General features: G+C 62.8%; 86 protein-coding genes, 1 tRNA gene and 2 pseudogenes (1 of these 89 cut by a window edge). 45 read left to right on the plus strand and 44 right to left on the minus strand.

What is annotated here, in order from left to right:
• From V6L75_RS14825 to V6L75_RS14850, 6 genes are all read right to left on the minus strand, one after another.
• Positions 1–1,032: the 5' portion of a CpaE/TadZ family protein gene (locus tag V6L75_RS14825; RefSeq protein WP_334252259.1), read on the minus strand. Its footprint begins 261 nt before the window's first position; the window shows 1,032 of its 1,293 coding nt (coding positions 1–1,032); it begins with the start codon at positions 1,030–1,032; its stop codon lies beyond the left edge, outside the window.
• Positions 1,033–1,053: 21 nt separating this feature from the next.
• A complete protein-coding gene (locus tag V6L75_RS14830; protein ID WP_334252260.1) occupies positions 1,054–1,770 on the minus strand; it encodes a CpaD family pilus assembly protein in 717 nt (238 codons plus the stop codon).
• Positions 1,763–3,193 carry a type II and III secretion system protein family protein gene (locus tag V6L75_RS14835; RefSeq protein WP_334252261.1) on the minus strand — a complete coding sequence of 477 codons (1,431 nt, stop codon included), beginning with the start codon at positions 3,191–3,193 and terminating at the stop codon, positions 1,763–1,765. The genes V6L75_RS14830 and V6L75_RS14835 overlap by 8 nt, the downstream gene beginning before the upstream one ends.
• 49 nt (positions 3,194–3,242) lie before the next feature.
• Positions 3,243–4,025 (minus strand): Flp pilus assembly protein CpaB, encoded by a 783-nt coding sequence (cpaB, locus tag V6L75_RS14840; RefSeq protein ID WP_334252262.1) that lies wholly within the window; start codon positions 4,023–4,025, stop codon positions 3,243–3,245.
• 180 nt (positions 4,026–4,205) lie between these two features.
• Positions 4,206–4,715, minus strand: a complete 510-nt coding sequence (locus V6L75_RS14845; RefSeq protein WP_334252263.1) for an A24 family peptidase — start codon at positions 4,713–4,715, stop codon at positions 4,206–4,208.
• 137 nt (positions 4,716–4,852) lie between these two features.
• Positions 4,853–5,041, minus strand: coding sequence for a Flp family type IVb pilin (locus V6L75_RS14850; protein ID WP_334252264.1), 189 nt, complete (start codon positions 5,039–5,041; stop codon positions 4,853–4,855).
• A 333-nt stretch (positions 5,042–5,374) separates the two neighbouring features.
• On the opposite strand from V6L75_RS14850, the gene V6L75_RS14855 reads away from it, so the two are divergent.
• From V6L75_RS14855 to V6L75_RS14875, 5 genes are all read left to right on the plus strand, one after another.
• Entirely contained in the window at positions 5,375–5,860 is a 486-nt protein-coding gene (locus tag V6L75_RS14855) for a pilus assembly protein N-terminal domain-containing protein (protein WP_334252265.1), read from the plus strand.
• A gap of 156 nt (positions 5,861–6,016) precedes the next feature.
• Complete coding sequence (locus V6L75_RS14860; protein ID WP_334252266.1) at positions 6,017–6,529, plus strand: TadE/TadG family type IV pilus assembly protein; 513 nt, start codon at positions 6,017–6,019, stop codon at positions 6,527–6,529.
• Between the two features lie 86 nt (positions 6,530–6,615).
• Positions 6,616–7,128: a TadE/TadG family type IV pilus assembly protein gene (locus V6L75_RS14865; protein ID WP_334252267.1), complete on the plus strand. Its 513-nt coding sequence runs from the start codon at positions 6,616–6,618 to the stop codon at positions 7,126–7,128.
• Between the two features lie 120 nt (positions 7,129–7,248).
• Positions 7,249–8,661 (plus strand): bifunctional enoyl-CoA hydratase/phosphate acetyltransferase, encoded by a 1,413-nt coding sequence (locus tag V6L75_RS14870; RefSeq protein ID WP_334252268.1) that lies wholly within the window; start codon positions 7,249–7,251, stop codon positions 8,659–8,661.
• The gene (locus V6L75_RS14875; RefSeq protein WP_334252269.1) at positions 8,658–9,857 is read left to right on the plus strand and encodes an acetate/propionate family kinase; all 1,200 of its coding nucleotides are present in this window, start codon (positions 8,658–8,660) and stop codon (positions 9,855–9,857) included. Before V6L75_RS14870 ends, V6L75_RS14875 begins: the two co-directional genes overlap by 4 nt.
• A gap of 13 nt (positions 9,858–9,870) precedes the next feature.
• Here V6L75_RS14875 and V6L75_RS14880 read toward each other — a convergent pair whose 3' ends face one another.
• The 7 genes from V6L75_RS14880 to V6L75_RS14910 form a co-directional block, all read right to left on the minus strand.
• Positions 9,871–10,779, minus strand: coding sequence for a phosphate/phosphite/phosphonate ABC transporter substrate-binding protein (locus V6L75_RS14880; protein WP_334252270.1), 909 nt, complete (start codon positions 10,777–10,779; stop codon positions 9,871–9,873).
• Between the two features lie 97 nt (positions 10,780–10,876).
• A complete protein-coding gene (locus tag V6L75_RS14885) occupies positions 10,877–11,737 on the minus strand; it encodes a DUF1186 domain-containing protein (RefSeq protein WP_334252271.1) in 861 nt (286 codons plus the stop codon).
• 72 nt (positions 11,738–11,809) lie between these two features.
• Positions 11,810–14,308, minus strand: a complete 2,499-nt coding sequence (gene hrpB, locus V6L75_RS14890; protein WP_334252272.1) for an ATP-dependent helicase HrpB — start codon at positions 14,306–14,308, stop codon at positions 11,810–11,812.
• Between the two features lie 42 nt (positions 14,309–14,350).
• On the minus strand, positions 14,351–15,379 hold the full coding sequence (glk, locus tag V6L75_RS14895; protein ID WP_334252273.1) for a glucokinase: 1,029 nt from the start codon (positions 15,377–15,379) through the stop codon (positions 14,351–14,353).
• Positions 15,376–15,819 carry a methylglyoxal synthase gene (locus V6L75_RS14900; protein WP_334252343.1) on the minus strand — a complete coding sequence of 148 codons (444 nt, stop codon included), beginning with the start codon at positions 15,817–15,819 and terminating at the stop codon, positions 15,376–15,378. Before V6L75_RS14900 ends, glk begins: the two co-directional genes overlap by 4 nt.
• A 131-nt stretch (positions 15,820–15,950) precedes the next feature.
• The gene (locus tag V6L75_RS14905) at positions 15,951–16,823 is read right to left on the minus strand and encodes a DUF1194 domain-containing protein (RefSeq protein ID WP_334252274.1); all 873 of its coding nucleotides are present in this window, start codon (positions 16,821–16,823) and stop codon (positions 15,951–15,953) included.
• 120 nt (positions 16,824–16,943) lie between these two features.
• Positions 16,944–17,699: a DUF1194 domain-containing protein gene (locus tag V6L75_RS14910; RefSeq protein ID WP_334252275.1), complete on the minus strand. Its 756-nt coding sequence runs from the start codon at positions 17,697–17,699 to the stop codon at positions 16,944–16,946.
• 599 nt (positions 17,700–18,298) lie between these two features.
• Here V6L75_RS14910 and V6L75_RS14915 point away from each other — a divergent pair.
• From V6L75_RS14915 to V6L75_RS14965, 11 genes are all read left to right on the plus strand, one after another.
• Positions 18,299–19,309 (plus strand): sugar-binding transcriptional regulator, encoded by a 1,011-nt coding sequence (locus V6L75_RS14915; protein WP_334252276.1) that lies wholly within the window; start codon positions 18,299–18,301, stop codon positions 19,307–19,309.
• A 60-nt stretch (positions 19,310–19,369) separates the two neighbouring features.
• A complete protein-coding gene (locus tag V6L75_RS14920) occupies positions 19,370–20,350 on the plus strand; it encodes a BMP family lipoprotein (protein ID WP_334252344.1) in 981 nt (326 codons plus the stop codon).
• 136 nt (positions 20,351–20,486) lie between these two features.
• Positions 20,487–22,040 (plus strand): ABC transporter ATP-binding protein, encoded by a 1,554-nt coding sequence (locus V6L75_RS14925; protein ID WP_334252277.1) that lies wholly within the window; start codon positions 20,487–20,489, stop codon positions 22,038–22,040.
• The gene (locus V6L75_RS14930) at positions 22,037–23,152 is read left to right on the plus strand and encodes an ABC transporter permease (protein WP_334252278.1); all 1,116 of its coding nucleotides are present in this window, start codon (positions 22,037–22,039) and stop codon (positions 23,150–23,152) included. The genes V6L75_RS14925 and V6L75_RS14930 overlap by 4 nt, the downstream gene beginning before the upstream one ends.
• A gap of 14 nt (positions 23,153–23,166) precedes the next feature.
• Positions 23,167–24,135 (plus strand): ABC transporter permease, encoded by a 969-nt coding sequence (locus V6L75_RS14935; protein ID WP_334252279.1) that lies wholly within the window; start codon positions 23,167–23,169, stop codon positions 24,133–24,135.
• Positions 24,132–24,521 carry a cytidine deaminase gene (gene cdd / locus V6L75_RS14940; protein ID WP_334252280.1) on the plus strand — a complete coding sequence of 130 codons (390 nt, stop codon included), beginning with the start codon at positions 24,132–24,134 and terminating at the stop codon, positions 24,519–24,521. Before V6L75_RS14935 ends, cdd begins: the two co-directional genes overlap by 4 nt.
• Positions 24,522–24,567: 46 nt before the next feature.
• Positions 24,568–25,380 carry a purine-nucleoside phosphorylase gene (locus V6L75_RS14945; protein ID WP_019963429.1) on the plus strand — a complete coding sequence of 271 codons (813 nt, stop codon included), beginning with the start codon at positions 24,568–24,570 and terminating at the stop codon, positions 25,378–25,380.
• Positions 25,373–26,158, plus strand: a complete 786-nt coding sequence (gene deoC / locus V6L75_RS14950) for a deoxyribose-phosphate aldolase (RefSeq protein WP_334252281.1) — start codon at positions 25,373–25,375, stop codon at positions 26,156–26,158. The genes V6L75_RS14945 and deoC overlap by 8 nt, the downstream gene beginning before the upstream one ends.
• Position 26,159: 1 nt before the next feature.
• The gene (gene deoA, locus V6L75_RS14955; RefSeq protein ID WP_334252282.1) at positions 26,160–27,476 is read left to right on the plus strand and encodes a thymidine phosphorylase; all 1,317 of its coding nucleotides are present in this window, start codon (positions 26,160–26,162) and stop codon (positions 27,474–27,476) included.
• Positions 27,477–27,630: 154 nt separating this feature from the next.
• A complete protein-coding gene (locus V6L75_RS14960) occupies positions 27,631–28,857 on the plus strand; it encodes a phosphopentomutase (protein ID WP_334252283.1) in 1,227 nt (408 codons plus the stop codon).
• Between the two features lie 136 nt (positions 28,858–28,993).
• A complete protein-coding gene (locus tag V6L75_RS14965) occupies positions 28,994–29,989 on the plus strand; it encodes an adenosine deaminase (RefSeq protein WP_334252284.1) in 996 nt (331 codons plus the stop codon).
• 53 nt (positions 29,990–30,042) lie between these two features.
• Here V6L75_RS14965 and V6L75_RS14970 read toward each other — a convergent pair whose 3' ends face one another.
• Complete coding sequence (locus V6L75_RS14970) at positions 30,043–31,305, minus strand: MFS transporter (protein WP_334252285.1); 1,263 nt, start codon at positions 31,303–31,305, stop codon at positions 30,043–30,045.
• Between the two features lie 253 nt (positions 31,306–31,558).
• On the opposite strand from V6L75_RS14970, the gene V6L75_RS14975 reads away from it, so the two are divergent.
• The 7 genes from V6L75_RS14975 (at position 31,559) to V6L75_RS15005 (ending at position 38,647) form a co-directional block, all read left to right on the plus strand.
• Positions 31,559–32,782, plus strand: coding sequence for a DUF1688 family protein (locus tag V6L75_RS14975; protein ID WP_334252286.1), 1,224 nt, complete (start codon positions 31,559–31,561; stop codon positions 32,780–32,782).
• Positions 32,783–32,863: 81 nt separating this feature from the next.
• Positions 32,864–33,493, plus strand: a complete 630-nt coding sequence (upp, locus tag V6L75_RS14980) for a uracil phosphoribosyltransferase (protein ID WP_050472227.1) — start codon at positions 32,864–32,866, stop codon at positions 33,491–33,493.
• A gap of 27 nt (positions 33,494–33,520) precedes the next feature.
• A complete protein-coding gene (locus V6L75_RS14985) occupies positions 33,521–34,444 on the plus strand; it encodes a ribokinase (RefSeq protein WP_334252287.1) in 924 nt (307 codons plus the stop codon).
• Positions 34,445–34,515: 71 nt separating this feature from the next.
• Complete coding sequence (locus V6L75_RS14990) at positions 34,516–35,007, plus strand: retropepsin-like aspartic protease family protein (RefSeq protein WP_334252288.1); 492 nt, start codon at positions 34,516–34,518, stop codon at positions 35,005–35,007.
• Positions 35,008–35,074: 67 nt separating this feature from the next.
• The gene (locus V6L75_RS14995; RefSeq protein ID WP_334252289.1) at positions 35,075–36,574 is read left to right on the plus strand and encodes a phosphomannomutase/phosphoglucomutase; all 1,500 of its coding nucleotides are present in this window, start codon (positions 35,075–35,077) and stop codon (positions 36,572–36,574) included.
• Positions 36,575–36,600: 26 nt separating this feature from the next.
• Positions 36,601–37,605: an aldose epimerase family protein gene (locus tag V6L75_RS15000; RefSeq protein WP_334252290.1), complete on the plus strand. Its 1,005-nt coding sequence runs from the start codon at positions 36,601–36,603 to the stop codon at positions 37,603–37,605.
• A gap of 10 nt (positions 37,606–37,615) precedes the next feature.
• The gene (locus tag V6L75_RS15005; protein WP_334252291.1) at positions 37,616–38,647 is read left to right on the plus strand and encodes a histone deacetylase family protein; all 1,032 of its coding nucleotides are present in this window, start codon (positions 37,616–37,618) and stop codon (positions 38,645–38,647) included.
• Positions 38,648–38,682: 35 nt separating this feature from the next.
• On the opposite strand, the pseudogene V6L75_RS15010 reads toward V6L75_RS15005, so the two are convergent.
• From V6L75_RS15010 to putA, 3 genes and pseudogenes are all read right to left on the minus strand, one after another.
• Positions 38,683–38,973 (minus strand): annotated as a pseudogene (locus V6L75_RS15010) (type II toxin-antitoxin system RelE/ParE family toxin).
• 3 nt (positions 38,974–38,976) lie between these two features.
• Positions 38,977–39,240: a type II toxin-antitoxin system ParD family antitoxin gene (locus tag V6L75_RS15015; protein ID WP_334252292.1), complete on the minus strand. Its 264-nt coding sequence runs from the start codon at positions 39,238–39,240 to the stop codon at positions 38,977–38,979.
• 182 nt (positions 39,241–39,422) lie between these two features.
• A complete protein-coding gene (putA, locus tag V6L75_RS15020) occupies positions 39,423–42,551 on the minus strand; it encodes a bifunctional proline dehydrogenase/L-glutamate gamma-semialdehyde dehydrogenase PutA (protein ID WP_334252293.1) in 3,129 nt (1,042 codons plus the stop codon).
• A 126-nt stretch (positions 42,552–42,677) separates the two neighbouring features.
• On the opposite strand from putA, the gene V6L75_RS15025 reads away from it, so the two are divergent.
• Positions 42,678–43,148 (plus strand): Lrp/AsnC ligand binding domain-containing protein, encoded by a 471-nt coding sequence (locus V6L75_RS15025; protein WP_334252294.1) that lies wholly within the window; start codon positions 42,678–42,680, stop codon positions 43,146–43,148.
• Positions 43,149–43,330: 182 nt separating this feature from the next.
• Here V6L75_RS15025 and V6L75_RS15030 read toward each other — a convergent pair whose 3' ends face one another.
• The 7 genes from V6L75_RS15030 to V6L75_RS15060 all read right to left on the minus strand — a co-directional run bounded on the left by V6L75_RS15030 (position 43,331) and on the right by V6L75_RS15060 (position 50,600).
• Positions 43,331–43,531 (minus strand): cold-shock protein, encoded by a 201-nt coding sequence (locus tag V6L75_RS15030; protein WP_019963447.1) that lies wholly within the window; start codon positions 43,529–43,531, stop codon positions 43,331–43,333.
• A gap of 242 nt (positions 43,532–43,773) precedes the next feature.
• Complete coding sequence (locus V6L75_RS15035) at positions 43,774–44,859, minus strand: putative bifunctional diguanylate cyclase/phosphodiesterase (protein ID WP_334252295.1); 1,086 nt, start codon at positions 44,857–44,859, stop codon at positions 43,774–43,776.
• 521 nt (positions 44,860–45,380) lie between these two features.
• A complete protein-coding gene (locus V6L75_RS15040; protein WP_334252296.1) occupies positions 45,381–47,066 on the minus strand; it encodes a methyl-accepting chemotaxis protein in 1,686 nt (561 codons plus the stop codon).
• Between the two features lie 13 nt (positions 47,067–47,079).
• Positions 47,080–47,688, minus strand: a complete 609-nt coding sequence (locus V6L75_RS15045; protein ID WP_334252297.1) for a hypothetical protein — start codon at positions 47,686–47,688, stop codon at positions 47,080–47,082.
• A gap of 190 nt (positions 47,689–47,878) precedes the next feature.
• Positions 47,879–48,733 (minus strand): SDR family oxidoreductase, encoded by an 855-nt coding sequence (locus V6L75_RS15050; RefSeq protein WP_334252298.1) that lies wholly within the window; start codon positions 48,731–48,733, stop codon positions 47,879–47,881.
• A 17-nt stretch (positions 48,734–48,750) separates the two neighbouring features.
• Complete coding sequence (locus V6L75_RS15055) at positions 48,751–49,584, minus strand: TrmH family RNA methyltransferase (RefSeq protein WP_334252299.1); 834 nt, start codon at positions 49,582–49,584, stop codon at positions 48,751–48,753.
• Positions 49,581–50,600, minus strand: a complete 1,020-nt coding sequence (locus V6L75_RS15060) for a class I SAM-dependent rRNA methyltransferase (RefSeq protein WP_334252300.1) — start codon at positions 50,598–50,600, stop codon at positions 49,581–49,583. The genes V6L75_RS15055 and V6L75_RS15060 overlap by 4 nt, the downstream gene beginning before the upstream one ends.
• A gap of 237 nt (positions 50,601–50,837) precedes the next feature.
• Here V6L75_RS15060 and V6L75_RS15065 point away from each other — a divergent pair, with 237 nt between their 5' ends.
• The 5 genes from V6L75_RS15065 to V6L75_RS15085 all read left to right on the plus strand — a co-directional run bounded on the left by V6L75_RS15065 (position 50,838) and on the right by V6L75_RS15085 (position 56,885).
• Positions 50,838–51,806, plus strand: a complete 969-nt coding sequence (locus tag V6L75_RS15065; RefSeq protein WP_334252301.1) for a helix-turn-helix domain-containing protein — start codon at positions 50,838–50,840, stop codon at positions 51,804–51,806.
• A 374-nt stretch (positions 51,807–52,180) separates the two neighbouring features.
• Positions 52,181–52,882: an SRPBCC family protein gene (locus V6L75_RS15070; RefSeq protein WP_334252302.1), complete on the plus strand. Its 702-nt coding sequence runs from the start codon at positions 52,181–52,183 to the stop codon at positions 52,880–52,882.
• Between the two features lie 69 nt (positions 52,883–52,951).
• Positions 52,952–53,440, plus strand: coding sequence for a (2Fe-2S)-binding protein (locus V6L75_RS15075; protein ID WP_334252303.1), 489 nt, complete (start codon positions 52,952–52,954; stop codon positions 53,438–53,440).
• A 198-nt stretch (positions 53,441–53,638) separates the two neighbouring features.
• A complete protein-coding gene (locus tag V6L75_RS15080; protein WP_334252304.1) occupies positions 53,639–56,002 on the plus strand; it encodes a xanthine dehydrogenase family protein molybdopterin-binding subunit in 2,364 nt (787 codons plus the stop codon).
• A gap of 85 nt (positions 56,003–56,087) precedes the next feature.
• Positions 56,088–56,885: an FAD binding domain-containing protein gene (locus tag V6L75_RS15085; protein ID WP_334252305.1), complete on the plus strand. Its 798-nt coding sequence runs from the start codon at positions 56,088–56,090 to the stop codon at positions 56,883–56,885.
• Positions 56,886–57,175: 290 nt separating this feature from the next.
• On the opposite strand, the gene V6L75_RS15090 is transcribed toward V6L75_RS15085, so the two are convergent.
• From V6L75_RS15090 to V6L75_RS15100, 3 genes are all read right to left on the minus strand, one after another.
• Complete coding sequence (locus tag V6L75_RS15090; protein ID WP_334252306.1) at positions 57,176–59,611, minus strand: methyl-accepting chemotaxis protein; 2,436 nt, start codon at positions 59,609–59,611, stop codon at positions 57,176–57,178.
• Positions 59,612–60,071: 460 nt separating this feature from the next.
• Positions 60,072–61,157: an ATP-binding protein gene (locus V6L75_RS15095; protein ID WP_334252307.1), complete on the minus strand. Its 1,086-nt coding sequence runs from the start codon at positions 61,155–61,157 to the stop codon at positions 60,072–60,074.
• 4 nt (positions 61,158–61,161) lie between these two features.
• Positions 61,162–61,845 (minus strand): response regulator, encoded by a 684-nt coding sequence (locus V6L75_RS15100; RefSeq protein WP_334252308.1) that lies wholly within the window; start codon positions 61,843–61,845, stop codon positions 61,162–61,164.
• A 167-nt stretch (positions 61,846–62,012) separates the two neighbouring features.
• Between V6L75_RS15100 and V6L75_RS15105 the strand changes: the two genes are divergently transcribed.
• Both V6L75_RS15105 and V6L75_RS15110 read left to right on the plus strand, forming a co-directional pair.
• Positions 62,013–63,200: an efflux RND transporter periplasmic adaptor subunit gene (locus V6L75_RS15105; protein ID WP_334252309.1), complete on the plus strand. Its 1,188-nt coding sequence runs from the start codon at positions 62,013–62,015 to the stop codon at positions 63,198–63,200.
• 11 nt (positions 63,201–63,211) lie between these two features.
• A complete protein-coding gene (locus V6L75_RS15110) occupies positions 63,212–66,310 on the plus strand; it encodes a multidrug efflux RND transporter permease subunit (RefSeq protein ID WP_334252310.1) in 3,099 nt (1,032 codons plus the stop codon).
• A 57-nt stretch (positions 66,311–66,367) separates the two neighbouring features.
• On the opposite strand, the gene V6L75_RS15115 is transcribed toward V6L75_RS15110, so the two are convergent.
• Both V6L75_RS15115 and V6L75_RS15120 read right to left on the minus strand, forming a co-directional pair.
• Positions 66,368–68,083, minus strand: a complete 1,716-nt coding sequence (locus V6L75_RS15115) for a methyl-accepting chemotaxis protein (RefSeq protein WP_334252311.1) — start codon at positions 68,081–68,083, stop codon at positions 66,368–66,370.
• A gap of 197 nt (positions 68,084–68,280) precedes the next feature.
• Positions 68,281–69,045 carry an SDR family NAD(P)-dependent oxidoreductase gene (locus tag V6L75_RS15120; protein ID WP_334252312.1) on the minus strand — a complete coding sequence of 255 codons (765 nt, stop codon included), beginning with the start codon at positions 69,043–69,045 and terminating at the stop codon, positions 68,281–68,283.
• A gap of 140 nt (positions 69,046–69,185) precedes the next feature.
• On the opposite strand from V6L75_RS15120, the gene V6L75_RS15125 reads away from it, so the two are divergent.
• The 5 genes from V6L75_RS15125 (at position 69,186) to pheT (ending at position 75,285) form a co-directional block, all read left to right on the plus strand.
• Complete coding sequence (locus V6L75_RS15125; protein ID WP_334252313.1) at positions 69,186–69,422, plus strand: (2Fe-2S)-binding protein; 237 nt, start codon at positions 69,186–69,188, stop codon at positions 69,420–69,422.
• Positions 69,423–69,455: 33 nt separating this feature from the next.
• Positions 69,456–69,941, plus strand: coding sequence for a bacterioferritin (bfr, locus tag V6L75_RS15130; protein WP_019963467.1), 486 nt, complete (start codon positions 69,456–69,458; stop codon positions 69,939–69,941).
• A gap of 187 nt (positions 69,942–70,128) precedes the next feature.
• The gene (locus V6L75_RS15135) at positions 70,129–71,166 is read left to right on the plus strand and encodes a M42 family metallopeptidase (RefSeq protein ID WP_334252314.1); all 1,038 of its coding nucleotides are present in this window, start codon (positions 70,129–70,131) and stop codon (positions 71,164–71,166) included.
• A gap of 546 nt (positions 71,167–71,712) precedes the next feature.
• On the plus strand, positions 71,713–72,795 hold the full coding sequence (gene pheS / locus V6L75_RS15140) for a phenylalanine--tRNA ligase subunit alpha (protein ID WP_334252315.1): 1,083 nt from the start codon (positions 71,713–71,715) through the stop codon (positions 72,793–72,795).
• 72 nt (positions 72,796–72,867) lie between these two features.
• Positions 72,868–75,285: a phenylalanine--tRNA ligase subunit beta gene (gene pheT, locus V6L75_RS15145; RefSeq protein WP_334252316.1), complete on the plus strand. Its 2,418-nt coding sequence runs from the start codon at positions 72,868–72,870 to the stop codon at positions 75,283–75,285.
• Between the two features lie 90 nt (positions 75,286–75,375).
• On the opposite strand, the gene V6L75_RS15150 is transcribed toward pheT, so the two are convergent.
• The 3 genes from V6L75_RS15150 to V6L75_RS15160 all read right to left on the minus strand — a co-directional run bounded on the left by V6L75_RS15150 (position 75,376) and on the right by V6L75_RS15160 (position 78,406).
• Entirely contained in the window at positions 75,376–76,134 is a 759-nt protein-coding gene (locus V6L75_RS15150; protein WP_334252317.1) for an ABC transporter ATP-binding protein, read from the minus strand.
• A complete protein-coding gene (locus V6L75_RS15155; protein WP_334252318.1) occupies positions 76,128–77,195 on the minus strand; it encodes a FecCD family ABC transporter permease in 1,068 nt (355 codons plus the stop codon). The genes V6L75_RS15150 and V6L75_RS15155 overlap by 7 nt, the downstream gene beginning before the upstream one ends.
• Positions 77,196–77,272: 77 nt before the next feature.
• Positions 77,273–78,406, minus strand: coding sequence for an ABC transporter substrate-binding protein (locus tag V6L75_RS15160; RefSeq protein ID WP_334252319.1), 1,134 nt, complete (start codon positions 78,404–78,406; stop codon positions 77,273–77,275).
• Positions 78,407–78,525: 119 nt separating this feature from the next.
• Here V6L75_RS15160 and V6L75_RS15165 point away from each other — a divergent pair, with 119 nt between their 5' ends.
• Positions 78,526–79,335: a class I SAM-dependent methyltransferase gene (locus tag V6L75_RS15165; RefSeq protein WP_334252320.1), complete on the plus strand. Its 810-nt coding sequence runs from the start codon at positions 78,526–78,528 to the stop codon at positions 79,333–79,335.
• Between the two features lie 55 nt (positions 79,336–79,390).
• On the opposite strand, the gene pabB is transcribed toward V6L75_RS15165, so the two are convergent.
• The 7 genes from pabB to V6L75_RS15200 form a co-directional block, all read right to left on the minus strand.
• The gene (pabB, locus tag V6L75_RS15170; RefSeq protein WP_334252321.1) at positions 79,391–81,259 is read right to left on the minus strand and encodes an aminodeoxychorismate synthase component I; all 1,869 of its coding nucleotides are present in this window, start codon (positions 81,257–81,259) and stop codon (positions 79,391–79,393) included.
• Positions 81,260–81,328: 69 nt separating this feature from the next.
• On the minus strand, positions 81,329–82,303 hold the full coding sequence (locus tag V6L75_RS15175; RefSeq protein WP_334252322.1) for a zinc metalloprotease HtpX: 975 nt from the start codon (positions 82,301–82,303) through the stop codon (positions 81,329–81,331).
• A gap of 70 nt (positions 82,304–82,373) precedes the next feature.
• A complete protein-coding gene (locus tag V6L75_RS15180; RefSeq protein ID WP_334252323.1) occupies positions 82,374–83,888 on the minus strand; it encodes a methyl-accepting chemotaxis protein in 1,515 nt (504 codons plus the stop codon).
• Positions 83,889–84,129: 241 nt separating this feature from the next.
• The gene (locus V6L75_RS15185) at positions 84,130–84,774 is read right to left on the minus strand and encodes a hypothetical protein (protein ID WP_334252324.1); all 645 of its coding nucleotides are present in this window, start codon (positions 84,772–84,774) and stop codon (positions 84,130–84,132) included.
• Complete coding sequence (msrA, locus tag V6L75_RS15190; protein WP_334252325.1) at positions 84,774–85,460, minus strand: peptide-methionine (S)-S-oxide reductase MsrA; 687 nt, start codon at positions 85,458–85,460, stop codon at positions 84,774–84,776. Before msrA ends, V6L75_RS15185 begins: the two co-directional genes overlap by 1 nt.
• A gap of 64 nt (positions 85,461–85,524) precedes the next feature.
• Entirely contained in the window at positions 85,525–85,845 is a 321-nt protein-coding gene (locus V6L75_RS15195; RefSeq protein WP_050474533.1) for a hypothetical protein, read from the minus strand.
• 94 nt (positions 85,846–85,939) lie between these two features.
• Positions 85,940–86,086, minus strand: coding sequence for a hypothetical protein (locus tag V6L75_RS15200; RefSeq protein WP_334252326.1), 147 nt, complete (start codon positions 86,084–86,086; stop codon positions 85,940–85,942).
• Positions 86,087–86,202: 116 nt separating this feature from the next.
• On the opposite strand from V6L75_RS15200, the gene V6L75_RS15205 reads away from it, so the two are divergent.
• The 4 genes from V6L75_RS15205 (at position 86,203) to V6L75_RS15220 (ending at position 91,649) form a co-directional block, all read left to right on the plus strand.
• A tRNA-Ser gene (locus tag V6L75_RS15205) sits at positions 86,203–86,292 on the plus strand.
• 253 nt (positions 86,293–86,545) lie between these two features.
• Complete coding sequence (locus V6L75_RS15210; protein ID WP_334252345.1) at positions 86,546–87,118, plus strand: baseplate megatron protein TIM-barrel domain-containing protein; 573 nt, start codon at positions 86,546–86,548, stop codon at positions 87,116–87,118.
• Positions 87,119–87,640: 522 nt separating this feature from the next.
• A complete protein-coding gene (locus V6L75_RS15215; protein ID WP_334252327.1) occupies positions 87,641–89,695 on the plus strand; it encodes a cysteine peptidase family C39 domain-containing protein in 2,055 nt (684 codons plus the stop codon).
• Positions 89,688–91,649 carry an ATP-binding cassette domain-containing protein gene (locus V6L75_RS15220; protein WP_334252328.1) on the plus strand — a complete coding sequence of 654 codons (1,962 nt, stop codon included), beginning with the start codon at positions 89,688–89,690 and terminating at the stop codon, positions 91,647–91,649. Before V6L75_RS15215 ends, V6L75_RS15220 begins: the two co-directional genes overlap by 8 nt.
• Positions 91,650–91,714: 65 nt before the next feature.
• Here V6L75_RS15220 and V6L75_RS15225 read toward each other — a convergent pair whose 3' ends face one another.
• On the minus strand, positions 91,715–92,026 hold the full coding sequence (locus V6L75_RS15225) for a hypothetical protein (RefSeq protein ID WP_334252329.1): 312 nt from the start codon (positions 92,024–92,026) through the stop codon (positions 91,715–91,717).
• A complete protein-coding gene (locus V6L75_RS15230) occupies positions 92,026–93,123 on the minus strand; it encodes a GNAT family N-acetyltransferase (protein WP_334252330.1) in 1,098 nt (365 codons plus the stop codon). Before V6L75_RS15230 ends, V6L75_RS15225 begins: the two co-directional genes overlap by 1 nt.
• A 721-nt stretch (positions 93,124–93,844) precedes the next feature.
• On the opposite strand from V6L75_RS15230, the gene V6L75_RS15235 reads away from it, so the two are divergent.
• Both V6L75_RS15235 and V6L75_RS15240 read left to right on the plus strand, forming a co-directional pair.
• Positions 93,845–97,057, plus strand: a complete 3,213-nt coding sequence (locus V6L75_RS15235; protein ID WP_334252331.1) for an autotransporter domain-containing protein — start codon at positions 93,845–93,847, stop codon at positions 97,055–97,057.
• Between the two features lie 150 nt (positions 97,058–97,207).
• Positions 97,208–97,972, plus strand: a complete 765-nt coding sequence (locus V6L75_RS15240) for a DeoR/GlpR family DNA-binding transcription regulator (RefSeq protein ID WP_334252332.1) — start codon at positions 97,208–97,210, stop codon at positions 97,970–97,972.
• A gap of 54 nt (positions 97,973–98,026) precedes the next feature.
• On the opposite strand, the gene V6L75_RS15245 is transcribed toward V6L75_RS15240, so the two are convergent.
• The 3 genes and pseudogenes from V6L75_RS15245 to V6L75_RS15255 form a co-directional block, all read right to left on the minus strand.
• Entirely contained in the window at positions 98,027–99,928 is a 1,902-nt protein-coding gene (locus V6L75_RS15245; protein WP_334252333.1) for a TRAP transporter permease, read from the minus strand.
• A gap of 72 nt (positions 99,929–100,000) precedes the next feature.
• Complete coding sequence (locus V6L75_RS15250) at positions 100,001–100,999, minus strand: TAXI family TRAP transporter solute-binding subunit (protein WP_334252334.1); 999 nt, start codon at positions 100,997–100,999, stop codon at positions 100,001–100,003.
• A 63-nt stretch (positions 101,000–101,062) separates the two neighbouring features.
• Positions 101,063–102,011, minus strand: a pseudogene (locus V6L75_RS15255) (dihydrodipicolinate synthase family protein).
• A 148-nt stretch (positions 102,012–102,159) separates the two neighbouring features.
• On the opposite strand from V6L75_RS15255, the gene V6L75_RS15260 reads away from it, so the two are divergent.
• Both V6L75_RS15260 and V6L75_RS15265 read left to right on the plus strand, forming a co-directional pair.
• On the plus strand, positions 102,160–103,200 hold the full coding sequence (locus V6L75_RS15260) for a LacI family DNA-binding transcriptional regulator (RefSeq protein WP_334252335.1): 1,041 nt from the start codon (positions 102,160–102,162) through the stop codon (positions 103,198–103,200).
• Positions 103,201–103,691: 491 nt separating this feature from the next.
• Positions 103,692–104,795 carry a tripartite tricarboxylate transporter substrate-binding protein gene (locus V6L75_RS15265; RefSeq protein ID WP_334252336.1) on the plus strand — a complete coding sequence of 368 codons (1,104 nt, stop codon included), beginning with the start codon at positions 103,692–103,694 and terminating at the stop codon, positions 104,793–104,795.
• Positions 104,796–105,168 lie beyond the last annotated feature (373 nt).

Raw genomic sequence — 105,168 nt, forward strand, 5'->3', positions numbered from 1 at the left:
GCCGACCCGGTTCAGCACCAGATGTGGCGGCTGGTCGTTGGGGCGCATCTGCCGCAGTGTATCAACAAGGTTCTTGGCATTGCGCAGGTTTGCAAGGTCAGGCTCGGCCACCATCACGACATCGTCAGAAATCTGCAGCAGATGGCGGACCCAGTTGTTCCATGCATGGGGCAGATCCAGCACAATGGCAGGCGTGCCCTGCCGCATCACATCCACCAGCGGGTCGAACGAGGTTTCTGAGTAGTCGTAGCCCCGCTCCAGAGAGGCGGGAGCTGCCAGCAGACTGAGATGATCCGTGCAGCGCGACAGAATACGGTCGAGGAAAGTCTCGTCCAGCCGCTCAGGCGCCGAGACGGCTTCGTAGACGCCCTGAAGCGGGTCCTGATTGTAGTCAAGGCCAGCCGTTCCGAACGGCAGGTCAAGGTCAGCCAGCACAACCTCGCTGCCGAAGGCGCGAGCCAGGCTCCAGGCCACGTTGTGAGACAGGGTCGAGGACCCGCATCCACCTTTGACCCCGAAGAACGCCATGGTCCGGCCCAGCGGTTCGGACTGCGGATCGCTGTAAAGTGCACCGACCGCACCAATGATCTGCAGGATTGTGACGGGCGCCACAAGATACTCGCTGACCCCACGCTGGATCAGATCGCGATAGAGCGCCACATCGTTGATGCGCCCGATGACAATCACCTTGGTGCCGGCGTCACAATACTCGGCCAGCCGGTCCAGATCCGCGACAAGGCTCTGCTGATTTGCACCGCACTCGATCACGATCAGATTGGGCGTCGGGGCCTGCGAGAAATGCTCGATTGCCGCCTGGATACCGCCCATGTGCACCTTCAGGTGCGCCTTGGTCATGCGGCGGTCTTCGCCCGCCGCTTCGATGATGCGTGCTGTCTCCGCGTCCATGCAGAAGGCCTGCATGGATATGCGCGGCACCGGACGGATATCCGGCACAGGCTTGTGGGATGCCTCGCTGGCGAATCCGTCTTCCGGTTCCTGCATGGCCCAGTTCTGGCCGCTTGCATTGCTCATGCCGCCCTCCTTGCCATGCCGTCAGTTGTTGCCCACGCCAGAGACATTGGCACCGGTACCTTCCTTGTATTCCGCTGCCGTCTGCTCGCCCTTGCGGTACTTCTCGAGCACAACCCCGCGCCTGTTCTGATCCGAAGCCCCAGTCGCGCGCGGTCCCAGGAGGTCCGCCGGATTGGCGACCATGGCGGCAAGATTGGACTGCGTTGCGCAGCCGAAATCATAATAGTCGTTGTTCGGGCCGATGGTGCTGGCGATGTTGTCCGGCCATGTGCCGCAAGGCCCTGTCGCGCCCTTCACCCGGGCGTAAGAGAGGCGGACCGGCGTCGAGAGCCGGGCATCCGCAACACCATAGCTGCGGACCTGCACGTTCCGCTGCGCCACACCGCCCTGCACAAGCGCCGCCCGGATCTGCGGCACCACCGTGCTGGCGGCGATCTCGTTGGCTGAACCGGACGGCACCAGCACTTCGACCATCGACGCACCCGAGGCACGTGCTTCCGCACCATACTGGGCGATCCGGGCCGTATAATCGCGCCCCAGATTGCGGGCCGAGGCAGCGAGCGGAATATCCAGAACTTCCGCCTGCTCGGTGACCATGATCGGGTGCCGGGCACGGTAGTCGTTGGATGCCATGACAGCGGGCGTGGGCTGGGTCTGACATCCGGCCAGGACAGCTGCCGCGCAAACGAGAATGGCAGTTTTCCCCTTCAAGGAGCGCTTGGCCTGTTCCCTATTCATAGATGAACCCCACCTGGCCCTGATAGCTGCCCGGAACCGGAGCACCGGCGGTGTTGAACACCCGGTTCAGCTGATTGAAGAAAATGGCCTCGCCATCGGAGGAAGGCGCAAAGTTGCTATCCGGCCGGGCAAGCGCGCTCTGCGCCACCGGTTTGACAACATATGGCGTGACGAAAACCACCAGCTCAGTCTGCTGACGAAGGAAGTCGCGGCTCTTGAACAATGCCCCAAGCACGGGGATCTGCATGAGCCCGGGCACTCCGCTCACGGTCTGGCGGTAGCTCTCCTTCAGCAGACCCGCCATCACAAGCGTGCCGCCAGAGGGAAGCTCAACCGTCGATTCTGCACGGCGCACCTTGATGGCCGGAATCGTGATGCCACCCGTCATTACCGCACCTTCATCCGAAAGCTCGCTGACTTCCGTCTTGATGCGCAGGCTGATATTGCCTTCATTCAGAACAACGGGCGTGAAATCCAGGCCCACACCAAATTTTTTGAACTCGATGCCAAGCTTGTCGCTGTCATAACTCACGGGAATGGGGAACTCACCGCCGGCAATGAAGCTGGCGTTCTCGCCGGAAATGGCGGTCAAGGTCGGCTCGGCCAGGGTGCGTATGACACCGTCACGCTGCAAAGCGCGGATCTGCGCGGAAAAACTGTTTCCTCCGGACGCGAAAGTCCCCAGCAGACTGCTCTGCGACGTGATCCCGGTATTGACAGGGAAGCTGGCTGCATTGGCAATGCCGAGGCCAAAGCTGCCGCTTGACAGCGTGCCGGCCATGGTGACGCCAAGCTGTTTAATGACCGAACGGTCGACTTCAGCAACCGTCACCTTGAGCTGAATCTGATCCTTGCCGCCAACGGTGATCATGTTCAGTACGGCGGTGGAACTCTCCTGGCCTCCGCTGCCTCCGGACTGCGCCAAAAACCGTGCGGCCAGATCAGCCGCCTTCTGCGCGTCGCCAGTGCTCTGGGCCGTGCCTGTCAGCACAACGCTTCCATTGAGTGAATCTGCGCGGATATCCGTGTTTGGCATCAGCTTGCGGATGATGGCATTCAGATCCGAGGTATCCGGCTCAACCCGAACGCTGAAGCTGGCAATCTCGCGGCCGGAGGTGCCGAAGAGTACCACGCTCGCCTGACCCGCCTTGTTGCCGACAACGTAGATACGGTTGCGGCTGCGCACGGTCGCATCGGCGATCTCTGGCTCGGACACCAGCACATCTGCCACATCTTCGGCGATATCTACCACAACAGAACGGCCAAGGCCGACACGCAGGATACGCTCGCCCGCCCTTTCGCCAGCGGCGATGCTGACCGATTTGGGGAAGCCCTGCGCCGCGGCGGGCGCCGCAGCACCCAGGAGAGCGCCGAAAGCCACTTGCCCTGCCAGCAGCATCACGGCCAGCCATCTCCAGGTCATGGCCTTTTCCTTCCGGTTTGCTGTTCTGCCGTCAATACGCATCGCGGCCTCACTGTCCTGCGCCATTGCTGGAAACGCCGTAGCGCACGAAGTTGACGCCGCCCGTATCCCTGCGCGGCGCATCGTCCACTGCGCCATCGGCAGAATCCTGCGCACTGCGCAGCGTCAGCGAGATCTTGCCGAGCTGCTGCGCCTGGGCAATCACCTCAGCCTGCTCCGGAGAGAGTTCCAGCGTGGCCGTGCGCTCAGGCTCCACAATCTTGACATCCCGCTCTCCGGCGATGATCGAGTCGATCGCCAGAACCCTGACGTTCTGCAGGATCGTCTCGGTGATCGCGCTTGTGACACTGCCTTGAATGGTTCTGCTGAGGATCACGTCAACCTTGTTGCCTGGCAGGATGAAGCCGCCAGCCATCGTCTCCGTTTCGACAGAGACAGCAATAGCGCGCATGCCTTTGGGCAGAACGGATGCCATATAGCCATCGGCGGCTGTGATCAGGCGCTGCTCGCGCAGCGGCTCCCCATTGTAGAGCGGAGCCTTGGCAATCTGCCCTGCCATGGAACTCTCTGCCTCAGGCTGCTGGTCACGGGTGATGGCACCAGCCGGCAGTACATCTTTCGGCCAGTCTGCCCATTTGAGGTCTTGCGGTTGAATCAGTTCGCCAGGTTTCACGTCGCGCGTAACGATGAGGACGGGAACCGTTGGCTGGGCAGCAACCTCTGCCTGAACCGGAGCTGGTTGTTGTGGGGCACGCGATGATATCACCATGCGCGCCGCGAGAAGTCCCGCGCCGATCGCGATGCCGAGCACCAGAAGCCTTGCATGTTTCATCGCAACTCATCCACCAACACAAACCAGCCCTTTGCAGGCTTGCCGTCAGTGTGGCAGGCAATTCGTCAAAACATAGTTAACCAAGGGTGAGGAGAATTGGTTAACTCAAGTTAACTGATCTTGAGCACTTCCGGCACTCTTCTAAAGACATGAATGCAGATAAAACAGAAAACAGCTAAGTCACTGACCGATCAATGCGAACCAATGACTGAAAGGATAAACGTGAAGCGCGGCCGCTGCGATGGCAATTCCGTAGGGAATGCCAGACTTCTGGTCAAGCAGGCGGGCAGACCAGTCATGCCGTCCAAACATTTCAGGCACGAATGGCATCTGGCGCAACTGTAACAGCCCAAGCGTCAGCACCATGCCGTAGACAGCGGTCAGAAGCACGAATTCGGTCAAGGGCTGGCCAAGTCCGAACCAGAGCGCAGCAGCGGCGGCAAACTTGGCATCACCGCCACCCATCCACCCCAGAGCGAACATCATAAAACAAGCGGACAGAACAAGAGCGCCTGCCGCGAGATGCAGACCAAACATGGAGACAGGCATGCCCGTCGCGGCCGCCAGGATGCAGAAGGCACCGGCGAGCAGGAGAGACACCCTGTTGGGGATCTTCATGGTCAGCAGATCAGACGAGGCAGCAAAAGCGGCCAGAACCGGAAAAACGACGAGAAGGGCTGCTTCAATCATCCTGTTCCACCGGGGTATAGTATTGATACCAAGACACTGATACGCCAGCACACCCGTGTGACATAAGAGCTCAAGCCTTCGATTGCCGCATGCCCCGCTCCGTCCAGAAAACGGGGCATGCGAGCAATTGTTGCGGATCAGCCGCCGCCGCCGCCCAGCGCTGCCTGAAGAGCCGTGTTGACATTGGTGAACACTGCGGTCAACGAACCGCCCGTCGCCTGCAGAACGCCCACGATCACGACCGAGATCAGACCTGCGATCAGGCCATATTCAATGGCGGTTGCGCCGGATTCATCCTTGGCGAAACGCGCGAAAAGCTTCTTCATCTGGTTTGCTCCATTGTCACATGATTGACAGCTCCGCTCGTCGGCCTTGTTTCCGGCCGATCGAACTTGAGCTGACGCTACGACCTCCGCGTTTCCATCTAGTTAAAATTATCCGCATTTATCAGAAGCTGCCTCGATGTTACTTTATTGGTTAATGAAAAACTGTCCTTATAGGTAAAATTTTCCTATAATTTTTCAAATAATCAAAAGTATCGATACATGGTAAGCGGACCTTGCAGATTAGAAACTGGAGCTTCGCATTAGGGTTTCATTCACCAAAAAACGCCATGATTGAAAATATTCATGAGCTTCGCCGCCCTGATGGAGTGAGACATGCCGCGCATCCCACATTCGCTCATACCGCTGGCTGGACTGGCCGTTCTGCTGCCGGTGGCGCTGGCTGCCGCCGAGGGTGTCTCCGTTCCGGTGGATCAGTCGAAGGTCTTCCGGATCGAGCAGCCTGCGAGCACCGTGATCGTAGGCAACCCTGTCTTTGCAGGTGTGACAATGCATGACCGTTATACTGTTGTTGTCACAGGGAAGTCAGCGGGCACCACGAATCTGATCATCCTGGATGCCAACTCCGAGCCGATTATCGATGAGCCGCTCATCGTTACATCGGGATCGCAAAACACCGTCACGGTAATGCGCAAAGACACGCGCTACAGCTACAGCTGCGCACCGAATTGTGACGCGATACCCGTGACTGGTGATGGCAAGGATGCGTTCTCGACAACCGCCGAGCAGATTACTCAGCGCGACCAGATGGCACTGCAAGCTGCGGGCAAGGCAAGCGCAGGTCAGCCGATACAGCGCTAGAGCAGGCTCAGCAAAAGCGTCAAGCGGTTTTGCATCGGGAATTGCGTGAAGACAAATAGATAGAGCACTTCCGGTAGCTCCGCTTTCATTGAACGTGCTCTGGACAGGGGAATACAGAAGGTGCAGCAGGACAGCAGGCACAAACAACGGCGAGGCGTGTTCCGTGCCTTCCGGCGTGACCGTTCCGGGGCGACGGCGATCGAGTTTGCGATTGTCGCCATGCCGTTCCTGGCCGTTATCTTTGCCATTATCGAGTTCGGCCTTGCCTTCTTCATCAACCGGATTCTGGATAATTCGGTGGCGGATGCGACGCGGCTGATAAAGACCGGTCAGGCGCAGAAACAAGGCCTTAATGAAGCTCAGTTCAAGACGGCCGTCTGCCAGCAGCTCACAACTGCCCTTTGCAACGAAAGCCGGCTTGAAGTCGATGTGCGGGTCTTCAACAGTTTCTCGCAGATTGCCTTGCCGGATCTTGTTGATGCAGACGGAAACACGACGAACCGGTCCAGCTATGCCACCGGCAAAGGCGGGCAGATTGTCGTCGCCCGCGTGATTTACCGGTGGCCGATGTTCACTTCACTGCTGCAGACGAATGCCGGAGACACCGGAAACATGGAACGTCTGCTGATTTCTACTGCCGTTTTCCGCAATGAGCCTTTCCCATGGTGAGCCTTCGCATCCTGCTTGCAGCCCTGCACAAGGCCTTGGCGGCGCGCGGATCTTCAGCCCGCCGCCTGATACGCGACTGCCGGGGTGTGGCTGCCGTCGAATTTGCACTCATCCTGCCGCTCCTTCTCGTTTTGATGATCGGCATGGCAGAGACCACGACAGCGCTCAGCTATAAGCGGAAGATATCTCAGGTAGCCTTTTCGATGGCTGACCTGGTGTCGCAATCATCCAGCCTATCCTCTGCCGAGATGGACGACATCATGGTGGCAGCCCGAGCCATCATGGAGCCTTTTCCCGCAGATGACCTCACAGTGGTGATTGCAAGCGTGAGCTTTGACTCAAAAGGCAAGGCAACCGTGGACTGGAGTGTGAACCAGGCCGGCGGCACCCCCTGGAGCAAGGGCTCGGCCCCGCCGCTGAACTTCCCTGAGGGAACAGCGCAAGCGGGAACCAGCATCGTCATTGGCCGCGCCAGCAGCACTTACGTCCCCCTTTTCGCCAGCATGGCGCAGAGCCTCTTCCCGCGTGCTGCATCGATTTTCATGGAAGACACTTATTTCCTGTTGCCGCGGCTGAGCAACCAGGTGACATTTAATTAGGGTGCCAAAATTTTCGTCAGGGACCTTTGAGCTGCGTCATGGGCAGCTGTCATCATCGCTGCGAAAAGCCGTGCGATGCTGTGTCAAACGGCAGGCACAGGCAAGACCGAGGCAGAACGCATGGCAAGCAACCGCACCTACGACCAGATCACCATTGGCGAAACGGCAACCGTTTCAAGAACCTGCACTGCGAACGACCTTTATATCTTCGCCCATGCCTCCGGCAACACCAACCCGCTGCATCTGCCGAAAGCGGAAGGAAGCGTGCGCGACGGTGAGCCTCCCTTTGCGCCCTCCATGTGGATCGGCGCCCTTGTCTCCGCCGTTCTTGGCAACATCCTCCCCGGCCCCGGCACAATCTACCGCAGCCAGACATTTTCCTTCCATGGCCGCGTCCTTCTGGGCGACACGCTGAATGTCAGCGTGCAGGTGCTGGCCAAGGAAGCTGACCGGATCGTGCGGCTCGCGACACGAGTAACCCGTGCCGATGGTACGGCCGTGGCGGACGGCATCGCCATCGTCACTGCACCCGACGAGCAGATCACCTTCGACACGGCGGACCTGCCGTCGCTGCTGCTGGAGCGTCACCGCCATTTCGACCGCTTCATCAGCGCCGCCCGGCGTTTGCCGCCGCTGGTGACGGCTGTGATTGCCCCTGAAGACGCAAACTCGCTGGGCGGGGCGCTTCTTGCCGCGAACGAAGGCCTGATCCGGCCTATCCTGATCGGGGACCGGGCGAAGATCGAAAAGACCGCCCAGTCGCTGGGAGCTTCCCTGGATGCTTTCGAGATAGAGCATGTGCCCGATGAAGCCGATGCCGCCGCACGCGGCGTTGCCATGGTGCATGAGGGCCGCGTCTCGGCGGTCATGAAGGGACATCTTCACACCGACCTCCTGCTGAAGCATGTGGTGAAGCGCGACGGCGGCCTGCGGACACGGCGGCGTATCAGCCATGTCTTCGTCATGGATGTGCCCGGCCATCCCACGCCGGTGCTCATTTCCGATGCTGCGATCAACATCGCTCCGGATCTCGAGACCAAGGTCGACATTATCCAGAATGCCATCAATGTCGGCCTCGCCATCGGCCTCGACGAGCCCAAGGTAGGCGTACTCTCGGCCATCGAGACGGTGAACCCGGCCATTGCTTCCAGTCTGGATGCGGCGGTCCTGTCCAAGATGGCTGAGCGCGGCCAGATCACCGGCGGCCTCGTGGACGGGCCGCTGGCCATGGACAATGCCATCGACCTGCAGGCCGCCCGCACCAAGGGCATCAATTCGCTGGTGGCAGGCCGGGCAGAGGTGCTGATCGTGCCGAACCTCGAGGCCGGCAACATGCTCGCCAAGGAACTGACCTTCCTCGCCCATGCCGAGACAGCCGGTCTCGTTGCCGGTGCGAAGGTGCCGGTGATCCTGACCAGCCGCGCCGATGATGACCGGGCACGCCTTGCCTCCTGCGCGCTGGCACTGCTGTATCAGCACTGGCTGACCACGGGAGCCTCAGCGGTCAGCGGCGAAATGGATCCCGCCGAATGAGCGCCGCACAGATGGGTCAGGCGGTGCTGGTACTGAATGCCGGCTCCTCATCGCTGAAATTCAACCTCTACCAGGGCACGGCAGAGCTGCTGAAAGGCCAGGTCGAGGGTATCGGCAGCATGGCCATGCGGCTGAAGGCACAACGGCCCTCCGATGGCACGCGGCTTGACGCGACACTGGAAGCCCCTGCCGGAGCAGCTTCGGCCACCGGTCACGAAGCAGCCCTTTCCGCGGTTCTGGGCCTCATCCGTGAAGCCTTTGAGGGCCTTCGGATTTCAGCGGCAGGGCACCGGGTGGTGCATGGCGGCATTGGCTTCGAGGCCCCTGCCGTCATTGATGATAGTGTGATGGCCGAGCTGGAGCGACTGGTTCCCCTCGCCCCGCTGCACCAGCCGCATAATCTGGCCGGTATCCGTGCCGCGCAGAAGGCCTTCCCCGATGCGCTGCAGGTCGCCTGTTTCGACACAGCCTTCCACCGTAACCACCCTTGGGTGAACGATGCCTTTGCCCTGCCGCTCTCACTTTATGACGAGGGCGTGCGGCGCTACGGCTTTCACGGCCTGTCCTATGAATACATCACGCAGCATCTGGCGGAGACGGCGCCGGAGGCCGCAAAGGGCCGGGTGATCGTAGCCCATCTTGGCAATGGCGCTTCCATGTGCGCCATCGCGGAGGGCCGCAGCATCGGCTCCACCATGGGCTTTACCGCGCTTGACGGCCTGCCCATGGGCACCCGATGCGGTCAGCTGGACCCGGGCGTGCTGCTCTATCTGATGCAGGAAAAGGGCATGACGGCAGCGGCAATATCGGATCTGCTCTACAAGCAGTCCGGCCTCAAGGGCCTGTCCGGCCTCAGCCAGGACATGCGCGAGCTGGAAGCCGCCGGCACGGAAGCGGCCCGCAAGGCCATAGACTATTTCACCTTCCGCGTCCGCCGCGAAATCGGTGCCATGGCGGCCATTCTCGATGGCGTGGACACCATCGTCTTCACCGGTGGCATCGGCGAGCATGCGGTCAACGTCCGCCAGGCGGTCTGCGCCCCGCTCGGCTGGCTGGGTGCCAGCCTTGATGAAGACGCCAACCGCAGCAGCGCCCGCATCATCTCCACGCCCACCTCCCGCGTCACCCTCATGGTGGTCCCCACCAACGAGGAAGAAATGATCCGGCGGCATACGGTAAAGGCACTGGAGACGTAAACAACAGCCCGGTTCACGGCGGCGGGAGGTCCCCTTCACCGCCGTCTTCCGGCACAGGCGCAAGAGCAGCAGATTGCTGACCGGCAATCTCCTTCAGCATCGCCTGCCATTGCGGCTCCAGCGGCAGCATCACGGCGGAGAAGTCTTCCGGCAGCACCGGCACGAAGCCGCCGCCGAAATCCGGCTCGATGGCGAAATAGGCGCCCGGCGCTTCGTCCTGCAGGGCGGAGAGCATCTGCCGCAGCCGGTCCTTCAGCTCGGGTGCCACATCGGAGCGCACCACATGTACGGCAAAGGGAATGCGCGGCGACTGCCAGACGACCGTCAGCCGGCCCACATCCAGCCGCATCCTGTCATAAGCCTGCATCAGGGTTCCGGCACTGTAGCCGGTGTCTGCCTCGCCCAGCAATGTGGACCAGCCCAGCGCAGCTTCGGCCAGTCCGTCATAAAGCGCGGCAAGCCCTTCCTCAGGGCCGGAAACGGGCACAAGCGCGGAGAAAAACTGGCGCGGATCGCGTCCTGAAGCGGCAAGACCGGCCAGTGGCACGCGGAACGCTGCCGTGGAGCGGGCAGGTCCAATGGCCAGCCGCTTCCCCGCCAGCGCCTCCAGAGACGGCACTTCACCGGCCTTGGTCATCAGAATGGCATGAAACCCGTCTGCCCCGTCCCCGTCACGGGGCGCGGCCAGCGGCTCGACACAGGCGCAGGCCTTGCGTGCAGCCGCATAGGCCGTGGCAGACAGACGGCCGTACTGCACGTGACCGGCGATAAGGGCGTCCGTCAGTTCACCCAGCGTATCCATGAGAAACAGGTCGGCCGGAAGGCCCAGCCGGTATTCCAGCTCGTCGCGGAAGGGTTCGGCCTCGGACCGGGCATCATCGCGCCCGGCCGTGACCACCCCGATGCGGAAACGGCTGCCCATGTCCTGCGCCAGTACCTGCCCAGCGGCCAGCGGGGCAAGCACCGCAAGGCAGCAGAGGGCAAGGCAGTAGACAGCAAGGACCGGCAGCCAGCCGCCGTCAGTTCGGCAGATAGGGCTCTTCGTCCTCGGCAGCTTCCAGGAAGGGCACATCCATCCACTCGTCTTCATCGCCATCCCAGGACCATTCGCCCAGAAGCTCGACCGTGTCCTCGAAGGGGAAATAGCGGTTCGACGCCATCCAGAGCTCACGGGATTCTTCGTTTTCTTCCGACAGGCTGGCCGCTTCCAGATGAAGGGCGAAGTCTTCCGGGTCCACCGGACGGAAGCCGCCCTCGTCCATCATGATCGAGCCATCGGTGAACAGCTTTGCGATCGGCTCTTCCAGTTCCTCAAAGCCGAGGTCACCGGCGGCACCGATGTAGCTGCCCCAAAGATAGCTGTCCGGTGCCGGGCGCACGGTCTTCGGGAAGGCCTTCAGCACGGAGAGGGCATGTTCGCGCGGCACTTCGCCGGAGAGCACGCCATAGACCCAGGCCACCATCATGGCATCGCGGGCGTAGTCGTCGGCGTTGCGGTCGGAGAACCCTTCCTCGAAGACGCTGTAGCCGCCCGGATTGAGCGCGATCAGGATCGGCCCCATGGTTTCGATCAGGCAGTCGCCAAACAGGGCTTCAAGATCCTGATCCGTGCTGCGCAGCAGGCGCATCAAGGGCTGGAAGGCTGCGGTGACCTTGAGATCGGCCAGGATATGCAGCGCGAGGAAGCAGGCATCACCCTTCGCGTCGAGCTGGCTGAGCTCACCCGTGCCGCCCGCCACGCGGTCTTCCAGAATGGCCATCAGCGCCGGAACGGAGGCGGACGGAGTGGACAGGCATTCGCGGACGTCAGCCTCCGGGAAGCCCTCGCCTGCGGTGAAACGGGCGATGATGTCCTTGGGGTCAAAGGCGGCGGCGATCATGGCAGATACTCTCTTGGAACTGAAGTTGACGCAGATCTACCACGAAGGCCGCCGATAAGCGACCACCAAGCTCTACGTTCCACGTGGTTTGGCGCGCCTTGTCGCTTCTGCGGATGCGGGGTCATCCGGCCAGGGATGGCGCGGATAGCGTCCCTTCATCTCTGTCTTCACATCCGCCCAGGACCCAGCCCAGAAACCGGGAAGATCCCGCGTGATCTGGATAGGCCTGTGAGCGGGCGACAGAAGTTCCAGTGTCAGCGGAATGCGGCCATCAGCAACGGCCGGATGCCGGGCGAGACCGAACAGCTCCTGCACGCGGATGGAAATGGAGGGGCCGCTCTCTGACCCATAATCAATCGGCACATGCGAGCCGGTGGGCGCGGTAAAATGTGATGGCGCCAGCCGGTCTATCTCCGCCGCGCCGCCATAACCCAGCAGCCCGGCAAGCGCATTGCCGAGGCAGGCGGCATCCACGTCCGAAACACGGGTGAAGCCCGCCATATAAGGCAGCAGCCAGTCTTCCAGCGTTTCCTGAAGGGCAGCGTCGGAAAGGTCCGGCAGATGCTCTGCCCCTGAGGCCCGCACAAAACCGGCTCTTGCGCGCAGGCGCAGCTGATCGTTGCTCCAGGGCAGACGGGCAACACCCCGGCGGGCAATTTCTCCCAGCAGCGCCTTTGCCACCATCGCCGCATCCGGGCTGGCTATCTGCCGGGAGGCAAGCTCCAGCGCACCCAGCCGCACAACACGGCGCGCCCGCACCAGACCGGAAGGCTCCAGCCGCACGTCATCGGTTTCCGCGATATCAGCGGCAAAGATCGTCTCGATGGCTTCAAGCCCAAGAGGCGCTGCCAGCATGATGCGGCCTGACTGGGCCTTGCCCTGAATATCGGCAATGGCAAGGAAGGGCTCACCGGCCAGCGCATGCTCTTCGGGCAATTCCGCCCCCCGCCCATTGGCAAGGCGGAAGCGCCCGCGCTGGCCGCGCCCTTGCGCCACCCGCTCGGGAAAGGCCAGTGCCAGCACTTCGCCGGCCAGTTCCGGCGCGCCGCCATCACTGTCCTGCTCCGTCTTCGCACCGCCTTCTGCAGCCATCTTCTGCCAGCGTGCCGCAAGGGCGCGGGCATCGCGGCTGCGCGGATCATTGTCCCGGCGCAGGCGTCTCACCCTCTCGCGCAGATCCACATCCATGCCGCCAAGGCCGGGCTCGGACAGAATGGCCGCCACCTCACCCGCCAGCCGTCCAAGACCCAGCGCCTCTGCCTCCACGATCATATGCGCCAGGCGCGGCTCGATGGGCAGACGCGCAAGGCGCTGACCATGCGGCGTCAGGCGGCCTTCGGCATCAAGGGCGTGAAGCTGCGTCAACAGGCTGCGCGCTTCTGCCCAGGCACCCGAGGGCGGGGCATCGGGAAAGGACAGAGTGGCCGGGTCCGCCGTGCCCCAGGCTGCCAGATCCAGCACCAGCGAGGAGAGGTCCGCTTCCAAAATCTGCGGCCGTTCGGCCGGCATCAGCGCCTGTGTCTGCGCTTCATCCCAGAGCCGGTAGCACACGCCCGGCTCCGTCCGGCCCGCACGGCCGCGTCGCTGGTCTGCCGTTGCCCGTGACACGCGCACGGTTTCCAGCCGCGTCAGCCCCGTCTGCGGCTCGTACCGCGGCACGCGGGAGAGGCCGCTGTCGATCACTGCGCGCACACCTTCGATGGTAAGCGAAGTCTGGGCGATGGAAGTAGCCAGCACCACTTTGCGCTCGCCCTCCTTTGCCGGGCGGATGGCAGCATCCTGCGCCTTGCCGTCGAGCGCACCATAAAGCGGGGCGATGTGCACATTGGCTGGCACCTGTCCCTCAAGCGCTTCGGCCACCCGGCGGATTTCGCCCTGGCCGGGCAGGAACACCAGCAGCGAGCCATGCTCCTCGGCCAGCGCCTTGCGCACCGCCCGCACCACTTGCGGCTCGATCCGCTCTTCCGCCTTGCGGCCGAGATAGCGGGTTTCAACGGGAAAACTGCGGCCCTTGCTTTCGACGACAGGCGCCCCGCCGAGCAGCTTTGCGACACTGGCTGCATCCAGCGTTGCCGACATGGGCACCAGCCTCAGGTCATCGCGCAGCGCGCCCTGCACATCGAGCGCCAGTGCAAGGCCGAGATCGCCTTCAAGCGAGCGTTCGTGAAACTCGTCAAACAGAACACAGGCGACGCCGGCGAGTTCCGGGTCATCCAGGATCATGCGGGTAAAGACACCCTCGGTGATCACCTCGATGCGGGTGCGGGCGCTGACGCGGCTTTCCATGCGCACCCGGTAACCAACAGTGCCACCCACCTCCTCGCCAAGGCTTTCGGCCATGCGCCGGGCTGCGGCACGGGCGGCAAGGCGGCGCGGCTCCAGCAGCAGAATACGGCCATCACCGCGCCAGGGCGCATCCAGCAGCGCCAGCGGCACACGGGTGGTCTTGCCCGCACCGGGCTCTGCCACCAGCACCGCATTGCTTCCCGCCTCAAGCGCCGCCAGCAGTTCCGGCAGCGCCGCATCAATGGGCAGGGGCGGTGACCGCCAGGTGTCCACTTGTTCAGCCACGCGGACCTCTCCTGCTGCCTGCCCCGGTCATGCGCGCAGGCATCAATCCTGCGCGGACCAGTGGCGGCCCTTGGTGCCGACGGCAAAGCGGCCCGGGGTGCGGGCGTATGCGGCAAGTCCGTCCACCGCCGGGTTGGGATGATGGATCAGGAACACAGGGATCGAAGCCATCAGCTTCGCGTGCGGGGCCTTGGCTTCGAAGGCGGCGCGGAAGCCGCCCTTGCGCAGGAAAGGCGCAATGTGGGACGACACGCCGCCCGCAATGTAGACGCCGCCACGGGCCAGCACCGACAAGGCAAAATCCCCCGCCACACGGCCAAGGCAGCGGGCGAAGACCTCCAGCGTTTCCACCGCCACCGGATCGCCAGCACTGGCGGCCTGCGTGATTTCTGCTGCAGAGGTGAAGCGCGGTTCGGCCTTGCGGGCGCGGGCGACAGCCCCGGCAAGGCGCGGCAGGCCGGTGCCGCTCAGCACCTCTTCGGCGCCGATGCGCCCGCCATTACGCGGGATATGCGGCCAGATCTCATAGTCTTCCGGCGTTACCGGTCCCAGTTCCACATGCCCGCCCTCGCCGGGCACGGGCACCCAGGTGTCCGCCGCGTAGATCATCGCCGCCGCTCCAAGACCGGTGCCGGGGCCGACCACGAACTTGGAGGCCCCCGCCAGAGGCTCCCCGCCGCCGATCTGCTCGATATCGTCACCGGAAAGACCAGGAAGCGCCAGCGCCTGCGCCTCGAAATCGTTGAGGATCACCACGTCCCTGAGGCCAAGAACGGCAATCATCTGCAACGGCTCCACCACCCACTTGGCATTGGTCAGCGGAATGCGGTCACCGGTCACGGGGCCGGCAACGGCAATGACCGCCGAGCGTGGCGCAGGCACGTCCTGCCCCTCAAGGCAGGCGCGGATGGCAGCGTTTATGTCCGGGTGCGCAGCCGTCGGCTGGGACGGCAGCTTAAGGGCGGGCGTCGCGTCATCCAGCACAAGGGCAAAGCGTGCGTTTGTTCCGCCCACGTCCCCGACCAGAACGGGGAAATCGAACGGGCGCTTGCGTGTCTCAGTCAGGCTCATGTGCGCGGGCCGGCCACTTCTGGAGTATCGGAAGAACTGCGCAGACCGGTGAGCCGGGCCGAACGCAGCAGGATTTCGGCGGTCGACAGGTTGAGCGCCATCGGGATGTCGTAGACCAGCGCGAGGCGCAGCAAGGCCTTCACATCCACATCATGCGGCATGGGCGAAAGCGGATCGGCAAAGAAGATGAGCCCGTTGAGGCGGCCTTCGGCAATCATCGCGCCAATCTGCTGGTCACCACCGAGCGGCCCGCTTTTCAGCGGCGTCATGTCGAGGCTGGGGCAAGCGGCCTTGATACGCCCGCCTGTCGTGCCCGTTCCGACCAGCCGGTAGGCAGCCAGCTTTTCCTCATTGCGCTGCGCGAAGGCAACCATGGCGTCCTTCTTGGCGTCATGGGCCACAAGGGCCAGCACCGCGCGTTCTGCCTGCATCCGCATCATCTCCCGCAAGATCACACCGGCGCAAAGGCGCCATGACATTCACGGCACCAGCTTTAACGCCTTGCGCCGGAAACGCAAAGTGCGAGCTGAGCCGCGATCACAGGAAGATGCCGGAAACCGGAGGGCAAGAATTAGGGGTCCTCATAGATGAAACGCCGCTGCTGCCAGCGCCGTTCGCCCTCCAGACAGAAGGGATCGATGCCTTCCGCCACACGGATCACTGGAGCTTCGCGCAACTTGCGGGGCTGAGGCAGCGCCGGCATGGCGATTTCCAGCACCAGCTTGCGGCGCACCGCTTCGGCAAAACGCTCCGCACCGCGCACCGGCACGATGAAGGAGCCGGGGCCGCCGATGACGCAGGTCTCGTAGTAGCGGTCGAGATCTGCCATGTCGAACCAGCCCGGCCGCACATCCTTCAGCTGCAGCGGCAAGCCGTTGATGACGATGCCCTGCGCCACCACCTGATCGCGGGCGGCAGGCGCATAAGTGCCCTGGTTGTTCGGGCCATCGCCGGAAATGTCGATCACCTTGCGCGCGGCCCTGTGGGGCATGCTGGCAAATTGCTGTGCCGAAAACAGCAGGGCATCACCAATTGCGGTGCGGTAGGCGCGGCTGATGGGAGCTTCTCCCAGAGCGTCGGCAAACCGCTGGGCGCTGGCTTCGTCCGAGACCACATGCCAATCCACCAGAACCGAGCGGGACAGGGTGCCCGCCCATTCCACATAGGTGACCGCAATGCTTCCGGTCAGGCCGCCCCGGATCGCCTCCAGAACGTCCGGCGAGGTGATCGCCTGCATGTAGCCCTGCCGCTGCAGCCGCTGCTCGTCGATATCCATGGAGTAGGAAATATCGACCGCCAGAACAAGCGCCACATCTACGTCCTGCCGCGTGTTCTCCTGTGCGGCCGTGCCACCGGTGACAGCTGTAACAGCCAGCAGGCCCAGTGCCGCGCTGAGCCATCCGGTGCATGAGCGCAACCGGCGCAGAGTGTCGAAGGGCGTCATTCCGGACCTCCCCTTGCTCCGGCAGCGCCAATACGCCGCCTGACATGGAAAAGTCTGTCAGTCCCGCCGGGAAAAGCCGAATCCCATCTTCGTGAGCGGCGGCAAGCCACCACCTCACATCTAGTCAAACAGGTTACAGCTAACCATCTTCCGGCCTGCTGCGGGCATGATCAGCGGCTGGTCCTCCATCAGCCCGGCGATCTCAAGCACCAGCTTCATGCGGATGGCATCGGCGAAGCCGTCCTTGGAGCGTACCGGAATCGCAAAGGCTCCCGGCCCGCCAATGACGCAGTCTTCGTAGTAGTGATCGAGATGGAGCATCGCTTGCCAGGCGGAGGTTTCAGACTTCATCATCAGCGGCAGCCCGTTGATGGTGACGCCTGCGGAAATCACCTTGTCACGCATATCTGTGACGGTACCGCCCTGATTGTTCGGCCCATCGCCGGAAATGTCGATGACCCGGCGCAGCCCTTCATATTGGTTGGAAGCTATCAGATCAGCGGATTTTTCAAGCGCTGCGAAGATCGAGGTTCTCTGCACCTGCCGCAGAGGCGCCTCTGCGATACGTGCAGCAAAGGCGGCAGCGGTTGCCTCGTCCTGGATGATGGACCATTCGGCAACAGTGAAATGCTCGCCCACCCCGCCCCATTCAAAGTAGGTGACTGCAATTCTTCCCGTCGGCCCCTCGCGGATGGCGGCAAGCACTTCCTTCGAGGTCAGGGCCGAGACATAGCCCGCGCGCTGCACCTCCTGCTCGTCCCGGTCCATGGACTGAGAGATGTCAACGGCGAGCACCAGCTCCACATCCACTTCGGCATCCGCCGAATAGGCCGTGTGAAACTTGCCGGAACGTTGCGGCTCTGCAAAAGATGTCATTGAAGTAAGTGCCAAGATGGCAAGACTGCCTATCGCAGCACCGCAAGTTGACAGTCTGGATCTGCACAGTGTGAGACGCATGGTTTTCTCCATGTTCTGGCCAAAGCCGGTTTCCCACACCCCCCTCTTTACTTTTATCCTTGCGGCTGAACAGACGGTTAATCCGAAAATATCGACAATTTGCCTGTATTTTCAGAGCCGGAACACTTGCCGTGTAGAATAGTTCCAAGCAAGCGTTATGCCACAGATGAAATGGTGAAATTGTGCTGGCAAATCAAAAAGACGCACAGATTGCGCTTGTATAAGATGCCCGGCAAAAATTGCCTATCAATCGGCATATTTTGCCGGATCAGGGCATTCACAGGGCAATTACTGCCCATCGTCCGCGCACACTGTACTCACACCCAAGCAGCCCTGCGGCCATCAATACACCAAACGAAAAGCGCAAGTTTCAGCCGGAAAACCCGCCAAATCCGCTTGACGGCGGACAAGCAGGCAGGCATCCTCCCTGAAAGAATTCACAGCGGCTGAAGAAAATTTCAGTCAGGCAGGAAATCAGCAGCCAGGCGGAAGACCTGGACAAGCAGACGGGGCATTTCGTGCAGGACGAGGATTGGACAACCTATCTCTCGATCCGCGCCGCGTGGCTTTCCTTCGTGGGGGGCAATACGCAGGGCGAGATTGCAGCGCGTCTTGGCGTTTCTCCCGCCAAGGTACACCGTCTCATTGCCCATGCCCAGAAGGAAGGTCTGGTCCGCTTCCAGATCGAGGGCCGCCCGATCGAGTGCCTGGAGCTGGAAGACGAGCTGACACGGCATTTTGCTCTGACCAGCTGCATCATCGCACCGGACCTTGGTGGCGGCGACCAGACAACGGCAATCCGGGCTGTCGCTTCCGTTGCAGGCCCTTTCCTCTCCACGCTGCTTGCAGGGCCTGAAATCCGCCAGCTTGGTGTTGGCATGGGCCGGACACTGAAAGCTTCGGTGGCGGCCATGCCGCGCATTTCCAGGCCGGATCTCGCCATCATCTCCATTTCCGGCTCGCTGATGCGCAAGCTGTCGGCCAACCCGTTTGACATTGTGCAGCCGCTGATCGAGCGCACGGGCGGGGAAGGCTATTATCTGCCGGTGCCCTATTTTGCCGAGAGCCTGGAGGAACGCGACATGTTCCTCGGCCAGCGCAGCGTGCAGGATCTTCTGGCGCGTGCGCGGCGCTCGGATGCCTTTGTCGTTGGCATCGGCTCCATTGATGATGACGGTCATCTGGTCCAGCGCGGCATCATCCAGAAGGACGATCAGGACGGACTGATGCGGAGCAGCGCGGTCAGCGACCTGATGGGCCGTTTTGTCACCATTGAGGGCACACAGGTGCCCGTAAGTCTTGGCGAGTGCGCCGTCGGTCTTCACTACGAAGAAGTCCGCGGCTCTCGTGTCATTGCGCTGGTGGGCGGGGAGAGCAAGGCGGAAGCCACGCTCGCTGCGCTGCGCACCGGTGTCATCACCGACCTGGTCGCGGATGAGACCCTGGCAAGGGCTCTGAAGCAACGGCTCGGATCGAGCGGACCTGTGGCGGCAGCAGCGCTGCCCGGCAGTGTCCATGAGGGGAAGTAAGCGGGGCCAGCCATGGTGGCTGGACCAGTGCCGGAGGATAAGAACGTGAAGAAGTTCCTGATGACGGGCGCCGCCATTGCAGGCGTCATGATGGCCAGCACCGCCTTTGCAGCGGATTTCAAGCCGGCGGTCGTCTATGACCTCGGCGGCAAATTCGATAAGTCGTTCAACGAATCCGCCTATACGGGCGCCGAGAAGTTCAAGAAGGACACGGGCGTCGAATACCGTGACTTCGAAATCCAGAACGATAGCCAGCGCGAGCAGGCCCTGCGCAATTTCGCCAAGCGCGGCATGAGCCCGATCATCGCCATCGGCTTCTCGCATGCCAACGCAATCGAGAAGGTCGCCAAGGAATTCCCGGACATCCAGTTCGCCATCGTCGACATGGTCGTGGACCTGCCGAACGTCCGTTCCATCGTATTCAAGGAGCATGAAGGCTCCTACCTCGTCGGCCTGCTGGCTGCCAAGGCATCGCAGACCGGCAAGGTCGGCTTCGTCGGCGGCATGGATATCGACCTGATCCACAAGTTCGCCTGCGGCTACAAGCAGGGCGTGATGGCCACCAACCCCCAGGCTGAAGTCTTCCAGAACATGACCGGCACCACCGGCGCGGCATGGAACGACCCGGTCAAGGGCGGCGAACTGGCCAAGTCCCAGTTCGACCGTGGCGCGGACGTTGTCTATCACGCCGCTGGCGCCACCGGCATTGGCGTGCTGCAGGCAGCAGCTGACGCAGGCAAGCTCGGCATCGGCGTCGACAGCAACCAGAATGCCCTGCATCCGGGCAAGGTCCTGACCTCCATGCTGAAGCGCGTGGACGTGGCCGTGGACAAGGCCTTCACCGACGCCAAGAACGGCCAGTGGACCAGCGGCATCGAAGTGCTCGGCCTCGCCGAAGGCGGCGTGGACTATGCGCTCGACCAGTATAACGAGAAGCTGGTCACCGCCGACATGAAGGCTGCAGCCGACCAGGCCAAGGCCGACATCATCTCGGGCAAGATCACCGTCCACGACTATATGACGGACAAGACCTGCCCGTAATCACCTGAGGGAACGCGGCCCTTGCTCCTGAGCCGGAAGGCCAGAGCAAGGGCCAATTCCTTGATGATGCCGTGCCGTACGCCCGGCCCCTTCACCGACTGACGCCGGCCCTGTGGCCAGACGCGCGGGAGCATCCATGACCGCCGCCATCGAGCTTCGCAAGATCAACAAGTCCTTCGGGCCCGTGCACGCCAACAAGAACATCGATCTTGTGGTGGGCAAAGGGTCGATCCACGGCATCATCGGCGAGAACGGGGCCGGAAAATCGACCCTGATGTCGATCCTTTACGGCTTCTACAATGCCGACAGCGGCGAGATCCTGGTGGATGGCAAGGAAGTGACCATCCGCGACTCCCGCCATGCCATCGGCCTTGGTATCGGCATGGTGCATCAGCATTTCATGCTGGTGGATCCCTTTACCGTGCTGGAAAACGTCATGCTGGGCGCCGAAGGCGGCAGCATGCTGGCGGGCGGTGCGGGCAAGGTGCGGGCCGAACTGGCCCGGCTGGAAAGCGAATATGACCTGAAGATCGATCCCGATGCGGTCGTCGGCGACCTGCCGGTCGGCCTGCAGCAGCGGGTGGAGATTCTGAAAGCACTCTGCCGCGGCGCGGAAGTGCTGATCCTGGACGAGCCCACGGGAGTGCTGACCCCGGCCGAGGCTGACCATCTCTTTGAAATCCTGAAAGTCCTAAAGGCACAGGGCAAGACGGTGCTGCTCATCACGCACAAGCTGCGCGAGATCATGGCCATCACCGACACGGTGTCCGTCATGCGCCGCGGCGAAATGGTGGCCACCCGCAAGACGGCAGAAACCTCCATGGAGGAACTGGCCGAGCTGATGGTGGGCCGCAGTGTGCTGCTGAAGGTCAACAAGCAGCCAGCCAAGCCCGCCGAACGGGTGCTGGCCGTCGAAAACCTCACCGTCACCGACAGCCGGGGCGTCGATGTGGTGAAGGATGTTTCCTTTGAGATCCGCGCCGGCGAAATCGTCGGCATTGCCGGTGTCTCGGGCAACGGCCAGTCGGAACTGCTGGAGACTCTGGCGGGCATCCGCCGGGCCCGCAAGGGCCGCATGTGGCTGAATGGCGAGACCATAGATCTTGCGGCCAACCCCAAAAATCCAGCGGAAATCCGCGCCATGAGCATGGGCCATGTGCCCGAAGACCGCCACCGCATGGGGCTTGTCACGTCCTTTGCAGAATATGAGAACGCCATTCTGGGCTATCACAACGATCCAGCCTATTCGAAGGGCCCGCTGCTGGACATGCGGGCCATCCGCAAGGCGGCCGAAGCGGAAATTGCCAAATACGACATCCGCCCGCCCAACCCTCTGCTGAAAACCGCCAATTTCTCCGGCGGCAATCAGCAGAAGGTGGTTCTGGCCCGCGAGATCGAGCGGGACCCGAACGTGCTGCTGGTCGGGCAGCCAACGCGCGGCGTCGATATTGGCGCCATCGAATTCATTCACAAGCGGCTGATCGAGCTGCGCGATGCAGGCAAGGGCCTGCTGCTTGTCTCCGTGGAGCTGGACGAGATCCGCTCCCTGTCCGACCGCATCCTGGTCATGTTCGACGGCCGCCTTGTCGGCGAGCGCGGACCGGATGCCACCGAAAACGAATGCGGCCTGCTGATGGCCGGTGTCACGGATGACGTGCCCGCCCGCGCCGCCCAAGGAGGCAGAGCATGAGTGCCGGTTCCCTGCCCCGCTGGATCGACTTCGGCCTGATCCCGCTTGTCAATCTCACGGCGGCTTTCCTCGTCTCCGGCCTTGTGGTGCTGCTGATCGGCGAGAACCCGCTGGATGCGGTTCAGATCCTGCTGTGGGGGTCCCTCGGCTATGGCGAGGGGATCGGCTTCACGCTGTTCTACGCCACCAACTTCATCTTCACGGGCCTTGCCGTGGCCGTTGCCTTCCATGCCGGGCTTTTCAACATCGGCGGTGAGGGGCAAGCCTATCTCGGCGGTCTTGGCGCTGCGCTTGCCTGCCTTGCGCTGGACCAGTATGCGCCCTGGTGGATCACGGTTCCGTTTGCCGTGCTGGCGGCAGCCCTTTATGGCGCAGCCTGGGCAGCCATTCCTGCCTGGCTGCAGGCAAAGCGCGGCAGCCATATCGTCATCACCACCATCATGTTCAACTTCATCGGCACCGCGCTGATGGGCTATCTGCTGGTGAAGGTGATCAACAAGTCCGGCTCCATGCAGCCGGAAACCCGTACCTTCTCCGAAGGCGGGCAGCTGCCGCTGCTGGGGGATTTCTTCGGCACGGATTTCTTCGGCTCGTCGCAGGTCAATCTTGCAGTCTTTCTTGCGCTGGCAGCCCTTGTGCTGGTGTGGCTGCTGATCTGGCGAACGCGGCTTGGCTATGAGATCCGCACCTTTGGTGCCAATCCCTCTGCCGCCGTCTATGCCGGCATTTCACCCGTGCGCATCACCATCATCACCATGCTGATTTCCGGCGGGCTCGCCGGGCTGATGGCCATCAACGAAATCGTCGGCTCGCAGCACCGGCTGCTGATCGAATTCGTCTCCGGCTACGGCTTTGTGGGCATCGCCGTGGCGCTGATGGGCCGGGCGCACCCGGTGGGCATCATGCTGGCGGCGATCCTGTTCGGCATGCTCTACCAGGGCGGTGCCGAGCTTGCCTTCGAAATGCCGGCGATCACCCGTGACATGATCGTGGTCATCCAGGGCCTCGTCGTGCTGTTTGCCGGGGCGCTGGAGTACATGTTCCGCCCGGCGCTGGTGCGTCTGTTCAGCTTCTCCGCCAAGCCGGCCGCCGCTGCCGGCAAGACGGCCTGACGGGAGAACGAGCCATGTTCGAGACCCTTATCCTCATCCTCGACTCTACAGTCCGCCTTGCTGCGCCGCTGCTGCTGGCCTGTCTTGCCGGGCTTTATTCGGAACGTTCGGGCATTGTCGACATCGGCCTCGAAGGCAAGATGCTGGGCGCCGCCTTTGGTGCCGCCTCGGTTGCCTTCATCACCGGCAATGCCTGGGCCGGGCTTGGTGCGGGCATTGTTGTCGCTGTCGGCCTTGCACTGCTGCATGGCTTTGCCTCGATCACCAACCGGGGTAATCAGATCGTGTCCGGCGTCGCCATCAACTTTCTAGCGGCAGGGCTGACGGCGCTTCTGGGGCAGGCCTGGTTCAATCAGGGCGGGCGCACGCCGTCACTGTCAGCTGGCGGGCGTTTTCTCGACATCGAACTGCCCTTTGCCGCCGCCCTGAAGGACGTGCCGGTCATTGGCGGCATCTATTCGGAGCTGATTTCCGGACACAATATCCTCGTCTACCTCGCCTTCCTTGCCGTTCCTGCCACATGGTGGGTGCTCTACCGCACCCGTTTTGGCCTGCGGCTGCGCGCGGTGGGCGAGAACCCGGCAGCGGTGGATACGGCAGGCATCTCCGTCACCTTCCTGCGCTACCGGGCCGTGATCATGTGCGGCATTCTCTGCGGGTTTGCGGGCAGCTATCTGGCCATTGCCCAGTCCTCCGGCTTCATCAAGGACATGACGGCAGGGCGCGGCTACATCGCGCTGGCAGCACTGATCTTTGCCAAGTGGAAGCCAGTGAACGCCCTCTACGCCTGCCTCCTGTTCGGTTTCCTGGATGCCGTGGCGATCCGGCTTCAGGGCCAGCAGGTTCCAGGCATCGGTGAGGTGCCTGTGCAGGTGTTCCAGGCCCTTCCCTACATTCTTACGGTCATCCTGCTGGCGGGCTTCATCGGCAAGGCCATTCCGCCCAAGGCCAGCGGCATCCCCTATCTGAAGGAGCGCACATGAGCGCGGTGGACAAGCTCTTCGAGGCGGCAAAGGCCGCGCGCGAAAACGCCTATGCCCGGTACTCGGACTTCAAGGTCGGCGCGGCGATCCTTGCCGCCGACGGCAAGATCTATCCGGGCTGCAACGTGGAGAATGCCGCCTATCCGCAAGGCGTCTGCGCCGAAGCCGGAGCGATTTCCGCCATGGTTCTGGCCGGTCAGCAGCAGATCGAGGAAGTGGTCGTCATCGCTGACGCCGCCCTCTGCACGCCCTGTGGCGGCTGCCGGCAGAAGCTGAAGGAATTCGCAGGCGGTTCCGTCAAGGTCCACATCGCCAATCTCGAAGGCATCCGCCGCACCTTCACCGTCGACGAATTGCTGCCCGCCGGTTTCCAGCTTCTCGACTGAAGCAAACCTGCAAGGCTGAAACAGAACAACACAAGGGACGAACGCCATGAGCAGCTATGGCAATGACTGCGCGGAAATCGTCCGCGCCGCCCGCCCGGGCAGCTATCGCATCGGCATGATCCTGGGCTCCGGGCTCGGTGAACTGGCGGGCGAGATGGAGAATGCGGTCCGCATTCCCTACAGCAAGCTTCCGGGCTTTCCGGTTTCCACCGTCTCGTCGCACGGCAGTGAGCTGGTGGCGGGCGAGCTGGAAGGCGTGCCGGTGGTGATCCTCTCGGGCCGCGCCCATTACTATGAGAGCGGCAATCCCTCCATCATGCGCACGCCGGTCGAAACGCTGAAGGCGCTCGGCTGCGAGATCCTGCTAGCAACCAATGCCGCCGGGTCCCTGCGCGAGGAGGTGCAGCCGGGCAGCCCGATGCTGATCACCGATCACATCAACTGGTCCGGCCTTAATCCGCTGATCGGCGAGGAAGACGAAAAGCGCTTTCTCGACATGACCGCCGCCTATGACAAGGACCTGCAGGCCGCCATGCACCGCGCCGCGAAGGCCGATGGCCATGCGCTGGCGGAGGGCGTCTACATGTGGTTCTCCGGCCCGTCCTTCGAAACCCCGGCAGAGATCCGCATGGCGCGCATTCTGGGTGCTGATGCCGTCGGCATGTCCACCGTGCCGGAGGTGATCCTTGCAAGGTTCCTCGGCATGCGCGTCGCCGCCATGTCGATCATCACCAATCTGGGCGCAGGCATGCAGGCCCATGGCCTGTCCCACGACGAGACCAAGTCCGTCGCCAAACTCGGCCTTGCGCGCATGAAGCAACTTGTGCGCGGCTTCGTGAAGGAGATTTCCCATGGCTGATGCAGCCAGCAAGGCGGAACTTGCCGCCCGTGCTCTCGCCCTTGTCGATCTGACGAACCTGAATGACGGCTGCACCGCCGCCGATATCGATGCGCTCTGCGCCCGCGCCGTGACCGAGCATGGCCATGTGGCCGCCGTCTGCGTCTATCCTGCCTTCGTTGCGCAGGCGAAGGCGAAGCTGGCCGGTACGCCGGTGAAGGTCGCAACCGTCGTCAACTTCCCTGCAGGAGGTGTGGACACCCGCGCCGTGGTGGAAGAGACAGCCAGGGCCATTGCCGATGGGGCGGACGAGATCGACCTCGTGATGCCCTACCGCGCCTTCGTGGAAGGCCGCCGCGGCTTTGCCGAAGAGATGATCATCCGCGTCAAGGCAGCCATTCCGGCCCCGGCGCAGCTGAAGGTCATTCTCGAGACCGGTGAGATCGGTGACCCGCTGCTGATCCATCAGGCCTCGCTCACCGCCATTGCAGCCGGTGCCGATTTCATCAAGACCTCCACCGGCAAGGTGAAGGTCAACGCGACGCTGGAAGCTGCCGAGATCATGCTGACGGTGATCGACGAGGTACGCACCGAACAACCCGGCCGTCACGTGGGCTTCAAGCCCGCAGGCGGCATCCGCACGCTGGACGAGGCTGCCGCCTATCTGGCGCTGGCCGACCGGATTCTGGGGCCCAACTGGGTTTCATCGGCCACATTCCGCTTCGGCGCCAGCGGGCTGCTGGATGCACTGATTGACGTGATCAAGGGCGGCGCAGGCAGCGCGCGCGAAGGATACTGACATGCTGGCACAGGAACTCATCCGCAAGAAGCGGGACGGCGGCCAGCTGACGCGGGAGGAAATCGCCTTCTTCGTCAAGGGCCTTGCAGATGGCAGCGTCAGCGAGGGGCAGGTCTCGGCGCTGGCTATGGCCATCTTCTTCCGGCGCCTGACCATTGACGAGCGCGTGTCCCTGACGCTGGCCATGCGCGACAGCGGCACCGTGCTGGACTGGTCCGATGTGGACGCACCGGTTCTGGACAAGCACTCGACCGGCGGCGTGGGCGACAACGTCTCGCTGATGCTGGCCCCTGCCCTAGCCGCCTGCGGCGCAGCCGTGCCGATGATCTCCGGACGCGGCCTTGGCCACACCGGCGGCACACTGGACAAGTTCGACAGCATCCCCGGCTACAAGACCCAGCCGGACAATGCCCTGTTCCGCAAGGTGGTGAAGGAAGTGGGCTGCGCCGTCATCGGTCAGACCAGCGACCTTGCCCCGGCCGACAAGCGCTTCTACGCCATCCGCGATGTGACCGGCACAGTGGAGAGCATCGACCTCATCACCGCCTCGATCCTGTCCAAGAAGCTCGCAGCGGGGCTTCAGGGCCTCGTGCTCGATGTGAAATGGGGCACCGGCGCCTTCATGCAGAGCTTCGAGGAGGCCAAGGCATTGGCCGAAAGTCTCGTGCGCGTCGCCAATGGCGCTGGACTCAAAACCACGGCCCTGCTGACGGATATGAACGAGTCCCTCGCGTCTGCCGCAGGCAATGCAGTGGAAATGCAGAATGCGGTGGACTTCCTGAAAGGCACCTCCATCGACAGCCGCCTGTGGGACGTGACCGTGGCACAGGGCGGCGAGCTGCTGGCCACCGGCGGCATTGCCGAAAGTGCCAGAGAAGGCTGCGATCTGATGCGTGCCGCGTTTGAAAGCGGCCGGGCGGCAGAAAAGTTTGCCGAAATGGTCACCGCCCTCGGCGGCCCGGCGGACTTCATGGAAAAGAGCGAGCTCTATCTCGCCAAGGCGCCCGTCATTGCTCCGGTCTATGCGAAAGAGCCGGGCGTGATCACTGGCGTTGACGCCCGCGCCATCGGCGTTGCCGTGGTGGAGCTGGGCGGCGGCCGCCGTGTCGCGGCTGATGTGATCGACCCGTCGGTCGGCTTCACGGAACTGGCCGGCATTGGTCACCGGGTGGATGCAGATGCCCCGCTTGCCATCGTCCATGCCGCCACTGAAGACGCAGCGCGCCGCGCCACAGAGGCCCTCAACGCCGCCTACAGCATCGGCGATGCCGCCAGCGTCGAGGACCATCCGATCGTGGCTGCCCGTATCGCACCCTAAGGTGCGATACGGCGTGGGAATGCGATCGCGCCCTGAGGCGCGGTACAGAGCGAAAATGATATCGCGCCGTAAGGCCGCGCACGACAAGCAGCCGAAAGAGCTGCCGTGAAAGAAAATGAGAGGCGTCACGCCTCGGGAAAAAAGGAAACAGAGCATGCCTCGCGCCATTCTCGTTGTGCTCGACAGTTTTGGCATCGGCGGTGCGCAGGATGCCGCCCGCTTCGGCGATGAGGGCTCCGACACGCTGGGCCATATCGCGCAGCGCTGTGCGGACGGAGAAGGTGACAAGCCGGGCCTGCGCAGCGGGCCGCTGCATCTGCCCAACATGAACCGCCTCGGCCTTGGCGCCGCCGCCACGCTGTCCACCGGCAAGACCCTGCCCGGCCTTGCGCCGGACCCTGCCCCCACGGGCCTGTGGGGCTATGCGGCGGAAGTGTCCAACGGCAAGGACACCCCGTCCGGCCACTGGGAAATCGCGGGCGTGCCGGTTGAGTTCGACTGGGGTTATTTCCCGGCCACCATCCCCACCTTCCCGGCGGAGATGATCGCCGCCATTGTTGCGGAGACGGGCATTCCCGGCATCATCGGCGACAAGCATGCCTCCGGCACGGAAGTGATTGCGGAGCTGGGTGAAGAGCACCTGCGCACCGGCAAGCCGATCTTCTACACCTCGGCGGATTCCGTGGTGCAGATCGCCGCCCATGAGGAGGCCTTCGGTCTCGAAAGGCTCTATGCCTTGTGCGAAGTGACCCGCAAACATGTGGATCCTTACAACATCGGCCGCGTCATCGCCCGGCCCTTTACCGGCACAAGCGCGGCGGATTTCGTGCGCACCGCCAACCGGCGCGACTACTCGGTTCTGCCGCCCGAGGCGACCCTCCTCGACAGGTTGACAGCCGAAGGGCGCACGGTGATCGGGGTGGGCAAGATCTCCGACATCTTCGCCCATCAGGGCGTCACCAAGGTGCTGAAGGGCGCCGGCAACGGCCAGCTTCTCGACAAGACGCTCGAAGCCATGGACATGGCGCAAGACGGCGATCTCGTCTTCACCAACCTGATCGACTTCGATTCCCTTTATGGCCACCGCCGTGATGTGCCGGGCTATGCGGCAGCGCTGGAAGAGTTCGACCGGCGCCTGCCGGAGCTGATGGCGAAGCTCAAGCCCGGCGACCTGCTGCTGCTGACCGCCGACCACGGCTGCGACCCCACATGGCGCGGTACGGACCACACGCGCGAGCATGTGCCGGTTCTGGGCTTTGCTCCCGGCATCGCAGGCCGGAGCATCGGCGGGCGCGGCACCTATGCGGATATCGGCGAGACCATCGCCGAGCATCTGGGCATTGCCGCCGGGCGCCATGGCCGCAGCTTTCTGGCAGCCTGACTTTCCACCGGGAAGCGGCCTCCATGCGCCGCTTCTTCTTGACGCAACGTGCGGCGGCGGGAACAACTTTGTCAGTGAATGAGCCGGATCATGACATGGACCCGGCAGGCAGCTTTCAGGGAAGGACGGGCGGCCCATGGCAGTGCAGGAGCAGGTGCTCAAGGCGGAATTGCACTGCCATATCGAAGGGGCTGCCCCGCCCGCACTCGTTCAGAAGATCGCAAAGCGCGAGGAGATCGACGTTTCCTCGATCATCGACGCCAAGGGCCAGTACCGCTGGAGCGACTTCACCACCTTCCTTCAAGCTTATGACCTTGCCAGTTCCGTCTTCCGCCGCCCCGGAGACTATGCGCAGCTGAGCGAAACCTATTTCCGCATGCTCGCCGCCGAAGGGGCCATTTACGGCGAGATCTTCATCTCTCCCGATCATGCCACATCGGCGGGCCTCTCCTACCGCTCCTATGTGGAAGGACTGGCGGCAGGCCTTGAGCGGGCCAGGGCGGAAACCGGCATCGAAGGCCGGATGATTGCCATTGGCGTGCGCCACTTCGGTGCGGCCTCGGTGGAACGGGTGGCGAAAGAGGTCGTCTCCAATCCGCATCCGCTGGTGACGGGCTTTGGCCTTGCAGGCGACGAGCGCGAGGGCCATCCAGCCAATTTTGCCCGCGCCTTCCGCATGGCAGGCGAGGCCGGACTGGGACTGACCGCCCATGCAGGAGAGTTCGGTGGCCCGGAAAGCATCAGCGCCGCCCTCGACTTTCTGCGCGTGCGGCGCATCGGCCATGGGGTGCGGGCCATCGAAAGCCCGGCACTGGTGGACCGGCTGGCGGCGGAGCGGATCGTGCTGGAGGTCTGCCCCGGCTCAAACGCCGCGCTGGGGCTTTATCCGGTGCTGCGCTTCCACCCGGTCAACCTGCTGCGCCGGGCGGGCGTGCGCATCACCCTCAATTCGGATGATCCCCCCTTCTTCCGCACCACGCTGGGGCGGGAATACAGCCTGACGGCCAAGACCTTCAACTGGACACAGGAAGACCAGCGCGTCTTCACCCGCACCGCCATCGAAGCCGCCTTCTGCGACAAGGCGACCAAGGAACGGCTGCTGGCCAAGGTGGACAACCAGAAGCTCGGCTAGGTGGTTGCGGGCATAGGGGATTGCAGCCGGCAAACAGACAGCTGCTGCCCCCCTCAGGCCACAGCTTCCTTTTTCTGCTGCTCGTCGTCAGAACGCGGGTCCATGGCGGCGGTTTCCGGAGTGGACAGGCGGCCTGTGGTTATGACGGGCACGAAGTCCGACTTCTCCGCGACGCTGAGGCTTGCGCGCTGGGTCATGCGCCAGATGGTGAAGAGCACCATCAGCAGATGAGCGCCCGCCGTTACATGGAACAGGGCCGAGGGCGAGGTAGCAGACATAAGCGCCGCAGCCGCGATTGGGCCGATCATGGTGCCGACGCCATAGAGCATCAGCAGCCCGCCGCTGGTCTTGAGGAACTCGCCCGGTGCCGCGTGGTCATTGGCATGTGCGACGATGACCGGATACATGGAATAGATCATGCCGCCGAAGAGCGACACAAAGATGATCACCGTGGAGCTGCCGGGCGCGGAGAGCAGCGACAGGACAATTTCCACCACCATGGCGACCAGTCCCATGCCGATCAGCACGAGGCGCCGGTCGATCCGGTCTGACACCATGCCCACCGGCACCTGAATGAGGGCGCCAATCAAGAGCGACAGCGACATCATGACGGCAACATCACCCACCTCAAGACCGATGCGCCGCCCATAGACCGCGCCCAGCGTGCCGAAGGCACCGTTGGAAATGCCGGTCAGGACAACGGCGACCACGGCAACCGGCGAGTTCTTCCAGAGCTTGCGCGGGTCCAGCCGCGCCTGCGTCAGCGGCGTGGGGGTTGCGGCGGTGGAAAGGGCCGTGGGCAGCAGCGACAGGGAATAGATGATGGAGCCCACCACGAAGAAGACGAAGCCGGTGGGATCGCCCAGCGTCAGCAGCATCTGTCCGATCGTGGTCGAGCCCAGGTTGATCATGGTGTAGATGCCGAAGACCCGCCCGCGCGTCTTGTTGTTGGCGCGCTCGTTGAGCCAGCTTTCCACGATCATGGCGCCGCCTGCGAAGCAGAAGCCGGTGAGCGCGCGCAGCGGAATCCAGACTTCCGGCATCATGAACAACAGGTTCAGCAGCATGGAGATGGCGGCAATGGAGGCCATCACGCCAAAGGTGCGGATGTGACCGACGCGCTTCACGATCATCGGCACCAGCAGGCAGCCGGCAATATAACCCGCTGCCCAGCCGGCCCCCAGCATGCCGAGAGACGTGTCGGAGAAGCCCTCGGCAAGACCGCGCACAGGCAGCAGCAGGCCGTGCAGCCCGCCTGCCATCAGCAGCAGGCCAGAACCAAGAAGGAGAGCGGCGATGGAAAGCACGGTCGACATGAAGAAATCCGGAAAGCAGCAGTGATTTTTTTAGCCTCAGCAGCGCGCATGGCGTGAGGAGCGTGACTCATGCTGCCCGAGACAGAGGTCAGACGACAAGACAAGCTTGTCCCGGATCGTGCATGATGCTGGTTTATCAACCGTTCATGGTTTCACGGCAGCAACATGACAGCCCCCTCCCCTGTAATCTGACATGACCTGGAGGTCCAACGCCTGTAAGACCAGAGCGTTCCATCGAAAGGACGCGAAGCCGATGACAACGCCCGCCGCCCCCGAAACATCCTCTGAAGCCATCCACCTGCTTACCGCGCAAGCCTTGCGCGAGGGTGCAGCCTGTTTGCTGGATCTGGCACGGCGCGATGCCCTTTCCGGCATCCGGCTGAACGAAAGCCGGCTGGAGCCACTTGCCCAAAGGGTGGCTTCGATCCTGCGCGCTGCGGCGCCGGAGGCCGGGCTTGCCCCGCACACCCTGTGGCGGCTGGCAGAGGCTGGCGGAGAAGACCGCTGGGGCATGATTGCCGGTGCCCGCGCCTTTCCCGATGTGCGGATGATGGGCCGCGCCGCCTTTGATGCGGCCATCGCGGCAGTGCTGATGACCCCGCCTGCGGATCCGGGATGGAGGTTCGATGACCCTTTCACCGGGGAGAGCCTTGCAGGGGCTGAAGGCATGATGGCGGCCACCCTGTCCGCTTTCACCAGCGGGCTTTTCTCCGCCGTGCCTGCTGATCCCATCCGCGCCGATGCCCATGCGCTCATCCGGGTGGAAACGGAAGAGCTTGCCCGGGTCCTGCAGGTGGACGAGGGCCATGCGGCCACACTCACTGCCCGCCTGCACCGGCTGGGGGAACTTGCAGGCATGCGGCCCGATCTCTTTGCCCGCGATGATGAGCCGCGCCCGGGCGGATTGTTCGACGTGCTGTTCGATGAAGGGCAGGAAGACGGCAGCCTGAGCCTTGCGCGGATTTTCGCGCTCGTCATGGAAGGGCTGGTGCCGCTGTGGGAGGGGACTGAAAGCCTCAAAGGCGTGCCGCTGGGTGATACGGTCCGTGTGCCCGCGCTTGCGGGCAGCATGGCTGGCGAGCCCTTGCTCCCGTTGCATGAACGCGCAAGGTTTCTGGCGCTCTCCCTCGTTGAGCCGCTGGCCTGGGCTGGCATCGCACCGCTGGATCTGGATGCCCTTGGCGGCCCCACGGATACAGACCATGTGCAGCTGATGCTGGCGGGCAGCGTTGTTTCCTTCGCCCTACAGGACGGCGATGCACGGGTGCAGGCAGCAATCCTGCGCGGCCTCACCGGAACGCTGACCCTTGAGCTGGCAAACAAGGTTCGGGAGGTCCTGGAGTTGGAGGCAGAGGACCTGCCTCTGACCTGCATCGAAGAGGCAGGCACCTTGCCGCTTGCTGCCATGCTTTTGCGGGAAAACCCGGCAGCTGTTGAGGACTTCGGCAAAATTGCCGCCGCCGGGACTGTTTTTTGAGCGCTCTTCGGTGCATAGGAAAAGACAGAGACATCAGAAGACACAACGGCCCAAAGCCGCAAGAACAGGAGACAGGCAGTCATGTCCGGAGCCATCGTAGTTGATCATCCGCTGGTCCAGCACAAGCTCACGATCATGCGCAACAAGGCCACCTCCACCCAGGGCTTCCGCCGCCTGCTGCGCGAGATCTCGACCCTGCTGTGCTATGAGGTGACCCGCGACCTGCCGCTGACGCAGATCACCATCGAAACGCCGATCTGCGAGATGCAGGCCCCGACACTGGCGGGCAAGAAGCTTGTCTTTGCCTCGATCCTGCGCGCCGGCAACGGCCTGCTGGAAGGCATGCTGGATCTGGTGCCCTCCGCCCGCGTTGCCCATGTCGGCCTCTACCGTGACCCGGAAACCCTGACGCCGGTGGAATACTACTTCAAGGCCCCGGAAGATCTGGGCGAGCGCCTTGTCATCGTTGTCGACCCAATGCTGGCCACCGCCAATTCGGCCATTGCCGCCGTTGAAAAGCTGAAGGCCCGCGGCGCCAACAACATCCGCTTCCTCTGCCTGCTGGCAGCCCCGGAGGGTGTTGCCAAGTTCATCGCCGCCCATCCGGACGTGCCGGTCTACACCGCCTCCATCGACGCCAAGCTGAACGACCACGGCTACATCGTTCCCGGCCTTGGCGATGCGGGAGACCGCATGTACGGCACGAAGTAAGACTGACACCGGCAGGAGCAGCCCCGCATGATCACCGTCTTCGGGTCCATCAATCTTGATCTCGTCGCGGCGGTCGAGCGTCTGCCTCTGCCGGGTGAAACGGCAGCCGGGCCGGACCATCAGAACTTTCCTGGCGGCAAGGGCGCCAACCAGGCACTGGCTGCCCGCCGCGCCGGAGCGGACGTGGCCATGACAGCTGCGGTGGGAACGGATGTGTTTGCCGCCCCTGCCCTTGCCAATCTGGAAGCCGCCGGTGTCGATCTGTCCGGCGTGCGCCGTCTCGACGGGGCAACCGGCATTGCCATGATCGGCGTTGAAGCCAGCGGCGAGAACCTCATCATCGTTGCCAGCGGCGTCAATGCCCGCGTCTCTGCCAGCTGGCTCAAGGGCAAGCTGCCTCAAGGCTCCATCCTGCTGATGCAGATGGAAACCCCGGCGGCTGAAATCCGCGCCGCCATTGCCGCTGCACGCGAGGCCGGCGCAACAGTGATCCTCAACACCGCTCCCGCCGGAGACCCGGCCGTCAGCGAGCTTGCCAGCCTCAGCGACATTGTCATCGCCAACGAGAGCGAGGCGATGGAGATCGCTGGAAAGCTGGGCCTGCCGGGCGAGCCGGAAGCCTTCGTGCGCACCGTCGCCGAAGGCAGACTCGGCACTGCGCGGCTCGCTGTCGTAACGCTGGGCGCCAAGGGCGTCATCGCCCATGACGGCACGGCGCTTTACAGCGTGCCCACGCCGAAGGTGCGTGTGGTGGACACTACAGGCGCAGGCGACGCTTTCTGCGGCGCCTTTGCGGCGGCGCTTGACCGGGGCGATGAACTGGGGGCAGCGCTGGCCTTTGGTGTTGCCGCCGGAAGCCTTGCCTGCACCGCCAATGGCGCGCAGGGCAGCGCACCAGATGCCGCTGCCATCAGCCAGCTTGCCGCAACGCTCCCCATCACCCGCAGCTGACCCCGTTCACCGGATGCTAAGCCGGATGTGACAAGGATCGTCCGTCCATCCTCTGTGTATCCGGCAAGGTCATGCTGCGTTACCTTCTGATCCTCGTCTTGCTTGTTGCCCTGGTGCCATTCGTGCCTGGGCTGGTTGAGTTTGAGGCCGGGGACGAAACGGGTGGCGACCTTAAGACCAGCCGGACCGCTGGGGGCACGCTGAAACTGAAGGCGGAGCGGAACGGCCATTTCATCGCGGGAACCCGCATCAACGGAAAGACGTTGAAGATGATGGTGGACACAGGCGCCACCTTCGTCGCCCTGCCTGCATCCGACGCCCGGCGTGCCGGGATCAAGCTGCAGGAACAGGATTTCACCGCCCGGATCAGCACCGCAAACGGCATCATTGCCGCTGCGCCGGTGAAGATCAAAACCCTGGAGCTGGGTCCTCTGTTTCTTCGGGATGTGGATGCAGTGGTCATTCCCGATGCCTCATTGTCGACACCACTGCTTGGCATGTCAGCGCTGCGCCGGTTCAAACGATTTGATATTTCTGGTGACACGATGCTTCTGGTTCAATAATGTCCAGCCGCTCGGATAGCCCTCATTTCGTTAGTCTTTTCCGGCACAAGCTTTTGCGAGGTTCATCATGTTTCCCAAACCCGAAGCATTTCTGAAGTCGAATACCTACGCCTACGAGTCCAAGCCGATGGTCAAGCCCACCGGCTTCCGCGAATACGACGCGCGCTGGCTGTTCGAGAAGGAAATCAACCTGATGGGCATGCAGGCCCTCGGCATGGGGATCGGCACCCTGATGCATGAGCGCGGCATCCGTCCGGATATCGTCGTTGGCCATGACTTCCGCGGCTATTCCGCTTCCATCAAGATGGCCGTGATTAACGGGCTGATGGCTGTGGGCATCAACGTGCATGATATCGGCCTTGCCCTGTCGCCGATGGCCTATTTCGCCCAGTTCGCGCTGGACGTTCCCGCCGTTGCCATGATCACCGCCTCGCACAATGACAATGGCTGGACCGGCGTGAAGATGGGCGTCAACCGCCCGCTGACCTTCGGCCCGGAAGAAATGGGCCGCCTGAAGGACATCGTGCTGAACTCGGCCTTCGTGTCCAAGGGCTCCGGCTCCTACCGTTATGTCGACAATTTCGCGGAAGTTTACATCAAGGACCTGACGGAGCGCGCCAAGCTGAAGCGCCCGATCAAGGTCGTGGCCGCCTGCGGAAACGGCACGGCCGGTGCTTTCGCCCCGCGCGTTCTGGAGATGCTGGGCGCGGAAGTCATTCCGCTGGACGCTGACCTCGACCACACCTTCCCGAACTACAATCCGAACCCGGAGGACATGAAGATGCTTCATGCCCTGCGCGACAAGGTTCTGGAAACCGGCGCGGACGTGGGCCTCGGCTTTGACGGCGACGGTGACCGCTGCGGTGTGGTGGACAACGAGGGTGAGGAGATCTTCGCCGACAAGGTGGGCGTGATGCTCGCCCGCGACATTTCCTCGCTCTATCCGAACTCGAAGTTCGTGGTGGACGTGAAGTCCACGGGCCTGTTCCACACCGATCCGGTGCTGAAGGCCAATGGCGCGGTGACCGACTACTACAAGACCGGCCATTCCTACATCAAGCGCCGCGTGACGGAGCTGGGTGCGATCGTCGGCTTTGAAAAGTCCGGCCACTACTTCTTCAACGCGCCGATTGGCCGCGGCTATGACGACGGCCTCGTCTCGGCCATCGCCATCCTCGACATGATGGACCGCAACCCGGACAAGTCCATGGCCGACCTGCGCCGTGCCCTGCCGAAGACCTGGGGCTCGCCCACCATGGCGCCGCACTGCGAGGACGAGATCAAGTACGGCATCGTCGACAAGGTGGTGGCCCGCTTCCAGGCCATGCAGGCCGCCGGTGAGAAGGTGGCCGGACAGGCCATTACCGATCTCATCACCGTCAATGGCGTGCGCGTTGTGACGGAAGACGGCACCTGGGGCCTCGTCCGCGCTTCCTCCAACAAGCCGGAGCTTGTGGTGGTGGTAGAAAGCCCGGCCTCCGAAGCGCGCCTGCACGAGATGTTCAAGGCTGTGGATGCGGTGCTGCGCGAAAACCCGGAAGTGGGTGCCTACAACCAGACCCTCTGATCCTGACCTGAACGGACGGCAAAGACATGATCCGGCCCTTTGGCACCCTTCCCGGCGGTGAAACCGTCAATGAAGTCACGCTGAGGGCCGGTTCCCTCGAAGCTGCCATCCTGACCTACGGCGCAACCCTCAGGGATCTGCGCCTTCATGGCCGCCCGCTGGTCCTCGGACTCAACACGCTTGAGGACTATCAGGCTCACGGGGCCTATTTCGGCGGAACCTGCGGGCGCTATGCCAACCGCATCGCTGCTGGCCGCTTCACGCTGGATGGCGTATCCCATCAGGTTACCTGCAACGAAAAAGGCCGCAATCACCTGCATGGCGGCCAGTGCGGCTATGACAAGAAGCTGTGGCAGATCGCCGAGCTTTCGGCTTCCAGCCTGCTTCTGACGCTCGCCTCTCCCGATGGCGAGGAAGGCTATCCGGGCAATGTGGACCTGCGCTGCCGCTACACGCTGCTGGAAACTGGCACACTGCGCCTTGAGATGAGCGCGGTGACCGATCAGCCGACGCTGGTCAACCTTGCCCACCACAGCTATTTCAATCTCGACAGTTCCGGCGACATCAGCGGCCACCGGCTGCAGATCCTTGCAGACCGCTATCTGCCGGTTGATGCAGAGTGCATCCCCACCGGCGGGATCCTGCCTGTCGAGGGCACCGCCTTTGACTTCCGCAGCAAGCGGCCCATCCGCCAGACGGGCGCGGATCACGCACGGGTGCTCTACGACCATAATTTCTGCGTGGCGGACACCCCGTCAGACACCTTGCGCCTCGCTGCCGTTCTGGAAGGCGAGACCTCCGGCATTTCCATGGAACTCTGGACCACCGAACCGGGCGTCCAGTTCTATGATGCCTCCGGCCTTGGCCTGCCTTACGAGGGTTTGGAAGGGCGCCGCTATGGCCCGCATGCCGGGCTTTGCCTGGAACCTCAGCGCTGGCCGGACAGCCCTAACCATACGGAGTTTGCGGGGGCTGTGCTGCGGCCCGGAACAACCTATAGTCAGGTGACCGAGTTCCGCTTCCAGCCGTGAGCCTCACCGCATGAAGACCGTTTTTTCGCCCGTCCAGCTGACCCATGACCCGAAGATGGAAATCTCGGACGGGATGCTGAAACCCGCCGTGGAGATACCCAGCCGGGCCGAGATGGTCCGCAACGAAATCCTTGACCGCAAGATCGGACCCCTGTGGACCCCGCAGGACTTTGGCCGCGCCCCGCTGGAGCGGGTGCACACATGCGAATATCTCGACTTCCTCGAAAGTTTCTGGAGCCGCTGGACGGCTGCAGGGCGTCAGGGCGAGGCTTTCCCCTTCGTCTGGCCCGTGCGCCAGCTGCGCTCGTCGCCCACGCCCACCCACATCGACGGCATGCTTGGCCGTTTCTCCTTTGACGCTGGCACGCCGCTGGGCGAGCACACCTGGGCCGCCGCCACCGCCAGCGCCAATTCGGCGCTGACGGCGGCCCGCTTCCTGCGCGAAGGCGACCGCTCGGCATTTGCACTCTGCCGTCCGCCGGGACATCACGCAGCAGCCGATTACTTCGGTGGCTATTGTTTTCTCAACAATGCTGCCATCGCTGCCCAGTGGCTGCGTGATCAGGGAACCGCACGCGTTGCCATTCTTGACGTGGACTATCACCACGGCAATGGCACCCAGGCGATCTTCTACGACCGCGCCGACGTGATGTTCCTGTCCATCCACGCCGACCCCAGGGAAGAGTACCCCTATTTCCTCGGCCATACGGACGAGACGGGCGAAAAGGCAGGCAAGGGCTTCACCCAGAACTGGCCGCTGCCGCCCGGCACCGATTGGGCCCGTTACTCGGAAGCGCTGGAAGAAGCCTGCCGGTGGCTGACGGTCTATTCACCGGACGCGCTGATCGTCTCGCTGGGTCTCGACACCTACGAGAAGGACCCGATCTCCCAATTCCGCTTCGTGCCGGAAGACTTCCTGCGCCTCGGCGCCAGACTCGCCCGCCTCGGCAAGCCCACCCTCTTCGTCATGGAAGGCGGCTACGCCGTCGACGCCCTCGGCTCCAACTGCGTCAACGTGCTGGAAGGGTTTCTCGGGGGGTGAGGGGGTGACGGCTGCATATGGTTGGCCCTGAGGGCTCAACCCAGCAGGTCCGGCAGATCTCGCATGGCGTGGAGAACCCGGACAACCCGCACTTCCTCACCAGCATCGAGAAAGAATATCAGGTAACGCCCTTGCCGGGCTGAACGCAGCCCCTTGCACAGATCGTCCCGGGCAGGGAAACTATCCGGACGTTCAGCAGCCTAAAGCATCCTGGCCTCGATTTCGGCCACAAAGGACAGTGCCCGGGCAGGATTGTCCTGGGCGATGAAGTCACCAATCTCGATCAGATCGGCCATGGCGGCCGGCAGGATGATCAGCCGCGCCATGGATCAGGGCTTCACCGAATATCTTGCGCGGAGTTCTGCGAACACCTGTTCCGCCGGGATGCCCGGCCCGCTGTCCAGCCCCGCCTTGATCGCCTCCCGCAAGGCCTCCAGCTCCTGCCGCTCTGCATCCCGGCTCCGGGTCCAGGCACGAAGAGCCTCCCGGACCACTTCGCTGGCCGAGGCATATTCTCCCGACGCTACCGTCTGGCGCAATGTCTCGGCCATCTCAGCCGGCACGGTGATTGTCATTCGTTCGACAGCACCCATGAAGGCACCTCCTGCAGCATCAACATACTTCATCATACTTATGATGCAGATTGGCGCAATGCCAGAGGGAGCGGTTTGTCGCTGGAACAGAGATGATGGCACATCTCGCCTTGCAAAGGCCGGTGCGCCGCAGGGCTATGCCGTCCCGGTGAGACAAGCTCACCGGGAGACACGTGGCTCCCCTACTCCCCCGAATGGGCCAGCAGGCTGGCGTTGCCGCCGGAGGCGGCAGTGTTGAGGGAGATGACCTGTTCGAGGGCGAAGCGCTGCAGATAGGCCGGGCCGCCAGCCTTTGGGCCGGTGCCGGAGAGGCCCGCGCCGCCAAAGGGCTGGGTGCCGACGACGGCGCCGATGATGTTGCGGTTGACATAGACATTGCCCACCGGCAGCCGGTCCACCACCTGCTTCACCGTAGCGTCAATGCGGGAATGGACGCCGAGCGTCAGGCCGTAGCCGGAGGCGGCGATCTTTTCCAGCATAGCGCCGAAGTCCTTTGCCTTGTAGCGCACCACATGCAGCACCGGGCCGAAGACTTCCCGCGTCAGATCCTCAGGCCGTTCCAGCTCGATGATCTGCGGGGCCACATAGGTGCCGCCCGCGAGGGTCACGTCCGGCTCCTTGCCGGAGAATTTCAGCCGCCCGGCTGATTCCATCACCCGCACATGGGTGAGGATGTTGTCCCGCGCTTCGCGGTCGATCACCGGGCCGATATCGGTTTCAGCAAGGCGCGGGTCGCCGAGGGTGAGTTCACGCGCCGAACCTTCGATCATCTCCAGCAGATGATCCGCCACATCCTCCTGCAGGAACAGAAGCCGCAGGGCCGAGCAGCGCTGCCCGGCGGAGCGGAAGGCTGACGTGACCACATCATCGCAGACCTGTTCCGGCAGGGCGGTGGCGTCCACCAGCATGGCATTGATGCCCCCGGTTTCCGCAATCAGCGGCACGATGGGCCCGCGCCGGGCGGCAAGGGCACTGTTGATGGCCCAGGCCGTTTCCGTTGAGCCCGTGAAGGCTACGCCGGCGACCCTGGAATGGGACGTCAGCGCCGCACCCACCGCACCGTCGCCCGGCACATAGAGCAGCGCGGTTTCCGGCACACCGGCAGCATGGAACAGGCGCACCGCCTCATGGGCAATCAGCGGCGTCTGTTCGGCGGGCTTGGCCACCACAGCATTGCCCGCAACAAGCGCGGCAGCCACCTGCCCGAGGAAGATGGCGAGCGGGAAATTCCAGGGCGAAATGCAGACAAAGGCGCCGCGTCCGCGCAGGCGGTAGCGGTTTTCCTCGCCCGTGGGGCCAGGCATCAGCCGTCCTTCGCCAAAGAGCCCGCGCGCCTCGGCAGCATAATAGCGGCAAAAATCCACTGCCTCGCGGATTTCGGCAATGCCATCCGTCAGCGTTTTGCCGGCTTCGGCCGCCAGCAGCGCCATCAGCCGGTCGCGGTTTTCTTCCATCAGATCTGCCATCCGGTCCAGCGCAGCGGCACGGTCTTCAACCGGTGTGCGGGACCAGCTTTCAAAGCCCTTGGCCGCAACCTCCATGGCAGATGCCGCCAGCTTCGCGTCCGCCTCGGTCACTTCACCGGCCACAAGGCTGCCGTCGATGGGCGACAGCAGGGCCCGCGGGCGGGCGGCCACATCATGGCCCGGCACCAGCGGGCGGGCGGTGACAGCCGGGAAGCTCTGGCGGGCCATGCCGGAAAGCAGTGCATTGCGCTCGGCTTCCACGCCCAGTTCCAGCCCGGCCGCATTGCGGCGGGTGGGGGCATAGAGATCTGCAGGCAGCGCGATGGAACGGTTGCGGGCGCGCTCACCGCCTTCCAGCAGCTCCACAGGGCGCTTCAACAGATCTGCTGCGGGAATGCTGGCATCCCCCACGATGGAGACGAAGGAGGAATTGGCGCCATTTTCCAGCAGGCGGCGCACCAGATAGGCCAAGAGATCCTTGTGGCCACCAACGGGCGCATAGATGCGGCAGGGATAACCATCCCGCTCCACCACGGCCTTGTAGAGGCTTTCGCCCATGCCATGCAGGCGCTGGAACTCGAAACCCTCCGGTTTACCTGCCATCTCCTGAATCTGGGCGACCGTAAGCGCATTGTGGGTAGCGAACTGCGGATAGATGACATCCCGCGCGGCCAGCAGACGGCGGGCGCAGGCGAGATAGGACAGGTCCGTCGCGGCCTTGCGGGTGAAGACGGGATAGTCTGCGAGCCCCCGTTCCTGCGCCCGCTTGATCTCCGTATCCCAATAGGCGCCCTTGACGAGCCGCACCATCAGGCGGCGGTTGTAGAGGCGCGCCAGATCAATAAGCCAGCTAATGACCTCCTGCCCGCGCTTCTGATAGGCCTGCACCGCAAGACCGAAGCCGTTCCAGCCGTCCAGCACCGGGTCAGCCACAAGCCGCGCAATCAGGTCCAGAGACAGCTCCAGCCGGTCAGCCTCTTCCGCGTCGATGGTGAAGTTGAGGTCATGGGCGCGGGCCATGCGGGCAAGGTCCAGCACGCGGGGCAACAGCTCGGCCATCACCCGCTCTTCCTTCACCGCCTCATAGCGCGGATGCAGCGCCGAAAGCTTGACGGAAATGCCCGGACGGTCCGGCAGGGGGCGGGAGCCGGCGGCCTTGCCGATGGCCTCGATGGCGGCGGCATAGGAGCGGAAATAGCGTTCCGCATCGGCCTGCGTGCGCGCCCCCTCGCCCAGCATGTCATAGGAGAAGCGGTAGCCCTTCGGCTCCAGAACCTTGGCCCGCTTCAGCGCATCCTCGATGGTTTCGCCCAGCACGAACTGGTGGCCGAGAAGGCGCATGGCCTGCCGCGTCGCCGTGCGCACGGCCGGCATGCCAATCCGGCGCACGAGGCTGGTGAGGATGCTGTCCGGTGTGTCGCCCGGATGCAGAAGCCGCGAGGTGACGCCCAGCGCCCAGGAAGAAGCGGACACGAGCCAGGTGTCGGACTTGCGCCCTTCCCCCTCGCCGAATTTCGCGGCGGCCAGCTTGTCCTCAATCAGCTTGTCGGCGGTGGCCGCATCGGGCACGCGCAGCAGCGCCTCGGCCAGCACCATCATGGCAAGGCCCTCGCGGGTGGTAAGGCCGAACTCCCGCATGAAGTCTTCGACGCCGCCAAGGCCGGAGCGGGCACCTCGCATGTCCTCGATATAAGCCGTGGCCTTGGCATCGATCCGCGCTTCCGCATCAGCAGCAAGGCGGGTTTCCGCCAGCATGCGGCGCACCAGTGCGCCATCATCGGGAGCGAACTCCGCGCGGAAAGGGGAAGCGGTAAGAACGGGAGCAATCGGGGCGGATGCAGGCATCAAGATCGGATCTCCGGCAGGCGCGAGGCGCAATAGGGCTTTTCACCAGATTACCTTCAACCCCACTTTGGTTTTCGCCAAAATCAAGCTATAAAACCTGATATTTTCTGGAAATGAGGCCTCTCAATGGAGAATATTCCGGACCTGGACCGTATCGACCGCAAAATCCTGGGCGCACTGCAGGAGGATGGGCGGATCACCAACACGGATCTGGCCGAAAAGATCGGCCTGTCCGCCACCGCCACCTCGGAGCGGATGAAGCGGCTGATCCGCGAAGGCTACATCCTGCGCTTCACGGCAGAGCTGAACCCGCAGAAGCTCAATCTCGGGCTGCTCGTCTTCGTGGAGGTGAAGCTGGACAAGACGACGGCGGACGTCTTCGACGCCTTTGCGTCAGCGGTGGCCCGCTCGGCCGAAGTGCTGGAATGCCACATGGTCGCGGGCGGCTTTGATTATCTCATCAAAAGCCGCGTACGCGACATGAGCCACTACCGGCAGTTTCTGGCAGAGGTGATCCTGAACCTGCCGGGCGTGCGTGAAACGCACACCTACGCGGTGATGGAGGATGTCAAGGACACCCACGTTCTGCCGATCTGAGGGGGAGAGAGGCTGAGCGGCGGCCGGTGAGACCGCCGGGGGAGCCTTGCGCGTTTCTGATGGTAATCCTGCAGGCATTTCCGGGCGAACGTTGCATCAGTCCGTCTTCCAGAAACGTCATCCATCCACAGGCAGAAACGCGAGGGCAAGGAGCAAGCTGCAAGCCACAGCAATACGGCGGCTTACAGCACTTTCACATGTTCGGCCATGCTGCGGCCGGCGCGGAAGGCCATGTCGAAGGCAACAAGCTGGCCTTCATGCAGGCTGCCGATGCCGGAACGGCGCAGGCTCGCCAGATCAACGAGGACGTCGTCCCCTTCCTGAGGTTCGATCGCACCAATTCCCCGGTGCATGTCAAACCACTTTACATTTCCGTGGTCCATTTTTCTTCTTTCTTTACGTCACATCATAGGTCATCGGCCAGCTCTATAGCTGGCTTTTTCGACGGCTCGATGACAGTTGTCATTGGAGGATCGTCACCTTTTGTCAGGCTTGACTGGTGACTGCCTTGTGTCAGCTTCTCACTTGCGTGGTTAACAGAAGCCTAACGGCCTCTTCTCCGCACCCTTTCGCGGGCTGCGGCATTGCTGCACGAATACACAGATGGGCCTTGGGAAGAGCAATGTCAAGTGGCAGCCAGACCACTCGCCCGCATAGGTGCAGAATATGAGCCTGCAAAAGCCGGGTGGATGGCGCCGGCCTCCATGAAGGCAGCAATATCGCCGGCGGAAACAGGGCGGCTGAAAAGATATCCCTGGAAACTGGAGCAGCCTGCCTGCCGCAGCAGAGCAAATTGCGCTTGCGTTTCCACACCTTCGGCAATGATGTCGAGACCGAGGCTTTGACCGAGCTGCAGGATGGTGCTGACGATGGCGAGGTTCCGGTCATCGTTCAGCAGATCACGGACAAAGGACTGGTCAATCTTCAACTGGTCAAAGGGCAGCTGCTTCAGGGAGCTGAGCGAGGAATAGCCCGTCCCGAAGTCATCCAGTGACCAGCTGATCCCCAGATCCTTGAGGGCCTGCATTTTGCCGCTGACAACCGCAGCATCTTCGGCAAGGGCACTTTCTGTCAGCTCAAGCTTCAGGAGTTCCGGGCGCGCGCCGCTCAGCCGGACGATGCTGCGCACCTGTTCGACGAAATCAGGCTGGCGGAACTGCGAGGCGCTGACATTGACGGAAACGGTCAGCTGCGCTGTCAGGGGCGATGCGGCCCAGGCCGCGAGCTGGGCGCAGGCCGCCCGCAGCACCCAATCTCCAATGGGGATGATCAGCCCGGTCTCCTCGGCCAGCGGGATGAAGGCTCCGGGGGAGATATTGCCCTTTTTGCCATGCTTCCAGCGCAGCAGGGCCTCCGCCCCCTGCATCTGACCCGCCGCGCTCACCTGAGGCTGATACAGGAGATGGAATTCCCCCCTGGCGATTGCCCTTCGGATCTCCCCTTCCATCGTATGGCGGGCACTCACGCTGGTCTGCAGGACAACCGCCACAATACACAGACCCAAAACGCCGGTGATGGTATGCAACCAGACAACGGCGGTCAAACCGGCGACCGGACTGGCAAGTTCCTTCGGAGGCAGCGGCGCCAGACCCAAGGCGAAAACCAGAAAAGACAGCACCCCAAAGACAGGCAGCAGCACCCGCAGATAGAAACCCTCGTGGCTGAACACCAGAAAAGTCGCCGCAACGATGGGAAACAGATGAAAGTGCACGGACCTGCTCAAGCCATCTGGCGGCGCGTCGAAAAAGCATCCGATCAAAGTGGTCAGAAGGATTGCATGCGACATGACAATCGCCGCAGCCCTGAGATGAGAGCGCCACGCCAGCAGCAGCATCACACCCCCGGACAGGGCAGACAGCAACGCATAGGCGGCATGCAGCCAAGAACCGGCACTAGCATAAAACGCAGACCAGGCCGCGCTGACCACAAACGTGATCGCGCCTCCATACAAAATCAGTGTCTGTATGCGCAGATTATACCGGCCAACAGATGTCCATCCGGAAACATCTGCACGCACAAGGTTTAGCCTGGAGCAGAATTTGTTTAAAATTTTATACAATTACTCAGCTGCACGATTTTTGGTAGAGACATTTTTTATCTATTAGAGAAATATGAATATTACAATCATATCATTAAATTCGACCAACGCAGATTGAGCCTCCCCCTTTCCTCGCGCCGCAAATACGAAAGCGGCCGGACTTTCCAGCCCGGCCGCCCGTTTTCTGCGCACTTTCAGGCAGCTCGCACCTGATTTAGGAAGTCTGTCATGGCCTGACGCATGCGTGCAGAGCGCTCATGCAGCTCCTCGATGGCTTGGCGCATGTCTTCACTGATGATGCCGGTTTGCTGCGCCGAGTTGCTCACCGTGCCGATGGAGTCTGTCACGCCATGGGTGCTGCTGGCCGCCTGCGAGACGTTGCGGGCAATCTCGTTGGTGGCTGCATTCTGCTGCTCGGTCGCCGCAGCCATCGCCGTGGTACGCTCGGAAATCAGCTTCACCATTTCTGCAACAGCAGCAGTTGCTTCAATGGACTCCGACGCAGCTGCGCGCATCTCGGAGATCTGGCCGTCAATCTCTTCGGTCGCCTTGGCAGTCTGCTCGGCCAGCGCCTTCACCTCGCTGGCGACAACAGCGAAGCCACGGCCAGCCTCACCCGCACGGGCAGCCTCGATGGTGGCATTCAGAGCCAGCAGGTTGGTCTGGTTGGCGATGTCATTGATGAGACGCGTCACATCACCGATGCGGACCACCACATCCTGCAGTTTGCCGACCGCCTGATTGGAGCGATCCACCTCGGTCTCCGCCTTGGCAGCCACCTTCGAGGCAGAGTGCACCTGCTCGTTGATCTCGGCGATGGAAGCCGACAGCTCTTCCGTAGCACTCGCAACCGTGTTGACGTTGTTCGTCGTGTGCTGGGAAGCCTCGGCAACGGACGCCGCCTGGCGGTTTGTCTCGCTGGCAATGGTAGCCAGAGAGGAGGCAGTGCCCTTGAGGTTCGTCAGGCCGCCAATCATCTCATCGGAGATGGAGAGCACGGCTTGCTCGAAGGAGTTGGCAACGGCGCCCATGCCGCGCTTGCGCGCTTCTTCAGCCTCTGCACGCTGGTGCTCTGCAGCAGCTTCCAGATCGCGGGTCCGCAACATGTTATCGCGGAAGATCTCCATGGCGCCGGCCATGTCGCCAATCTCGTCACGCCGGCCGCTCAGGTCCGCCTGTGCGCTCAGATCGCCATTGGCCAGACGCCCCAGCACGACCGACAGGGTCTTCAGCGGCCGCGAAACCAGCCGGAAGTTCAGGTAGCCGAAAAGCATGGCCACTAACAGCATCAGCCCAGCGCTGCCCAGCGCGATTGTCCGTGCATCGGACAAGGCTGCCTTCTCGACCTCAGCCAGGCTACCGATCTTCGCGTCGATTGTCTCTTCCAGCGCACGGATGGCAGCAGTGGCCTTGGCCTGAAGCGCGTTGCCTTCACCCGACAGTTCCATGGCCCGGGCAAGATCCACTGTCTCGGGCGTGCGCATGCTCTGGATCTGCGCATCGACAAACTGCACCTGCCAGGCATTCAGTGTCGATGTGATGTCTGACACGAGGCCGGCATCGGAAGGGGAGACATCCGCTACACTGCTGCCAAGCGTGGCGAGCAGTCCCTTGACCTCATCTCCCATGGCCTTTGCACGGCCAAGAGCCTCCCGGTCTCCAGTCAGCAGGAAGACCTTCAGCTCAAGGTTTTCCTCAATCACAGACACCTCAAGGTTGTCGATCTGCGTGGCAACCTGATAGTGCCGGGACATAGCTGTCACCGCATCGGCAGCGGCAACAGTCTTGTAGTAGGTAGTAAGGCCTGCCGCGAGGCTGATCAGCGACAGACCGGCGAAGGCAGCAATGCCCTTTTGGCCAACAGAAAGATTCTTCAGCATACTCAGCCTCCTGTCAGCTGCCTGCGCCGGACCGGCGCTCGAGCTCGGTCAGGTTAATTTCAATGGTGGCAGCGCCGATAGGCTTTCCGCTTTCAGGATCGGCAATCGTCACGTTCAGCTGCGACAGCCAGACCTTGAGGTCTTCGTTCCATTCAGCTTCATCCACGAATACAGCGTCGGCTCCAACCGGAAATGTCTTCTGGAACTTGGCTTCGTCGCCCTGCCAATAGTCGCTGGTGATGCTGCTCTGCCCGACGTTCAGCCCATTGGCATCCATGACGAAGATCTCTGCATAGAGGCCCAGGCTTCCAGCCTGCATGCGCAAAAGATAGGTGGACAACGGGGCCGAGAGTGTCGCAGCAATCAGGGGCTTGTCGCTCGCCTTGCGCTCATCCACCCATTGCTTGTCCAGCGCATCGATCTCCGCTTGAGAGATCCTGCCGCGCTTTCCGTTCTGCGCCTTGACCGACAGAGGCACAATGGGATTGCCGAGCGCCGTCCTGATCTCCTCGATCACGGCGGGCGTGATCAGCGCGGCAGCATCAGGCGCTGCAGGTTGAGCCACCGCCTGCAACCCAAATGCACCCAGTCCGAGAAGTGGCGTGACGTAGCGGAACTTCATCTTAAGCCTCGTGTTCTTTTATTTTCACAAGGCTGAAAGAAGCGCGTTAATAATGAGTGAAACTGCCTAATGAAAGACCAAAACGACCAAGCCAAAAGCATGCCCGGTCAAGAATACTCAATCTGAAGTCAAAGAGGGTGCAAACTGCACGTTAAAACTGACGTTATGACATTGTAAAATTTTACAATTATCATCTCTCAATCAAATCACACAGAGACACTCTATAGTTCTCATACAGGAACTTATAGCTCAATTCACGCTTAATACGACCGTTCGAAACTCTCTTGTTCTCGCCATAAAAAGAGCGTGCCATAGGCGAAAGATCCGCCGTTGCAAAATCTTGCTCCGGCGGCGGTTGTATCCCCAAAAGTTCAGCCCCATACGTAACCACATCCTGCGGCGGTGCGGGCTCATCATCTGTCACATTGTAAATGCGCGTTCTCGGCTGCGCGAGCGACGCCTCCAGCACACCTGCAATGTCCTCGACACGGATGCGATTGAACACCTGACCCGGCTTCACAAGCCGTCGGGCGGTACCGTCGCGCAGGTTGATGAGCGCATTGCGGCCCGGCCCGTAGATGCCGGACAGACGGAAAACCTGCACCGGCAGCTCCGTCGTCGCAGCAAACTCCAGCCAAGCGTTTTCGGCCGCCACGCGCTGCACGGACCGGCGCGATACCGGGCGGCAGGGGGTGTCTTCATCCACCCAGGCGCCATCATGATCGCCATATACGCCGACTGTCGAGAGATAGCCAATCCACTGCGGACGGGCTGCGGCAACATCCACGCCGTGGTGTATCAGTACCGGATCGCCTGCCTCATCGGGCGCGATGGACTGGAGCACATGGGTCGCATCAGCCAGCGCCTCCCGGATGCCCTCTCCAGGCTGTGTGCCATCAAACAGGAAGGGCTCGACACCCAGCGCCTTCAGCTGCTCTGCCTTCGCCACGGAGCGCGTGGTGCCGCCGATCCAGCTGCAACGGCTGCGGATACGTTCCACGAAGGCCTTCGAGGAATAACCAACTCCGAAGATGAACAGGCGCATGGGGGCCTCCCGGCCAGTCAGAGGTTCAGGTGCTTGCGGCGGATTTCATAAAGCGTGATGCCGGTGGCGACCGCCAGATTGAGACTGTCCGCCTGCCCTGCCTGGGGGATACGCACCAGCGTCTTGCAGGCCGCAGCCAGATCATCGGAAAGGCCCTGCTGCTCGTTGCCCATGACGAGGAGCGCGGGCTCCCGGTAATCCACCGTGCGATAATCGACAGACCCGGCAAGGTGGGTGCCTGCCACAGTGCCCGGCCACTTGGCCATCACGGCTTTGAACGCCTCGGCGGAGGTCTTGACCAGCGGCACATGGAAGAGCGAGCCCATGGTGGCGCGCACCGCTTCCACTGCGAAGGGATCGGTGCAATCGCCGATGAGGATCACACCGGAAGCCCCCACCGCGTCAGCCGTGCGGATGATCGTGCCCAGATTGCCCGGATCACGCACCCGGTCGAGGGCGATCCAGACGGTAGACTGGGCCGGGTCGATACGGTCCAGCGGCGTCAGCTGCTGCTCGTAGACGCCCACCACCATCTGCGGGTTTTCCTTGCGGGTGATGCCTTCCAGAATGGCCGTGTTCACCTCCAGGATCAGCGCACCGCGTGACTTGGCGGTGGCGGCTGCCTTCTGAGCGACCGGATTATCCCGCGCTTCCGGCCCCAGCGCCAGATAACGCAAGGTCCATCCCGCATCGAGCGCGTCGGTTGCCAGCTTCAGCCCTTCCGCCACGAAGAGGCCAGACTGCGTCCGGTGCTTGCGCAGCGCAACGAGGCCCTTGATCTCCTTGATGATCGGGTTGGAATGGCTGGTGATCTGCTTCACCGCCCCCATGCGGGGTCTTTGCTCGCTCATGCGCCGCTCCAGCGGGAAAAGAGGGATGTGGACAGGCAGCGCTCGCCCTTTTCCTCGCGGATGACAAGCTCGCCGGATTCCAGCAGGCCGCCCTGCTTCGACAGGGTTTCAGCCATCAGCTCATGGACGGAGAGGAAAGAGGCGCGGATGGCATAGGCCGTCAGGATCATGAACAGGGCATTGGGAGACAGCAGCTGGCGCAGCATGTCCAGCATCTCCGGCAGGTTGACGAACAGGTCCCACACCTCGCCCTTGGGGCCGCGGCCATATTTCGGCGGATCCAGGATGATGCCGTCATAGGTGCTGCCGCGCCGCACTTCGCGGGCCACGAACTTGCTGGCGTCTTCCAGTATCCAGCGGATGGGCAGATCGCCAAGGCCGGACAGGTCCTGATTTTCGCGGGCGTAGGCAATCGCCTTCTTCGAGGCATCCACATGGGTGACATGGGCGCCCGCAGCAGCGGGCAGCAATGAGGCAAGGCCGGTGTAACCGAAGAGGTTCAGCACCTTGACCTGACGGCCAGGCTCGGCAGCGCGCGCCTCCCGCACCTTGTTCATCACCCAGTCCCAATGCGGAGCCTGCTCGGGGAAGACGCCCACATGGCGGAAGGACATGAAGCGGCCCAGATAGCGCGCCGGACCATAGGCCATTTCCCAGGTCTCGGGCACGCTGCCTGCAAACTTCCAGCGGCCAGGGCCTTCCTCGTCCACATCACCGGTGAAGACCGCATCCGCCCTGTCCCAGACCGGCTTCTTCAGGCGCGGCAGGCCCATGGCCTGCGGTTCGGGCCGGACCACAGTGAAGCGGCCATAGCGTTCCAGCTTCTGGCCCCGCCCCATGTCCAGCAGGGCATAATCCTTCCACCCGGCGGTTTCGAGGATCACCGGCCAGCGGGCCGCAGGCGGCAGCCCCGGGCGGGCAGCGGCAGAAACGGCGGCCCCGCGCTCAGGCAAGGCGGCATGACCGGTTTCAGCGGCGGCGGCGGGCTTTTGCGGGGTTTGAGGGGCCTGGGCCACGGGCAAAACTTTCCGGAAGTCTCGATAAAATGGTGTTGTCTCAGCCATTAGGGCGGAGCAGGCCTGCGGTCAATCGGCTAACCCGGTTTTATACGCCCCTGCCATAACCGCGCCAATGGACACATTCTCTGGACTTGAGATTGAAATTCCTACAGAAATCACTTTGACAAGCTGGTGCGAATTTGGTCGGCTGTACCCATACAGGGTGAGTGTGCATCATGTAGGGGGGAGAATTATATGCTGCCAGGTTCTCACGATCCGACGCGCAAGCACGCCGACAGGGTGCGGGAAACGGTTGAGAACAACGGCTGCGCTGCACATTCTCTGGTGGCAGCGTCCTGGCGCCGCTCGATGCTGTATCACGGCCTCGACCCCAATCTGGACCGGCCAGCCGTGCGGGTGGAAGACCATACACTTGCACAGGCTCGCGACCGGATGGGATCCCTGCTTGAGATCGCCGTGCCTGCCCTTGACAGGTTGAATGCAACGCTCGCCCCTAGCGGCTGCAGCATCCTGCTGAGTGACAAGGATGGTCTCGTGCTGGAGACCCGCGAAGCGCCCGGCGATCAGCACGAGTTTGCCCGCTGGGGGCTGACCGCAGGCGGTGTGTGGAGCGAGGCCCAGCAGGGCACCAATGGCATTGGCACCTGCGCCATCGAAAAACGGCTGATCATCGTGCATCAAGATCAGCATTTTCGTGTCAGCAACACCGAAATGAGCTGCATTGGCGCGCCAATCTTCGATCACCTCGGGCAGCTGGCCGCCGTATTGGATATCTCGAGCTGTCAGCGGGATTTCTCGCTCGCCTACGCACAGGTGCTGGGGATGGTTGTCAGTGAGAGTGCGCGCTCGGTGGAGAGCGATCTCTTTCGCGCCGCGTTCCCGGGATGCCGCATCGTCGTCGCCAAGGGACACGGACAAGGGGGCGTCTCTCTTCTGGCGCTGGACCCGGATGACGTGATCATCGGAGCAACCCGTCTCGCCCGCAAGATGCTGGGCCTGACAGACGCCCTCATTGCCTCTGCACCCGGTGCCGCCCCCTTTCTCGGCACGGCTGCGGAAGAAGATCCACGCACCGCAGAAAAGGCAGCCCTGCGGCGCGCCCTTGCCAGAGCTAAAGGCAACGTCTCGGCAGCAGCCCGCGATCTTGGAATCAGCCGGGCCACCATGTACCGCAAGATGGGCCAGTTTGGCCTCGACGGCTGATCCTTCCGCACCTGTCTCAATTCTGCGACAGATCCGGCATGCTTTATTGCCGCACAGGTCTTTTCCCTTACGCGCCACCGGCGCAAACTCCGGCCTGATGCTGAGCATGCAGCGCCCGGCAGCTCTGGGAGGGGCGCAAGGTGGCAGCAAACGGTCAGGGCGCGCACAGGTCACATCCGCCAGGCTCTGGCTGCAATCTTTCTTCTTTTTCTCCATGGGCTTGCCAGCTGCCTTTCAGTCCGGCACCCTTGGGAAGACGCAAGACAAGAGCCATATGGGACGGGCAGGCTGCATAGGGTAAGCCGACGGTGAACGGCCGTAGGCGCCAAGAGCCGCAGCAGGCCTGCCCCCCGAGGAGAGAGGCACGAAACGCAATGGACATGACAGGCGAGTACCGCATTCCGGCACCGCGAACCGATGTCTGGAATGCCCTGAACGATCCGGACGTGCTGAAAGCATGCATTCCAGGCTGCGACAGCCTGGAGATGACCTCGCCCACGGAAATGACGGCAGCCGTTACCGCCAAAATCGGCCCGGTGAAGGCAAAGTTCACAGGCGCAGTCACACTTGAAAACCTCAACCCGCCGGAAAGCTACACGATCGCCGGCGAAGGCAAGGGCGGTGTTGCGGGCTTTGCAAAAGGTTCCGCCGACGTGCACCTTGCCGAAGACGGCGGGGACACCATTCTCAGTTACACCGTGAAGGCACAGGTGGGCGGCAAGCTGGCCCAGCTGGGAAGCCGCCTGATCGACAGCACCGCCCGCAAGATGGCCGATGAGTTCTTCGGCAACTTCTCGCAGATGGTTGCCGGAAACGCGGCGTCCACCGGAACGGCTGAGGATGGCGAGCCTGACGCAGGCACGCTGGAAGAAGCCCGGACGCTGGCCATGGAACACGCAGGAGACGCCGTGGCCCATGCCGTCGAGGATGTGGAGAAGAAGATCGAAAACGCCGTGCACGAGGCTGAGGAGACAGTCGAGGCAGCGGCGGCCAAGGGCAGCTATGGCGGGCCCATGATCTGGGGCCTTGCCGCACTGGCGGTGGTGATCATCATCCTCGCCGTCATGAGCACATGAGGAGCATGAGTTACGATTTCCCCCGCTGGTGACGCGACCGGAGAGCGGGAACAATTGAGGGAGGTATGAATGGCAAAAGTGTCAATGAACGTGAACGGCAAGAAGGTCTCGGCCGATGTCGAGGACCGGACGCTGCTCGTTCACTACCTGCGCGAGGCGCAGGGCCTGACCGGCACCCATGTGGGCTGCGACACGTCCCAGTGCGGGGCCTGCGTGGTGCATGTGAACGGCAAGGCGGTGAAGTCCTGCACCATGCTGGCCGCACAGGCGGAAGGTGCCACTGTGACGACGATCGAAGGCCTCGCCAATGGCAACGAGCTGCACCCCGTGCAGGCGGCCTTCCGCGAGCATCATGGCCTGCAGTGCGGTTTCTGCACCCCCGGCATGATCATGGCCGCTGTGGACATGATCGAGCGGCATGGCGCAAATCTGGACGAGGCCACCATCCGCCACGAGCTGGAGGGCAACATCTGCCGCTGCACCGGCTATCACAACATCGTCAAGGCCATCAAGGCGGCGGCTGACCAGATGGCCGGCCTGCGGACCGCAGCCGAATAAGACCAGCCCTTGCGGCGCTTGAGCCTCTCAAGGCGCCGCCGAGCATCCCCAACCCGTGCGGACGCGAACCCTGCACGGCACATGACAAGCCGGCAGGCCGGACAAAATGCCGTGAGGAGGCGGCGTCCGGCCCTGCGGAACAAGGAAACGGCCTGCGGGCAAAGGCCTTGCAGGAAACCTGTCTGAGGGAGTTATGCCATGGGAGTTCAAGGCATTGGCGCACGTGCGCTGCGCAAGGAAGACAAGCGTTTCATCACCGGCAAGGGCCGGTACACCGATGATATGACCGCGCCGCGCATGACTTATGCGGCCTTCGTGCGGTCGCCCCACGCCCACGCCCGCATCACCGGCATCGACGCCAGCGCCGCACTGGAGATGGAAGGCGTCGAGGCGGTTCTGACCGGCGAGCAGCTGGTGGGTGATGGCGTTGGCAATCTGATCTGCGGCTGGATGATCCATTCGCGCGACGGCAGCCCGATGAAGATGGGCGCCTGGCGGGCGCTGGAGCCGGAAACCGTGCGCTATGCCGGTCAGGCGGTGGCCGTCGTCATCGCTGAAACCCTTGGCCAGGCCCGTGACGCGGCCGAGGCGGTCCTCGTATCCTATGAGGAGCTGCCGGTGGTGATCGATCCGGTGGCTGCCCTGGAGCCGGGCGCGCCGCAGCTGCACCCGGAAGCACCGGGCAACCTGATCTACGACTGGGTGATCGGCGATGAAGCGGCCACCAATGCCGCCTTCGAAAAGGCCGCCCATGTGACGCGGATGGACATCACCAACAACCGGCTGGTGCCCAACCCGATGGAGCCGCGCGCCGCGCTTGCCGACTATGACAGTGCCGAAGAGCATTTCACCCTGCACACCACCTCGCAGAACCCGCATGTGGCGCGCCTGGTGCTCTCTGCCTTCTACAACATTGCGCCCGAGCACAAGCTGCGCGTGATCGCCCCGGATGTGGGCGGCGGCTTCGGCTCGAAGATCTACATCTACCCGGAAGAAATGGTCTGCCTGTGGGCCTCCAAGCGCACGGGCCGTCCGGTGAAGTGGGTCTGCGACCGCACGGAAGCCTTCCTCACTGACGCCCATGGCCGCGATCACCGCTCCCATGCGGAGCTGGCGCTCGATGCCAATCACAAGGTCATCGGCCTCAGGGTCAGCACGGTGGCGAACCTCGGCGCCTACATGTCGCTGTTCTCCTCTTCCGTGCCGACCTATCTCTACGCGACGCTGCTTTCCGGCCAATATGATATCCCGGCCATCCACTGCAACGTGAAGGCTGTCTACACCAACACCACGCCGGTCGATGCCTATCGCGGTGCGGGACGGCCTGAGGCAACCTATCTGATCGAGCGGATCATGGAGACGGCAGCGCGCGAGGTTGGGCTCGACCCGGCCGAGTTCCGCCGCCGCAACTTCATCCGCAGCTTCCCGCACCAGACGCCCGTCATCATGTGCTATGACGCGGGCGACTATGACGCGACGCTGGATGCAGCGCTGAAAGCCATCGACTATGCCGGTTTCCCCGCCCGCAAGGCGGAAGCAGCCCGCAAGGGCAAGCTGCGCGGCATCGGCCTGTCCTGCTACATCGAGGCCTGCGGCATCGCGCCATCGGCAGCTGTCGGCTCGCTGGGTGCAGGCGTCGGCCTGTGGGAATCAGCGGAAGTGCGGGTCAATCCGGTCGGCACCATCGAGGTGCTCACCGGCTCTCACAGCCATGGCCAGGGCCACGAAACCACCTTTGCCCAGCTCGTGGCAGAGCGCTTTGGCGTTGATACGGACACTGTGTCTATCGTTCATGGCGATACGGACAAGGTGCAGTTCGGCATGGGCACCTATGGCTCGCGCTCCGGCGCGGTCGGCATGTCGGCCATCGTCAAGGCGCTGGACAAGGTGGAGGCCAAGGCCAAGAAGATCGCTGCCCATCTGATGGAAGCCGCAGAAGGCGACGTAGTGTTTGAAGGCGGCGAGCTGAAGGTGGCGGGCACGGACAAGTCCCTGCCCTTCTTCCAGGTGGCGCTGGCAGCCTACACTGCCCACAATCTGCCCGCCGGCATGGAACCGGGGCTGAAGGAAGGGGCGTTCTACGATCCCACCAACTTCACCTTCCCGGCAGGCACTTATGTCTGCGAGGTGGAAATCGACCCGGAAACCGGCAAGACCGCCATCATCAACTTCGTGGCAGCGGATGACTTCGGCAAGATCATCAATCCGATGATCGTGGAAGGCCAGGTGCATGGCGGGCTGACGCAGGGCATCGGCCAGGCACTGCTGGAAAATGCCGCCTATGACGAGGGCGGCCAGCTTCTGACCGGCTCCTTCATGGACTATGCCATGCCGCGCGCCGATGACGTGCCGTCCTACACGCTGCTGACGACCGAGACCATCTGCCCGGGCAACCCCCTCGGCATGAAGGGCTGCGGCGAGGCCGGTGCCATCGGCTCGCCTCCGGCCGTCATCAACGCCATCACGGATGCGCTCGGCATCCGCGACCTCGCCATGCCTGCCACGCCCCAGCGGGTGTGGGAGGCGATCCGCAACGCCAGCCAGCCTCTGGCAGCTGAATGATCTGACACGGCAGAACCGGGCGCGCCCGATGGCGGCGCCCGGCTCTGCCCTCTTCTGACGCTTTCCTTTGAGGAGAACGAACACGATGTATGAGACAAGCTATCACCGGGCCGCTTCGGTCACGGAGGCTGCCAGCCTGATCGCAAAGGCGGATGACGGCAAGCTGCTGGCCGGTGGCCAGACCCTGATCCCCACCATGAAGCAGCGCCTTGCCGCGCCGAGTGACCTCGTTGACATCGGCCAGATTGACGAGCTGAAGGGCATCACCGAAAGCGGCGGCATGCTGCGCATTGGTGCTGGCACCAAACACGCGGATGTGGCTGGTTCCGATCTGGTCCGCCGCCTGATCCCTGGCCTTGCCAGCCTTGCGGGCGGCATTGGCGATCCGCATGTGCGCCACATGGGCACGATTGGTGGTTCCGTCGCCAACAACGACCCGGCAGCGGACTATCCCTCCGCCGTGCTGGCGCTGGATGCCACCGTCCACACCAACAAGCGGGACATTGCCGCCGCGGACTTCTTCGTGGGCATGTTCGAAACGGCGCTGGAAGACGGCGAGATCATCACCGCCATCAGCTTCAAGGCTCCGGAAAAGTCGGCCTACGCCAAGTACCCGAACCCGGCCTCGCGCTATGCCATGGCCGGTGTTTTCGTTGCCCGCCACAAGGATGGCTCCGTGCGCGTCGCCGTCACTGGTGCCGGTCAGGGCGGCGTGTTCCGGGCCGAAGCTATGGAAGCGGCCCTTGCGGCCAAATGGTCGGCAGATGCCGTTGCCGGTATTGCCCTCGAGGCGGATGACATGCTCTCCGACATCCACGGCTCTGCCGAGTACCGCGCAAACCTCGTCACCGTCATGGCCAAGCGCGCCGTCGCTGCGGCCTGAGGCAAGACCGAAGCGGGGCACAGCCCCCGCTTCACATTCATGCGGAAGAGAACCGGACAGCAAGGCACACGAGGCGTCACCCCGGGCCCAGCGCAGTGAGGACCCGGGGCCTGCTCATCGCCAGAGCGTTGCCCGGATCTGCTGAGACTGCCTGTCTGATGGGCGGATTGCCCTGACGCCTTGCCGCGCTGTTCGGCTTAGATTTCACCGCTCTGCAAACGAGTAGGCCCTGGCTCGAAGGCCGGGGCGGCCTCGGAGAGTGAGGAGGCGAAGGTGCCCCCTCCCCCGTCTCACGCCGCCGCAACCTCGGCGAGGAAGCGGTCGACTTCTTCCTTGAGCATGCGCGTCTTGCTGTTCAGTTCCTCGGAGGCATCGAGCAGCACGTCGGCTGAGCTGCTGGTTTCGGCAACCGCATTGGACAGTTCCTGGATGTTGCCGGCAACAGCCGAAGAGCTGTCCGCCACCTGCCGGACGCTGCGGGAGATGTGCGAGGTAGCCGAGTTCTGCTGTGTCATGGCCGTGGCGATGGCGCCCGTGTAGCTGTCCACCTGCCCCATGGTCTCACTGATGCCGGTGATGGCGGCGACAGAATCGCTCGTAGCATGCTGGATGGCATTGACCTGAGCGGCGATCTCTTCGGTTGCCTTGGACGTCTGGTTGGCCAGCTCCTTCACCTCGGAAGCCACAACCGCAAAGCCCTTACCTGCCTCCCCGGCCCGTGCCGCCTCGATGGTGGCGTTGAGGGCCAGAAGGTTGGTCTGGGCAGCGATGGCCTGAATGAGGGTGATCACCTCGCCGATCTTGGCAGCCGCTGATGCAAGCCCGTCCACCTTGGCGCTGGTTTCCTGCGTGGCATGCGTTGCACGGCTGACCACCTGGGTGGTGCGGGAAACCTGGTTGCCGATCTCCTGCACGGACATGGAAAGCTGCTCGGCTGCAGCAGCTGCACTGTCCATGCCAGCCAGCGCCGCTTCCGAGGCACTGGCCGTCTGGCTGGCGCGTTCCGAGCTTTCGCGGGCGATGACGGCAAGGCGCTGTGCCGTAGCGTCCAGATTGCCAGCGGTGCTGCCGACAGACGTAATCAGGTTCTGTGCCGTTGCACGGAAGCCGGAGATCAGCGCGTCAACCTTCTGCTGACGCGCCATGCTGACAGCCTGGCTGGCGGCCTGCTCCTGCTCGAGGCGAAGCCGCTCCAGCGCGTTGTCCTTAAAGACCTGCACCGCCTGCGCCATGCCGCCGATCTCATCGCCACGGCCGAGGCCCGGCACTTCGGCGGATGTGTCACCATCGGCCAGACGGCGCATGAAGCTGGTCATGGCACGGATCGGGCGGGTGATCAGACGGTTAAGGCCGATTGCAAGGGCAAGACCGAGCGCGATGGCAGCAATCACAGCCACACCAATGGTGGTGACTGCGCGCTGTCCGGCGGCGCGGTTGGCCGCCGACTGGGCACTGGCCAGATCCGTTGCGGTGCTCTGAAGCACAAGGCTCAACCGGTCCAGTTCCGCCCGGTTGGTCTCCAGACTGGACTTCGCTTCCCGGATGGCCGTGAAGGCACTGGCATAATCCTCAAGCGCCTGCGGCATGGACGCAATCGCGCTGGCAGCCGCCGGGACATAGGCAGTCGCCCCATCCAGCTGCATGGCATGCATGCCCAGCATATCGATTTCCGCTTCAACCGCATCCGGATCTGTCTCACCCATGTCTGCGACAAAGCTCGTGGTGTCCGTCTTGACGCTGGAGATCGAGCTGGAGATTTCGAGAGCTTGCTGGCCGATCCGTGTCAGAGCGGCCAGTTTCTGCTGCAGGCCGTTGGCATCATCCAGCGCCCGGTCCAGCGCGCCATAAATGGCAAAGCGGGCATCCATTATCTGGGTGGTCAGGGCGCCGATCCGGTCGGCCACTTCCTTCTTCTGCCCCATGCGGTTGAACAGATTGGTCTCGTCCAGCATCACCGGCAGAACAGCTTGCAGGGCAGTGGCTTGCTCCAGCAATCCGGCAGGCACAACCTTGAAGCGGGAGCCCTCAAGCTTTTCGGCCTGGCTCTTGATTGAATCGAGCGCTTCGCCAATCTGGGTACGCAGTTCCGGCGTGACTTCGCTCAGCTTGAATTCGGCGCCCATGCCGAACATGGGATGAAGGAAGGCGACGCGATCCTGCATGTCCTGCGCGATCCTGCCGAGCTGACGCAGGTCTTCCTGAGATGACGTGCTCAACGTGGCCGCGTCCGCTGCATCCCGCTGCTGGCGCTGCAACTCGTTGGCTATGGTACGGGTCAGGCTGTCAAGCTGTGCAGTTGCCCGCTCAACCACGTCCAGCTTGTCCTTCAGTGACTGGGTATCCTGTTCGACAGATGAGAAAGTCGCACCAAATTCGGAGACCATGCGACGGGCAGAGGCAACATTCTGCAAAGACTGCGAATCGTTGGCCAGCGATCTGGCAAGGTCCTCAAGCGTCGCATCCAGCGATCTGAGCGCGGTGGTCACCTGAACCGCACCATCAGCATCGGGCTGCCGCAGGAATGCCTCGCGTGCTGCCGACAATGCCTTCAGCTCGGTGATCGTGGCCAGCGCATCATCAGCGATCCCGCTGCGCTGCGAAAGGCCGGTGAGCGTGACGATGCCCAGTCCGCCAACAAGCGCAGTCAGAACCAGGATCGCACCAAACCCGCCCCAGACCTTGTACAGGAACGAGAGGTTGGTGAAGGAAAGGGATAGTCTGCCCATGATATCCGTTTGCTCCGAAGAGTTTTTTCTCCCGGCGCACTGGATCACATCATTGAATGAACCGGATCTTAATCCGGCGGCCAAATATCATGAAATTTCCATGACATTCAAATGGTGAATACAGTATTTTCAAATGAAAATACTGTATTTTTTACTTTAATCAGAAATTAAAATCTAAATACAATCAATATAATCATTTCACTGTTAGAAAAATCAGAGAATATTATAATCCAACTCCGCCGCTCACGCGGCATTTCAAATGCAAAGCAGGCAGACTGCATCTGCGTCAGACGCGGAACCGGCGCAATGGCGACTTTATTGAGAAAATTGACAAGGTATAATTTTGATGATTCCCAGATCAGATACTGCGATGCAGCATTTTCCTGACGCGAGCCTATCAAAGGTGGCATCCACAACTTTGCCGCCTCCCAGGTGGGCGGGCCTATGCAGTGCGATGCCCTCACAGGCTGTCTGCGGCCGCAGAAGGCGCCGTCCTCGCTAGAACCATCTCGAACAGCGCGCCGCCGTCCGGCGTTGTCCGGTAACGAAGGCGCCCGCCATGGGCTTCTGCAATGGCGCGCACCACGGATAGCCCCAGACCGCTGCCGCCAAGCGCCTGTGAGCGCACCGGATCCCCCCGGACGAAGGGCACGAAGCCACGGGAGGCGATTTCAGGCGGCAGTCCCGGACCTTCGTCTGTGACAGAAAGAATAACCCCCTCACCTGCACGGGCAAGGCTGACCGTGATCCGGCCACGCACCGCATAACGCCGTGCATTGGTGAGCAGCGCAAGCAGCGCCTGCCGGATACGTGTTGCATCCACGGCAACCACCAGGTCTTCCAGAGCAAGTTCCAGCCGGAAGCCTTCCGCCCGAAGATCATGCGCAACAAGATTGGTTACCCCGGCGATTTCCCGTGCGAGGTGAACCGGCTCGATGTGCAGATCCAGATGACCGTTACCTGCTAGGGTCACAGTCCGAAGGTCTTCCACCAGACGGGCCAACCCGTCCACTTGCTGGATCAACCCTTGAAGCGAACGCTCATCCGGCTCGAAAACACCATCAATCATGCCCTGAAGGCGGCCTTTCAGAATGGTCAGCGGCGTGCGCAGCTCATGCGCGATGGTCGCGTTCCACACGGCCATTTCGGCCGCCATGTCCTGCAGGCGCTGCGCCATCGTGTTGAAGTCACCGATCAGCGCGGCTGTTTCGCCGAGGGCCTTGTCTCCGGCCGAAGCGCGTGAGGTGAGGTCACCGGAGGCGATCTCGCGTGCGCTTCGTGCCAGCGACTCGAGAGGCCCCAATATGCGGCGCGACAGACGCAGGGAAACGAAGGCCGCCACCACAAGCGCCGGAAGGATAAAACCCCCGAGGATGCCCAGATCGGTGACCGTGAGCCAGCTATCCGCTTCCTCAGATGCCGGATACAGGGCAATGATGACGCTGTAAGCGAGATAGGTTCCGAAGAACACAAGCAGACCGGCCATCACCGTTATGGCCGACATGGCGATGAGGATCTGGCGGCTCAATCCGGATCGAGGTCTCATGGTGTCACGCCGACAACCGGTAGCCGATGCCGCGTACCCCGGGCAGCAGGCCGGTGGCGCCTGCCTGTTCAAGCTTCTTGCGCAGCTTGCTGAGGTGACTGTCCACCGTGCGGTCCAGCGCATCTGATCCAGGCAGGCAGGCATCCACCAGTTCGCTTCTCGTGAAGACCCTGGCGGGACTGCGGGCCATATGCGCGAGAATACGGAACTCGGTCAGCGTCAGCGCCAGCCTCACGGGCCCGGCGCCATCATCAAAGCTCGCCTCGTAGGCATCAAGGTCGATTGCAAGATTGCCTGCCCGCAGAACCCCTGCGGCCGAAGCCAGGCCCGAGCGGCGAAGAACGGCCTTGGCGCGGGCTACGACTTCGATGGGATTGAAGGGCTTGACGACATAGTCATCCGCACCGATGCGCAGGCCCTGCAGCCGGTCGATATCCTTGTCGAGGGCGGTGATCATGATGGCGGGGGTATTGCCCCTGCGCCGCAGCTCCGCCAGCACCTCCCAGCCATCAAGCCGGGGCATGGTGACGTCGAGAAGCACAAGATCGGGCTTCAGCGCGAGATGCAGATCAAGAGCCGTCCGGCCATCGCGTGCCTGCACGGTCCGGAAGCCCTCGCGCACGAGGTAGGCATCCAGGATGGTTGAAATCTCACCGTCGTCTTCGGCGATCAGAACCAGTGCAGTCATCGCGTTCTCCTTCAGCCATTGATGCCATCAGGTGTGGCTGGCGTCGAGCGCACAGCAGCGATCTCCACGAAACCGCAACACAATCTCCACACAGCGCCAACCTGACCGTCCGATAGATGCGTTGATGCCGCCTGAAACAGGCAGCCGCATATAGGATGATCGCGACCATGCGCCTTCGCCACCTGCTGACACATGCTTTCATCGCTGCATCAGCGCTCTGCCTTGCCGCTTGTTCGGACGATACCGATGGCCAGAAGACGGGCAGCGCAGCGGCCCAGACACCTGCCGGAGCAGCGGCCGCTGCCGTCCGCATTGCCGTGCAGACGGTCCAGCCAAGCAGGGTGGTCATCTACGATGAACTTCCGGGACGGGTGTCGGCGGTTCGCACAGCAGAGATCAGGCCGCAGGTCAGCGGCATCGTGCAGAAGGTGCTATTCACTCAAGGCTCAGATGTTGTAGCCGGTCAGCCGCTGTTTCAGATCGACCCCGCGCCATTTGAGGCCGATGTCGACGCAGCAGCTGCGGTGCTGGCGCGCGCAGAAGCCGGGCTTGCCAATGCGCTTTCCAAATATGACCGGATAACAGCCCTTGCGGCGACACATACGGCCAGCACCGCAGCACTCGGTGACGCTACAGCCGAACTGGCGCGGGCGCGGGCCGATGCGGCAGAAGCCAAAGCCAGCCTGAGGCGCCGCAAGCTCGAACTGGCCAACGCGACCGTTCGCAGCCCCATTGCGGGGCGGATAGGCCAGGCCCTGATCACCGAGGGCGGCCTTGCGTCCAGCGGCACAACGGCAGCGCTTGCGACAGTCCAGCAGATCGATAGCGTCTATCTGGATGTCCGCCAGCCATCGATGCGCCGGGAACAGCTTGAGGAGATGGATGAGAACGGGAGGGGCGAAACAGCGGACAGCCTTCCCGTTGATCTTCTGACAATTACGGGCAAGCCCTACGGCTTCAAGGGCAAGATTCTGTTCTCTGACAGCACGGTGGATCCGGGGACGGGCAGCATCGCCATTCGGCTGGAAGTGCCCAACCCGGACCGTCAGCTGCTGCCGGGCATGTATCTGCGCGCCCGGGTCCCCAGCGCCATCTATCCGCAAGCCTTGACCGTGCCACAGGAAGCGGTTCTCCGGGATTCCTCGGGAGAGGCTCGCCTCATCATGCTGGAGGCCGGCAACACGGCCAGCAGCCGTAATGTCGAACTGGGCGCGCAGACCGGCGGCCGCTACGTGATCCTGTCTGGCCTGAAGGCGGGCGAGACTGTTGTGGTCCGGGGTCAGGACCGAGCCGAATCCGGCGCGCCGCTGGCCCCTGTCACCTATCAGCCATCCGCTCCCGGGCCGCATATCTGAGAAGACCGTTCATGCCTCAGTTTTTCATCGAGCGCCCGGTCTTTGCCTGGGTCATCGCCATCTTCATCGTGCTTGCCGGTATCGCTGCGATCCCGCAGCTGCCGGTCTCGCGCTTTCCGGTCATTGCGCCCCCCAGCATCAGCATCACCGCCACCTATCCGGGCGCCAGCCCGCAGACAATCAACGACAGCATCACGGCTCCCATTGAGCAGGAGCTGACGGCGGTCAAGAACCTGCTCTATTTCGATTCCTCTTCCGATTCATCCGGCTCCGCGACCATCACCGTGACCTTCAAGCCTGGCACAGATCCGGAGTTGGCGCAGATCGATGTCCAGAACCGCCTGAAAGCCATCGAACAGCGCCTGCCGGAGCCTGTCCGCCGGGCCGGACTGTCGGTGGAGGCCGCATCATCAGGCTTTCTGATGATTGTCTCCATGCGCTCCGAAGGCGGCAAGACTGCCCCTCTGGCACTGGATGACTATCTGGCGCGCCAGCTGGCACAGGAATTGAAGCAGGTGCCCGGCGTCGGCCGGGTGCAGTCCTTCGGCTCGGAAGCTGCCATGCGGGTGTGGCTCGATCCTACCCTGATGACGGCCTATTCCGTTTCCATGGCCGAGATAACGCAGGCCATCCAGACGCAAAATGCCCAGGTTGCGCCCGGACGGCTGGGCGAGGCGCCTGCCCTTCCCGGTCAGGCGGTCAGCATTCCCTTGAGCCTCGATGGGCAGCTGAAAACACCCGAAGAGTTCGCCGCCATCGTGCTGCGCTCCAACCCTGATGGCTCGAAACTGACCCTTGGCGATATCGCAAAGATCGAGATTGGCGCCCAGACCATGGGCTTTTCAATCTTCGACGGCGGAAAGCCCGCGACGGCCGCCGCCATCCAGCTCTCGCCAGGCGCCAATGCCATCAGCACGTCGGAGGGCGTCCGGGCACGCCTTGCAGCGCTCGCGCCCTCGATGCCGGAAGGCGTTACCTATGCTGTCTCTTACGACACGGCCCCTTTCGTGAAGCTCTCGATCACCAAAGTCGTGCAGACGCTTGCCGAAGCGATGGGGCTGGTGTTTCTCATCATGCTGCTGTTTCTTCAGAACATCCGTTACACGCTGATCCCGGCCATCGTCGCGCCCATCGCGCTGCTGGGCACCTTTGCCGTGATGTGGGCGATTGGCTACTCGATCAACGTGCTGACCATGTTCGGCATGGTGCTGGCGATCGGCATCATCGTCGATGACGCCATTGTCGTGGTGGAGAATGTCGAAAGGCTCATGGCCAGCGAAGGACTGAGCCCGCGCGAGGCAACCCGGCGCGCCATGCGGGAGATCACCGGCGCGGTCATCGGCATCACACTGGTGCTGACGGCCGTGTTCTTGCCTATGGGCCTTGCCAGTGGCTCTGTCGGGGCGATCTACCGGCAGTTCACGGTGTCGCTGGCGGTCTCGATCCTGTTTTCAGCCTTCCTTGCGCTCAGCCTGACGCCTGCGCTTTGCGCCACAATCCTGAAACCCGTCGCTCCACATCACGAGCGAAAGGGCTTCTTTGCGTGGTTCAACCAGGGCTTTGACCGGCTGACGGCACGATACTCCACCTGGACAAGCTGGCTTGTGAACCGCCCGGCCCGCATCATGGTGATCTATGGCGTTCTCACCGGCGCTCTGGCTTTCGGATACAGCGCATTGCCGGCCGCCTTTGTGCCGGAAGAAGATCAGGGGACGTTCATGACATCCTTCACGCTGCCGGCCGATGCAACGGCCGAACGGACGCGGGAGCTTGTCAGGATTTTTGACGCCCATGCGGCATCAAGGCCGGACATTGCCAACAACCTTTCCATCATGGGCTTTGGCTTCTCCGGTTCGGGAGCAAACGCGGCAATGGCCTTCACCACGCTGCAGGATTGGGATGCCAGAACCGGCAGCACCGCCGCCGAAATGGCTGCGGCAGAAGAGGCCATGCGGACGGCGGTCGAAGGCGAGGTCCTCATCATGAAACCTCCGGCCATCGAGGAATTGGGAACCACTTCCGGTGTCAGCTTGCGCCTTGTCGACAGAGGCGGACGCGATGCTGCCGCACTGCGCGCTGCTGCGGACCAGCTCATTGAGCTTTCTGACGGCAGCAAGCTCTTGAAGAATGCACGCGTCGATGGCCTGCCCACCGGGCCAAGCGTGAACCTGCGCATTGACCGGCAGAAGGCCAGCGCACTTGGCCTGCCTTTTTCTGCGATCAGCGACCTTCTCGCTGCGACCATGAGCTCGACCTACGTCAACGACTTTCCCCGTTCCGGCAACTTGCGGCAGGTCATACTCCAGGCACAGGCCAAGGACCGCATGCAGGTCAAGGATATTCTGAAGCTGAATGTCCGCAACGACCGGGGCGGCATGGTACCTCTGTCCGAAGTGGTGACACCGCAATGGTCGGTCAACCCGCTCCAGCTCAACCGCTTCAACGGTTATCCTTCACTCAGCATCTCCGCAGACGCCGCAGCCGGCGTATCGAGCGGTACTGCAATGCAGGAGATCGAACGTCTTGCCGCACGGCTTCCGGCTGGCTTCACCGTGGAGTGGACGGGGCAGTCCTTTCAGGAGCGACAGTCAGGCGCACAGGTACCGCTGCTGGTGGCCCTCTCCTTTCTTGTGGTGTTCCTGGTGCTGGCTGCCCTTTACGAAAGCTGGACAATTCCCCTCTCGGTCATGCTGGTTGTGCCGCTCGGCGTGCTGGGTGCCGTGATTGCGGTACATCTGCGGGGCTTTGAGAACGACGTGTTCTTCAAGGTCGGCCTGATCACGCTGATCGGTCTCTCCGCCAAGAATGCCGTGCTGATCGTGGAATTCGCCCGCAAGCTGCGCAGCGAAGGGGCGACGCTTCACGAGGCGGCTGTCGAGGCAGCACGCCTGCGGTTGCGGCCGATTGTCATGACCTCGCTGGCCTTCACCCTCGGCATCCTGCCTCTGGTGATCGCCAAGGGGCCAAGCTCCGAAACCCAGAATGCACTGGGCACCGGCCTTTTCGGCGGCATGATATCGGGCACCGTCCTGGCGGTACTCTTCGTGCCCGTGTTCTTTGCCGTTGTCATGCGGCTGGCGGGCCGCAAGGCGCAGACGGAGGCCGGATGAGAGATGCAGCCTTCCCGGACAGCTGCGATGCATGTCCGGGAAGACTGCGGTTCGGGATCAGGCAGCGGCGACCTTCGTCAGGAAACCTTCAATCTCCCTGCGAAGCAGATCGGTATGGCCCGCCAGATCGGCCGAGGCGCCGAGCACATGGTCAGCGGATTCTGCGGTTTGATCAACCGTGCGGGCCAGTTCGTTCATATTGCCAGCAACCGACTGCGTGCCGGCGGAAGCCCTCTGCACATTGCGCGAGATTTCCGAGGTCGCTGCGCCCTGCTGCTCGACGGCAGAGGCAATGGCGGAGGTGTAGCTGTTGACCTCTTCCATGGTACGGGTGATGGCGCCAATGGCCTCGACGGCCTCTTCGGTGGCTGACTGAATGGCCGCGATCTGTCCGGCGATCTCTTCCGTTGCCTTCGAGGTCTGATTGGCCAGCCCCTTCACTTCAGCCGCCACAACGGCAAAGCCCTTGCCTGCCTCGCCAGCGCGGGCGGCCTCGATCGTGGCATTCAGCGCCAGCAGATTCGTCTGTTCGGCAATGGCCTGGATAAGTGTCACCACTTCACCGATCTTGGCTGCGGAAGCTGCCAAGCTTTCAACCTTGTGATTGGTGACCCGGGTGCCTTCGGTTGCCTTGCTGACCACGCCAGTGGTCTGGCCAACCTGACGGCGGATCTCGCCGATGGAGGCTGACAGTTCTTCGGCAGCGCTCGCCACCGTCTGGACATTGCCGCTGGTTTCGTGGGTGGCATTTTCGGTATCGCTGGCTCGCGCTGCACCGGCGCGGGCAAGGTCGGCCAGCTTGCTCGCCGTTCCCGTCAGTTCCTGTGCCGTTTCACCTGCCGCATTCAGCATGGACTGGATCTGGTGGCGGAAGCTGCCGATCAGCTCCTCCATGCGCTGCTGACGGGCAAGACGCTCCTGACCGGCGCTGGCCTCCGTTTCGGCAAGACGGCGGCGCTCGATAGAGCTTTGACGCAGGGTCGCGACAGCCTTGGCCATCGTGCCGATCTGATCGGTCCGCTCCGTGAAGGGGACTTCCGCCTCAAGATCTTCCGCAGCGATTTGGCCCGTCACTTCCGCCAGTTTCGTCACTGGCGCCAGCAGATGCCGCGATGCAAATACGGCAACGCCAACAGCGACCAGAAGGACCGGCAGCACAGCCATGCCAAGGCGGGTCATCATCGTATCGACGCCAGCCATGATCTTCGTGCGCTCAACGCCGGCATAAAGGATACCGACCGGCGTGCCGCTGGAGCTCATGACAGGCGCATAGATGGTGAAATAAGGCTTGCCGAGAATGACCGCCTCGCCCCGGTAGGTCTGCCCCTTCATCACCACCGGATAGACCGCGCCATTCTGCCCCAGCGGGGTGCCAACAGCCCGGGCGCCATCGGCCTTGATGATGTTGGTCGTCTTGCGGATGAAATCCCGCTGCTGCGCGTCCCAAGCGAAGACCGTCGCCGTCTCACCCGTCATACGGCCGACTGCATCGATCATGTCATGGGCGGCGAACTCCGGAATGGCGTCGGCCTGAATGCGGCTCACGTTGCCATCCGCCGCCCATGTCACCTTCACGCCGGGCACATCCCGTTCAAGGATCGTCGCCGCGACGCGCAGGCTGGCGTTCTGCTGGGCAACGGCGTCATCTGCCGCACCACTGACCATCACCGAATAGACAATCGCTCCGACGACAGCGAGCGAGACGGCAACCATGACGCAGCTCGTGACGGCAAGGGCTGCCGAGATACGCAAACGGGAGAAGGGATTCTGCATCGGGATGGCCTATCAGGAATAATACTGAGACAACTATCCTTTAGTCCATTTAACGTTGCGTAAAAATCGGCAAAGCCTGCTTCAAGACCGTACACATTCAGAATTGGACCGGCGAATAGGGAGCAGCCCGGATTCTGCACATTATTACGCAAACATCCCGGTATTCTCATCCTGACGAATACGATGAAACCCCGCCTTCAGACATGCTGCCCGCCATTGATGTGGATCTCTGCACCCGTGACATAGGAAGACGGGCTGCTGCAGAGAAAGTGAATTGTGTCAGCGACTTCAGCCGGCTGCCCAAGGCGCCGCAGAGGCAGTGCATCCACCAGCTTTTCCGTTCCCGGTGACAGAATTGACGTATCGATCTCCCCCGGTGCGATGGCATTGACGCGGATACCGTGAGGCCCGAAATCGGCCGCCATTTCACGTGTCAGCGAGGCGAGCGCCGCCTTTGAGGTGGCATAGGCCGTACCGGCAAAGGGATGCACCCTCACCCCTGCAATCGATGTGACGTTGACGATGGAGCCCTGCGCGGCCTTCAGTTCCGGAAAAAGGCCCCGCGCCAGCGTGATGGGCGCAAAGAAGTTCACCTGGAACACCTGATGCCACACATCGAGCGGCGTGGAGAAGGAATCCAGCCGCTGACCATCCTGGTTCTTGGGGCTGATGCCGGCATTGTTGACGAGTGCGTCGAGACGCGAGCCATCGGCCTTCAGCCAGCCACGGATTTCCTCAATGGCCCCCGCAAGGTTCGCCGGATCGGCAAGATCCACCTCAATGTGATCCTCAGGCCCCGACGGCCAGGGGCATTTGTCCGAAAAGGGGTGGCGTGAGCAGGTGATCACCCGCCAGCCATCGGCAGAAAAGCGCTTCACCGTGGCATGGCCGATGCCCCGGCTCGCCCCCGTGAGCACGAGAACCCGGCGCGGAGCGGCGGCAGATGTGACAGCTTCACTCATGATTGGCCTTTGACGGAAAGATGCACTAGATAAAGTTGACTTGGCGTGGAAACTTTAGTTTATCCCGCCGGTCGCGTGATAGCCAGATGGTCCATGAAAGGCCATGGCAAGCTGTGCCGTAACCCAGACAAGTCCGGTTCATGATCATCTGTTCCTGCAATGTGTTGTCCGACAAGCAGCTGCGTCAGGCGGCCGAGGAGATGCGCGCAGATCCGGACGCCCGGCTGCCCACGCCCGGCGCCGTTTTCCGCAAGCTCGGATGCCGGCCCCGCTGCGGCGGATGCTTCCCGAATGTCATTGATATCATTCACCAGAACGCCGATAAGGCGGGAAGAAAAGCGGCGGCGCCACTGGAAGGCGAGCCAGAAGACCGCTAAAAACTGACAAGCACCACTGAGAGAGAGGCTGCCATGAAGGGCGATACAAAGGTCATCGAATATCTGAACAAGGCCCTGCGCCACGAGCTGACGGCCGTCAACCAGTACTGGCTGCATGGCCGCCTGCTGGAAGACTGGGGCTTCACCAAGCTCGCCAAGAAGGAGCGCGAGGAATCCATCGAGGAGATGCAGCACGCCGATAAGCTGATCGAGCGCATCCTCTTCCTCGAAGGCTATCCGAACCTGCAGACGCTTGACCCGCTGCGCATCGGCCAGTCCCTGAAGGAATGCGTCGAGTGCGATCTGGCCGGTGAATATTCTGCCCGCGCCCTCTACAAGGAAGCCCGCGAAGTCTGCCACGAGGCCGGTGACTATGTGACCATGGCCCTGTTCGAGCAGCTGATGGGTGATGAAGAAAGCCACATCGACTTCCTCGAAACCCAGCTGGAACTGATCGAGCGCATCGGCATCGAGCGCTACGGCCTGCTGCAGGCAGAGCCGGCGAACGCCGCCGAGTAAGGCAGGCAGAACGCCGCTGTATCTTTCGACCCCGGTTCCGGCTCAGGCCCGTGCCGGGGTTTTGCTTTGAACCGGGCAGCGGACGGCGCGCCGCCCGCCAGGCCTGCCATCCAAAGGCAGGGACTTCCGTCTCCCTTCGGCATGACCTAATCTGAAGGCGTCAAATCACCTTCGGGAACCTCTTTCCATGAATATCGACCTGCTCCGCCGCCTTTGCGAAACTCCGGGCGTGCCCGGACATGAGCACCGGGTCCGCGCCCTCATCGAAGCCGAGATCAAAGATCTCTTCGATGAGGTGCGCACCGATGCCATGGGCTCGCTGCTGTGCCGGCGCGATCCGCGCAAGAAGTCCAAGTCGCCGCTCAAGGTGATGCTGCTCTGCCACATGGACGAGATCGGCTTCCTCGTTTCCCATGTGACGGACAAGGGCTTCGTCCATGTGCATCCGGTCGGCGGCTTTGATCCGCGCAATCTCTTCTCCCGCCGCGTGCTGGTGTCCACCGACAAGGGCGACTTCAAGGGCGTGATGAACCCCGGCGGCAAGCCGGTGCATATCTCTTCGCCGGAAGAACGCAAGAAGGTGCCGGAGCCGGACGAGTTCGTCATCGACATGGGCCTCGGCGAGAAGGCCAAGGACATCGTGCGCATCGGCGACATGGTAACCATGGACGAGCCGTTCCTGGAAATGGGCGACAGCATCGTCTCCAAGGCGCTGGACAACCGCATCGCCTGCTGGCTGGGCATCGAAGCCATCCGTGCGCTTGGCAAGGCCAAGCATGAGTGCGAGATCCACGTCGCCTTCACGGCGCAGGAGGAAGTGGGTCTGCGAGGCGCCCGTACAGCGGCCTATGCCATCAAGCCGGATATCGGCCTCGGTATCGACGTAACGCTGGCCTGCGACACGCCGGGTGTGCCGGAGCAGGACCGCACCACGGTCATGGGTGGCGGTTTCGGCCTGCATGTGAAGGACGGCTCCTTCATTGCCGACCGGGCGCTGGTCAGCGAGATCGAGGAGCTGGCCATCAAGGAAAAGATCCCCTACCAGCGCACCATGCTGCGCTCGGGCGGTCAGGATGGCGCAGCCGCCCAGCAGGCCGCCGCAGGCGCCCGTGCCGTCGGCATCGTCGTCGGCACCCGCTACATCCACACGGTCACCGAAATGATCGCCCGCAAGGACTTGGAAGCCGCACGCGACATCATCGCGGCTTACCTCAAGAGCATCTGATACCAAGGCTTTCGATGCTGACGCATCACGCCTTGAAATTGCTCAAGCGCCGCACAGGCTTAACCAACTCCCGATGAGTCAAGCTCATCGAGAGTTGGTATGATCCGGCACCAGCCGCAGCAGTGGCACGCTGCGGCTGGTTCTTCTGCCTGCGGGCTTGCCATCGGGCGGCGGGCACGTATACTCGTGCCGCTTCCAAACCGGACTGCGGGATGAAACGGCCGTGACACTGGCACCTTGCATCGCAAACATGACTGGCACCGCGCATGAGCTTTGCGCGCGCCGTTTTGCCGTGCGCCGTCTCCGCAACACCGCCGCGCAGGGCTCCGCCTGCGGACGATTTAGCCGCTCGGCCTGAGCCGGGCGCACGCAGCTTTTTCGCGCCTGCCCAGCTTCTGGCCAACCTCAGGCCTGCTGCCCGTCACATCCCTGTGGCTTGGCTGTGGCATCGCCTGCCTTTTCTGCTAAAAGACCCGCAATCCTTGCATTCGCCTCAAGCCCGTGGCCCGCTCCGGCGGCCACAGCCAACCAACGACCGAAGAGCTCATGTCCGATATCGACAGCCTGTACTCCGAGATCTCCGCAGCCATTGCTGCGGCGGCAACCGAGGCCGCCCTTGAGGAGGTGCGCATCGCCGCCCTCGGCAAGAAGGGCAGCATCTCTGAACTGATGAAGACGCTGGGCTCCATGAGCCCGGAAGAGCGCCAGAGCAAGGGCCCGGCGCTGAACAGCCTGAAGACCCGCGTCACCGACGAGATCGCCGCCCGCAAGGACGTGCTGAAGGAAGCAGCCCTTGAGGCGCGCCTGGCCAGCGAGCGGGTGGACGTGACCCTGCCGTTGCGGGCCGCTCCTGCCGAAACGGGCCGCGTGCATCCGATCGCGCAGGTGATCGACGAGCTGACCGCCATCTTCGCCGACATGGGCTTTGCCGTTGCCGAAGGCCCGGATATCGAGACGGACGAGCTGAACTTCACCGCGCTGAACTTCCCGCTCGGCCATCCGGCACGCGACATGCATGACACGTTCTTCTTCAATCCGAAGGAAAACGGCGAACGCCTGCTGCTGCGCACCCACACCTCGCCGGTGCAGATCCGCACCATGCGCTCGCAGACCCCGCCGATCCGCGTCATCATCCCAGGCCGCACCTACCGCTGCGACAGTGACCAGACCCACACGCCGATGTTCCATCAGGTGGAAGGCCTCGTCATCGACAAAGGCAGCCACATGGGCCATCTGAAGTGGATCCTCGAAGAATTCTGCAAGGCCTTCTTCGAGGTGAACGACATCAAGATGCGCTTCCGCCCGTCGTTCTTCCCCTTCACCGAGCCGTCCATGGAAGTGGACATCCAGTGCGACCGCTCCGGTGCTGAGGTGAAGTTCGGCGAGGGCAATGACTGGCTGGAAATCCTCGGCTGCGGCATGGTGCATCCCAATGTCATCCGCAACTGCGGGCTGGATCCGGACGAGTATCAGGGCTTTGCCTGGGGCATGGGCATCGACCGCATCGCCATGCTGAAATACGGCATGCCGGACCTGCGCGCCTTCTTCGATGCCGACGTGCGCTGGCTGAAGCACTACGGCTTCCGCCCCCTCGACCTGCCGACCCTGTTCGGCGGCCTGTCGAGCTGAGACCTGATTTTCTGACTGCGCCGGGCGCCCCTTCGGGCGGCAGCCGGGCGGCAACAAGATGAGATTGCACCGATGAAATTCACCCTGTCCTGGCTCAAGGAGCATCTGGAGACCGAGGCAACGCTGGACGAAATCGTCGAGCGCCTGACCATGATCGGCCTCGAAGTCGAGGAAGTCACCGACCCGGCGGCGAAACTCGCGCCTTTCCGCATTGCAAAGGTCGTGTCTGCCGAGCAGCACCCGAATGCGGACCGCCTGCGCGTGCTGAAGGTGGACAATGGCTCCGGCACCCTGCTGCAGGTGGTTTGCGGCGCGCCCAATGCCCGCACCGGCCTTGTCGGCGTGCTGGGCCTGCCGGGCGACTATGTGCCGGGCCTTGATGTCACGCTTTCCGTGGGCAAGATCCGCGACGTGGAGAGCTTCGGCATGATGTGCTCCGAGCGCGAGCTGGAGCTGTCGGAAGAGCACAACGGCATCATCGACCTGCCGGAAGATGCCCCCGTCGGCATGTCCTATGCCGATTATCTCGGCCTCAATGATCCGGTCATCGAGATCGGCCTGACGCCGAACCGTCCGGACTGCACGGGCGTCTATGGCGTTGCCCGGGATCTGGCAGCGGCCGGCCTTGGCAAACTGAAGGAGCGCAAGATCACCCCGGTGCGCGGCAGCTTCCCCTGCCCCACGAACGTGACGCTCGACTTCGGTGATACGGAAGCCCTCTGCAAGGCCTTCGGCCTGCGGCTGGTGCGCGGCGTGAAGAACGGCCCTTCGCCGAAGTGGATGCAGGACCGGCTGAAGGCCATCGGCCTGCGCCCGATCAACGCGCTGGTGGACATCACCAACTACATGACCTTCGATCAGGCCCGCCCGCTGCATGTGTTCGATGCGGCGAAGGTTGCGGGCAATCTGGTGGTGCGCCGGGCAAAGGAGGGCGAGGAAATCCTCGGCCTTAACGGCAAGACCTATCAGCTCGACGGCAGCATGTGCGTCATCTCCGATGACAAGGGCGTTGAGTCCCTTGGCGGCATTCTGGGCGGTGAGCATTCAGGCTGTGACGAGACCACCGTCGATGTGCTGATCGAGTCGGCCCTTTGGGACGAGAACGGCATTGCCCGCACCGGCCGCAAGCTGGGCGTCAACACCGATGCGCGCTACCGTTTCGAGCGCGGCGTTGATCCGGACTTCATGATCCCCGGCCTCGAGATGGCAACGCAGCTGGTGCTCGACCTGTGCGGCGGCGAAGCCTCCGAACTGGTCACCACCGGCACCGTGCCGGAGAACGTGCGCATCATCGAATTCCCCTATGCGGAAGTGAAGCGCCTGACCGGGCTGGAGATTTCCAAGGTGGAAATCAACATGATCCTGAAGGCTCTCGGCTTCTGGGTCACTGGCCAGGGCGATGTGGTGCGCGTTGCTCCGCCGAGCTGGCGTCCGGACATCGAAGGCAAGGCGGACCTTGCCGAGGAAGTGGTGCGCATTGTTGGCCTCGACCGCGTCGCTCCGGTGCCGCTGCCGCGCTCCGGCTCTGTCGGCGCCAAGGTGCTGACCACCGGCCAGATCCGCCGCTCCCGCGCCCGCCGCACGCTGGCCGCACGCGGCATGGACGAGGCGGTCACATGGTCCTTCATCTCCAAGGATCAAGCGGAGGCCTTCGGCGGCGGCAATCCGGTGCTGGAACTGGCCAACCCGATTTCGGCTGACCTTTCCAACATGCGCCCCAGCCTGCTGCCGGGCCTCATCGCCGCTGCCCAGCGCAATGCCGACCGCGGCTTTGCCGATGTGGCACTGTTCGAGGTCGGTCAGGTGTTCGTGGATGACACGCCGGAAGGCCAGCGCATGGTAGCTGCCGGCATCCGCCGCGGCACGGCCAAGATGACCGGCGGCGGCCGCCACTGGACGGGTGCAGCCGGGAGCGTTGACGTATTCGATGCCAAGGCAGATGCCGAAGCCGTGCTCGCCGCCATCGGTGCGCCGGTGGACAAGCTGCAGGTCTTCACCGATGCACCGGGCTGGTTCCATCCGGGCCGCTCCGGCGCACTGAAGCTGGGTCCGAAGGTGGCGCTGGCCGTGTTCGGCGAGATCCACCCGCGCACCCTCGGCCTGATGGATGCGGAAGGCCCGATGGTCGGCTTCGAGATCCATTTCGACGCCGTGCCTGAATCGAAGGCCAAGGCAACCCGCTCCAAGGGCGCGCTGGACGTGGCCGACCTCATGCCGGTGCGCCGCGACTTCGCCTTCGTGGTGAATGCGGATGTGACTGCCGACAAGCTGCTGAAGGCGGCCAAGGGCGCTGACAAGGTGCTGATCAGCGATGTGGCTCTGTTCGACATCTACGAAGGCGCAGGCGTCGGCGAAGGCAAGAAGTCGCTCGCCATCGACGTGACCCTGCAGCCCAAGGCCAAGACGCTGACGGAAGAGGAAATCGAAGCCGTGGCGAAGAAGATCGTCGCTGCCGTCGAAAAGGCCACCGGCGGCACGCTGCGCGGCTGACCGGAATAGTTCCTGCAACAAAAGCCCCGCCGGAGACCGCTCCGGCGGGGCTTTTGTTTTTAATTTTGCTGGCTAAATGAAGCCTGGCTTTCACGCCACCAGCGCCGCATCCACAATGATCTGCGGGCGGCCCAGCGTGCAGGGTTCGATCCGGGCTTCCACCTTGTAGACTTCGCGCAGCATGGCTGGAGTGATGACCTCCTGAACTGCGCCGCTGGCAACCAGCCTGCCTTTGGCAACCACCATGGCGTGCTCGCAGTAGCGCATGGCATGATTGAGGTCATGCAGGGCAATGAGCACGGCCATGCCGTCGCGGGCGGCGAGGCTCTTCATGAACTGCAGCACCTCGATCTGGCGGAAGAGATCCAGTGCCGACGTGGGTTCGTCCATCAGGAGCACACGCGGCTTGCGAACCAGCGCCTGGGCGATGGCCACCAGCTGGCGCTGACCGCCGGAAAGCTGGCCAAGATCACGGAACGCCAGATCGGTGATCTTGAGCGCGTGCAGCACCCGGTCGATTTCCGCCAGTTCGCCCGCTTCCACCTTCCAGGTTCCGCCCTGCTTGGCGGCAAGAAGCACGGATTCATAGACCGTCAGCACCGCATTGGCACCCGTATCCTGCGGCATGTAGCAGACCGGCTGGTCCAGATTGTCCGCACCGCTCACGTGCACCACGCCCTCTCCTTTGAGGAGCCCGGCAATGCGCTTGAACAGCGTGGACTTTCCCGCCGCGTTGGGGCCAATGACGGCAGTCAGTGCGCCGCCGTTGATATCGCCCGTGGTGATGCCGGAGAAAACGGTGGCCCGGCCGTATTTCGCGCCGAGCGTCTCAAGCCTGACACTTACCATGCCTTCCTCCGGTTGGTGAAAATAAGAGAGAAGAAGAAGGGAACGCCAACCAGCGCGGTAACCACGCCGATGGGCAGGATCGCCCCGGGCAGCAGCACCTTGGAGACGACCGAAGTGACCGACAGAAGCAGAGCGCCGCACAGGATCGAGGCGGGCAGGAAGAAGCGCTGGTCCTCCCCCACCACCATCCGGGCAATATGCGGCCCAACGAGACCGACAAAACCGATAGTGCCAACGAAGGACACCGGGATCGCAGCCAGCAAGCTGACCAGCAACAGCGTTTCCAGCCGGAGGCGCTTGACGTTGACGCCGAAGGATGCCGCCTTGTCATCGCCAAGGCGCAGGGCTGTCAGCGCCCAGGCCTGACGGGCAAAGAGCGGCGCACAAAAAAGGAGAACAGCCCCCGTGACCGCCACCTTGCTCCAGGTAGCTTTGGTGAGCGAGCCCATGGTCCAGAAAACGACCGCCGCAAGCGCCTGTTCGGACGCAAGATATTGCATCAGCGCGAGAAGCGCATTGAAGGTAAAGACCAGCGCGATGCCAAGCAGGATGATGGTTTCCACCGTCACGCCGCGCAGGTTCGAGGCACCATAGATGAACAGCGAGGCCAGCATCGCCATCAGAAAGGCGTTGATGGGCACCATATAATGCAGTGCTGCCGGAAAGATCGCGACCCCGCCCACCAGCGCCAGCGCTGCACCGAAACCGGCAGCGGCGGAGATGCCCAGCGTGAATGGGCTGGCCAGAGGATTTGCCAGGATCGTCTGCATCTGCGCGCCTGCCAGCGACAGGCAGCCGCCGACGGTCACCGCCATCAGCGCGATCGGCATACGGATGTCCCAGATGACGACCCGGAGCTGATCGGACACGGTGGACGGGCTGACGATGGCGGAGATCACCTCGCCAATGGTGTAGCGGGCGGGCCCAAGGCCCATGTCGAGGGCAAGACTGAGAAGCAGAGCGCCGAGCATGGCACCAAGAAACAGAAGGCGCCGGGCGGCAAGAGCGCGGTACTGCGCACTGCCCCCGGCCGCAAGCTCTTCATCCACCATGACTGCCATGGATGACACTCCCTCAAAAATGCGGCCCGGCGCCGTGCAGGATGCAGGGGCGCCGGGCATGAGACGGGTGCGGACGGTTACCCGGCGGACTTCAGTGAGGCGAAGTACCCCGGACGGTAGTCCACCGGCAGGAAGCGGTCATGCAGCTCCTTGAAGGTTGCATCCGCATCAAGATCCTTGAACAGCTCCGGGTGCAGCCACTTGGCCATCTGCTGAACGGCCACGAACTGATAGGGACTGTTGTAAAACTGATGCCAGATGGCATGGACATTCCCGTCCTTGACGGCCTTGATCCCGGTGAAGGCCGGACGCTGCATCAGATTGCCCAGCTTGCGCACGGCCTCCGTCTGGTCCGCCCCTGGACCAACGCCGACCCAGCTGCCGCCCGGAACGTAAAGCTCCCAGTTGGAACCGGTGATGATGATCTGGTCCGGGTTCGAGGCAATGATCTGTTCCGGATTGACGGTGCCGAAGGTACCGGGAATGAACTCGGTGCCCATGTTCACGCCACCGGCCAATTCCACCATCTTGCCGAAGTTCTCGTTGCCGAAGGACATGCAGCAATCTTCGCTGTAGCCACCCGCGCGCTCAACGAAGACAAGCGGCTTTTTCAGGTCAACCGCCTTCTCCAGTGTCTCAGTGACCTTGGCGATCTGCGCCTGACGGAAGGCCACGAACTCTTCGGCACGGTCTTCCTTGCCCAGCAGCTGGCCGATGATATGCATGGAAGCATCGGTGTTCTGCATCGGCTTTTCGCGGAAGTCGATGTAGACCAGCGGAATGCCGACCTTGGCCAGCTTCTCGATGTAACCGGCCTCTTCAGTGGCCGACTTGGCTTCCGTGTTCATGATGATCACGTCAGGCTTCAGCGCCACGGCCTGTTCAATGTCGAAGGTGCCGTCCTTCATGCCACCGAAGGTCGGAATCTTTTCCATCCCGGGGAATTTTTCGAGATAGGCATTGTAGCCGTCGAGATCCGCCTTCTTGAAATCGTCCCGCCAGCCTGCAACACGGCCAAACGGATCTTCCGTATCGAGTGCAGCAACGAAATAGATCTGGCGGCCTTCTCCGAGAATGACGCGTTGCGCAGGCACGGATACCTCGACTTCACGGCCTGTCACATCGATAATCTTGACCTTTTCGGCTGCACTGGCGCCTGAAACCAGGGCGAGCAAAGCCATCGCGGCAAAGGCCACGTTCTTGAACTGCATCACGATTGCATCTCCTGACGGAAAATATAGACGAGCACTATTTTTTATGACTTTAAAAGTCAACTTTTATCTTTTAGAAGCTTTCCAGATTGACTTTCATCCTGCAGGAACAAGCCGCGATGAACGAAGCTGCCTTTCGCACGAACCATAACCTCAGAGAAGAGATCCAGGCCTACTGGTCCCTGCGGGCTGAAACCTTCGACCTGCAGCCCGGCCATGAAATCTTCTCCGAAGCGGAACGGGCCGCCTGGCACGGGCTGTTGCGCAAGCATCTGGGCGAAGGCGCAGGACGAAGAGTGCTTGACCTCGCCTGCGGAACGGCGGTCCTCTCGCACCTTCTGGATGATCTCGGCTTTTCCGTCACCGGCATGGACTGGGCCGAACCAATGCTGGAACGGGCGCGGAAAAAAGCGCGCGAGCGCGGCCGTGCCATCCGTTTTCTCATGGGCGATGCAGAAAACACAATGGAGCCGGACGAGAGCTATGACGTGATCACTAACCGGCATCTGGTGTGGACGCTGGTGGACCCTCTGGCCTGCTTCCGGGAGTGGCACAGGGTGCTGAAGCCGGGCGGAAGCCTCATCATCATCGACGGCGATTTCGTCAACCAGAGCCTGATCGCCCGGCTCGCCAGCCGCTGTGCTGCCTGGATCGCCAGCCGCACATCCGCCCCGGATGCATCCCTCGGGAACGATCAGGCCAACAGTCAGATCGAGACCCACCGGAGCATCCTGTCCCGGGTGCATTTCTCAGGTGGAGCAAGGGCTGCCGAAGTGAAGGATCTGCTCCATGCTGCGGGTTTCAGCAAGATCACGATCGACACCGGCATGCGCGCAGTCCACCGCGCACAAAAGGCCAACTTCAGCTTTCTGAAGCGGCTGGAACGCCAAACCCAGCACCGTTACGTCATTTGCGCAAGGAAAGATTGAGACCAGGGCACCGGGATGACGGCACATCTCAAGGCCTTGGCATCAGGCTGGCTCCTCAAGGGGCTCGGTCCTCCGGCAGCACCAGTTGCACCCGCACGAGGCCGCGCAGGGAGTTGCCTACATAGACCGCTGCGCCGGAGAAGAGATCGGCGCGCGTCAGGTCGGCTTCTGCGGCCAGGCGCTTGTCCAGCAAGGCCGCCCGAAGCGTGCCGGGCAGCACGCCGTGCTTCAGAGCGGGCGTCAGCAAACGTCCATGGCGGGCGATGAAGAGGTTGGTGAAGCTGCCTTCCGTCAGAAAGCCATCTTCGTTTTCGAACAGGATCTCCTTGAACCCTGCTGCCATGGCCGTCTTGAGGCTCTCATCATACAGAGCGCGGCGGGTGGTCTTGTGGAAGAGGAACCGGTCTTCTGCCGAGGTCCGAATAGCCGAGAGGGTGACGGGCCAGACCTCTCCCGCTGCCGTGGGCACGAAATCCGCATGGGTGAGCGTCACAGCCCCATCTGCCGCCAGCAGCAGCCGCACACGCTGCGGCCCCGTGAAACCCCTGGCCAGTTCCTCAAGCTGCGCCTCGATGCCCGCCGGATCGCAGGCAAAACCAAAGTAGCGGGCGCTGTCTTTGAGCCGCGCCAGATGCCGGGCAAGCAGCAGATAGCCATCTTCCGGCGTCCAGCCCAGTGTTTCGATCAGCTCGAAACTCTCGTCCGGCGCCGTCAGAAAGCGCAGCTTCAAAAGGCATTCATCATATTCGGGCGCAGCACCGGAATCGAACACCACGCCCGAGCCGATCCCCGCCTCACCCGTGCCATCCTGCTTCAGAACCAGCGTGCGGATGGCGACGTTGAAGCTGAAATCACCGGAGGGCGCGATGGTGCCGATGGAGCCGGTGTAAACGCCGCGCGGCCCCGTCTCCTGCGCCCAGATGATCTGCATGGCACTGAGCTTCGGCGCGCCCGTGATCGAGCCGCAGGGAAACAGCCCTTCGATGATGGCAGGAAGCTCCATACCCGGCAGCATGCGGCCAGAAACGCCGGTGACCATCTGGTGCAGGCTGCGGTAACGCTCCACCGCAAAGACATCATGCACGGCAACCGAGCCAGCCTCCGTCACCCGCGACAGGTCGTTGCGCATGAGATCGGCGATCATGACGTTTTCAGCCCGCTGCTTCGGATCGCTGGCGAGCCTTTCGGCAATCGCGGCATCTTCCGCAGTGTCGCGCCCGCGCGGGGCGGTGCCCTTCATCGGCCGGGTGCGCAGCAGCTCACCTTTTCGCTCCAGAAACAGCTCCGGCGACAGGGAGAGGATGGCACGGTCTTCCAGCTTGATGAAAGCCGCATAAGGCACAGGCTGGCGGCGCAGCAGCCGGGCAAACTGCGCTTCCACCGGCCCGTGATGGGCAAAGCGGGCGCGCATGGTCAGGTTTGCCTGATAGATATCCCCAACTGCCAGATGATGCTGCACAGCGGCAAAAGCCTCAGCATAACGGGCCCGGTCCATGTCGTAGGAGAAGCCGGAGACGCCCGCATCTGCCCCGCCGGAAGCCTGTGCCAGCAGAGCGAAAACCTCTGCCAGCGCCAGCTCCTGCGGCGCGTCGTAGACACCGAACCAGCCCAGCAGCTCACCCGTATCCTGATGGCTTGAGGCCAGCTTCGGCTCGAAGGCAAAGCCGAATTCATAGGCGAAGAACCCGGCCAGATGCGCGCCATCCTTCCGGGCCGCTTCAAGCTGTGCCAGAAACGCCGGAACCTCCTGCAGCTTGCGGCAGGCGAGCACACGGCGCGGCGCGGAGAATAACTCCGCCCTGCCCGTCTTCAACGCATCCACCAGCAGCACCGTGCCCGCAGGCAAGGGCGCCGAGAAGTATCCAGGATCTGTCGCGTGAGTGCCGGTCAAGGGAGCATCCGTCTGGTATGGAGGCGGATACATGCCGCGCTCATCCCGCAAGGGCAAGCCCCAAAGCGGCATTCCTTCCCGCTTCTGCGTCAGCCGGCAGGCTCAGTACCACACCCCAAGCCCGCGGGCGCGGAAGCGCGGCTTGCCGATATTGGGCACGATGGACTTTCCGGCCACCGGTGCACCGTGATCGAAGACCAGCGGATCGCCATGAAGCTTCAGTTCACGCAGACGCTGCACCCGCTCTTCAGTCTTGGGATGAGTGCGCAGGATCGACGGCTCGGGAATGCGCGCGCCCGGCAAGGCCATCGCTTCCCACATCCTGCCCTGCACACGCTCCAGCTTCAGCAGGGCAAAGGCAAGGCCGTCCGGGTCGCCGGTCAGTTCGGCTGCACCCAGGTCGGCATCGAATTCCCGTGTGCGCGACAGCGCCAGCTGCAGAAGGGTGCCAACGGTTGGCGCGGCCATCAGCAGCACGATCAGCACCCACGGTACACCGGCACCGCCTGCAATCATCGACGGGATGTGGAAGAAGAACAGGAACAGACCCACGAAAGACATGGAGGATGTGAGCCGCGCCACGATATCGGCCAGCGCCATCACCCGCACATCGCCATTGCGGATGTGGCTGACCTCATGGGCCATGACGCCCGCAAACTCGCGCAAGGTGAGCCCCCGGATCAGCCCGTCCGTCACGCAGACGGCTGCATCCTCCGCCCGGCCCACGGCAAAGGCATTCATCATGCGGCTGGGAACGTAATAGAGCTTCGGCACCGCCGGCAGGCCTGCCCGCCGGGCGAGCACTGTCAGCACCTGATGGCCCTCGGGAAACACATGTTCCGGCAGATGCCGCGCCTTATAGAGCCGCAGCACCAGCGCGGGCGATACATTCATTGCCCCGTAGAGCATGAAGCCGCCGCCGCCCAGCGCCCAAAGAACCCCGGTCTGCCCGCCCAGAACATAAGCGCAGACCACAAGCAGCATCAGGCTCCCTGCGGCAAGCAATGCCGTGTGCAACCGGTTTTCAAACCCGCGCCGCTGCCGCAGCGCCGCATCAAGGACTGTGTTCTGGCTCATGAGGAATAGGTAGGCGCATCGGCTGCCAAAGTCATCCCCTGACGCCAATCAGCCTTGCGGAGGCCTTGCCTCATGCGGCGAAAGCGCCGTGGGTTCTGCCGTCTTCGGTTTCCAGCGCATCGCGCAGCCTTGCCGCCTGCGCTTCCAGCTCAGCCAGTCCCTGCTGCAGGGACGAGGCAGAGGCGCCGAGGCTGGCGGTCAGCGCGAAGAGGGCCCCGGTCTCTCCGGCAAGACGGCTGTTGCCATCCAGCACATCGCGGGCGGTTGCTTCGAGGCGGGTGGCGGTTTCTTCCTGTGCGGCGATGGCACGGGCGATCTCCGCCGTGCTTTCATCCAGCGTGCCCATGACGGACGTGATCCCGCCGATGGCCTCGACAGCGCCCTTTGTCTCGGCCGCGATGGCGTTGATCTGGGCGGTGATGTCACTCGTGGCCTTGGCCGTCTGGGTGGCGAGATCCTTCACCTCAGAGGCGACAACGGCAAAGCCGCGCCCGGCAGCACCGGCGCGTGCAGCCTCAATGGTGGCGTTGAGCGCCAGAAGGTTGGTCTGCCCGGCGATGGCCTGAATCATGCCGACCACTTCGCCAATGCGGCCCACCGAACCGGCCAGGCTGGTGATACGCTGGCTGGAGGCTTCGGTGCCCCGCGCCACTTCGGAGATGGCGCCGGATGCCCCTGCGACCTTGCGGGCGATATCACTAACGGAGGCTGCCAGCTCGCCCGAGGCATTGGCGATCTTCTCGATCCGGCCGGATGTGGCGCTGCCGGTGCCGCCCAGACCGGCGCTGCCTTGCGCCCCTTCCCCTATGCGCGCGGCCAGAGCTGCCGCCTGCCGGCGCAGATCCGAAATCTGGCCCGAGATCAGCGCAAGGCCTGTTTCCAGCTCGGCCCGTTTCAAAGCCGAGGCCGCAGATTGCCCCCGCTCAGGCAGCGGCTCAGGGGAGACCGGGACATGTAAGGGCATGGAAAGCACGGAAGGTTCCGGCCGGCGCGTCATTGCCAGCTCCGCCTCAAGCGCACTGATGCGCTGATGGGCTCCGGCAAGCTCTGCATTGTCAGCCTGTTCCAGATGCTGAAGATGCGCGAGGAAGCGGCAAAGGGCGCCGGTGAAAAGGCCCGTCACAGCCACATAGGCCAGCACCTGCGGCCAGCCGCTGCCTTCCGGCGGGATGGCCCAGGGGTAAAAGGCTGCGGCAAGAACATGCAGCGCAGCATTTGCGGCGCCATAGGCGGCCGTCATACGCCAGTCCAGACCGGCCGCCAGCACCGCAAGCAGCAGCAGCCCGTAAAGCTGCGCAAGGTGCTGCCAGGCCGTAAAGGCCGGATCATCCGTCAGAGAGGCCATCAAGAGAAGAGACAGGCAGGCCATGACGATGGCCGCGGCCACGCGGGCCGCCGTGCCCTGCTCTGCCCGCAGCCACAGGGCCGTGGCGCCGGCCCCCAGAATGAGCGCCGCACCCGAAACCATGGAGGCTGAGGTCTGCGGATTGAACCAGCCAGCCGCCGTCACGGCCAGAACATTGGCCCATAGGAAGAACATCAGCAGCCTGAAGCCTGCGGCACGCAGGCTGTCGTAGCGGATCATGCCGTTCTCACCTTCAGCATGCCCTCCGGGGCGCGCTCGCGGCAGCCGTCATCCGGCAGCGGTTTTCACAAGGTTCGGACGGGGAAAGGCTGACGGAACCGTCAGCCGGACGAGAGACACACCCCAGCCAAGGTAACGCTAGGCTGATCATGCTTAACGATGTGTGAATGCGAGGCAAACTGCAAGCATATGAAGGCAGTATTTGCCGGCTGAGCGCAGCGGCGGCCCCTTGCCTCTTTCCTCAAGGACCCTGCACTTCCTCCGCCGTGGCAACGGCCTCTGCCTCCGGCAGAAGCCCGGCCCAGGCCAGCACATGCTGGATGAGCGCGATCTGCGCCTGCCGGCGCTGCCAGCGGGCCTCAGCTTCACTGGCCTGCAACAGGTTGGCATCCTGCATTTTCGTCTCATCAGACGCCTTGCGCCGCAGCTTGCGCAGATAGGTCTTGCAACGGGCTTCATCCGCCTGGAACGGCGCCAATGACACCGCATCCCCCTCGCAGCGGCGCAGCAGCGCATCCGCCGCCGCCAAGAGTTCCGCCAGAGCCGCAGGATCCGGCGCCACATCAGCGGCCAGAATGCGTGCCAGATGCTTCATGGCGCGGGAGGCGGCCTGCAGCCGGGCTGCCCGGGCCGGATAAGCTGGGCCCATGGCCTTGCGGAACACCTTGAAGCACCAGCGCGCTTCCCTGAGGTCCCGGCGCGCGGCTGCAATGGCCTCACGGTCAGGCTTCCCCTTCAACGCAGCACGCGCGGTGATCACCCCGTCAAGAATCATCGCCCGCAAAATAACCCCTGGCGGCGCGCCTTGGGGCGCAGCCAGCCCGTTCTGCGGGCTGCCTGTCAGAAGGCGCGTTCCATCTGCAGCAGTCAGGGTGCGGTCCAGCATCAGGCCCCGCTCTCCTCTGCGCTTTCCGGCAGGGGCACTGCGGGAGAACACAGGACCCCGGTGCCGCGCAGGCCACAGTAGCCGTTCGGATTCTTCGCCAGATACTGCTGGTGATAGTCCTCGGCAAAATAGAACGGAACGCCGGAGGCAATTTCCGTGGTTATGGCGCGCGTGTGCCCGGCCGCCTGCAGATCCGCCGCATAGGCCGCGCGCGAGGCCCCGGCCTCAGCCAAAGCGGCCTCATCCGGCAGATAGATCACCGAACGGTATTGCGTACCCACATCATTGCCCTGGCGCATGCCTTCGGTGGGATCATGCCGCTCCCAGAAGAGTTTCAGCAGCGCGGCAAGTGGCAAAACCTTCGGATCATGCACCACCAGCACCACCTCCGCATGGGCGGTGCGGCCCGTGCAGACCTCGTTGTAGGTCGGGTTCGGCGTGTGCCCGCCCGCATAGCCGGCAGCCGTGACATGAACACCCGCAAGACTCCAGAAGGCGCGCTCTGCTCCCCAGAAACAGCCCATGCCGAAACACACGGCCTGCATGCCCTCCGGCCAGGGGGGTGTCAGCGGGCGGCCCAGCACGGCATGCGGCTGGGTGAGGCGGACAGGCTCTGCCCGGCCCGGCAGGGCCTCAGCCGCCGTTGGCAGAACGAATTTCCGGCTCAGCATGGTCATGAAGGACATGTCTTGCACTCCCTGTGAGACAGATGGCGGCGGCCCGGCCGAAACTGGACAGCCTTTCACGGCATCAGATGATCTCGCGGCGCGTGCGGGCGGAGCCTGCCGCCAGCAGCAAAAAGGCTGCAGGCATCGCCACCGCCCAGACCGGCAGGGACAAGACCGCTCCAATCACCCAATCCCAGGCCCAGGCACCCACATGGGTCACGACTGCCTTGCCGGCAAGGGCAAGGCTTTCGGCTGAGAACTCGGCCCAGACTTCCGCCAGGGGCGTGAAGGAGAAGCCGGATGCCGCAACGGAGCGGCTTCCATCGACCACTGCCGCGACCACGGCAACACCAAGCAGGAAGAATCCGGCCAGTCGCAACACCAGGCGCAAGAGAGCAAACATGCGTCCAGAGCCTCCCATTTCCAAAGCCGCGCAACGCGGCCACCGGTGTGGCAGGGCCTCACCTGATCCCTGGAGCCCAGCCTCACCGCTTTTTTCAGATTTTGCTGCAAAAGACCATCCCGCAAAGCGGATGAAGCTGCCACGGCAAAGTTTTCCCCGGCGCCGAACGCTCCGCTGCCGCCTCAAGAGCCTCGAAAAAACCTAGTCTTTCCGCCATTTTTCGCAGCACTTCTTCGCCCATGGCCGTCCTGTTCCGGCAACGTCCTGAAAAGCTGGAAAAAATTTGCCGCCGGTCCTTGCACTCCGCGTCCATCTGGGTATATTCCGCGCACTCCAAGCGGCAAGCCCGCTGCGGACGGACAGGTGGCCGAGTGGTTGAAGGCGCACGCCTGGAACGCGTGTATACGGGAAACCGTATCGAGGGTTCGAATCCCTCTCTGTCCGCCATCTTCCCTTACAATGACATTTTCCCGATCTGGCCTTGGCCGCGTTCTCCTTTGTTTTCTGAGGTTATTCGGGGCGGGCAGAGCACTGGCACAGTCGCCAGAACGACCGGAACCGGTCTCTCACGGCCTGTATTCTCTGGACCTGATGACAGCGCGGATTTGATCAAGTTCTTTTCGCCGTCTGAAACAATTCAGATTTACAGTCTTGCACCTGAGCACTTTGGTTTCAGTCGCTTGCGTGACAAGGAGCCCAAATCGAGGGGTACCTTCAGACCAGCACTGGCGGCGGGGGTTTCGACTGGTTCTACGCCTCTGGCGCCGATCGGGCCGCTCAGATCCGCACACCGATCACCGATGGGAGCGCTGGCAAGCCTGGGGTTTTCCGGATCAAGGATTTCAGTGCCTGGTGGCCGAACCTCCATTTCAACCGGCCGGGCGGCTTGGAAAGCGGAACATCTCCATCATGGGTCCCGCAGTCAAAGCCCATCTGGTTCAACGTGCTGGGGTGCCCCGCCATCGGCCGGGGCACCAGCCAGCCCAACGTCTTCTTCGACGCAAAGCCCTCCGAGAGCTACAGGCCGCATTTCTCGCGGGGCTGGCGGGACGACGCCAGTCAGCGCGCCTATCTGGAGGAGACCTGGCTCTGGTGGGGCGTGGCCGCGAACAGCCTGACGCCGCCGGTCTACGGCGGCCGGATGATTCATCCGCCCAAATGCGCGGCCTGGGCCTGGGCGGCATGTCGAGCAGCCCTTACGAAAAGCACGAAGCCCCTGCGATCTGACGATCCGCAGGACACGCTGCTCCGCGCGCTGCTGGCAGACAGCTGAGAGCAGGTCGAGATGCCACTAGGGAAAAAGGCCGATTGTTATGAGGTTCATATCCTTGGTCCCGGATCTGCTCCGGGACAGACGCTGCGTACTGTCAAACGGGAGCTGACCACGAGCGCGGCCTACGTTTTGTGCTCAGCCGGCCAGCAGATTGAATACACACTAAGCATAGGCTCTTATCTATTGGGCCGGATTCTCATCGTGTGTGAAGGAAATCTGCAGTTGCAGGTCACAAGTCATGACCAATGCACTCGCAGCAGTGATTAATAAAAAGATCGCAATCAATATGTGCCAGCTTGCTGCGTGCATTGGCTCAATTCGAGCACAATGATCCAGATCCTCGGTTGCAGACAAGCGTGTTAGAGCGCGGCGAAGAAAAAGATGGCTCCCCTTGGGCGCCATAAAGGGCTCAATAGATCCTTCATCCTGCATTGACCCGCTCCGGCTGTTCACAGTTGCGCTAGCCTGACATGTACTCCAAGACTGGCGTTCGTACCCGACATCAGTTGCTGCGACAGACGCTTGAACCTCTTTCGAAACCTCCGAATACGACTGCCGCTCTGGCGGAGCAAGTGGTCCAGTCCAGTTGCCACCCCACAAGTCCGGCAGGCCGAGCCGTGCGAATGCGGCGTGGCGGCACTGGCCATCGTATTGGCGCATCATGGCCTGCCCGTCAGCCTGGAGGCCCTACGCATGCAGGCGGGCTCAACACGACTGGGCCTGACAGCCAGACAGATGGTCCAGCTGGCGCGCAAGAACAGGTGCAACGCAGCTGCATATCGAAGAAACGCCGGCGAATTGTCCGGGCTTGGTCTCCCCGTCATCGCCCACAGCCGCTTCATCCATTTCGTGGTGGTGGAGGCTGTCACATCGACCCATGTACTTATAAACGATCCAGCCTGCGGCCCCCGCCGCATACAACGGGCAGACTTCGAGGCCGACTATACGGGCATCGCGCTGAAGCTGACCCCCTTGGCATCGCACTCCCGACCCGCGCCGGCGCTGGCAAGCGACGCGGAACTGCTGCGCCGCCTGTTCGGCCCTGTCCTCTCCCGGGCGGCCGCGCTCGTTGCAGCCGGGATGCTGTCCCAGGCGGGGATTGTCCTGGCTGCGCTCGCTGTCGCACAAGGCGGATTGTCATGGCTGGGCTTTTTTGCACTCTCCGGCCTGTTGTGGGGCCTTGGACGCGTTTGGCACAGGCAGACGCGGGAAAGCCTGCTTGAACAGGTTTTCACCATGGTGCGCGGCGATGTGGAGACCGGCCTTCGGCGGCTGCCCCTTGACTGGTTCGCCCGACGGGGGAGCGAGCCGGTCGCAAGCCTCCTTGCCTTGCCCCTTCAGGTACAACGGGGCACACGCGTTCTCGTCCGGGTTCTGGACTTGCCAGGCCTGATACTGCCGGCGGCGGCAGCTATTACCCTCGCCGGATATCCCGGCGTTGTGGTGACCGCTGCAGCACTCGCCGCCCTGGCGCTGGCGGTGCTCGTTCCGGCGCGGCGAGGCGATGTCCTCACACAGCGCAGCGGTGACCTCACCGACCTTGCAGAACGGACACCGTATGTCCCGAAGGCGAATGTTCTGAGCCATATCGAAGGCTGGCTTTTCGGCGGCCGCAGCGACGAGCTGGTGCTTCGCCTTGCCGGTGCTCATGCTGCAGACCTGGCGTCAGCATGCGAAGCAGGCGCCGCCACAGCTAGACTGCAGACCTTGATCGACCTTGCACGCTTCGCCGGGGTGGCCGCACTCGGCGCGGCCGCGCTTTCGGACATGAGCACAGGAGAAACGCTTGCACTGGGCCTTCTCGCTGTCAGCCTGCTGGCTCCGCCGGATCGGCTTCTGCCCGTCGCAGCAGCTGTTCAGGGGCTGATCGGTGCGGCGGCAAGACATCAGGATCTCATGGCAAGCGTTGTCCGGCATGCTCGAGAGCCCTTGCATCACCCAGCAACAGATGCGCCGACCTCCCGCCCATCTACCCCTGTGCTGCGGATTCAGACGTCCAAGACGGCCATACTGGCCGCTCCGGGGTCCGTGATTGCCGTCAAGGACCCGGGAGATGGCTCCAGCGCGACAGTCATGCGTGCCCTCGCAGGGCTTGAAGCCATCCCTGGGCTCCACGCAAGCCTTGGTTCCCTGCCCATGGCGGAGGCAGCCACCCGGTTTCCTGGCTGGATCGGATTTCAGGATGTTCCGGTTCCGCTTGGCCCCGGGACGGTTTCCGACATGCTGCGGCTTGGCGCTCCGGGATTACCGGCCGACGCTTTGGTCCGGGCACTCGAGCAAGTCGAACTATACTCGGAGATCAGCCGTCGCGGCGGCCTCGACATGTGGCTCGACCCTGATCGCCCGGCCCTGTCCGGAGGCCAGCAGCGGAGGTTGCTGCTCGCCCGTGATCTTCTGCGGCAGCCTGCCGTTCTGGTGCTGGACGGGCTGTTTGATGCCCTGGAGGCTGACCTCGAAAGGCGACTGCGCGACCGGATCGCCGCCTGTGGCATCACGCTGGTCCTCAGGGGCGAAAGAGCTACCGTCTGTGGCCGCGTCGACCATTGGCTGACACTGGACGGTCTGTGCGATGACTGACACCGCCCGACGCCTTGCCGAGCTTGTAGCGGGCTGCGACCTGCTTGACGAACAGCAGTTGCGTTCCCGCGCCAGAAGCAAAGGGCTTCACTTGCGGCGCGTTCGTCTCAGGGACAACCAGTGGCAGAAGCAGGACATCGGCATTCTCGTTGCCTTTCCCGCCAACCCCAAAACGGCACCCATGACCGCGTTCGTGATCGATACCACTGGCGGACGCGCGCTTGCCGTCGATGCTCATGGCCAGCGCCGTCCAGCTCCGCCTGCCAGCGGCCTTCACGAGGATGCACTTGCCCTTGTTGCCCCGCATGGACGGCGCATGGCGCGGAAAAGCGAGGCTTTGGCTGCCGTCCTCAGCGGCTTGGCAGTTTCCTTGCTGCCAGTCTGCCTGTTGGCGGCACCTGCACTGCCAGTTGCGTGTCTGGTGCTGGCACTTGCAGCCGCTGCCTATGGACTGACAGAACCGCTTCGCCGGCGACTGGCCTTGCGGCATCTGGCATTGGCCGACCTTGAGATCAGTGCCCGCCTCTGGCGCTGGACGAGCACTGCTTCGCGAAGCACTCTCACTCATCCCTCCGCCAGCCACCGGGCCCGGTGGCTGGCGGACCAGGTGCTCGTACGGCGAAAACAAGCGCTCCAAACCTCGCAAAGGCTGCGAGGGCTCGGCCTTGGACTTCCTGCGGGCATCGTACTGGCCTGCGCCGCGCCGGTGCCCCTGGCCTGTGTGGCGATGCTCCTAGGCCCGGCATTATTCTTGCGATACCGCCTGGCACAGCCGGTACAGCGCAGCGACGTCGCCCAGTACCGCGCCTCTGACCGGCTGGACGGTGAGCTGCGCCTGTCCGCAAGATTGATGCCCCGGCTGCGCCTGCTGGGGGCCGGAGATTGGGTTCTCGCACGGGTTGGCCTTAAACTGACCCGCTGGGAAAGGGCTGAAAAACGCCGCCTTGACATGGCAGACCGCCTGCGAAACCTAGAGATAGCACTCCCGCATACCGTCGCCGGACTGGTGCTGCTGAGCGGCGGCCACGTGTCGATAGGGAGCCCCACGGCCAGCCCGATACCCGGACTAGCTCCAGACCTTCTGGCTGTTGCGTTGCTGGCCGGGCTTGTGGTCAAGGCGGGGCTTCTTGTCGCGACACCAACAGGCTACAAAACCCGTCCGCGTCGAACAGCACCGCAATTGCCGGTGCAAGCGCTTCGGACCGAGGCAGGGGGAGCTGATTGTGCGGCATCTCCAGCGCAAGAGGCGCGGATAGAGACACTAGCGATGGAGTCCGTCAGCTTTTTCTACCCGGGCGCAGACCGGCCATTGATCGAAAACCTGAGCCTCGACGTCAGACGTGGCACGATCCTCGCCCTGACCGGTCCTTCGGGATCTGGCAAGACCACCGTGTTGCGGCTCCTGCTTGGACTGCTGGAGCCGCATGCTGGCAGGATAGTGGTCAACGGGCTAGCAGACCTGGCCCTCCCTGCCGCTCCAGGTCGCACAACAGAAGCGGGAACGGCGCCCTCACACCGCCAGGGAAGCGTGCAGATCTGGGACTGGGCCACCTTTCGTCCTCGGCTCGGGGCGGTCTTTCAGGACGAGGCAACGGGCATGGACACAATCCGGAACGTCATTCTCGGCATGGCACCGGTTTCAGAGACAGATCTGAGCTGGGCGTTGGGATTGACAGGGCTGCAGGATGACATAGCCGCATTGCCAATGGGCATACAGACACTTGTCGCGGAGGGCATTGTTCCGCGCAGTCTGGACCAGCGTCTTCTCATCGCCCGCGCACTCGTGCGCCGTCCAGATATCCTGGTCCTTGACGAGACAACGTCGGATCTTGCAGAGGATCAGCAAAACCGGTTGCTTGCCGGTTTGCGCGAAGCAGAAATTGGTGCCGTTATCGCCACGCATCGCGCGAGCACGTTGGCATTGGCTGATAAGGTGGTTCGGCTTCCGGCGTGAGCACGGCAGGGAGACGCCCCTGCCGCGCTGGTGCAAGCATATGCTCCGCGCTCAGCCTAGCTAAATCAACCAGGAAGGATCTTTCGTGTCTGGTTGTTCAGGTCACCGTTGACACAGCGGTGAGCAGTTCCCCCTGCAACGAGATCCAGTTCGTCCTCACTGAGCGCATCGTCCTCGACTGGCGCCAAGACCTGAAATCCCTCTGCCGTCTCGATCACCACGAAAGTCTGTGGCAAGCTGATCCCATAGTGGCGGGAAACAGCCCCATTAAGATCGGCGAGAGCTTCGGCGCGGAACGCGCCGTCCTCACTCAGCCGGCGCTGAATTTCCGTAACCTGTTCGACACCAAACATTTTGTACAGATCAATCGCCATCATCAATTCTCCTGTTGTTTACATGAAGGGGTGGGTCGTTGGCAGGCTGTCAAGGCGAGAGAGTGCCGGCCATCGCCGTGCCGCATGACCCAATGCTCGTCGACCCGCAGCGCAATGGGGCCGAAACGGCGGCGAACCATCTGCATCATCCGGGGGGCACTGGTATAGAACTGGACAATCGAGGCAGGGCCATAGGCTTCGACCTGAGCTGACATCGCGGCCCGGAAGCCGCCGACCAGCCAGCCACCATGCCAAAGATCTTCAGTGAGATAGGCGGAGCGATAGACGATGGCCTTACGGTCACGATGCCCCTCAAGCGGCAGGACGCGCGCATGTTCTGCGGTGACCCATCCAACCAGTCGACCGTCCCGCCGCACCTGGACCGAACAAGCCGGTTCAAAGCGCTCGGCGTCTGGAGCCGGATCAAAGCCGCTGACATAGTCTGGCTGCCGCTGCAGGTCAGCGAGCGCAAGTTCGTCGGCAATACTGAGCTGCGACCAGGGCGTTACGTTCTGGATTTTCACGTTGCCAGAGCGCCGTCGAACCGCTGGAGAGGCATCGGCGGCGGCCAGAAAACGGGCAGCCTCGCCAAACACGATCAATTCCTCGAGTATTGGTGCCGCAAAACCGGCTGCGCATAAGACATGCTCAAGCGCACTACGGTGCTGCAGACGCGAGGTGTAGGCCGCACTCACGTGCGAGGCGCCATTTGCCTGGACCTCCTTGACGAAAGCGGTCGAGAGCGCCCGGCCAATGCCTCTGTTTCGCACCTGCGGCGCAACAGCCAGTGACAGCAGGTGAGCGCTGGATGACTGTCCGTCCGCAGAAGTGAGCGTAAAGCCGAGGGCCAGCCCCACCGGAACGCCGGCAATGCGAGCCCCAATGGCAACCCATGGCGCAGTTATAGGGGTCAGATGTCGGGCAAGGCGCGGATATCCAAATCTGGAGAATGCCGCTGCATCGTTCTGCAGCCGCTCGACATTTACCCCAGCGAGCTTCAAGGGCGCGCAGTGTGCACCGGAAACCTGCACCACCTGGTTCATTTCTCCCTCGCGCCAGTTTACCTGCTGAAGCATCAGACAGCAGACTTGTTGCTTCATTGGACAGCTGCCCTCAGTTTTTCGCGGCCATCAGGCAGGATCGCAAGGAAACATTCTGGGTGGATTGCGGAACAAGTTGTTACAAATGGTGCGCATAGCCTCTCATGCATGGCCGTAGCAGCCCGAGTGCCCGCACAGCACATAGTCCCGCGCAGCGTTCGGCTGGGGTGAGGAGATCGGGCGAAAGAGGATTGGGGCGCTTCCTGCCAGGCGCCTCTTCCATCCAACCATGGCGCCTGGGATTTCTGTGGCTTGATGAACGCCGGGCTTCTAAATCGGGTGGATTGAGGCTGTTCGCGTTCATCTTCGTCTCCCCGTGCGCGACCCGTTCGGTCACGGCTACACCAAGGCGTGGCAGATGGAGCAAGCCAAGCTATCCGGGCATGGGGCTTGCGTTCGCTCTCATAGATTCCGGCAGGCCTGCCTGGTGCCCGGAGCAGGTATGATCATCCATTTGGATTGCCTGGGGCGCTAGCCGCTGTTTCGACCGCCGGAGCGGTGATAGGGCCCGGACGGCAACCCGGTCATTTCAGGCCGCAAGACATGAAGATCAACGCCGCCGGAAGACCCGCTTGATTATGATTTAAGCAGCCGGCAGCGTTCGCCTCTGGCGGTAAGTCCGCCAAAATGTCATTAAAGTTACATTTTGCCCTGCAATAACGACAATATCAGGTGAGCATCTCCTCGCTTTTGATAAGTTTCGTCATATCAGGATTCCAAAATGTCGCAAAGTTTACTTTCTGGCGCGCGCCGTCTTGCGCGGCTGGCCAGTGTTTCGCGTCTTACCCTTGCGATTTGCAGTGCCACGGTTGCAAGCTTTGCCGGACCGGCACTGGCTGCAGATGGCACTTTCCGGCTGCTGACCTTCAACACGTGGAACGAGCGCTTCCGCAATGATGTGTCGCAGATGTCGGATTTCTTCGCCAACGGCCAGTACGACATCATCGCCTGGCAGGAGTTGCGTGCGAACAGCCCCTATGCTGCGCAGGTTCCTCCCATGCTGCAGGGACTTGGCCTTGGCACCTACACCAGCACCCAGACGGGTGACACAGGCATTACATCACGCCTGACCGGCACGATGGGCGGTGTCAATGGCAGTGGCACCCAGGGCAACCGCTTCAGCTTCATCCAGCTCGATGCGCAGAACATGCTGCCGCAGACAACCGTGGCCTCGGTTCACTTTGACTATGCCGACGAGTCGGTGCGCCGCCTCCAGGAAGCGCGCAACCTGCTTGACTGGGCCAGAACCGTGGATGGACCGCTGATCGTGACGGGTGACTTCAACGCCGGTGACGTCTCCGAGCGCGGCCTGCATCACGTTGATCAGCAGAAGCTCCTGCTGCGCAGCTATCTGACCTCCAACAACAACTTCTATTATGACCTGCTGACCCAATATGCGGTGGACCGCACGCAACTGGACAGCTTCATCAGCACCAACAACGGCCGTAATCTGAGCAACTCCGACATTCCGGACACGATGTTCGTGCCCGAAACCTATGCGGTTGAGAGCAATACGCCGCAGACGCTGAATGTGTTGAAGAAGCAGTTCATCCTTCTGCAAAAGCCGGGCGAGCGTGAGCAGTTTGCTCCGCATGATCTGCTGGACGGCAGCACCACCTGGCCCAGTGCCGGCGAGGATGCCACCAACACCTGGCCCAGCTGGGACCGCGCCAAGATTGACCACATCCTTGTCTCCCGTCCCTTCGGCAAATGGTGGGATCTCGCCAGCGATCCGAATGATGCCTATACTGGGGTCATCGACCAGGCCGGCTTTGCCAACAACGGCACGACGCCGCTGAGCGACCACGAGCTGACGGCCCATGACATGAAGTGGGTTGGCCCAGCGCTGCAGAAATACGCCACGGGCCAGGGAGCGGCCGATCAAACCCGGCTGGTCTGGGGCACGGAAGCTGCCGTGTTCAACGAGAAAAACAAGGTCTTCTACCTGACGCGCAATAACATGCGCACCGACCTCTATCTCGGCCAGATTGCCGACGAGGACGGCATGCCGATTCTCGCCAATCTGACGCTGGCCGAAAAGAAGACGCTGCTCGATTGCATGAGCAAGGATCCGCGCTTCCAGCAGGCCATCCAGGATTACTGTATCGACGACCACAGCTTCATCGGTGAAACGCTGGTCAAGAATGGCGGCACCGTCATCGTTGATGAGGATGCAGCCCTTGGCGGTTCAAACGCCCAGCTGCGCCTTGCCGATGGCCGCCTGCGCGTTGCCGGCACCGGCATGGGTGAGCTGAACCGCGCCGTGGTTCTGGAAGGCACTGGCGGTGCCATCGATGTGGAAGCCGCAGGCCATTCGCTCACCATCGCCCGCACGGTTTCCGGCTCGGGCTCGCTGACCAAGGAAGGCGCAGGACGCCTGAACCTCACCGGCGTCAACACCTACACGGGCGGAACCACCGTCGCTGGCGGCACCTTGTCGGTGAACGGCTCCATCGCCAGCTCATCCCTGGTCACGGTTCTGGATGGCGGCACGCTTGGCGGCACCGGCACCACCAGCGCTCTGCGGATCGCCCGGGGCGGCGTTCTGGCACCCGGCAACTCCATCGGCACGCTGAACGTCAATGGTGACGTGACATTCGATCCGGGCTCGATCTACCGGGTGGAGGTGGATCAGAGCGGCAACAGCGACAAGCTGGCCGCCACCGGCACGATCACCATCAACAACAGCACGCTCGACTTCGTGCCGGTCAACACCAGCATCGTGCCCCAGGCAACCTACACCATCTTCTCGGCCGCAGGCGGCATCTCGGGCACATTCGGTTCCGTCACCTCCAGCTTTGCCTTCCTCAACCCCTATCTGACCTACACAGGCAACAGCATCAGCCTTCAGCTGCAGCGCAATGACGTGCGCTTTGCCGATGTGGCGGGCAGCGCCAATGGCAAGGCCGTTGCCAACGCCATCGACAGCATGAGCGCCAGCGATCCGCTGTTCGATGCCCTTCTGCCACTCTATGCCACGACGGCACGTGATGGCTTCCAGCAGCTTTCTGGCGAGTTCTATGCCTCCATGGCAGGCGCACTGGCTGAGGAAAGCCAGTTCAGCCGCGACGCCGTCACCTCCCGCATGCGGGCTCCGGCCTCCGGCTTCACGGACGGGCGCTGGCAGCCCTGGATGCAGAGCTACGGCGCCTTCGGCCGCACCGGTGGCGATGGCCTCGACACCCTGAAGCGGACCAGCGGCGGCGTGTTCTTCGGCACGGACATCGCGATCGACAGCACAACGCGCCTTGGCGTCATGGGCGGCTACGGCTACACACACCTCGCAAGCAAGGGTGCGGCAGCTTCGGCGGATGCCAACAGCGGGCTCATCGGCCTTTATGGTGCGACCGCGATCGACAAGCTGCGCTTCACCTATGGCTCCACCGTCTCCTTCTCCCGCGCCGATGCGGAGCGTACCGTTGCCTTCGGCAGCTTTGCCAACAGCCTGCGGGCCAAGGTGAATGGCACCACCGCACAGGTGTTCGGTGAAGCCGCCTATGCCTTCGATCTGGAAAAGGTCACGCTCGAGCCTCTGGCAGGCCTGGCCCACGTGCATGTGCACAGCGGCTCCTTTGCCGAAAGCGGTGGTGCAGCGGCACTGTCCGGTTCTTCTTCCGGTTACGATGCCACCTTCACTACGCTGGGGCTTCGGGCTTTCACCGACCTGAAGCTGGGGGAAACGCTCGCGCGTGTCTCTGCCGAGGCTGGCTGGCGCCATGCATTCGGTGACAAGCCGCAGACCACCCTGGCGTTCGACCGCGGCAACGCCTTCAGCATCGAAGGCGCAGGCGCAAACCGCGACACCGCGTTCATCCGGACAGGTGTGGATGTAAGCCTGCGGGAGAATGCTTCGCTGTCGTTGAAGTATACCGGCGGCTTCTCGCAGGATGGTGGCACCCATGGCATTAATGCCGGTGTGAAGATCCGCTTCTAAGCATCCATCGGCCAGCTATCAGTGCAGGGCGGAGCAATCCGCCCTGTTTGTTTTATTTTTTCACACCTTCTGCCATTGCCTGCGCCAGGACAGAAGGTTAGCGTTCGTCAGAACGCAGCTGAATCCGGAATTATGTCTTGAAGGTCGGCAATGGATAAAAAGACCCGGCGGCAGTCGGAAATTCTGCTGCAACTTGAAAAGGTGCGTTACCTTTCCCTGGAAGACATCAGCCAGGCATTCAACGTGACCACGCAGACGGCACGCCGGGATGTGCAGGATCTGGAACTGGCAGGAAAGGTGCGGCGCCTTCACGGTGGAGCCACGCTTGCCCAGCCGGTCGACCCCTTGGTGCTGCGCGCCCGCCGGGTGGAAAATGCCGCTGCGAAGGCGCGTATCGGCGAGGCCGTGGCGCGCGGCATTGCGGATGGGTCGGCCATCTTCATTGACGCAGGCACCACATGCGAGGCGGTGGCCCGTGCCCTGCTGGGCCACAAGGGCCTCAGGGTCGTCACCTATTCCCTCAGGGTGGCAACGCTGCTCAGCGAGGGCACGGATTTCACCGTGGCCGTGCCTGGGGGCTTTGTGCGGCAGGTAGATGCAGGCGTGTTCCGCGCCGAGACACCGGAATTCATCGGCAGGTTCAAGTTCGACTGTGCCATCATCTCCGTCAGCGGCATCGATTCTGCGGGCGATATAGGCGATGACGATCATGCGGAAGTCGCCGCCGTGCAGGCCGCCATGCGCCAGTCGGAGCGTATCGTGCTGGCCGTGGACAACAGCAAGTTCGGCCGCCGTGCCCTCGTCAAGCTTTCCGGCCTCTCCGGCATCCACGAACTTGTCTGCGACGCCGAGCCGGATGCCCCCTTGCGGGCGCTCCTTGATCAGGCCGCCGTTCAGGTCACAGTCGCTACGTGACGGGCATGCCCATCAGGCATCAAAGGCCCGCCGCGGAGCGGCGGGCTCGCAGGGTCATTCGGCCGGTGCGGAGAAAAGCAGGCCAGATGGCTTGGAGCGTGCTGCAAGGGCCAGGGCACCGACAAGCAGCCATCCGGCCGTGAAGGCCGCGATCCACCAGGGCGATCCGGCCGGAGCGATGACAGCCGTCAGCCCCAGCGCTCCGATGACTACCCGTGACTGAAGTGATAGCGGCCGTCCGCACCAGCCCCCGAAAGCAATGGCCCATAGTGCAGTCGATGCAAGAAGTGCCAGACCGCCCAGACCAATCTGCAATGCTGTTCCCTGCCACAGGATCGCCGGATCAAAGATGAAGCTGAAGGGCACGAAAAACGCAACCAGCGAAAGGCCAAAGGCGGAAAAGCTGGTCTTCATCACCGGCGCCTTGCCCACGGCAGCGGCGGCAAAGGAGGCCAGAGCGACCGGCGGCGTCACCATGGACAGCACACAATAGTAGAAGATGAACATGTGCGCCGCGAGGGGCGGAATGCCCAGATCCTTGATGGCCGGAACGAACAGCACCGCGCCGATGATATAAGCGGCCACCGTTGGCAGGCCCATGCCCATGACGATGCAGCCAAGCATGGCGAGCAGCAGCGAGGCAAACAGGGAACCTTCCGCAACGGACGCCAGGGAGCCTGCAAATTTCAGCGCCAGATTGGACTGCACAGCCACGGCAATGACCACGCCGATGATCGCAATCGGCACGGCCACTTCTGCAGCCTGCCGAGGAGCTTCCCTGAGCGCCTCGGCCACAGCCTTCCAGCTGTAGCGCGTGTTCTTGCGCAGGAATGGCACCACAAAGCAGGATGCCGCGGCAACAACGGCCGAATAGGCGGCTGAAAAGCCGCTCATCAGCGCGCCGACGAGGATCAGCGGTGGCAGCAGCAGGTGAAGGCGCGGACCTATGGCCTGCGTTGCCGCAACCTCATCTGCCGTCATCGCCCGCAAGCCGTCGCGGCGGGCCATCAGGTCCACCACCAGCAGCAGCGCCAGATAGAAGGCTACGGCGGGAATGAGTGCGGCCAGCGCCACCTGTGCGTAAGGAACATTCAACATTTCGGCCATGATGAAGGCAGCAACGCCCATGACCGGCGGCATGATCTGCCCGCCTGTTGACGCGATGGCTTCGATGCCTGCAGCACGGTGGTCCGGAAAGCCTGTCTTCTTCATGAGCGGAATGGTCAGGACGCCCGTCGAGACCACATTCGCCACAGCGCTGCCGGAGATCGACCCCATGAGGGAGGAGGAAATGATCGCGGCCTTCGCGGTGCCGCCATTGGCTCTGCCTGCCATACGGATCGCGAGGTCAATGAACAGCTGACCGCCGCCAACCGCCGCATAGGCTGCGCCGAACATGATGAAATAGAAGATGAAGTTGACCGATGTCGACGTGGTGATGCCCAGAACACCGGCTGTCGTCATGGTGGTGATTTCGATGGCCGCGTCCAGATCAAAGCCCCGGAAGGACAGCCAGCCCGGCAGAAGATTGCCCCAGAAGGCATAGGCGATGAAGGCAAGCAGAACCCAGACCAGCACCATGCCGACCGCACGCCGCGCCCCTTCCAGAAGCAGCAGCACGAAGACGCAGCCAGCCGCGATATCCTGCGGCAGGACAGGCGACACATTCTCCATGCGGGTGGTCAGCCGGTCATATTCTGCAAGGTAGTAGGCGCCAACGCCCAGCGCCGCCAGAACCAGAGCTGCATCCACAAGCGCTCTGGGCAAGGTGCTGCGGCCTTCCTTCTGCAAGGGCGACCAGAGGAACAGAAGGATCAGCGCAATGCAGACATGGGCCGGCCGCTCGAACAGCGGCTGCTGCGGCACAACAATGATCCAGAGCTGAAACAGAATGAAGAGAACACCCAGAACGAACCGGGTTGAACTCACGACCGAGCGGACAGACAGGGCTTGCATTTTTCGGACCTCCTCCCAGGGCGCGAACAGACAGGTGGCCGGTGCCGGGGGACGGCACCGGCTGCGGCGGAGTTACATCCAGCCGCGTTCCTTGAAGTAGCGGACAGCACCGGGATGAAGCTCGATCCCGACCGCCTCGGGCTTCCAGGCCGTCTCCGGCTTGAACTGCGCCCAGGCCGCGTGGGATTTTGCCAGAGCCTCGGCATTCTCGCAGAGGGTCTTGGTGATCAGGTAGGCCTTCTCCTCGTCGAGCGAAGCGTGAGCTACCAGCATGGTGCCCAGATTTGCCCCGGCCGTTCCAGAAGTCTGACCATCGAACCACGGCCCATAGGTGCCCGCTGTCATGCCGCTGGCGGTCATGACATCAAGCGCCTTCTGCGGAATGTCGAGGAAGGCCATCGGCGTGGTCAGGGCCACTTCCGAAATGGTCGGATGCCCCTTGACCACGGTGTCGATGTAGATATCGGCACCGCCGTTGCGCAGCACATCGGGGATCTGCGGTGTGTCCAGCTGCACAATGTCGCCGCCGTCCGCCTTGATCTTCTGCGCACTGGAGCCCAGCGCCTCAAGGATCATGTGCGCGGCGGGCACTGCGCTGGAACCGGCCGGCTTCATCAGAATGCGGACCGGTTTGCCGGAGGCAAGAATGGCCTCCAGGTCACTTGTGCCCATCTGGTCCACAAAGGCCTTGCGTGCAATCACGCCGATATAAACATCGTTGAGCCCGCCCACCAGCGCCCGGATATCCGGTGCGGAGGCGCCTTCATAAACCGGATTTCCGTCGCGTGCCCAGACAGCGGATGCCACGTTGGACAGGGCGATCTCGGCCTTGCCTGACTGCACGACCATGGGATTGGCCACACCGCCGCCGCGCGCCAGCACCTCGACGGAATTCGGGCCCAGCACCGGTTCGATCATCTGTTCGAGAGTGGCAGCAAAGACATACCACGAGGTGCCCTCGCGCATGGCGCCAATGCGGATGTCCTGGGCCTGAGCCAGCGACCCGAAAAGAACCGCTGCGGCGAGTGCTCCGGCACCGGCCTTCAGGTGCCCGCTGATAAACTTGATCATGTTTCCTCCTCCCTTGCTCCCCTGTGGCAAAGCCCCCGCGCCTCACCGCGGGGGCTTTGTACCTTATTCTGCGGCCAGAAGCTGCTGATCGACGCGGCCGATGCCGGCCGCCTCGAAGGCTGCGAAGATTTCCTTCTCAGCCTTTTCGCCGAGGTCCTTCAGAGGCTCGCGGATGGTTGCATGGTCCAGGACGCCACGATGGACGAGGCCGAGCTTCAGCGCCACAGTGCCCTCCATATGCGAACCGCGGTGATAGACAGCGCGGGTGACCGGAAGAAGCTGTTCAAAGATCTTCCGGGCTTCGGGATAGTTCTGTGCCTTGCCGGCCTCGATCAGATCAATGAGCAGTTCCGGAGCGATGTTGCCGTAGCCGACCAGCAGGCCGTCCACGTCAAACATCGTCGGCAGCAGCCATTCGTCATGGCAGGACAGGATCTGCAGATCCGGATTGGCTCTCTTCAGCTGCGGAATTTCGACGTACCAGCGTTTCATGTTACGCACGCCGTTCTTTGTGGCTACAACGCCTTCCTGCGTGGCGATGTCCAGCTGGGTGTCCAGATCATAGCTGGCCTTGGTGGCATCGGGATACTGGAACAGGATTTCCTGCAGGCCGGACTCCTCCCAGATGGCCTTGTACCGGCTCTGCGGAGCGCCCTTCTGGTAGCCGAAACGCAGCCAGCCATGGTTCGGATACACCCGCGCCAGTTGCTCCGGCCGCCTTGCACTTGCGGGCCTCGGTTGCTGCCACCTTGGTGCCCTCACCAGTGATGCCGGCAATGATGGGGATCTGGCCGTTCACCGCTTCCACATAGACCTCGATGAGCTTCAGGCGCTCTTCCTCGGTGAGGAAGGTGCCTTCACCTGCATGGCCAAGGATCACGAGGCTCTTGACGCCGTTGATTGAGGCCAGCCAACGGGCAACACGGGCATTGGCGGCATAGTCGACGTTGCCATCGCGGTCAAACACGGTCACGGGGGCGGGGCTGAGGCCGCGCAGATCCATCGGATTCATTGAGTTTCTCCTCCTCAAACTTTGCCGCAGACAGCCGTCCATCAGCAAAGGGAACGATATTGGGAACGTTCCCAATATCTGTTTGATCGCTGGTGCTGTCAAGTGGTAGAACCTCAAAATCCTGGCGCGAGGGACAGAGGGCGATTCGATGAAAAGTGACAAACGTGATGTGACTTCCCCTGCGCGCGTCACGATTCTGGACGTGGCGAAGGCCGCTGGTGTGTCGAAATCCAGCGTCTCCCGGTTCCTGGATGAGCGCATGCCGAAGTCGGACAGCGAGACCGCCCGAAGGGTGCGGCAGGTGGCGGCAGATCTTGGCTATGTGCGCGATGTTTCCGCCTCATCGCTCCGTCGCGGCAAGACCGGCATGGTGGGTGTTATTGTTCCGCGGCTGACGGATACGGTGATGGCCATGGTCTACGAGGCCCTTTCCCGTGCCGCTGCAAGAGCCGGCCTTTTCACCATCGTGGCAACGACCGAGGACGAGCCCGGGGCTGACAGGCGCGCCGCCGATGCCCTGCTGCGGCGGGGCGTGGACGGCCTGATCCTGGCGACAGCGCGCGATGGAGAGGAACTGACCGGCGAGCTGATGGACCGGAACGTGCCCTTTGTGCTCACCTTGCGCACCAACGGGCAGTGCCGGTCCTCTGTGGGTGATGATGTCCTCGGCGGATACCTTGCCACACGCCACCTGATCGACCTTGGCCACCGGCGTATCGGCCTGATTGCCGGTCCGGCCTTTGCCTCAAGCGCAAGAGGCCGCGTTGAGGGCTATCGTGCAGCAATGGCGGAAGCAGGGCTCGAAGTGCATTCAGGCTGGGTACGGGAATCGACCTTCGGCATTGAATCAGGCGGGGAAGCAGCCCGAGCGCTGATGCAGCTGAGCGACTGCCCGACAGCCATCTTTGCGGTCAATGACAACACGGCCATCGGCGCCATGTCGGCCCTCAGCCGCATGGGCCTGTCTGTGCCCGGCGACGTCTCACTTGCAGGCTATAACGATATCCCCATCGTCAGCCACCTGCCGACGCCGCTGACATCGGTCAAGGTGCCCTTCGACCAGATTGCCACCGTTGCCTTCGAGCTTCTGGCCGCTGAAGACCTGAAGCCGCAAGACCTCATCCGCATGGCCACTCCAACCCTGATCCCCCGCAAGTCAACCGCACCGGTGCCGCCAAGCGGCAAGTGAAACGCCGGGAAGGCCTTGCGGAACGGCCTGCCCTGCCTTCATGCATCAGCCTCGCACGGAGCTGCAGGCAGCATTTGCGCTGCAGCATCCAGGGCCTTTGTAAATCTGGCTAAGGAAACGTAACGGGCCTTTCCGGTGTGCCAGGCTCAACAATAACCACTGGGTAACGCTGATGTTTGAATCACGCGGCCAATATGTCCAGTGTGTCCTGTGCCCCGATGCACTTCATCGCCCTGACCGAGGCCTTGAAGATGCTTGACCTTGGGCGTGCGATCTTCCACAACATTCTTGGTGTCCCAGGGAAGAGCGGGCTGATCTGAGAAGAACATCACGCGCGGAGCGCATCTTTTTACAAGCCGGACAGGTTCCGGACAGGAAAGATGCCTAATGATCCTGAGCCTTGCCGGGCTATGGGGGAGATACCAAGCTTGGCGAAGCGCCTGCCATGGGCCATGCCCGGCAGCGCTGTAACGCATCTACGGGAGGACTGAATGATCAAAGACCTTAATATCACGCGCCGTGTGGCTCTCGGGCTGGCGGCTGGCGCCATGGCTCTTGGCCTGGCAGGCCCGGCTGCGGCGGAGGTCAATTTCGCCGGCAAGACGATCGAGTGGATCATTCCGTTCTCCGCTGGCGGCGGCTCCGACACCTGGGCGCGCTTCAACGCACCGCTGCTGACGAAGTATCTGCCGGGCAATCCGGTGGTTGTCGTGGTGAACGAGCCGGGCGGCGGCTCGACCAAGGGCACGAACCTCTTCGCAGCCCGCGCCAAGCCGGATGGCCTGACGATCCTCGGCACCTCCGGTTCGACCCAGTTCCCCTATCTGCTGGGCGACCCGCGCGTGCGCTATGAATACAAGGACTGGAAGATCGCCATGGCTGGCCCGACCGGCGGTGTCGTCTATGCCTCTCCCAGTCTGGGCCTGAAAGGTCCGCAGGACATTGCCATGCTCAAGGGCAAGGAGCTGGTCTACGCCAGCCAGGGCGCTACCTCGCTCGACCTTGTGCCGCTGCTCGGCTTCCGTCTGATGGACTTCAAGGTGCAGCACGTGTTCGGCTTCAAGGGCCGCGGTGACGGCCGCCTCGCCTTCGAGCGCGGTGAAGTCAACATCGACTATCAGACCTCTTCTGCCTATCTGAAGAACGTGCAGCCGCTGGTCGATGCTGGCCAGGCCGTTCCGCTGTTCAGCTGGGGCGTCTTGAACGAAGCCGGCGACGTCGTGCGTGACCCGACCTTCCCGGACCTGCCGTCCTTTGTTGAAGCCTATGAGATCCTGACCGGAAAGAAGCCCTCCGGCTCGGATTTTGACGCCTACTTTGCCTTCTTCACCGCCGGCTTCCCGGCCCAGAAGATGGTGTTCCTGCCGAAGGGCACGCCGGACGAAATCGTTGCCGCCTATCAGAAGGCCTTCGAGGACATGAAGGCAGACCCTGAGTATCAGGCCAATGCAGAAGCCATTCTGGGCACCTACGGCCAGGTGACCGGCAAGCTGGCCCAGGCACTGTTCGAGAAGGGCACGACCATCTCTCCCGAGCTGCGCGCTCAGGTGGCCAATATGCTGGCCGCAGACTACGGCGTGAAGCTGGGCGAGTAACGCCTCCCATCGCCTAGGATCAAGACGGACCCCGCCCGGGGTCCGTCCTTCGTGTTTTGTGGATGCCGCATCCTTGGCGGCAGCGCGGCCCCCGACGGGGCTGTATGAGCCCGGCGCACCGGGTAGTGCTCAGACCTCTTTCGCATTGCCGGCGCCTGCCGCCTGAGCCTGCCGGGGCATGATACGCCCCTATCTCTGCGCCATGGCATAACGCGGAAGCACCCGCCGTGATTGACACGTTATTGTCTGCGCTTGGCGCGCTTTTGTCTTTGCAGCACCTTTTCTACATGCTGATCGGAGTGTCGGTTGGCCTTGTGATCGGTGTCATTCCCGGGCTTGGCGGCATCGCCGGTCTGTCGCTGCTCATTCCGTT

Source organism: Pannonibacter anstelovis, assembly GCF_036881715.1.
In the GTDB taxonomy this organism is placed as follows: Bacteria; Pseudomonadota; Alphaproteobacteria; order Rhizobiales; family Stappiaceae; genus Pannonibacter; species Pannonibacter anstelovis.

Coding starts and splice junctions, on each gene's coding strand:
- V6L75_RS15110 (WP_334252310.1), top strand. CDS start 63,212: ATGCCTCAGTTTTTCATCGAGCGCCCGGTCTTTGCCTGGGTCATCGCC.
- V6L75_RS14945 (WP_019963429.1), top strand. CDS start 24,568: ATGAGCAGCTATGGCAATGACTGCGCGGAAATCGTCCGCGCCGCCCGC.
- V6L75_RS15120 (WP_334252312.1), bottom strand. CDS start 69,045: ATGAGTGAAGCTGTCACATCTGCCGCCGCTCCGCGCCGGGTTCTCGTG.
- V6L75_RS14995 (WP_334252289.1), top strand. CDS start 35,075: ATGTTTCCCAAACCCGAAGCATTTCTGAAGTCGAATACCTACGCCTAC.
- V6L75_RS15015 (WP_334252292.1), bottom strand. CDS start 39,240: ATGGGTGCTGTCGAACGAATGACAATCACCGTGCCGGCTGAGATGGCC.
- V6L75_RS15075 (WP_334252303.1), top strand. CDS start 52,952: ATGGCAAAAGTGTCAATGAACGTGAACGGCAAGAAGGTCTCGGCCGAT.
- V6L75_RS15245 (WP_334252333.1), bottom strand. CDS start 99,928: ATGCAAGCCCTGTCTGTCCGCTCGGTCGTGAGTTCAACCCGGTTCGTT.
- V6L75_RS14975 (WP_334252286.1), top strand. CDS start 31,559: ATGACAACGCCCGCCGCCCCCGAAACATCCTCTGAAGCCATCCACCTG.
- deoA (WP_334252282.1), top strand. CDS start 26,160: ATGCTGGCACAGGAACTCATCCGCAAGAAGCGGGACGGCGGCCAGCTG.
- V6L75_RS15250 (WP_334252334.1), bottom strand. CDS start 100,999: ATGATCAAGTTTATCAGCGGGCACCTGAAGGCCGGTGCCGGAGCACTC.
- V6L75_RS15265 (WP_334252336.1), top strand. CDS start 103,692: ATGATCAAAGACCTTAATATCACGCGCCGTGTGGCTCTCGGGCTGGCG.
- V6L75_RS15220 (WP_334252328.1), top strand. CDS start 89,688: ATGACTGACACCGCCCGACGCCTTGCCGAGCTTGTAGCGGGCTGCGAC.
- deoC (WP_334252281.1), top strand. CDS start 25,373: ATGGCTGATGCAGCCAGCAAGGCGGAACTTGCCGCCCGTGCTCTCGCC.
- V6L75_RS14875 (WP_334252269.1), top strand. CDS start 8,658: ATGAGCGCCGCACAGATGGGTCAGGCGGTGCTGGTACTGAATGCCGGC.
- V6L75_RS15135 (WP_334252314.1), top strand. CDS start 70,129: ATGAATATCGACCTGCTCCGCCGCCTTTGCGAAACTCCGGGCGTGCCC.
- cdd (WP_334252280.1), top strand. CDS start 24,132: ATGAGCGCGGTGGACAAGCTCTTCGAGGCGGCAAAGGCCGCGCGCGAA.
- V6L75_RS15050 (WP_334252298.1), bottom strand. CDS start 48,733: ATGCGCCTGTTCATCTTCGGAGTTGGTTATTCCTCGAAGGCCTTCGTG.
- V6L75_RS15260 (WP_334252335.1), top strand. CDS start 102,160: ATGAAAAGTGACAAACGTGATGTGACTTCCCCTGCGCGCGTCACGATT.
- V6L75_RS15185 (WP_334252324.1), bottom strand. CDS start 84,774: ATGCTGGACCGCACCCTGACTGCTGCAGATGGAACGCGCCTTCTGACA.
- V6L75_RS15125 (WP_334252313.1), top strand. CDS start 69,186: ATGATCATCTGTTCCTGCAATGTGTTGTCCGACAAGCAGCTGCGTCAG.
- V6L75_RS15080 (WP_334252304.1), top strand. CDS start 53,639: ATGGGAGTTCAAGGCATTGGCGCACGTGCGCTGCGCAAGGAAGACAAG.
- V6L75_RS15105 (WP_334252309.1), top strand. CDS start 62,013: ATGCGCCTTCGCCACCTGCTGACACATGCTTTCATCGCTGCATCAGCG.
- V6L75_RS15000 (WP_334252290.1), top strand. CDS start 36,601: ATGATCCGGCCCTTTGGCACCCTTCCCGGCGGTGAAACCGTCAATGAA.
- glk (WP_334252273.1), bottom strand. CDS start 15,379: ATGAGCCTGACTGAGACACGCAAGCGCCCGTTCGATTTCCCCGTTCTG.
- V6L75_RS15045 (WP_334252297.1), bottom strand. CDS start 47,688: ATGAAGTTCCGCTACGTCACGCCACTTCTCGGACTGGGTGCATTTGGG.
- V6L75_RS14930 (WP_334252278.1), top strand. CDS start 22,037: ATGAGTGCCGGTTCCCTGCCCCGCTGGATCGACTTCGGCCTGATCCCG.
- V6L75_RS15070 (WP_334252302.1), top strand. CDS start 52,181: ATGGACATGACAGGCGAGTACCGCATTCCGGCACCGCGAACCGATGTC.
- V6L75_RS15155 (WP_334252318.1), bottom strand. CDS start 77,195: ATGGCAGTCATGGTGGATGAAGAGCTTGCGGCCGGGGGCAGTGCGCAG.
- V6L75_RS15095 (WP_334252307.1), bottom strand. CDS start 61,157: ATGAGACCTCGATCCGGATTGAGCCGCCAGATCCTCATCGCCATGTCG.
- V6L75_RS14910 (WP_334252275.1), bottom strand. CDS start 17,699: ATGACATCTTTTGCAGAGCCGCAACGTTCCGGCAAGTTTCACACGGCC.
- V6L75_RS14845 (WP_334252263.1), bottom strand. CDS start 4,715: ATGATTGAAGCAGCCCTTCTCGTCGTTTTTCCGGTTCTGGCCGCTTTT.
- cpaB (WP_334252262.1), bottom strand. CDS start 4,025: ATGAAACATGCAAGGCTTCTGGTGCTCGGCATCGCGATCGGCGCGGGA.
- pheS (WP_334252315.1), top strand. CDS start 71,713: ATGTCCGATATCGACAGCCTGTACTCCGAGATCTCCGCAGCCATTGCT.
- V6L75_RS14880 (WP_334252270.1), bottom strand. CDS start 10,779: ATGGGCAGCCGTTTCCGCATCGGGGTGGTCACGGCCGGGCGCGATGAT.
- V6L75_RS15150 (WP_334252317.1), bottom strand. CDS start 76,134: ATGGTAAGTGTCAGGCTTGAGACGCTCGGCGCGAAATACGGCCGGGCC.
- msrA (WP_334252325.1), bottom strand. CDS start 85,460: ATGTCCTTCATGACCATGCTGAGCCGGAAATTCGTTCTGCCAACGGCG.
- V6L75_RS15180 (WP_334252323.1), bottom strand. CDS start 83,888: ATGATCCGCTACGACAGCCTGCGTGCCGCAGGCTTCAGGCTGCTGATG.
- V6L75_RS15090 (WP_334252306.1), bottom strand. CDS start 59,611: ATGGGCAGACTATCCCTTTCCTTCACCAACCTCTCGTTCCTGTACAAG.
- V6L75_RS15085 (WP_334252305.1), top strand. CDS start 56,088: ATGTATGAGACAAGCTATCACCGGGCCGCTTCGGTCACGGAGGCTGCC.
- V6L75_RS15175 (WP_334252322.1), bottom strand. CDS start 82,303: ATGAGCCAGAACACAGTCCTTGATGCGGCGCTGCGGCAGCGGCGCGGG.
- V6L75_RS14905 (WP_334252274.1), bottom strand. CDS start 16,823: ATGACGCCCTTCGACACTCTGCGCCGGTTGCGCTCATGCACCGGATGG.
- V6L75_RS14960 (WP_334252283.1), top strand. CDS start 27,631: ATGCCTCGCGCCATTCTCGTTGTGCTCGACAGTTTTGGCATCGGCGGT.
- V6L75_RS14885 (WP_334252271.1), bottom strand. CDS start 11,737: ATGATCGCCGCCGCCTTTGACCCCAAGGACATCATCGCCCGTTTCACC.
- V6L75_RS15195 (WP_050474533.1), bottom strand. CDS start 85,845: ATGTTTGCTCTCTTGCGCCTGGTGTTGCGACTGGCCGGATTCTTCCTG.
- V6L75_RS14850 (WP_334252264.1), bottom strand. CDS start 5,041: ATGAAGAAGCTTTTCGCGCGTTTCGCCAAGGATGAATCCGGCGCAACC.
- V6L75_RS15200 (WP_334252326.1), bottom strand. CDS start 86,086: ATGGGCGAAGAAGTGCTGCGAAAAATGGCGGAAAGACTAGGTTTTTTC.
- V6L75_RS14965 (WP_334252284.1), top strand. CDS start 28,994: ATGGCAGTGCAGGAGCAGGTGCTCAAGGCGGAATTGCACTGCCATATC.
- V6L75_RS15100 (WP_334252308.1), bottom strand. CDS start 61,845: ATGACTGCACTGGTTCTGATCGCCGAAGACGACGGTGAGATTTCAACC.
- pabB (WP_334252321.1), bottom strand. CDS start 81,259: ATGTATCCGCCTCCATACCAGACGGATGCTCCCTTGACCGGCACTCAC.
- putA (WP_334252293.1), bottom strand. CDS start 42,551: ATGCCTGCATCCGCCCCGATTGCTCCCGTTCTTACCGCTTCCCCTTTC.
- V6L75_RS15055 (WP_334252299.1), bottom strand. CDS start 49,584: ATGAGCGAGCAAAGACCCCGCATGGGGGCGGTGAAGCAGATCACCAGC.
- V6L75_RS14925 (WP_334252277.1), top strand. CDS start 20,487: ATGACCGCCGCCATCGAGCTTCGCAAGATCAACAAGTCCTTCGGGCCC.
- V6L75_RS14855 (WP_334252265.1), top strand. CDS start 5,375: ATGCCGCGCATCCCACATTCGCTCATACCGCTGGCTGGACTGGCCGTT.
- V6L75_RS14870 (WP_334252268.1), top strand. CDS start 7,249: ATGGCAAGCAACCGCACCTACGACCAGATCACCATTGGCGAAACGGCA.
- V6L75_RS14990 (WP_334252288.1), top strand. CDS start 34,516: ATGCTGCGTTACCTTCTGATCCTCGTCTTGCTTGTTGCCCTGGTGCCA.
- V6L75_RS15230 (WP_334252330.1), bottom strand. CDS start 93,123: ATGAAGCAACAAGTCTGCTGTCTGATGCTTCAGCAGGTAAACTGGCGC.
- V6L75_RS15225 (WP_334252329.1), bottom strand. CDS start 92,026: ATGATGGCGATTGATCTGTACAAAATGTTTGGTGTCGAACAGGTTACG.
- upp (WP_050472227.1), top strand. CDS start 32,864: ATGTCCGGAGCCATCGTAGTTGATCATCCGCTGGTCCAGCACAAGCTC.
- V6L75_RS14830 (WP_334252260.1), bottom strand. CDS start 1,770: ATGAATAGGGAACAGGCCAAGCGCTCCTTGAAGGGGAAAACTGCCATT.
- V6L75_RS14900 (WP_334252343.1), bottom strand. CDS start 15,819: ATGATGCGGATGCAGGCAGAACGCGCGGTGCTGGCCCTTGTGGCCCAT.
- V6L75_RS15115 (WP_334252311.1), bottom strand. CDS start 68,083: ATGCAGAATCCCTTCTCCCGTTTGCGTATCTCGGCAGCCCTTGCCGTC.
- V6L75_RS14985 (WP_334252287.1), top strand. CDS start 33,521: ATGATCACCGTCTTCGGGTCCATCAATCTTGATCTCGTCGCGGCGGTC.
- V6L75_RS15040 (WP_334252296.1), bottom strand. CDS start 47,066: ATGCTGAAGAATCTTTCTGTTGGCCAAAAGGGCATTGCTGCCTTCGCC.
- V6L75_RS15160 (WP_334252319.1), bottom strand. CDS start 78,406: ATGCAGTTCAAGAACGTGGCCTTTGCCGCGATGGCTTTGCTCGCCCTG.
- V6L75_RS15065 (WP_334252301.1), top strand. CDS start 50,838: ATGCTGCCAGGTTCTCACGATCCGACGCGCAAGCACGCCGACAGGGTG.
- V6L75_RS15025 (WP_334252294.1), top strand. CDS start 42,678: ATGGAGAATATTCCGGACCTGGACCGTATCGACCGCAAAATCCTGGGC.
- V6L75_RS15165 (WP_334252320.1), top strand. CDS start 78,526: ATGAACGAAGCTGCCTTTCGCACGAACCATAACCTCAGAGAAGAGATC.
- bfr (WP_019963467.1), top strand. CDS start 69,456: ATGAAGGGCGATACAAAGGTCATCGAATATCTGAACAAGGCCCTGCGC.
- pheT (WP_334252316.1), top strand. CDS start 72,868: ATGAAATTCACCCTGTCCTGGCTCAAGGAGCATCTGGAGACCGAGGCA.
- V6L75_RS14970 (WP_334252285.1), bottom strand. CDS start 31,305: ATGTCGACCGTGCTTTCCATCGCCGCTCTCCTTCTTGGTTCTGGCCTG.
- V6L75_RS15005 (WP_334252291.1), top strand. CDS start 37,616: ATGAAGACCGTTTTTTCGCCCGTCCAGCTGACCCATGACCCGAAGATG.
- V6L75_RS14835 (WP_334252261.1), bottom strand. CDS start 3,193: ATGACCTGGAGATGGCTGGCCGTGATGCTGCTGGCAGGGCAAGTGGCT.
- V6L75_RS15235 (WP_334252331.1), top strand. CDS start 93,845: ATGTCGCAAAGTTTACTTTCTGGCGCGCGCCGTCTTGCGCGGCTGGCC.
- V6L75_RS14920 (WP_334252344.1), top strand. CDS start 19,370: ATGACGGGCGCCGCCATTGCAGGCGTCATGATGGCCAGCACCGCCTTT.
- V6L75_RS15030 (WP_019963447.1), bottom strand. CDS start 43,531: ATGGACCACGGAAATGTAAAGTGGTTTGACATGCACCGGGGAATTGGT.
- V6L75_RS14935 (WP_334252279.1), top strand. CDS start 23,167: ATGTTCGAGACCCTTATCCTCATCCTCGACTCTACAGTCCGCCTTGCT.
- V6L75_RS15240 (WP_334252332.1), top strand. CDS start 97,208: ATGGATAAAAAGACCCGGCGGCAGTCGGAAATTCTGCTGCAACTTGAA.